This is a genomic window from Streptomyces actuosus (assembly GCF_016921115.1).
GTDB lineage: Bacteria > Actinomycetota > Actinomycetes > Streptomycetales > Streptomycetaceae > Streptomyces > Streptomyces actuosus_A.
On the sequence record NZ_JAFFZS010000005.1, the window covers coordinates 225,499 to 330,416 of the forward strand.

Annotated in this window: 94 protein-coding genes (1 of these 94 running past the window's edge); 42 read left to right on the plus strand and 52 right to left on the minus strand. The window is 73.1% G+C overall.

The annotated features are described in order from the left end of the window. Both dprE2 and dprE1 read right to left on the minus strand, forming a co-directional pair. Nucleotides 1-525, minus strand: partial view of a decaprenylphospho-beta-D-erythro-pentofuranosid-2-ulose 2-reductase gene (gene dprE2, locus JS756_RS09495; RefSeq protein ID WP_205382563.1) — the 5' portion only. 237 nt of this gene lie to the left of the window's left edge; the window shows 525 of its 762 coding nt (coding positions 1-525); its start codon is at nucleotides 523-525; the stop codon falls past the left edge of the window. 118 nt (nucleotides 526-643) lie between these two features. Beyond that, nucleotides 644-2,002 (minus strand): decaprenylphosphoryl-beta-D-ribose oxidase, encoded by a 1,359-nt coding sequence (dprE1, locus tag JS756_RS09500; protein WP_205382564.1) that lies wholly within the window; start codon nucleotides 2,000-2,002, stop codon nucleotides 644-646. Nucleotides 2,003-2,294: 292 nt separating this feature from the next. On the opposite strand from dprE1, the gene JS756_RS09505 reads away from it, so the two are divergent. After that, nucleotides 2,295-3,284: a YihY/virulence factor BrkB family protein gene (locus JS756_RS09505; RefSeq protein WP_205382565.1), complete on the plus strand. Its 990-nt coding sequence runs from the start codon at nucleotides 2,295-2,297 to the stop codon at nucleotides 3,282-3,284. On the opposite strand, the gene JS756_RS09510 is transcribed toward JS756_RS09505, so the two are convergent. Beyond that, entirely contained in the window at nucleotides 3,238-4,530 is a 1,293-nt protein-coding gene (locus tag JS756_RS09510) for a D-alanyl-D-alanine carboxypeptidase family protein (RefSeq protein WP_307790463.1), read from the minus strand. The two genes, JS756_RS09505 and JS756_RS09510, sit on opposite strands and share 47 nt — an antisense overlap. A 112-nt stretch (nucleotides 4,531-4,642) precedes the next feature. Here JS756_RS09510 and JS756_RS36630 point away from each other — a divergent pair, with 112 nt between their 5' ends. Both JS756_RS36630 and JS756_RS09515 read left to right on the plus strand, forming a co-directional pair. Further along, the gene (locus tag JS756_RS36630) at nucleotides 4,643-4,882 is read left to right on the plus strand and encodes an SCO4848 family membrane protein (protein ID WP_240203496.1); all 240 of its coding nucleotides are present in this window, start codon (nucleotides 4,643-4,645) and stop codon (nucleotides 4,880-4,882) included. Nucleotides 4,883-4,946: 64 nt separating this feature from the next. Continuing rightward, entirely contained in the window at nucleotides 4,947-6,209 is a 1,263-nt protein-coding gene (locus JS756_RS09515) for a metallophosphoesterase (protein WP_205382567.1), read from the plus strand. Here JS756_RS09515 and JS756_RS09520 read toward each other — a convergent pair. The 3 genes from JS756_RS09520 to JS756_RS09530 all read right to left on the minus strand — a co-directional run bounded on the left by JS756_RS09520 (nucleotide 6,195) and on the right by JS756_RS09530 (nucleotide 12,186). Next, nucleotides 6,195-7,526 carry an MFS transporter gene (locus JS756_RS09520; RefSeq protein ID WP_205382568.1) on the minus strand — a complete coding sequence of 444 codons (1,332 nt, stop codon included), beginning with the start codon at nucleotides 7,524-7,526 and terminating at the stop codon, nucleotides 6,195-6,197. The genes JS756_RS09515 and JS756_RS09520 overlap by 15 nt on opposite strands. Nucleotides 7,527-7,648: 122 nt before the next feature. Further along, the gene (locus JS756_RS09525) at nucleotides 7,649-10,936 is read right to left on the minus strand and encodes an AfsR/SARP family transcriptional regulator (protein ID WP_205382569.1); all 3,288 of its coding nucleotides are present in this window, start codon (nucleotides 10,934-10,936) and stop codon (nucleotides 7,649-7,651) included. A 305-nt stretch (nucleotides 10,937-11,241) separates the two neighbouring features. After that, complete coding sequence (locus tag JS756_RS09530; RefSeq protein ID WP_205382570.1) at nucleotides 11,242-12,186, minus strand: alpha/beta fold hydrolase; 945 nt, start codon at nucleotides 12,184-12,186, stop codon at nucleotides 11,242-11,244. A gap of 65 nt (nucleotides 12,187-12,251) precedes the next feature. Between JS756_RS09530 and JS756_RS09535 the strand changes: the two genes are divergently transcribed. Further along, nucleotides 12,252-12,779: a cysteine hydrolase family protein gene (locus tag JS756_RS09535; RefSeq protein WP_205382571.1), complete on the plus strand. Its 528-nt coding sequence runs from the start codon at nucleotides 12,252-12,254 to the stop codon at nucleotides 12,777-12,779. Nucleotides 12,780-12,815: 36 nt separating this feature from the next. On the opposite strand, the gene JS756_RS09540 is transcribed toward JS756_RS09535, so the two are convergent. The 10 genes from JS756_RS09540 to JS756_RS09585 all read right to left on the minus strand — a co-directional run bounded on the left by JS756_RS09540 (nucleotide 12,816) and on the right by JS756_RS09585 (nucleotide 22,958). Further along, the gene (locus tag JS756_RS09540) at nucleotides 12,816-13,205 is read right to left on the minus strand and encodes a PPOX class F420-dependent oxidoreductase (protein WP_205382572.1); all 390 of its coding nucleotides are present in this window, start codon (nucleotides 13,203-13,205) and stop codon (nucleotides 12,816-12,818) included. After that, a complete protein-coding gene (locus JS756_RS09545) occupies nucleotides 13,202-14,731 on the minus strand; it encodes an FAD-dependent monooxygenase (protein ID WP_205382573.1) in 1,530 nt (509 codons plus the stop codon). Before JS756_RS09545 ends, JS756_RS09540 begins: the two co-directional genes overlap by 4 nt. Beyond that, the gene (locus JS756_RS09550; protein WP_205382574.1) at nucleotides 14,728-16,296 is read right to left on the minus strand and encodes an MFS transporter; all 1,569 of its coding nucleotides are present in this window, start codon (nucleotides 16,294-16,296) and stop codon (nucleotides 14,728-14,730) included. Before JS756_RS09550 ends, JS756_RS09545 begins: the two co-directional genes overlap by 4 nt. 124 nt (nucleotides 16,297-16,420) lie before the next feature. Further along, nucleotides 16,421-17,461: a beta-ketoacyl-[acyl-carrier-protein] synthase family protein gene (locus JS756_RS09555; RefSeq protein ID WP_205382575.1), complete on the minus strand. Its 1,041-nt coding sequence runs from the start codon at nucleotides 17,459-17,461 to the stop codon at nucleotides 16,421-16,423. After that, a complete protein-coding gene (locus JS756_RS09560) occupies nucleotides 17,448-18,248 on the minus strand; it encodes an HAD family hydrolase (protein ID WP_205382576.1) in 801 nt (266 codons plus the stop codon). Before JS756_RS09560 ends, JS756_RS09555 begins: the two co-directional genes overlap by 14 nt. 2 nt (nucleotides 18,249-18,250) lie before the next feature. Then, a complete protein-coding gene (locus tag JS756_RS09565) occupies nucleotides 18,251-19,210 on the minus strand; it encodes an aldo/keto reductase (protein ID WP_275892670.1) in 960 nt (319 codons plus the stop codon). A 53-nt stretch (nucleotides 19,211-19,263) separates the two neighbouring features. Continuing rightward, nucleotides 19,264-20,496, minus strand: a complete 1,233-nt coding sequence (locus JS756_RS09570) for a beta-ketoacyl-[acyl-carrier-protein] synthase family protein (RefSeq protein WP_205382577.1) — start codon at nucleotides 20,494-20,496, stop codon at nucleotides 19,264-19,266. Then, nucleotides 20,493-20,732, minus strand: coding sequence for an acyl carrier protein (locus tag JS756_RS09575; RefSeq protein ID WP_205382578.1), 240 nt, complete (start codon nucleotides 20,730-20,732; stop codon nucleotides 20,493-20,495). The genes JS756_RS09570 and JS756_RS09575 overlap by 4 nt, the downstream gene beginning before the upstream one ends. A gap of 184 nt (nucleotides 20,733-20,916) precedes the next feature. Continuing rightward, a complete protein-coding gene (locus JS756_RS09580) occupies nucleotides 20,917-21,972 on the minus strand; it encodes a beta-ketoacyl-ACP synthase III (protein ID WP_205382579.1) in 1,056 nt (351 codons plus the stop codon). Next, nucleotides 21,969-22,958 (minus strand): AfsA-related hotdog domain-containing protein, encoded by a 990-nt coding sequence (locus tag JS756_RS09585; RefSeq protein WP_205382580.1) that lies wholly within the window; start codon nucleotides 22,956-22,958, stop codon nucleotides 21,969-21,971. Before JS756_RS09585 ends, JS756_RS09580 begins: the two co-directional genes overlap by 4 nt. A 263-nt stretch (nucleotides 22,959-23,221) precedes the next feature. Between JS756_RS09585 and JS756_RS09590 the strand changes: the two genes are divergently transcribed. Further along, entirely contained in the window at nucleotides 23,222-24,778 is a 1,557-nt protein-coding gene (locus tag JS756_RS09590; protein WP_205382581.1) for an ABC transporter substrate-binding protein, read from the plus strand. A 685-nt stretch (nucleotides 24,779-25,463) separates the two neighbouring features. Continuing rightward, on the plus strand, nucleotides 25,464-27,224 hold the full coding sequence (locus JS756_RS09595) for a cation:proton antiporter (protein ID WP_205382582.1): 1,761 nt from the start codon (nucleotides 25,464-25,466) through the stop codon (nucleotides 27,222-27,224). 150 nt (nucleotides 27,225-27,374) lie between these two features. Here JS756_RS09595 and JS756_RS09600 read toward each other — a convergent pair whose 3' ends face one another. The 10 genes from JS756_RS09600 to JS756_RS09645 all read right to left on the minus strand — a co-directional run bounded on the left by JS756_RS09600 (nucleotide 27,375) and on the right by JS756_RS09645 (nucleotide 36,645). Beyond that, entirely contained in the window at nucleotides 27,375-28,325 is a 951-nt protein-coding gene (locus JS756_RS09600) for a DUF389 domain-containing protein (RefSeq protein WP_205382583.1), read from the minus strand. Nucleotides 28,326-28,505: 180 nt separating this feature from the next. Continuing rightward, nucleotides 28,506-29,033 (minus strand): gluconokinase, encoded by a 528-nt coding sequence (locus tag JS756_RS09605; RefSeq protein ID WP_307790472.1) that lies wholly within the window; start codon nucleotides 29,031-29,033, stop codon nucleotides 28,506-28,508. A gap of 139 nt (nucleotides 29,034-29,172) precedes the next feature. Next, nucleotides 29,173-29,934 carry a TetR/AcrR family transcriptional regulator gene (locus JS756_RS09610; protein ID WP_205382584.1) on the minus strand — a complete coding sequence of 254 codons (762 nt, stop codon included), beginning with the start codon at nucleotides 29,932-29,934 and terminating at the stop codon, nucleotides 29,173-29,175. 550 nt (nucleotides 29,935-30,484) lie between these two features. Beyond that, nucleotides 30,485-30,895: a VOC family protein gene (locus tag JS756_RS09615; protein ID WP_205382585.1), complete on the minus strand. Its 411-nt coding sequence runs from the start codon at nucleotides 30,893-30,895 to the stop codon at nucleotides 30,485-30,487. 466 nt (nucleotides 30,896-31,361) lie between these two features. Then, entirely contained in the window at nucleotides 31,362-31,688 is a 327-nt protein-coding gene (locus JS756_RS09620; RefSeq protein WP_205382586.1) for a carboxymuconolactone decarboxylase family protein, read from the minus strand. Between the two features lie 611 nt (nucleotides 31,689-32,299). After that, nucleotides 32,300-33,061, minus strand: a complete 762-nt coding sequence (locus tag JS756_RS09625; protein WP_205382587.1) for a succinate dehydrogenase iron-sulfur subunit — start codon at nucleotides 33,059-33,061, stop codon at nucleotides 32,300-32,302. Continuing rightward, entirely contained in the window at nucleotides 33,061-34,815 is a 1,755-nt protein-coding gene (gene sdhA / locus JS756_RS09630) for a succinate dehydrogenase flavoprotein subunit (RefSeq protein ID WP_205382588.1), read from the minus strand. The genes JS756_RS09625 and sdhA overlap by 1 nt, the downstream gene beginning before the upstream one ends. Before the next feature lie 24 nt (nucleotides 34,816-34,839). Then, entirely contained in the window at nucleotides 34,840-35,322 is a 483-nt protein-coding gene (locus JS756_RS09635) for a succinate dehydrogenase hydrophobic membrane anchor subunit (RefSeq protein ID WP_205382589.1), read from the minus strand. Nucleotides 35,323-35,327: 5 nt separating this feature from the next. After that, the gene (gene sdhC / locus JS756_RS09640) at nucleotides 35,328-35,708 is read right to left on the minus strand and encodes a succinate dehydrogenase, cytochrome b556 subunit (protein WP_037884595.1); all 381 of its coding nucleotides are present in this window, start codon (nucleotides 35,706-35,708) and stop codon (nucleotides 35,328-35,330) included. 364 nt (nucleotides 35,709-36,072) lie between these two features. Next, nucleotides 36,073-36,645 carry a 2-oxo-4-hydroxy-4-carboxy-5-ureidoimidazoline decarboxylase gene (locus JS756_RS09645; RefSeq protein WP_205382590.1) on the minus strand — a complete coding sequence of 191 codons (573 nt, stop codon included), beginning with the start codon at nucleotides 36,643-36,645 and terminating at the stop codon, nucleotides 36,073-36,075. 156 nt (nucleotides 36,646-36,801) lie between these two features. Here JS756_RS09645 and JS756_RS09650 point away from each other — a divergent pair, with 156 nt between their 5' ends. Together JS756_RS09650 and JS756_RS09655 are read left to right on the plus strand one after the other, a co-directional pair. After that, the gene (locus JS756_RS09650) at nucleotides 36,802-38,463 is read left to right on the plus strand and encodes a beta-N-acetylhexosaminidase (protein ID WP_205382591.1); all 1,662 of its coding nucleotides are present in this window, start codon (nucleotides 36,802-36,804) and stop codon (nucleotides 38,461-38,463) included. Between the two features lie 306 nt (nucleotides 38,464-38,769). Next, nucleotides 38,770-39,327, plus strand: coding sequence for a hypothetical protein (locus JS756_RS09655; protein WP_205382592.1), 558 nt, complete (start codon nucleotides 38,770-38,772; stop codon nucleotides 39,325-39,327). Nucleotides 39,328-39,341: 14 nt separating this feature from the next. On the opposite strand, the gene JS756_RS09660 is transcribed toward JS756_RS09655, so the two are convergent. After that, the gene (locus tag JS756_RS09660; protein ID WP_205382593.1) at nucleotides 39,342-39,833 is read right to left on the minus strand and encodes a DUF1877 family protein; all 492 of its coding nucleotides are present in this window, start codon (nucleotides 39,831-39,833) and stop codon (nucleotides 39,342-39,344) included. Between the two features lie 186 nt (nucleotides 39,834-40,019). Here JS756_RS09660 and JS756_RS09665 point away from each other — a divergent pair, with 186 nt between their 5' ends. From JS756_RS09665 to JS756_RS09690, 6 genes are all read left to right on the plus strand, one after another. After that, nucleotides 40,020-40,400 carry a hypothetical protein gene (locus JS756_RS09665; protein WP_240203498.1) on the plus strand — a complete coding sequence of 127 codons (381 nt, stop codon included), beginning with the start codon at nucleotides 40,020-40,022 and terminating at the stop codon, nucleotides 40,398-40,400. A gap of 423 nt (nucleotides 40,401-40,823) precedes the next feature. Beyond that, nucleotides 40,824-42,296, plus strand: coding sequence for an MFS transporter (locus tag JS756_RS09670; RefSeq protein WP_205382595.1), 1,473 nt, complete (start codon nucleotides 40,824-40,826; stop codon nucleotides 42,294-42,296). Between the two features lie 932 nt (nucleotides 42,297-43,228). Next, nucleotides 43,229-43,861, plus strand: a complete 633-nt coding sequence (locus JS756_RS09675; RefSeq protein WP_205382596.1) for an RNA polymerase sigma factor — start codon at nucleotides 43,229-43,231, stop codon at nucleotides 43,859-43,861. Between the two features lie 210 nt (nucleotides 43,862-44,071). Then, nucleotides 44,072-44,926, plus strand: coding sequence for a hypothetical protein (locus JS756_RS09680; protein ID WP_205382597.1), 855 nt, complete (start codon nucleotides 44,072-44,074; stop codon nucleotides 44,924-44,926). Between the two features lie 731 nt (nucleotides 44,927-45,657). Continuing rightward, nucleotides 45,658-46,332, plus strand: coding sequence for an RNA polymerase sigma factor (locus tag JS756_RS09685; protein ID WP_205382598.1), 675 nt, complete (start codon nucleotides 45,658-45,660; stop codon nucleotides 46,330-46,332). Then, a complete protein-coding gene (locus JS756_RS09690) occupies nucleotides 46,332-47,411 on the plus strand; it encodes a hypothetical protein (protein ID WP_205382599.1) in 1,080 nt (359 codons plus the stop codon). Before JS756_RS09685 ends, JS756_RS09690 begins: the two co-directional genes overlap by 1 nt. Before the next feature lie 226 nt (nucleotides 47,412-47,637). Here JS756_RS09690 and JS756_RS09695 read toward each other — a convergent pair whose 3' ends face one another. Next, complete coding sequence (locus JS756_RS09695) at nucleotides 47,638-48,495, minus strand: L,D-transpeptidase family protein (RefSeq protein WP_205382600.1); 858 nt, start codon at nucleotides 48,493-48,495, stop codon at nucleotides 47,638-47,640. 222 nt (nucleotides 48,496-48,717) lie between these two features. On the opposite strand from JS756_RS09695, the gene JS756_RS09700 reads away from it, so the two are divergent. Then, on the plus strand, nucleotides 48,718-50,298 hold the full coding sequence (locus JS756_RS09700) for an acyl-CoA mutase large subunit family protein (protein ID WP_205382601.1): 1,581 nt from the start codon (nucleotides 48,718-48,720) through the stop codon (nucleotides 50,296-50,298). Nucleotides 50,299-50,396: 98 nt separating this feature from the next. Further along, a complete protein-coding gene (gene leuE, locus JS756_RS09705; RefSeq protein WP_205382602.1) occupies nucleotides 50,397-51,062 on the plus strand; it encodes a leucine efflux protein LeuE in 666 nt (221 codons plus the stop codon). A gap of 134 nt (nucleotides 51,063-51,196) precedes the next feature. On the opposite strand, the gene JS756_RS09710 is transcribed toward leuE, so the two are convergent. From JS756_RS09710 to JS756_RS09720, 3 genes are all read right to left on the minus strand, one after another. Beyond that, nucleotides 51,197-52,351: an acyltransferase family protein gene (locus JS756_RS09710; protein ID WP_205382603.1), complete on the minus strand. Its 1,155-nt coding sequence runs from the start codon at nucleotides 52,349-52,351 to the stop codon at nucleotides 51,197-51,199. 133 nt (nucleotides 52,352-52,484) lie between these two features. Further along, nucleotides 52,485-53,831, minus strand: coding sequence for a polysialyltransferase family glycosyltransferase (locus JS756_RS09715; RefSeq protein ID WP_205382604.1), 1,347 nt, complete (start codon nucleotides 53,829-53,831; stop codon nucleotides 52,485-52,487). Next, nucleotides 53,828-54,805 carry a glycosyltransferase family 2 protein gene (locus tag JS756_RS09720; RefSeq protein WP_205382605.1) on the minus strand — a complete coding sequence of 326 codons (978 nt, stop codon included), beginning with the start codon at nucleotides 54,803-54,805 and terminating at the stop codon, nucleotides 53,828-53,830. The genes JS756_RS09715 and JS756_RS09720 overlap by 4 nt, the downstream gene beginning before the upstream one ends. Nucleotides 54,806-55,004: 199 nt before the next feature. Here JS756_RS09720 and JS756_RS09725 point away from each other — a divergent pair, with 199 nt between their 5' ends. From JS756_RS09725 to JS756_RS09740, 4 genes are read left to right on the plus strand one after another with little or no spacing between them, the layout of a single operon-like run. Next, nucleotides 55,005-56,333, plus strand: a complete 1,329-nt coding sequence (locus JS756_RS09725) for a DUF6716 putative glycosyltransferase (RefSeq protein WP_205382606.1) — start codon at nucleotides 55,005-55,007, stop codon at nucleotides 56,331-56,333. 32 nt (nucleotides 56,334-56,365) lie between these two features. Continuing rightward, nucleotides 56,366-57,733, plus strand: coding sequence for an acylneuraminate cytidylyltransferase (locus JS756_RS09730; protein ID WP_205382607.1), 1,368 nt, complete (start codon nucleotides 56,366-56,368; stop codon nucleotides 57,731-57,733). A 14-nt stretch (nucleotides 57,734-57,747) separates the two neighbouring features. Further along, nucleotides 57,748-58,686: an N-acetylneuraminate synthase family protein gene (locus tag JS756_RS09735; protein WP_205382608.1), complete on the plus strand. Its 939-nt coding sequence runs from the start codon at nucleotides 57,748-57,750 to the stop codon at nucleotides 58,684-58,686. Between the two features lie 45 nt (nucleotides 58,687-58,731). Beyond that, nucleotides 58,732-59,820, plus strand: coding sequence for a hypothetical protein (locus JS756_RS09740; protein WP_205382609.1), 1,089 nt, complete (start codon nucleotides 58,732-58,734; stop codon nucleotides 59,818-59,820). Nucleotides 59,821-60,004: 184 nt separating this feature from the next. Here JS756_RS09740 and JS756_RS09745 read toward each other — a convergent pair whose 3' ends face one another. Next, nucleotides 60,005-60,652: a class I SAM-dependent methyltransferase gene (locus JS756_RS09745; protein ID WP_205382610.1), complete on the minus strand. Its 648-nt coding sequence runs from the start codon at nucleotides 60,650-60,652 to the stop codon at nucleotides 60,005-60,007. Nucleotides 60,653-61,092: 440 nt separating this feature from the next. Between JS756_RS09745 and JS756_RS09750 the strand changes: the two genes are divergently transcribed. The 7 genes from JS756_RS09750 to JS756_RS09780 all read left to right on the plus strand — a co-directional run bounded on the left by JS756_RS09750 (nucleotide 61,093) and on the right by JS756_RS09780 (nucleotide 69,587). Then, complete coding sequence (locus JS756_RS09750; protein ID WP_205382657.1) at nucleotides 61,093-62,319, plus strand: M20 family metallopeptidase; 1,227 nt, start codon at nucleotides 61,093-61,095, stop codon at nucleotides 62,317-62,319. A 315-nt stretch (nucleotides 62,320-62,634) separates the two neighbouring features. Next, nucleotides 62,635-63,693, plus strand: a complete 1,059-nt coding sequence (locus tag JS756_RS09755; RefSeq protein WP_205382611.1) for a BMP family lipoprotein — start codon at nucleotides 62,635-62,637, stop codon at nucleotides 63,691-63,693. A 199-nt stretch (nucleotides 63,694-63,892) separates the two neighbouring features. Continuing rightward, a complete protein-coding gene (locus JS756_RS09760) occupies nucleotides 63,893-65,428 on the plus strand; it encodes an ABC transporter ATP-binding protein (protein ID WP_240203540.1) in 1,536 nt (511 codons plus the stop codon). Then, a complete protein-coding gene (locus JS756_RS09765) occupies nucleotides 65,425-66,552 on the plus strand; it encodes an ABC transporter permease (RefSeq protein WP_205382612.1) in 1,128 nt (375 codons plus the stop codon). The genes JS756_RS09760 and JS756_RS09765 overlap by 4 nt, the downstream gene beginning before the upstream one ends. Next, nucleotides 66,552-67,835, plus strand: coding sequence for an ABC transporter permease (locus JS756_RS09770; RefSeq protein WP_205382613.1), 1,284 nt, complete (start codon nucleotides 66,552-66,554; stop codon nucleotides 67,833-67,835). Before JS756_RS09765 ends, JS756_RS09770 begins: the two co-directional genes overlap by 1 nt. Beyond that, nucleotides 67,832-68,236: a cytidine deaminase gene (locus JS756_RS09775; protein WP_205382614.1), complete on the plus strand. Its 405-nt coding sequence runs from the start codon at nucleotides 67,832-67,834 to the stop codon at nucleotides 68,234-68,236. Before JS756_RS09770 ends, JS756_RS09775 begins: the two co-directional genes overlap by 4 nt. A 67-nt stretch (nucleotides 68,237-68,303) precedes the next feature. Next, a complete protein-coding gene (locus tag JS756_RS09780; RefSeq protein ID WP_205382615.1) occupies nucleotides 68,304-69,587 on the plus strand; it encodes a thymidine phosphorylase in 1,284 nt (427 codons plus the stop codon). 319 nt (nucleotides 69,588-69,906) lie between these two features. Here the strand turns inward: JS756_RS09780 and JS756_RS09785 are convergent, their stop codons facing one another. Next, nucleotides 69,907-70,827 carry an AEC family transporter gene (locus tag JS756_RS09785; protein WP_205382616.1) on the minus strand — a complete coding sequence of 307 codons (921 nt, stop codon included), beginning with the start codon at nucleotides 70,825-70,827 and terminating at the stop codon, nucleotides 69,907-69,909. A gap of 299 nt (nucleotides 70,828-71,126) precedes the next feature. Between JS756_RS09785 and JS756_RS09790 the strand changes: the two genes are divergently transcribed. Further along, on the plus strand, nucleotides 71,127-71,513 hold the full coding sequence (locus tag JS756_RS09790) for an STAS domain-containing protein (protein ID WP_205382617.1): 387 nt from the start codon (nucleotides 71,127-71,129) through the stop codon (nucleotides 71,511-71,513). Here JS756_RS09790 and JS756_RS09795 read toward each other — a convergent pair. The 3 genes from JS756_RS09795 to JS756_RS09805 form a co-directional block, all read right to left on the minus strand. Further along, a complete protein-coding gene (locus tag JS756_RS09795; RefSeq protein ID WP_205382618.1) occupies nucleotides 71,397-72,410 on the minus strand; it encodes a sigma-70 family RNA polymerase sigma factor in 1,014 nt (337 codons plus the stop codon). The two genes, JS756_RS09790 and JS756_RS09795, sit on opposite strands and share 117 nt — an antisense overlap. Before the next feature lie 88 nt (nucleotides 72,411-72,498). Continuing rightward, on the minus strand, nucleotides 72,499-73,617 hold the full coding sequence (gene dnaN / locus JS756_RS09800; protein ID WP_205382619.1) for a DNA polymerase III subunit beta: 1,119 nt from the start codon (nucleotides 73,615-73,617) through the stop codon (nucleotides 72,499-72,501). A 95-nt stretch (nucleotides 73,618-73,712) separates the two neighbouring features. Continuing rightward, complete coding sequence (locus tag JS756_RS09805; RefSeq protein WP_205382620.1) at nucleotides 73,713-74,990, minus strand: MFS transporter; 1,278 nt, start codon at nucleotides 74,988-74,990, stop codon at nucleotides 73,713-73,715. 64 nt (nucleotides 74,991-75,054) lie between these two features. Here JS756_RS09805 and JS756_RS09810 point away from each other — a divergent pair, with 64 nt between their 5' ends. Continuing rightward, complete coding sequence (locus tag JS756_RS09810) at nucleotides 75,055-76,017, plus strand: LysR family transcriptional regulator (protein WP_205382621.1); 963 nt, start codon at nucleotides 75,055-75,057, stop codon at nucleotides 76,015-76,017. A 27-nt stretch (nucleotides 76,018-76,044) separates the two neighbouring features. Here JS756_RS09810 and JS756_RS09815 read toward each other — a convergent pair whose 3' ends face one another. Beyond that, nucleotides 76,045-76,806 (minus strand): alpha/beta hydrolase family protein, encoded by a 762-nt coding sequence (locus JS756_RS09815; RefSeq protein WP_205382622.1) that lies wholly within the window; start codon nucleotides 76,804-76,806, stop codon nucleotides 76,045-76,047. Between the two features lie 113 nt (nucleotides 76,807-76,919). Between JS756_RS09815 and JS756_RS09820 the strand changes: the two genes are divergently transcribed. Next, a complete protein-coding gene (locus JS756_RS09820) occupies nucleotides 76,920-78,083 on the plus strand; it encodes an adenosine deaminase (RefSeq protein ID WP_205382623.1) in 1,164 nt (387 codons plus the stop codon). 138 nt (nucleotides 78,084-78,221) lie between these two features. Then, entirely contained in the window at nucleotides 78,222-78,581 is a 360-nt protein-coding gene (locus tag JS756_RS09825; protein ID WP_205382624.1) for an ATP-binding protein, read from the plus strand. A gap of 79 nt (nucleotides 78,582-78,660) precedes the next feature. On the opposite strand, the gene JS756_RS09830 is transcribed toward JS756_RS09825, so the two are convergent. From JS756_RS09830 to afsQ1, 5 genes are all read right to left on the minus strand, one after another. Further along, entirely contained in the window at nucleotides 78,661-78,861 is a 201-nt protein-coding gene (locus tag JS756_RS09830; RefSeq protein WP_205382625.1) for a PspC domain-containing protein, read from the minus strand. A 212-nt stretch (nucleotides 78,862-79,073) separates the two neighbouring features. Then, complete coding sequence (locus tag JS756_RS09835) at nucleotides 79,074-79,616, minus strand: VanZ family protein (RefSeq protein ID WP_205382626.1); 543 nt, start codon at nucleotides 79,614-79,616, stop codon at nucleotides 79,074-79,076. A 98-nt stretch (nucleotides 79,617-79,714) separates the two neighbouring features. After that, nucleotides 79,715-80,314 (minus strand): hypothetical protein, encoded by a 600-nt coding sequence (locus JS756_RS09840; RefSeq protein WP_205382627.1) that lies wholly within the window; start codon nucleotides 80,312-80,314, stop codon nucleotides 79,715-79,717. After that, on the minus strand, nucleotides 80,311-81,876 hold the full coding sequence (locus JS756_RS09845; RefSeq protein WP_205382628.1) for an ATP-binding protein: 1,566 nt from the start codon (nucleotides 81,874-81,876) through the stop codon (nucleotides 80,311-80,313). Before JS756_RS09845 ends, JS756_RS09840 begins: the two co-directional genes overlap by 4 nt. Continuing rightward, complete coding sequence (gene afsQ1, locus JS756_RS09850; RefSeq protein ID WP_205382629.1) at nucleotides 81,873-82,550, minus strand: two-component system response regulator AfsQ1; 678 nt, start codon at nucleotides 82,548-82,550, stop codon at nucleotides 81,873-81,875. The genes JS756_RS09845 and afsQ1 overlap by 4 nt, the downstream gene beginning before the upstream one ends. Before the next feature lie 227 nt (nucleotides 82,551-82,777). Here afsQ1 and JS756_RS09855 point away from each other — a divergent pair, with 227 nt between their 5' ends. Beyond that, nucleotides 82,778-83,536: a SigE family RNA polymerase sigma factor gene (locus JS756_RS09855; RefSeq protein WP_205382630.1), complete on the plus strand. Its 759-nt coding sequence runs from the start codon at nucleotides 82,778-82,780 to the stop codon at nucleotides 83,534-83,536. Between the two features lie 215 nt (nucleotides 83,537-83,751). On the opposite strand, the gene JS756_RS09860 is transcribed toward JS756_RS09855, so the two are convergent. Continuing rightward, entirely contained in the window at nucleotides 83,752-84,450 is a 699-nt protein-coding gene (locus JS756_RS09860; RefSeq protein ID WP_205382631.1) for a nucleoside/nucleotide kinase family protein, read from the minus strand. 69 nt (nucleotides 84,451-84,519) lie between these two features. Between JS756_RS09860 and JS756_RS09865 the strand changes: the two genes are divergently transcribed. Next, on the plus strand, nucleotides 84,520-84,936 hold the full coding sequence (locus JS756_RS09865) for a hypothetical protein (RefSeq protein ID WP_205382632.1): 417 nt from the start codon (nucleotides 84,520-84,522) through the stop codon (nucleotides 84,934-84,936). Nucleotides 84,937-85,228: 292 nt separating this feature from the next. Here the strand turns inward: JS756_RS09865 and JS756_RS36635 are convergent, their stop codons facing one another. Both JS756_RS36635 and JS756_RS09880 read right to left on the minus strand, forming a co-directional pair. After that, nucleotides 85,229-86,776, minus strand: coding sequence for an SgcJ/EcaC family oxidoreductase (locus JS756_RS36635; protein WP_240203500.1), 1,548 nt, complete (start codon nucleotides 86,774-86,776; stop codon nucleotides 85,229-85,231). Nucleotides 86,777-87,291: 515 nt separating this feature from the next. After that, a complete protein-coding gene (locus JS756_RS09880) occupies nucleotides 87,292-87,981 on the minus strand; it encodes a hypothetical protein (protein WP_205382633.1) in 690 nt (229 codons plus the stop codon). Between the two features lie 135 nt (nucleotides 87,982-88,116). Here JS756_RS09880 and JS756_RS09885 point away from each other — a divergent pair, with 135 nt between their 5' ends. The 6 genes from JS756_RS09885 (at nucleotide 88,117) to JS756_RS09910 (ending at nucleotide 93,076) form a co-directional block, all read left to right on the plus strand. Continuing rightward, nucleotides 88,117-89,115: a helix-turn-helix domain-containing protein gene (locus JS756_RS09885; RefSeq protein WP_205382634.1), complete on the plus strand. Its 999-nt coding sequence runs from the start codon at nucleotides 88,117-88,119 to the stop codon at nucleotides 89,113-89,115. Beyond that, a complete protein-coding gene (locus JS756_RS09890) occupies nucleotides 89,112-89,582 on the plus strand; it encodes a hypothetical protein (RefSeq protein ID WP_205382635.1) in 471 nt (156 codons plus the stop codon). Before JS756_RS09885 ends, JS756_RS09890 begins: the two co-directional genes overlap by 4 nt. 88 nt (nucleotides 89,583-89,670) lie before the next feature. Beyond that, nucleotides 89,671-91,047 carry a hypothetical protein gene (locus JS756_RS09895; protein ID WP_205382636.1) on the plus strand — a complete coding sequence of 459 codons (1,377 nt, stop codon included), beginning with the start codon at nucleotides 89,671-89,673 and terminating at the stop codon, nucleotides 91,045-91,047. Beyond that, complete coding sequence (locus tag JS756_RS09900) at nucleotides 91,044-91,634, plus strand: hypothetical protein (RefSeq protein WP_205382637.1); 591 nt, start codon at nucleotides 91,044-91,046, stop codon at nucleotides 91,632-91,634. The genes JS756_RS09895 and JS756_RS09900 overlap by 4 nt, the downstream gene beginning before the upstream one ends. Nucleotides 91,635-91,646: 12 nt before the next feature. Beyond that, nucleotides 91,647-92,399: an ABC transporter ATP-binding protein gene (locus tag JS756_RS09905; RefSeq protein WP_205382638.1), complete on the plus strand. Its 753-nt coding sequence runs from the start codon at nucleotides 91,647-91,649 to the stop codon at nucleotides 92,397-92,399. A 2-nt stretch (nucleotides 92,400-92,401) separates the two neighbouring features. Beyond that, complete coding sequence (locus tag JS756_RS09910) at nucleotides 92,402-93,076, plus strand: hypothetical protein (RefSeq protein WP_307790481.1); 675 nt, start codon at nucleotides 92,402-92,404, stop codon at nucleotides 93,074-93,076. Between the two features lie 54 nt (nucleotides 93,077-93,130). On the opposite strand, the gene JS756_RS09915 is transcribed toward JS756_RS09910, so the two are convergent. From JS756_RS09915 to deoC, 3 genes are read right to left on the minus strand one after another with little or no spacing between them, the layout of a single operon-like run. Further along, nucleotides 93,131-94,057: an aldehyde dehydrogenase family protein gene (locus tag JS756_RS09915; RefSeq protein WP_205382640.1), complete on the minus strand. Its 927-nt coding sequence runs from the start codon at nucleotides 94,055-94,057 to the stop codon at nucleotides 93,131-93,133. Next, a complete protein-coding gene (locus tag JS756_RS09920; RefSeq protein WP_205382660.1) occupies nucleotides 94,050-95,495 on the minus strand; it encodes an aldehyde dehydrogenase family protein in 1,446 nt (481 codons plus the stop codon). Before JS756_RS09920 ends, JS756_RS09915 begins: the two co-directional genes overlap by 8 nt. Nucleotides 95,496-95,518: 23 nt before the next feature. After that, a complete protein-coding gene (gene deoC, locus JS756_RS09925) occupies nucleotides 95,519-96,481 on the minus strand; it encodes a deoxyribose-phosphate aldolase (protein WP_205382661.1) in 963 nt (320 codons plus the stop codon). A 204-nt stretch (nucleotides 96,482-96,685) separates the two neighbouring features. Here deoC and JS756_RS09930 point away from each other — a divergent pair, with 204 nt between their 5' ends. Next, complete coding sequence (locus JS756_RS09930) at nucleotides 96,686-97,381, plus strand: PH domain-containing protein (protein ID WP_205382641.1); 696 nt, start codon at nucleotides 96,686-96,688, stop codon at nucleotides 97,379-97,381. 435 nt (nucleotides 97,382-97,816) lie between these two features. Here the strand turns inward: JS756_RS09930 and JS756_RS09935 are convergent, their stop codons facing one another. The 3 genes from JS756_RS09935 to JS756_RS09945 all read right to left on the minus strand — a co-directional run bounded on the left by JS756_RS09935 (nucleotide 97,817) and on the right by JS756_RS09945 (nucleotide 101,127). Then, entirely contained in the window at nucleotides 97,817-99,448 is a 1,632-nt protein-coding gene (locus JS756_RS09935) for a phospho-sugar mutase (protein WP_205382642.1), read from the minus strand. Between the two features lie 221 nt (nucleotides 99,449-99,669). Further along, entirely contained in the window at nucleotides 99,670-100,494 is an 825-nt protein-coding gene (locus JS756_RS09940) for a purine-nucleoside phosphorylase (RefSeq protein ID WP_205382643.1), read from the minus strand. A 195-nt stretch (nucleotides 100,495-100,689) separates the two neighbouring features. Next, nucleotides 100,690-101,127 (minus strand): gamma-glutamylcyclotransferase family protein, encoded by a 438-nt coding sequence (locus JS756_RS09945; RefSeq protein ID WP_205382644.1) that lies wholly within the window; start codon nucleotides 101,125-101,127, stop codon nucleotides 100,690-100,692. Between the two features lie 85 nt (nucleotides 101,128-101,212). On the opposite strand from JS756_RS09945, the gene JS756_RS09950 reads away from it, so the two are divergent. Together JS756_RS09950 and JS756_RS09955 are read left to right on the plus strand one after the other, a co-directional pair. After that, nucleotides 101,213-102,661: an NAD(P)H-quinone dehydrogenase gene (locus JS756_RS09950; RefSeq protein ID WP_205382645.1), complete on the plus strand. Its 1,449-nt coding sequence runs from the start codon at nucleotides 101,213-101,215 to the stop codon at nucleotides 102,659-102,661. Nucleotides 102,662-102,850: 189 nt separating this feature from the next. Continuing rightward, nucleotides 102,851-103,813, plus strand: coding sequence for a DeoR/GlpR family DNA-binding transcription regulator (locus JS756_RS09955; protein WP_205382646.1), 963 nt, complete (start codon nucleotides 102,851-102,853; stop codon nucleotides 103,811-103,813). Nucleotides 103,814-104,397: 584 nt separating this feature from the next. Here the strand turns inward: JS756_RS09955 and JS756_RS09960 are convergent. Beyond that, nucleotides 104,398-104,918, minus strand: a 521-nt coding sequence (locus JS756_RS09960) for an acyl-CoA carboxylase biotin carboxyl carrier protein subunit (protein ID WP_205382647.1), incomplete at its 5' end; no start/stop codon positions are given.

The following is a 104,918-nucleotide window of genomic DNA, read 5'->3' on the forward strand; positions in this document are numbered from 1 at the left end:
CAGCGCGTCGCCCAGGCCCTGCGCGAAGGCGTCCAGCCCCGCCTTGCTGGAGCCGTAGATGAAGTCGCCGCGGCGGGCCCGCTCCCCGGCGACCGACGAGAGCACCACCAGGGAGCCGTGGCCCTGCGCCTGGAGAGCCTGCGCGCTCACCAGTCCCGCCGCCACCGCGCCGGTGTAGTTGGTCTGCGCGACCCGCACGGCCGCGGACGGCTCGCGTTCGTCGTGCGCCTGATCGCCGAGGACACCGAAGGCGAGCAGCACCATGTCGATGTCGCCCTCGGCGAAGACCTTGCCGAGCGCCGTCTCGTGGGAGTCGGCGTCGAGCGCGTCGAAGTCGACGGTCCGCACGTCCGCGCCGAGGGCGCGCAGCTCTCCGGCGGCCCGGTCCAGGGCGGGGGAGGGGCGGCCCGCCAGCCACACCGTGCGGGTGCGGCGGGCGACCAGGCGGCGCGCGGTGGCCAGCGCGATCCTGGACGTGCCGCCGAGGACGAGGAGGGACTGGGGGAGACCGAAGGCGTCCTTCACGACAGCTCCTGAGGCGTCTCCGGAGGGCCCGGAGGGTGAGGGAGGGTTGTGTGGGGGTGGTGTGCCGGGTGCCCGGCGGCCGGGTGGCGCACCGGGGCGGAGGGGGTGCGCCGGCCGCCTACAGGGCGAGGCGGCGGGCGAGGTCGGAGACGAACACGCCGCGCGGGTCCAGTTGCGCGCGCAGCTGCCGGAACTCGTCCAGCCTCGGGTACATCGCGGCGAGCAGATCGGGGCGCAGCCGGGAGTCCCGGGCCAGGTAGACCCGCCCCCCTGCCGTGGCCACCTCCTCGTCCAGCTCGTCGAGGAACCTGCCGAGGCCCGGCAGCCCGGCCGGGACGTCCAGTGCCAGCGTCCAGCCGGGCACGGGGAAGGACAGCCAGCCCGGATCGCCCTCGCCGAAGCGCTTGAGGACGGCCGGGAAGGACGGGCAGCGGCGCTGCGCGATACGGCCCACGATGCGGCGCAGGGTGTCCTCCCGGCCCTCCCCGACGACGAACTGGTACGGCACCAGACCGCCGCGGCCGTAGACCCGGTTCCAGTGCGGCACGCGGTCGAGCGGATGGAAGAAGGCGGAGATCCGCTGGAGCTCGCCGGTGCGCGCGCGGGGCGCCTTGCGGTACCACAGCTCGTTGAACCAGCCCACGGTCCGGCGGGTCAGCAGCCCCTCCGGCAGCACCGGTGGCGGGGCGGGCAGCCGTGAGACGCGCAGGGCCAGGGGATGCCGCCGGGTGTGCGTGCCCTCGGGCAGGGCGTCCAGGGTCGCGTGGTCGCCTCGGGTGAGGACCGCCCGTCCCAGGGCCGCGCCGCGTGCCAGCAGGTCGATCCAGGCCACCGAGTAGCGGTAGCGGTGGTCGGTGGCGGTCAGCCGGGCCATCAGGTCGTCGAGGTCGCCGGCGCGCTCCGTGTCGACCGACATGAGCGACGTCTGAACCGGCTGGAGCCGGAGGGTGACCGTCAGGATGACCCCGGTCAGACCCATGCCGCCGCACGTGGCGTCGAACAGCGGGGTGCCGCGGGTGACGTTGTGGATGCCGCCGTCGGCCGTGAGCAGTTCGAAGGACAGCACATGGCGGGAGAAGGACCCCGAGACGCGGTGGTTCCGGCCGTGGATGTCGGCGCCGACCGCGCCGCCGACGGTGACCTGGCGGGTGCCGGGGGCGACCGGCACGAACCAGCCGAGCGGCAGCAGCACCTCCGTCAGCCGGTGCAGGGAGACGCCCGCGTCGCACAGCACGGTGCCGTCGTCGGCGTCGATGGCGTGGATGCGGTCCAGGCCGGTCATGTCCAGCACCGCGCCGCCCGCGTTCTGGGCCGCGTCCCCGTACGCCCGCCCCAGCCCCCTGGCGATGCCGCCCCGGACCCCGCACTGCCGGACGGCGGCGACCGCCTCCTCGTAGCTGCGCGGGCGGATCAGCCGGGCGGCCGTGGGAGCGGTGCGGCCCCACCCGGTGACGGGGACGGTGCGAGGAGCAGACATGGCCCGACGGTATCGCCCGTTCGAGGGCGTTTGGTTCACTTGCGTCGTGACTTGTTCGCCTCCTCCCCGAAATGGGCGATCCACCGGAGACCGCTCCGCGGTCCCGCGGGCGTGGCGCCCCGGGCGTGCGGAGAGCGTCCCCACGGGCCCGGGGGCAGGCGCCACGCGGCACTCCCCGGAGGGCTCGACCACCCCAGCCCGCCGGTCGGCCGTCCGCGGCAGGGGCCGCCTGATTCCCGCGGTTCCGGGGAACACGGACATGGGCGGGACGTGAGGAGGGGAGAACCGGATCATGGACTGGCTGAAGAAGCTCCCCGTCATCGGGCCGTACGTGCCGCGCGCGACGGCCACGCACGCGTGGCGCTCCTACGAGCGCCTGAGCCGGGTGAAGTGGACGCGACTGGCCGCGGCGATGACGTTCATCAGCTTCGTGGCGCTCTTCCCGCTGCTCACCCTGGCCGCCGCGATCGCCGCCGCCGCGCTCAGCGACTCCCAGCAGCAGGACCTCCAGAACAAGATCGCCGACCAGGTGCCCGGCATCTCCGACCAGCTCGACATCAGCGGCCTCGTCGACAACGCCGGCACCGTCGGCCTCATCGCCGGTGCTCTGCTGCTGCTCACCGGCATCGGCTGGGTCGGCCAGATGCGGGACTGCCTGCGCGCGGTGTGGGAGCTGCCCGACGAGGAGCAGAACCCGGTCCTCGGCAAGGCCAAGGACATGGGCATCCTCCTCGGTTTCGGCGGCGCCGTCCTGGTCACCCTCGCCGCCTCCACCGTCGCCTCGGCACTGGTCGGCTGGATCACCGACCAGCTCGGCATCGACCGGACCGGCTGGGGCGGCATCCTGCTGCACATCGCCGCGTTCGCCGTCGCCGTGCTCGCCGACTTCCTGCTCCTGCTGTACGTGCTGACCCTGCTGCCCGGCGTCGAACCGCCGCGGCGGCGCCTGGTCGTGGCGGCGCTCATCGGCGCGGTCGGGTTCGAACTGCTCAAGCTGCTGCTCAGCAGCTACATCCAGGGCGTGGCCGCGAAGAGCATGTACGGCGCGTTCGGCGTGCCCGTGGCACTGCTGCTGTGGATCAACTTCACCGCGAAACTGGTGCTGTACTGCGCCTCCTGGACGGCCACGCCGAGCCGTTCGGCCGAGGGCACCGAGGAGGCCGAAGGCTCCGAGGAGCCCCGGACCCCCGAGACCGCAGGGGCCTCAGGAGCCGCAGGGGCCTCAGGGAACACCGTCACCGGCGGCGACGTACCAGATCGGGCAGCGGCCAACGACGGTTGACCAGGAACACGCCGCCCGCGAGGAGCACCAGCACGCCGCCGATGATCGCCATCGCGACACCGGCACCGCCCGCGCCGCGCCCCGTGGCGGTACCGGCCTGCGCGGGTGCCGACCCGCCGCCGGCGGCGCCGCCCGTCGGGTCGGCGGAGACGCTCGCACCGGCCTGGGCGCCGGCCTGCGCGCCCCTCGGCGCCACCAGTTCGCCCACCGGCTTCACCTTGCCGACCGCCTGGAAGCCCCAGTCGAAGAGCTGGGCGGTCTCCTTGTAGGCCTCGTTGTGGTCGTGCTTCTCCGGGTGCATCACCGTGACGAGCAGCACATGGCCGTTCCGTTCGGCGACACCGGTGAAGGTGTTGCCCGCGTTGGTGGTGTAGCCGTTCTTCACCCCCGCGATGCCCTGGTAGACCGGGGTGTCGGAATCCGTGCCGCTCAGCAGCCGGTTGGTGTTCTGGATCTCGAACGACTTGCGGGACACCTTGCCCTCGTCGTCCTTCTTCGTCTCCCCGGGGAACTGGGCCCGCACCGTCGAGCAGTATTCCCGGAAGTCCTTCTTCTGCAGCCCGGAACGGGCGAACAGGGTCAGGTCGTAGGCGGAGGAGACCTGCCTCTCGGCGTCGTAGCCGTCCGGGGTGACCACGTGCGTGTCGAGGGCCTGGAGTTCCTCGGCGTGCTCGTTCATCTCCCGGACGGTCTCCGTCACGCCGCCGTTCATCGCCGACAGCACGTGCACGGCGTCGTTGCCGGACCGCAGGAAGACCCCCAGCCACAGGTCGTGGACCGTGTAGGTCTCGTTCTCCTTTATGCCGACCATGCTGGACCCGGCGCCGACGCCCGCCAGGTCGTCGGCGGTCACCCGGTGCTTCACCGTGCTCGGGAACTTCGGCAGCACCGTGTCGGCGAACAGCATCTTCAGCGTGCTCGCCGGAGCCAGCCGCCAGTGCGCGTTGTGGGAGGCGAGCACCTCGCCGGACTCGGCGTCGGCGACGATCCACGAACGGGCGCTGATGTCCTTGGGGATGACCGGCACGCCGGCGGCCAGGTCGACCTGGGTGCCCGGTCGGCCCAGACGCACCCCGCCCACGGTCGACATGCCGGCCGGCGGAGTCGCCGAGGGGCTCGCCGAGGGGCTCGCCGAAGGGCTCGGGCTCGGGGCCGCCAGGGCCGCCGGAGCGGTCAGCGGCAGGGACAGCAGGGCGGCGGAGGCGATCAGCAGGGATCGCCCGACGATCTTCGTGGGTGCGGGCACGACCGAGAACGTACCCGCCGCGCCGCGCGTGGTCCCAGGCACCCCGCCCCGATCGGCCCCGCCGATCCCACCCCGGGGACGCAGGCGCGGACCCGGCGGTGATACTGAACGTATGAAGCTCAGCCGCCCCGTCTCCTGGTTCCTGCTCGCCTTCGGGGTGTGGAGCTGGGTCATCTGGGTCACTTTCGTCAAAAACCTCGTCAAGGACAGCAGCGGGCTCGCGTTCGACGACGGCCACCCCACGGCGTACTTCTGGGTGCACCTGCTGCTCGCCGTCGTTTCCTTCGTATTGGGGACGGCCATCGGGGTCATCGGGTTGCGTGGACTGCGCGCACTGCGCCGCACGTCATAGCCCGCGGTTCGACGGCAGGCGCAGGAAAGACACGCAGGCACAGGGGAACGGGGCGGACGCCACAGTGATCATCGTCTTCTTGCTGGTCGCGCTGCTCGTCCTGGCCGTCCTCGGGACGGCCAACCTCTACCTGTGGCGGCGCCTGTTCCGGGACACCACCCGCGGTCCGGGCCCGGTCCGCCGGGCGGGCGCGGTGCTCCTCGCGGCCGGCTGGGGGGCGGCCGTCGGCGCGCTGGTCGCCGAGCGCACCGGCGCCCCCTTCCTCCTCCAGCGGGTGCTGGCCTGGCCGGGCTTCCTGTGGCTGGCCCTGTCGCTGTACCTGCTGCTTGCCGTCCTGGCCGGCGAGGTCCTCCGGCCGCTGCTGCGGCGCCTGCCGGCGCGGCGGACCCGTACCGAGGCGGTCCTGCCGAGCCCGGCGCCCGTGCCGGTGGGAGCGTCGCCGCGGGAGCCCGGACCGCGGGAGCCCGCACCGCAGTCGCCGCCCCCGCGCCCCCCGGCCGACCCCACCCGCCGGCTGTTCGTCTCCCGTGTCGTCGCCGGTGCCGCGGCCGCCGCGGCCGTCGGCACGGTCGGCTACGGCACCTACGGCGTGCTGCGCGGCCCGTCCGTGAAGCGGGTCACCGTGCCGCTGGCCAAACTGCCGCGGGCGGCCCACGGGTACCGCATCGCCGTGGTGAGCGACATCCATCTCAGCCCGGTGCTGGGGCGCGGCTTCGCACAGAAGGTCGTCGACACGATCAACGCCACCCGGCCCGACCTGATCGCCGTCGTCGGCGATCTGGTCGACGGCAGCGTCAAGGACCTCGGTCCGGCGGCGGCCCCGCTCACGCGGCTGACGGCGCGGCACGGCAGCTTCTTCGTCACCGGCAACCACGAGTACTTCTCCGGCGCCGCGCAGTGGGTGGAGGAGGTGCGGCACCTCGGCCTGCATCCGCTGGAGAACGCCCGCACCGAACTGCCCTGGTTCGACCTGGCCGGCGTCAACGACGTACAGGGCGAGAGCGAGGGCCGAGGGCCCGACTTCGCCCGCGCCCTCGGCGACCGCGACACCGCGCGCGCGTGCGTGCTGCTCGCCCACCAGCCCGTGCAGATCCACGAGGCCGTCCGGCACGGCGTCGACCTCCAGCTCTCCGGCCACACCCACGGCGGCCAGCTGTGGCCCGGCAACCTGATCGCACGGGCGGCCAACCCCACCGTCGCCGGCCTGGAGCGCTACGGCGACACCCAGCTGTACGTCTCCCGCGGCGCGGGTGCCTGGGGGCCGCCGACCCGCGTGGGGGCGCCGTCCGACATCACCGTGATCGAGCTCGCCTCACTCCGCGCGTGAGGCGCGCTCCGCGCCGCCGTCCCGCCCGACGGCCGTCAGGTCCACGTCCTTGGTCTCGCGGTAGCGCACGAACGCCACCGTGCTGAGCAGACAGAGCACCGTCACGTACCAGGGGTACCAGGACGCGTGGCCGTGTGTGGCCAGGTACTGGTTCAGATAGGGCGCGGTCCCGCCGAAGACGGCGACCGTCACCGCGTACGGCAGGCCGATGCCGCTGGAGCGCAGCTCGGTGGGGAACATCTCCAGCATCGCCGCGGGCGCCGCGGCGGCGTAGGCGCCGAACAGCAGCAGCGCCGCCGCCATCACCGCGAACAGCCGCACCGCCGAGCCGGACAGCAGTCCCATCAGCAGCGGCGACAGGCAGGCGAAACCGAAGCCGAACACCAGCAGCAGCGGGCGGCGCCCGAACCGGTCGGCGGCGCTGCCCAGCAGCGGCAGGGCGGCCATGAACACCACCTGCGCGGCGACGGCGGCCCACAGCGCCTCGTCCGCCGGGACGCCGTACCGCAGCTGCGCGTACACGGGCAGGTAGGAGGCGAAGGTGTAGTAGACGACCGTCGCGCCGAGGGTGAAGCCGACCACGCGGGCGCTCGCGCGCGGATGGCTCAGCAGGACCTGCCGGGCGGGATTGCGGGGCCGCTCCCGCACGGCGTCGTAGACGGGTGTCTCCACCATCCGGCCGCGCAGGTACCAGCCGTACAGGGCGAGGAGCGCGCCCAGCGCGAACGGCACCCGCCAGCCCCAGTCGGCGAGCTGCGCCGCGGAGAGCGTGCGGTGCAGGAGCAGCGCGAGGAGGGTGGCCGCGAGGGCGCCGACGGTGGTGCTGATGTAGATCGCGCTGGAGTACAGGGCCCGCCTGCCCCGCGGCGCCGTCTCGTTGATGTACGTGCTCATCGCCGCGCTCTCGCCGCCCGCGGACAGGCCCTGCACGGCCCGGGCGAGCACCAGCAGCAGCGGGGCGAGCACGCCGACCGAGCGGTAGGGCGGGATCAGCGCGATCAGCAGGCTGCCGCCCGCCATCGCCAGCATGCTCAGACGCAGGGCGGCGCTGCGGCCCCGCCGGTCGCAGTAGGCGCCGATCAGCACGGCGCCCAGCGGGCGGAAGAAGAACCCGACGGCGAACACCGACAGGGTCCGCAGCACCTCCGTGGCGGAGTCGCCGGACGGCTGCAGCCGGGGACCGAGCAGCGCGGCGAACGTCACGAAGGCGCCCCAGTCGAACCACTCCATGGCGTTGCCCAGGGAGGCGACCGCCACGGTGCGCAGCACTCCGGGCCGCGTCGGCGCCGGACGCTCCGTCACGGCAAGGGTGTTCACCGGGTCTCCTTCGAGGATGCCCCGGCCTTCGGGCCGGGGAGGAATCGAAGCACCCGCGTAGCGGGGCACGGGGTGGACGGGAGGGGAGGATGTCGGGACGTGCTTCTCCGAGCCCCGGGCGGTCATGAAGCGGATGCGGTGGTGAGGCGGGCGCGTACGGCGTCGGCCTCGGCGACACCGATGTCGCCGAACGCCGTGAGCGCCTCGGTCCAGTACGCGCGCGCCCGCTCGTGCTCTCCGGCCAGTGCGGCGACATCGCCCAGGACGTGCTGTGCACGGGCGACGTTCAGGCGCTGCGCGGCCGGCTGGGACAGGGCGAGCGCGGTGCGGGCGCACTCCTCGGCCGACTCGGGCGCGTCCAGGCGCAGATGGAGCGCCGCGAGCTCCAGCAGCACCTTGCTGCGCGCGACCGGGTTGGCGCTGGTGTCCGCGAGGGAGCGGGCCGCCTCGGCGCGGCCGGCGGCCTCGGCGCGGCCCAGCAGCCCGTCGGTGACGGCGAGCCGGGCCAGCGCGTACGCCTCCCCGTCGACGTAGCCGATCTGGCGGGCGCCCTCCAGCGCGGTGCCCGCGTAACCGGCCGACCGGGCGGGGGCGTCGAGGGCGACGCTGATGGCGGACAGCAGGCACAGCGTCTCCACCTCCCAGGTGCGGTCGCCGCACTCCTGGAACGAACTCAATGCCCGCCGGGCGGAGTCGAGTGCCGTGTCGGGCCGGCCCACGTCCAGGTCGACCAGGGCGAGCCCGTACAGGGAGATGCTGCGGTCGTAGGAGGAGTCGATGGACTCCGACGCCTTCAGCGCCCGCGCGAAGCAGGACCGCGCCTGGGCCAGCTCCCCGGCGGCCTGGCGCACCAGTCCGAGGTTGCGCAGGCTGTAGGAGGTGATGTGGTGCAGGCCGAGGTCACCGGCGGTGGCCAGCGAGGCGGTCAGGAACTCGCCCGCGCGCGTCATGTCCCCCTGCGTCCAGTGGAGGAACCCCAGCAGCCCCTGCGTGGCGGCCTCCAGCCGGGGTGAGCGGATGCTGTGCGCGACGTCCAGCGCCCGCCGCGCGGCCTGTTCGGCCTGGGCGGTCCGGCCCAGGCTGAGGTGGGCCAGGCTCATGTTGTTCAGCATGGCGGCGACCTCCTCCGCCATGCCGAGCCGGTCGTGCAGGGCCAGGCTCTTCTCCTGGTGCGCGATGGCCCCCTCGTAGTCGCCGAGGGTGTTGTGCAGGTTGGCGAGGCTGCGGTGCATGGCGGCGATGCCGCGGTCGTCGGCCTCGGACTCGGCCGCGTCCAGGGCGATGCGGGTCGTCTCGTCCCACTCGGTGCGGTAGGTGCCCGTCCAGAAGAAGCCGCGCAGCGCGTCGGCCAGGTGCCAGGACAGGTGGCGCGGGCCGCGGGCGCCGAAGTAGCGCACGCAGGCCATCAGGTTGCGCCGCTCCGCCAGCAGCCAGGCCAGCGCGTGGCTCTCGTCGCGGAACCGGGGTGCGTCCAGGACCGGTTCGCCCGCCCGCGGTTCGGTGAGCCGGACGAACTCGGAGTACAGCACGTCGGCCGCGGCGCAGGCGCCCGCCAGGTACCAGCGGCCGAGCCGCGCCGCGGCTCCGGCCCGCTCGGTGGCGGTGTGCTCGTCGGCGGCGCGGTCCTGGGCGTACTCGCGCAGCAGGTCGTGGAACTGGTAGCGGCCGGGTGCGGTCTGCTGGAGCAGGCTCGCCGTCTCCAGCCGGCTCAGGCAGGTCCGCGCCTGTGCCTCGCTGATGTCGGCGAGCACGGAGACGGCGGCAGGGGTGAAGTCGGAGCCGGGGAAGAGCCCGGCGAGCCGGAAGACCGCCCGGTCGTCCGGGGCGAGGGCGTCGTACGACAGGGCGATGGCCGCGGAGACGGCGGACGCGGTGTCGCCGTCGACGCACAGCGCGGCGAGGCGGTTGCCGCGCCTGAGGCTCTCCAGGTACGAGTCGGTGTGCCCGCCGGGGGCGGTGATCAGGTTGGCGGCGGCGATGCGCAGGGCGAGCGGCAGATACGAGCACAGGGCGGCCACCTCGTCCACCGCCTCCGGCCCGATGGCCAGGCCGGCCTGCCGCAGCATGCCGGTGACCAGGTCCGCCGACTCCTCGGGGCTGAGTGTGCCGACGGGGAACACCTGCGCGCCGTGCGTGACGGCGAGGGAGCGCAGCTGGCGCCTGCTGGTGATCAGCACGGCGCAGCCCGCGTCGCCGGGAACGAGCGGCAGCACCTGCTCGGCGCCGGCCGCGTTGTCCAGCACCACCAGGACGTTCTTCCCGGTCAGTTTGGAGCGGTAGAGGTTGGCCTGCTCCACGGGGTCGACCGGGATGGCCTGCGCGGGCACGCCCAGGGCGCGCAGGAACTGGGCGAGGACCTGGTCCGGCGGGAGCGGCGCGTACTCCCCGCCGCGCTCGTAGCCGCGCAGGTTGACGTACAGCTGCCCGTCGGGGAAGGCGGCGCGCACGCGCCGGCCCACGCACACGGCGAGCGCGGTCTTGCCCACGCCGGGCGGCCCGGACAGCACCACGACGGGTACACCGGTGCGCTCCGGGGTGGGCGGCAGGAGCGCCTCGGCCCGCCGCACCACGTCCTCGCGACCCACGAACCCCAGGGCGAGCGGCGGGAGTTGTGCCGGGACCGTGACGGCCTCCCCGGCGCCGGGGCGCGGGCCGTCCGGCGCGGCGAGGGACGGGTCCGACTCCAGGATGCCGGTGTGCAGGGCGCGCAGCCGTTCCCCCGGTTCGATGCCGAGCTGCTCGACCAGTTCCCTGCGGGCCTGCTGGTAGACGTCCAGCGCCTCCGCCTGCCGCCCGGAGCGGTACAGGGCCAGCATCAGCTGGCTCCAGAAGTTCTCCCGGAGCGGGTTGTCCATCGCGGCGGTGCGCAGTTCCTTCACCAGCTGTGCGTGCCGGCCGAGATGGAGTTCGGTCTCGAAGTACGCCTCCAGCGCGCCGAGCCGCTCGTCCTCCAGGGCCGGGGACTCGTCGCGGCGCAACGCGTCCGAGGGCACGTCCGCGAGCGGCGCGCCGCGCCACGCGCCGAGTGCCTCGGCCAGCAGCCGCGACCGCTCCTCGGGCGACTTCGCCCGTGTCGCGGCCCGCACCCGGCCCCGGAAGCGGGTGAGGTCCAGCTCTTCCTCGGCCACATGGATGCGGTAGCCGCCGGGCGCCGTCTCGACCAGGTCCGTGTCGCCGAGCAGCATCCGCAGCCGACGGACGTAGGTGTGCAGGGTCCCGCGCGGGTTGGACGGCAGGCGGTCGTCCCACAGCCAGTCGGCGAGGCGATCGTTGTCGACCACCGAGCCGGCGCGCAGCAGGAGCGCCGCCAGCAGGACGCGGAGCTTTCCGGATTCAATGACCAGTTCTTCACCGGCGACGGTTGCGGAGAGCGTTCCGAGAATCCCGAAGTCGTTTTCCGTTCTTACCATGATGCGGTAGTGCCTTCCCCCGTAGGCGTTGCGCCTGCCAGCGTAAGCGATTCGGAGGACGGAACGGGGCGGCCGACTTGTTCGATGGATCACATGCCGAACGACACGTGAGACGCGTGTTGTCCTGCTGTGTTGCCTCCGTGTTAATCCGCGTTTCCTTGTTACTTCAATCATTTCGAGCGATGCCGGTGAACCGGTGAATCGCCGCCGTCAACGGATCCGGTATCCATTCCTCCGCTTGCCGGCAAAAAGGCCGATGGCTGCGCAATGAGCGCAGAAAACGGCTCCGCGCCACTTGTTTTCCGTCATGCTGCTGCCGTACCGGAAGGGCGGTCGGGGCCGTCGTCGGGGGGCGCATCACGGTCTCCTTCGCATGCGGTTCGGGTGAGGGTGCTGCGGCGGACGTGCTCGGTGATCAGTGCGCCGATCGCCGGCGACCAGTGCGGCGGGAAGATGTGGCCCATCCGGGCCAGCCGCCACAGCCGCGCCCCCGGGATCACCCGGTGCAGCTCCTCGCCGTGCTCGGGCGGGAAGACCGGGTCCAGCTCGCCGTGCACCACCAACGTCGGCACATCCAGTCCGGCCAATGGCCCGGTCAGCGGCGGCATCCGGTCCAGGGCGGCCAGATGACGCCATGAGGTGTCGGGTTGCCGGGCGCGGTCCCGCACCCGCCGCGCCAGGTCGGACCAGTACCTCTCGTCGAAGGGGACGCCCGGCCCCACCAGCACCCGCCAGCCGTCGACCGCGGCGGCCAGCTCCTCCCGCGGCCCCCGCGGCGGCGCCTCGGCGAGCCGGGCGGCCCGCTCCAGCATGGGCGCACGCGGCCCGGGCAGCCCGCCGGCCGGCGGCAGCCGTACGTCGCCGTTGGCATCCGGTGAGCTGGACAACAGCACCAGCGACCGCACGCGTTCGGGCGCCCGTAGTGCCAGCAGCTGCGCCACCACCCCCCCGAAGGACTGGCCCACGACATGCGCCGCCTCCAGCCCCAGGCCGGTGATCACGTCGGCGGCGTCCGCGGCCAGCTCGGACATCTCGTACGCGGCGGCGGACCGGTCCGAGCGGCCGGTGTCCCGGTGGTCGTACCGCACCACCCGGAAACCCTCCGCGGCCAGCAGCCGGCACAGCTCGTCCGGCCACACCGTGCCCGGCACCGTGGCGCCCATGACGAGCAGCACCGCCGGATCGCCGCGGCGGCCGAACTCCTCCGTCCACAGCCGCAGGCCGTTCCTTGTCGTGATGGGCCTCTCCACTGGCCTGTGCTTTCCCCTTGGTAGGGTGCCGGAGCCTGCCGATCATCCGTTTCTGGGGGAACAGAATGACCCGCGCACACACGGCACTTGTCCTGATCGATCTGCAGCGGTGGATCGTCGACATGCCGTGGCAGCCGGTCGACGGCGCCACCGTGGCCGACGCCTGCGGACGCCTGCGCGAGCACTTCGCGCACGACACCGACGCCACCGTCGTCCTCGTCCGCTACGTCCGCGAGGACGGTGCCGACGGCGGAGCCGGCGCCGCCCCGAACCAGCTGGTGCCCGCCTGTGCGCCGCACCCGGGCGACCACCTGGTCACCAAGCACGGCCTGGACGCGTTCGAGGGCACGAGCCTGCAGGAGCTGCTGCGCGGCGAGGGCGTCACCTCGGTCGTCGTCGCCGGGCTGTCCACCGCCCACGGCGTCGCGGCCACCGCCGCCACCGCCGTACGCCTCGGCTACGACACGGCCGTCGTCACCGACGCCACCGCCAGCCAGAGCCAGGCCCAGCACCAGGAGGCGCTGGACCGGCTCGTCGCCCTCGGCGCCCGCCCCGTCCTGGTCGCGGACCTGGTACCGGCCCAGGCGGGCTGACACGCCGTCACCGCACGGCGGCACGGCGGCGGTCGTTCACTGGTGGCTGACCGCCGTCGGCTTCACCACGTACACGATGCGGTGCTCGGCGTCCGGCGGCGGACCGTCCAGCTTCATGCCGTACCGCTCGGCCAGCCGGGCGAAGAACTCGGCGGAGGAGTCGTCGTCGATCCGCACCACCTCGCCGCGGATCTCCAGGTAGCGGTAGGGCTGCTCCGGATCGTTGACCGACACCGCCACCTGCGGGTTCGCCGTGATGTTGCGGTACTTGTAGCGGACCGTGGTGTTGGTGAAGCGGAGGTACTCGCCGTCCCAGGAGAACCACATCGGGTTCACCTGCGGCCCGCCCGCCGGGCGGATCGTGGCCAGATGGCCGAACAACGGCCGCTCCAGCAGGTCCCGGTGGCTGTCGGGAATGAGACTCATGCCGTGTGTGCCTTCACTTTCTCTTGTTCCTCCTGCCCATGCGCCCGCTCCGCCGTGCCCTTGAGCATCGGGCGGAACAGGTCGGTCAGACGTGCCCGCATCCCGGGCGCGTCCCGGGCGATCCAGTCGACGTGCCCGTCCGGCCGGGCCAGCACCAGCGCGGACCGGCCCCGACGGACCTCGGTGCGCACGTCGACCACCTCGCCCAGCCGCTCGCCGCACCAGCGGACCAACTCGCGCATCTCGGCGTCCGCCGCCCCCGTCACGATCAACGTGTGCCGCAGATCGTCGAGTTCTGCGCGCAGCGGCAGCGGCACCAGCGCGCCGGGCGTGAACCCGGCGGTCCTCCGCCCGGCCGTCGGCCCCGTGCGGTACCGCGTCCGCAGACCGGCCAGCCAGGGGATGTAGGCCAGGTCGAACAGCCGCAGCCCCGAGGCGAGGCGCAGCACGTTGTCGCGCAGCACCACCTGGTGGCCCTTGCGCAGCAGCCACAGCCGGGTCTGCACGTCGGCCTGCCGTACGACGGCCCGCGCCACGTCCCCGCGCTCGCTGACGAAGCCGTCCAGCAGCCGGTCGGCTGTGCGCCCCTGCCACACCAGCGCCAGCTTCCAGGCCAGGTTGTGGGCGTCGTTCATGCCCGTGTTCAGGCCCTGGCCACCGGCCGGGCTGTGGATGTGCGCCGCGTCCCCGATCAGGAAGACCCGGTCCACCCGGGTCGTCTCCGCGTGCCGCGCGTGCACGTCGAACACGCTGATCCAGTCGGGATCGCGCAGCCGGATCCCGCCCGGCCCGCGCTCGTCGACCAGCCGCTGCACGGCGTCCAGGTCGACGTCGTCCCGGCTGACGCCGGGCGGGGCGGAGGTGAACACGCGCCAGCGGCCGTCCGGCAGGCCGCAGGCGACCAGGATGCCGCGCGGCGAGCAGAAGTAGTGCGTCATCCGATGGTCGAAGCGGGTGTCGACCCGGACGTCGGCGACGACGAACCGCAGCTCGTAGGTGGACCCCTCGAAGCCGACCCCGAGCAGGCCGCGGACGGTGCTGCTCGCGCCGTCCGCGCCGACCACGTACGCGTACTCCGCCTCGTGCTCGGTGCCGTCCGGGTGCCGCAGCCGGGCCCGCACCCGGTCGCCGAACTGCTCGAAGCCGAGCAGTTCGGTCCGCCACTCGACGCCGCCGCCCACCGAGGCGAGGTTGGCGCGCAGCACCTCCTCGATGTCCGGCTGGGGGCAGATCAGCGGCCGGGTCGCCGGCTTGTAGCGCAGGTCGGCGATGGGGCTGCCGTCGGAGTAGTACCGCATCTGCGACTGGGGCAGCGCCCGCTCGGCGAGCATCTCCCGGCCGCCGACCCGGTGGATCAGCTCCACGGTGCGGGGCCACAGGCCCAGCGCCTTCGACAGCGTGCTCGGCCCGTCGGCCCGGTCCACGCACCGCACCGGCACCCCGCGCCGCAGCAGCTCCGTGGTCGCGGTCAGCCCCGCCGGCCCGGCGCCCGCCACCAGCACGGGCAGCGCCTGCGGCGCGGTCATACGGCCGCCTCCTCGGCGACGCGCTCCGGTGCGGCGGCCTGCTGGGGCCTCTCCCGCAGCATCACGCCCACCAGCACCGCGCTCGCGGCACACAGGACGGTCACCACCCACAGCACCAGGTGCAGCCCGTCGGTGTAGGCGCCCTTCAGCAGCGTGGTGAAGGCGGAGCGGGCCGATGCGCCGACGGTGCCCGCGGCACCGGTCAGGTCGCCGCCGACCGCCCGCTCGGCCACGCCGCCCGCGTCGGCCCCTTCGGCACCGCGCACGCCGGACAGACCGTCGGCGACGTGCGAGCGCGTGGAGTTGAGCAGCACCGCGCTCATCACCGCGATGGCGAACGCCTCACCGGCCAGTCGCATCGTGTTGAACATGCCTGCCGCGGCCCCGGCCTGGGCCGGCTCCACCGAGGTGATGGCCACACCGTCCACAAGACCCGCCGTCATGCCCATCGACACGCCGAGCAGCAGCAGCGGACCGGCCAGCACGGCCACCGACACGTCCGGCCCGATCCGGGTGAGCCAGGCCGCGCCGGCCGCGGCGAGGACGAGGCTGAGGGTGAGCACGAGCCGCGTGGACACGCCGTTCTTCACCATCCGGCTGACCGCCAGCGGCACCACCAGCACGGGCAGTGTGAGCAGCATCATCGTGGCGCCCGAGGCATTGGTGCTCATGCCGGCGACGCCGGTGAAGTACGTCGGCAGCAGCACCAGCATGCACACGAAGCTGAAGGACAGGGCGACCGGGATCAGCGACACCGCCATGAACCGGCTCTGCCCCAGCAGCGACAGCTGGAACATCGGCCGGCTCTGGCGCAGCTCGGCGACCACGAACAGCGCCATCAGCAGCACCGCACCGGCGAGCAGCAGCAGCGTCGGCCCGCTCGTCCAGCCCTGCTGCGGGCCCCGCACGATCGCGTACATCAGGCAGAACAACGACAGCGTGAAGGTGGAGGTGCCGGCCCAGTCGACCTTGGTCGCGGCCGGGTTCCTCGACTCCGGCATCAGCGGCACCGCGCACAGCACGATCACCGCGATCACCAGGTGCGAGGCGAACACCGCACGCCAGCCGAAGGAGTTGACGAGCAGCCCCGCGGTCGACGGGCCCAGGGCAAGACCGGCGCCGGCCGACGAGCCGAGCACGGCGAAGGCCCGCGCCTGCGCGGCACCCTCGAACGACGTGGCGAGCATCGCCGCCCCCGCCGTCATCACCGCGGCCGCTCCGAGCCCGGCCAGGGCGCGCGCCACGTCGAGGACGGCGATGCTCGACGTGAGGGCACTGGCCAGGCTGGACAGGGCGAACAGCGCGGTGCCGGCGGCGAACATGCGGCGTCGGCCCAGGATGTCGGCGAGCGAGCCGCAACCCAGCATGAAGCAGGCGAAGGCGAGGTTGTAGGCGTTGACCACCCACTGCAGCGGGGCGAGCCCCACGTGCAGGTCGGAGTTGATGTCCGGAAGGGCGACGGACGTACCCGTCAGCGAGGCGGGCAGTACCAGGACTGCGAGGCAGACGGCGGCGAGCGTCAGGGTCGGATTGCCGCGAGCGGCGTCCGGACGAGCCGTACTCATGAAACGGTCCTTTGCAGAATGAGGTCGGGGGATTCAGGTCGAGTGCGGGGAGGGGACGGGGAAGGGGGTGGGGGTGGGAAAGGCGAGGGAAGGAAGGGACGGGTGAGGAAGGGGGAAGGGCGGGTCAGGAGCGGACGGGCCGGGCGACGACCGCGCAGGTGAAGCCGAAGCCCCCGCCCGCCGACACGGCGACGGCGACCTCGCCCGGTGCCAGCAGCTCCTGCTCCCCGATGGCCGTCAGGTTCGCGGTCATGTCACCGGCCCCCAGGTGGCCGGTGCGTCCGCCGAGTTCGACGATCCGCGCCTTGGTCAGGCCGTCGACCGCCGGATGGTAGGTCTCGCGCCGCACCTTGACGCCCACCCGGGGCAGGGCCAGGAGGCGGATCCGCGGGTCGTCGGTCTCGATGCCGGCCTCGGCCAGCGCGGTGGTGACGATGTCCCGCAGCGCGGCGTGCACACCCCGGTAGAACCCGTCGAGGCCCTCGTCGGTGATGAACGCCTTCTTCGTGCGCTTCACGTCCACCCGGTCGCTGATCCACCGGCTCGCCGGGGTGAACGGGTCCCTGCCGCGGTGCAGCCCCTCGGCGGCCGAGACCGCGGCGCTGGACACGCCGAGCAGTGTGAACTCGTCGACGGTGTCGTCGCGTCCGTGCAGGAGCAGGGCCGTGGCACCGTCCCCGTAGAAGACGCCGTAGTCGCCCGCCCAGCGGTCGAAGCCCTCGTCGGGGAAGCGGTCGCCGGTGGTGACGAGGGCGCGGCCGGTGGCCGGGTCGGCCAGCAGCCGGGCCGCGGCGGCCTCCAGGGCGGTGCCGCCGCCGTTGCACATCACCTGGATGCCCAGCGGCACGCCGCGCGCGGCGCCGAGCCGGTGGGCCACGTAGTGGGCCGGCGACCAGAAGTCGTGGCCCTGGTGGTGGATCCAGGCGTGCGTGGTGAAGCCGAGGCCGGCGCCGTCCCAGCCGGCCGCGGTGAGCGCGGCGCGGGCCGCGGCCACCGCCATGTCCGGGGCGGAGTCCGCCTCGGCGACCGGCACCTCGGTGACACCGACGGCGGCCACGTCCTCGTCGTCGATCCGGCCGTGCGCGACGGCGTCCCGCGCGGTCTGGACGGTCGGCGGCAGCCAGGTGCGCACGGCCCGGATCCCGAGCCCGTTACCGAGTCGCATCTGTGAGTTCCTCCGTGCTCGCGTGGGATGGGGCGGTCGGGGTCGGGGCCGGACGGCCCGCGAAGGGGGCCGGGGCGGCAGCGGCGGTCCCCTGTGCCGTCGCTGCGGCCCCGGCGGCCGGGGGAAAGATGGTCCAGCCGCGGCGGGCGGCGTGCGCGGTGAGCACCGGGTCGTCCCCGACGACGCCCGCGGTGCCCACGCAGCTCAGCAGCGGCAGGTCCGAGGCGTGGTCGCCGTAGGCGACGCAGTCCTCTGGCCGGGCACCGGTGCGGAGCATCAGCGCGCGTGCCGCGGTCGCCTTGCCCTCGCCGATCACCGTGCTGAGCACCTCGCCCGTGTAGCGGCCTTCGGCCACCCCGGGCTCGCTGCACAGCACGTCGTCCACGGCGAGGTGCTCGGCGATCGGGTCCAGGCAGGCGCGGAACGAGCCGGAGACCAGGGCGATCCGGTGGCCGGCGCCGCGGAGCCGGCGCAGCTCGGCGACGACGTCCGCGTGGAAGAAGCCCTCGCGGCGCAGTTCCCGGGCGAACCAGCGGTGCCCGTCCGCGGCGAGAGCGGCGACGTCCCGGCCCGCGTAGTTGCGGTAGTAGGCGCGGTTGGTCTCCTCGCGGGGCACGCCGGCCCGTGCGGCTCCGGTCAGCGCGTCCTCGGCCGCCCGGTAGCGGCCGGCGTCGGCGAGGTGGAACTCCAGGAAGGAGAACATGCTCTTGAGGTCGATGAGGGTCTCGTCGACGTCGAAGAACGCGATGCGTACGGCGGACCCGTCGCGGTGGGACGGACGGCCCATGGTCAGTACCTGCTTCCCACGGCGGCGGGCAGCCCGTTCAGGTCGGCGAGGTCCGCCTCGGTGAACAGGACGTCCGCCGCGGCCACGTTCTCCCGCAGGTAGCGCGAGTTCTTCGTCCCGGGGATCGGCACCACGCGCTCGCCCTGTGCGAGCGTCCACGCGATGGCGACCTGCGCGGGCGTGACCGACCGGCGGTCGGCGACCTCCCGGATCACGTCCACGATCCGCTGGTTGGCCTCCATCGCCGCGCGGTGGAAGCGCGGGTTGGCGGCGCGGAAGTCGCTGTCCTCGAACGCGTCGGCGTGCAGGGTCCCGGTCAGGAACCCCCGGCCCAGCGGCGCGAACGGCACGAAGCTCGCCCCGACGCTCTCGCACCAGCCGACCATGCCGCCGCCCTCGCCCTCCAGGGCGTCCCGGGTCCACAGCGACAGCTCGGACTGCACCGCCGTCACCGGGTGGATCGCGTGCGCCTCCCGGGCCTGCTCGACGGTCGCCTCGGACAGGCCCAGCCAGCGCACCTTGCCCTGCGCGACCAGCTCGGCCATCGCCCCCCACGTCTCCGCCAGCGGCACGGCCGGGTCGATGCGGTGGACGTAGTACAGGTCGATGACGTCGGTGCCCAGCCGCTCCAGGCTCGCCTCGACGGCCCTGCCCAGGTAGCCGGCGGAGTTGTCGCGGTGGGCCTGCCGCCGCTGCAGGTCGTCCAGCACGATCCCGAACTTGGTGGCGACGACCGCCTCCTCGCGGCGCCCCGCGATGGCCCTGCCCAGCAGCGTCTCGTTGTGGCCCGCCCCGTACAGGTCGGCGGTGTCCAGCAGGTTCGCGCCCAGGTCCAGCGCCTCGTTGATGACCCGGACGGAACGTTCGTCGTCGCGGGCGGACTCCTCGTAGAGCCAGCTCATCCCCATGCACCCGAGGCCGACGCTGCCTGTCTCGATTCCCGTGTTGCCCAGCTTCCTCAGGCGCACGATTCCTCCTTCTCCTCACACCCGGCCCGCGCGGGCCGGCGACTTGCTCAGGCGGCTGCCAGCACGAGAGCGGCGTTGTGCCCGCCGAACCCCAGCGACGTGCTCACCGCGACCTCCAGATCGGCCCCGGCCGCCGCCCCCGCCGCGACGTCGAGGTCGATCTCCGGGTCGAGGTCGGTGAGGTTCGCGGTGGGCGGCACCAGTTGGTGGTGCAGCGCCAGCGCGGTGAACGCCGCCTCGACGGCCCCCGCGGCGGCGAGCGTGTGGCCGGTGACCCCCTTGGTGGAGGTGACCAGCGGACGCCTGCCGAGCACCCGCCGCAGCACCCGGCCCTCCGTCACGTCGTTCAGCGGCGTCGACGTGCCGTGCGCGTTGACGTGGTCCACCTCGTCGGTGCCGACACCGGCGTCGGCGAGCGCGGCGCGCAGCGCGCGTTCCATGCCGGCGCCGCTCGGGTCGGGCGCGGTGGCGTGGTGGGCGTCGGACGACGCGCCGAAGCCGATCACGTCCGCGTAGACGCCGGCACCGCGTGCCCGCGCGTCCTCGGCGCGCTCCAGGACGAGGATTCCGGCGCCCTCGGCGGCCACGAACCCGTCCCGTGCCGCGTCGAACGGCCGGGACGCGGCGGCCGGGTCCTCACGCCGGCCCGACAGCCCGCCCATCCGGGCCAGGCCGGTGACGGCCGCGGGCGTCAGCGCGGCCTCGGCCCCGCCCGCCAGCACCACGTCGCAGGTGCCGGACCGCAGCAGGTCCCGGGCCAGGCCGATGGCGTTGGCCCCGGACGCGCAGGCGGTGGCCGTCACCATGCTCGGGCCCATCGCCTTGACGTCGATGGCCAGATGGCCGGCGACCATGTTCGACATGCCCATGGGGATCAGCAGCGGGGACACGCTCTTCGGCGTCTCCTCCAGCAGCCTGCGGTGCTGCTGCTCCCAGGTCTGCGTGCCGCCCAGCGAGTTGCCGACGATGACGCCCACACGGGTGCCGTCCCAGCTCTCCGGGTCCAGGCCCGCGTCGGCCACGGCCTGACGGGCGGCGACGATCGCCAGCTGCGTGAACCGGTCCAGCCGCCACGAACTGCCCGGCCCGAGCAGGGCGGAGGCGTCGAAGCCGGTCACGCGGCAGGAGAAGTCGACGGGCAGACCGGCCAGTTCCGGGTCGGTCGCGGCCGTCGACCGGCCGGAGCACACCCGCTCCCAGCTCGTCTGCGTGTCGAGGCCGGCCGCGGTCACCAGGCCGATGCCGGTGACCGCCACCGCCCCCGTTGCGGGACGGCTCATGCGCGCACGCCCTGGGCCTCGATGAACTCCACGGTCTCGGCGACGGTCGTCTCGGCCTGGAGCAGGTCGTCGCTCAGGTCGGTGCCCAGCTCCCGGTTGAGGATCATCGTGAACTCGATCAGCGCGAGCGAGTCGAGAGCGAGGTCCTTGTAGCTGATCCCCGGCTCTATCTTCGCCGCGGGCACGCCGAGCTGGGTGACGAGCAGGTCGGTGAGCTTCTCCTGGACGGTGCTCATGGAGGTGCCTTTCGTTCGCTGAAGGTGCTGAAGGTTCTGAACGTGCCGTCGGGGCGGCGCCGGTGCGGTGCACGGCGACGGCCCGCGGTGGGTGCCGCGTCGACGGCGACGCGGCCGTGGGGGAGATGCCGGAACGCCGACAGGGGCGAGGCGGTGGGGCGCCGCAGCCCAGGCGTTCGGACGGTCAGGCGGTCGCGCGGTCGGTCGCCGGAGCCCGGGGCGCCACCGGGCCCGGCGGCGGTGCCACGGTCAGGCGGGGGAACTCCAGCGCCGCCGCTCCCCAGGTGAGGCCGCCGCCGAAGCCGCACAGCAGCACCCGGTGGCCGGGAGCGACCGCTCCGCTGTGCGCGGCCTCGGCCAGCGCCAGTGGCACGGAAGCGGCGACGGTGTTGCCGACCCGGTCCAGGTTGACCACCAACTGCTCCTCTCTCAGGCCGAGTTCGCTGCCGACCGCGCTCAGGATGCGGATGTTGGCCTGGTGCGCCACGAGCCGGTCGACGGACGTCAGCGGCCAGTCGAGCCGCTCGGCCAACCGCCGCGACGACTGGCTCATCCGCGTCACCGCGTTACGGAACACCGAGCGACCCTGCATCGTGAAGTAGGAGTCGGCGGGCTCCGCGAGCCCCCGCGAGCGGTGCTCCGAGCCGCCGCCCGGCACCGTGATCAGCTCCGACTGGGAGCCGTCGCTGGCCAGATCGAAGCCGAGCAGCGCGCCCTGCTCGGACCGGTCGCCGGCGCGCAGCACCACCGCCCCCGCCCCGTCCCCGAAGATCGCCCGGGTGGTCCGGTCGGCCGGGTCGAGGATGGTGGAGAAGGTGTCGGCGCCGATCACCAGCGCGCTGCCGGCGATCCGCGCGGTGATCAGACCCGCGGCGGTCGCCAGCGCGTACACGAATCCGGTGCACACCGCGGCCACGTCGAAGGCCGGGATCTCGCCGAGCCCGAGCCGGGCCGCCACCTCCGGCGCGGTGGCCGGGCACGGGTGGTCGGGGGTGCTGGTGGCGAGGACGAGTACGTCCACGGAGCCGGTGCCCGCCGAGGCCAGCGCCCGCCGCCCGGCCTCCACGGCGACGCCGGAGGTGGACAGGCCCGGGGGTACCACGAACCGCTGCCGGATCCCGGTGCGGGTGGTGATCCACTCGTCGGTGGTGTCCAGTTCGCGGGCCAGGTCGTCGTTGGTGATCCGCACCGGGGGCAGCCAGCCGCCGAGCCCCGTCAGGACCGCGGCGCGCTCGCTCACCGTGCACTCCGGTGCGAGGCGGGAACGGGGGCGGTGTCCACCGTGCCGGAGGCGATCTCCTCGCCGCCCTGCCGGAACACGACGCGGACGGCGCGGACGCCGTCGCCGCCGGGCTCCGGGACGGCGCTGACCGTGACCGGCGCGTCGAGTTCCGCGAACCGGGAGAAGCCGAGGTCGAAGCCGACCAGGGCGGTGCCGTCCACGGGCCGGTCCAGCAGGCGTGCCCCGGCGAGCAGGGCCGCCTGCCGCGCGGCCTCGGTGAGCACCATGCCGGGCAGGTGGTCCTGGGCATGGTCGAACATGCTCGGGTTGTCGTTCGGGGTGCGCACCCCCGCCGTGACGCCCCCGCCGTCCACCACCGGGTCGAGCAGCAGCGCGTTCACCCCGAGGGCGCGCCCCACCTCGTGCGCGGCGACCGTCGCCGCCACCACCGGCACGTCGTCGGAGGAGACCGGCGGGGTGCCGCGCCGCCGGGTGCGCAGCGCCGAGTACGTCGCCGGGGACAGGTAGCCGACCGCCATGCGCACCTCGCCGAGTTCGGTGCCGTCCAGCAGGAAGCGGACGTCGTACGTCACGGACCGCGCGGGCGCCGTGGCGTCGGCCGGCCGGTCGGTGGTGACCTCCATGGTCAGCTCGCCCGGGGCGCCGGCGTGCGCGGCGAACAGGCCGGGCAGCCGCATCTCCCAGGACTGCAGGACGAACTTGGTGCCGGAGTCGACGCCGAGGTGGGCGTGGGCGCCGTAGGTCTCGGCCTGCCGCGCGCACTCCAGCAGCAGCACCGGGTCGATCACGGTGCGGCCGGGGTGGTCGGTGAAGCAGGCGTGGGACGAAGGAAGCTGGGCGCCCGCGAGGAAGCGGGAGCCGTCCACCGCCGACGTGTCGGTGAGGAAGACCTCCGACAGCGCCCGGCGGTGCAGCAGGCGCCGGTCGACGGACCGGAAGAACTCGAGCTCCCGGACCTGCGGGGCGAAGGCATTGGTGGACACCGGCATCGGTGGGTAACCCCTCTCTCGCAACTGACGGGAACGACGCTAGGGAGGGGCTCTTTCACGCCGCTGTCGCTGCGTGAAAGGTGCGGTCTGCGGGGGGTGTTGCCCCGCCGAAACGGTATTTTTTGTTTCAACAGACCTGCTTTCCTGTATGTGAAGGCCGTGTGATTGGGTGAGCCGCGCCACCAGGGGAGGTGGCCGCCACGGGGGAATGGCACGCACGCGGGGGCCCGTTCCGGGCCCGGGGAGGACAACTACTCATGCGATCGATTCGCATGCGGATCCTGCTGGCGGTACTGGTCCTGACGGCCGCTGCAGTGGGTGGATGGCAACTGCTGCCGTCCGGACAGGACAACGGCAAGAGCATCGTGGTCGGTACGACGGACAGCGTCACCTCGCTCGACCCGGCCGGCGCCTACGACGCCGGCTCATGGGCCCTGTTCAGCAACGTCTACCAGTCGTTGCTGACCTACGAGCCCGGCGGCATCCAGCCGGTCCCGGACGCGGCCACGAGCTGCGCCTTCGACGCCGGCAGCCTGACGACGTACCGCTGCACCCTGCGGGAGGGGATGACCTTCCCCAGCGGACGTCACGTGACGGCGCAGGACGTGAAGTTCTCCTTCGACCGGGTCAAGAAGATCAACTCCGACGTCGGTCCGGCCGCCCTGCTCTCCACCCTCGCCTCGGTGGACGCCCAGGGCCTGAAGGTGACCTTCCACCTGGCGTCGCCGGACGCGACCTGGCCGTTCAAGGTGGCCACCGGCGCGGGCTCGATCGTGGACTCCGAGCGCTACCCGGCCGACGCGCTCCGCACCGACTCGGGTGTCGACGGCACCGGTCCCTACACGCTCACGGCGTACGACAAGGGATCCTCTGCGCAGCTGGCGCCCAACTCGCACTACAAGGGCGCCGCCAAGACGGCCGGCGACCCCGTGGAACTGCGGTACTACGAGGACCCCAAGGCACTGAACGCGGCCTGGGAGGCGAAGGAGGTCCAGGTCGCCACCCGGCAGCTGCCGCCGGACGTTCTCTCCGGTCTCAACCCGAGCGACCCGGGCAAGCGGGTCTCCGAGGCCGACAGCTCCGACATCCGCAACCTGTACTTCAACACCCGCAAGGGCTCGCCGCTGCACGACACCCGCGTCCGCCGGGCCGTCGCCTGGCTGATCGACCGTGAGCGGCTGGCCGGCACCGTGTACGACGGCACGGTGGATCCGCTCTACTCGCTGATCCCGACCGGACTGGTCGGCCACACCACGTCGTTCTTCGACGCCTACCCGACACGGGACGCGGACAAGGCGCGCGAGCTGCTCACCGAGGCCGGCGTCGAACTGCCCGTCCGGTTCACCTACGGCTACGGCACCGGCAGCGGCGCCGTCGCGCAGGAGGCGAAGGAGATCAAGCGCCAGCTGGAGGCGTCCGGCCTGTTCAAGGTGACGGTCAAGGGCTACGAGTGGACCGACTTCCAGAAGCGCTGGGCCACCGGCAAGCTCGACGCCTACGCAGTCGGCTGGGTCGCGGACTACCCGGACCCCGACACCTTCGCCGGGCCCCTCGTCGGCAGCGACGGCACGATGAACACCGGCTACAGCAGCAAGGCCGTCGACCATCTGATCAAGACCTCGCAGCAGTACGCCGACCGCGGCCGGTCCGCCGAGGACTTCCGCTCCCTCCAGGAGGACATCGCCGAGGACGTCCCGGTCATCCCGCTGTGGCAGAGCAAGGAGTACGTCGTCACCAGCGAGGACGTCGGCGGCGGCCAGTACCTGACGGACGGCAGCGGCGTGTTCCGGCTGTGGAGCCTGAACTGGATCTGACGGCACCCGCGCCCGGCGCCCCGCCGGCCACGCCGGTCCCGCACCCCCGGGTGCGGGACCGGCGCGCTCTCGCGGCACCACGGCCCGCGCACCGCGCATCCCGGCCTCGTGGTCCCCGGCACCGCGCCTCCAGCCACTGCGTGTCCCGGCACTGCGCCTTCCTCCCGGCATCCCCGCGCGGCTGCCGGCACCGAGCTTCCCGGTGCCGGAGTCCCCACCGCCCGCGCCTCCAGCCATCGCACCCGCGGGACACGCTCCCGCCACCCCGTCCCGCAGACCGCTCCCGCCCGGGCGAAGTTGCTCGGCCGGGCGGCGCAACGCGGTCCCGCCCGGGATGCCGCTCCTCGGCCACGGTGCTTTTCTGACGGCTGAACCCTCCGGGCCAGGTCCCGGCCGGGCCGGCACGTAGTGGAGGAGCAGGACATCGTGAGTTCCACCGAGTGCGCACGGCGCGGAACCGGTCCCGCCCCGGCCTCCCCCGGTCCCGCCCCGGCCTCCCCCGGTCCCGCCCCGGCCTCCCCCGGTCCCGCCCCGGCCTCCCCCGGTCCCGCCACCGGCGGATGACCGGCCCCGCTCACGCCGCCCCCCGGGGAACTCCCCTGGGCTCGGACCCACCGGCGACGACGGCGTCCGACCCCGCGACGTGCCCGCGCCGTGCGGGCCTGCGGCGGGAGGCGAGGCAGGGGTGAGCGACGACGACATCCTGCTGGGCATCGGGCTGACCGTGGCCCTCGCCGTCGGGTGCCAGATCCTCGCGACCAGGCTCCGCATCCCGGCCCTCATCCTGCTGTTGCCCGCCGGCTTCACCGTCGGCGCTCTCACCGACGTCGTCCACCCCGACGAACTGCTGGGGGACACCTTCTCGCCGGTGGTGTCGGTGTCCGTGGCGCTCATCCTCTACGACGCCGCGCTGGGCCTGGACCTGCGCCACCTCAAGCGCGCGACCCGCAAGGTCGTCGTCCGGCTCATGGTGCTCGGCGTGATCCTCACCTGGGGGACCGTGCTGGGTCTCGGTCCGGTGCTGTTCGACGTCCCGGTGGCCGTGGCCAGCATGATCGGTGTCATTCTCGTGGTGTCCGGGCCGACCGTCGTCGGACCGCTGCTGGAGCACGTGAGGCCCTCGGAACGGGTGCGGCGGGTGCTGATGTGGGAGGGCACCCTCATCGACCCCGTCGGGGGCATCCTGGGCGCCGTCGTCTTCCACTCCATCGTCTCCGGCGGGCTGCGCAGCGGTCACTTCCGGTTCGGTTCGTTCCTCTCCGGCATCGCCGTCGGCCTCGTCGGCGGAGCCGTCGGCGTCGCCCTGCTGTGGCTCGCCCTGCGGTGGCTGCGGCTCGGGGAGACCCTCGGCACCCTCGCCCAACTCGCCACCGTCGTCGCGGTGGCCGCCGGCTGCGACATCGCCTTCGACGACACCGGACTCATCGCCGCGATCGTCACCGGGCTCACCGTCGCGAACCTGCCCCGATTCGACATGCCCGCCCGCAGACCTTTCTTCGAGACCCTCGTCCAGCTGATCATCGGTCTGCTGTTCGTCACCATCTCGGCGACCGTGACGCCGGAGTCCCTCGTCCCGGTGCTGCTGCCCACGCTCGCTCTCGTCGTCCTGCTCGTCGTCGTGGTCCGCCCCCTGGTGACCGTGGTCTCCTGCGCCGCCACGGACCTCTCACCGCCCGAACGCGCCTTCGTCGGCTGGATGGCCCCGCGCGGCATCGTCGCCGCGTCCACCGCCACGACCTTCTCCGCCTCGCTCGCCTCCGCGGGACTGCGCGGCGCCGACAAGATCCTCCCCGTGGTCTTCCTGGTGATCGTCGGAACCGTCGTCGTCTACGGCCTGACCGCGAAACCCGTGTCCGTCCGGCTCGGCATCGCCCAGCCCGCGCGCGCCCGCCCGCTCCTCGTGGGCGGCGCGCCCTGGTCCGTCGATCTCGCGCGGACGCTGCGCGGCGCCGGAGTCGACGTGCTGATGTGGGCGGGCCTGGCCGAGGAGCGGGCCAGGGTCGAGGAGGCGGGCATCGAGCCGGCCGCCGGCGAGCTGATGGCCACCGCCACGGACCCGCAGGCCGTGCTGGAGGGCGTCACCGCCGTCTACCTGCTCACGGACGACGACGACTTCAACGCCCTCGCCTCCGTCGTCATGGCCGACAGGGTCGAGGGCCCCATCTACCGGGTCGGGCCGCCGCCCGGCAGCCAGGGCGTCGTCGCCCCCTACACCGGCGGCGCCACCCTCTTCGGCCCCGAACTGGCCCGTCAGGCGCTGGTGGAACGTCACCGGCGCGGTGCCCGGTTCCACGTGCAGTCCGCCTCGGCACCCCGCCCCCCAGGGCACGACGCCCTGTTCCTCGTGAGCCGGGACGGTCGGCTGGAGCCCGTCACCGGCACTCCGCCCGACGGCCCGGCACCCGGCGACACACTCGTCCTCCTCGGCCCCGCCCCGCCCGACTGACCGGTCCCGTCCAGCCCGCCGGCCGGGCCCGGCGCCGAGGTCCTTCGCGGTGCGGGCGGTGCCCCGAAAGGGGCGCGGGGGACTGCGCGACCGGCCACGACGGTGCCGCGGACGACCTCCGGCAGGGTCGCGGAACGTCCGGCGGAGCGCTCAGCGCCGCGTCCGCCCGGCGACGCGGCGGGCCGCGCGGTGCCACAGCCCGCGTTGCAGACGCAGCGCGAGAACCCCGACGACCACGAGGATCACCACGTTCAGCACCAGCTGGATCAGCGAGCCCCGGGCCTCCCGCCAGTCGGCGAACGCGAGCGAGACGGCGACGTCCGAGGCGGCGGGGATCGTGGTCACGGAGATGAACACACCGAGCAGGGTGCTGGCGCGCGCCTCGGTCACCGACACGATCCCGACGATGCCGGCGAGAACGGCCACGGTCAGGGAGAAGACGTCGGGGGTGTCGATGAGGTGGGACACGGGCCGCAGCCCCGCGTCGAAGGCCCGGGACTGCAGGCCGATCGCGCGCGCGAGCGCGGCGAAGGCCAGCGTGACCGCGATGGCCAGCAGGAATCCCGCCGCCAGCGCGCGCGTCCCGTCCCGGATCCGGCGCCGGTCACGGCGGTCCAGACCGAGGGCGATGCTGGTGATCGCGTGGTACTCGGGGCCGACCACCATCGCCGCCACGACGAGGATCTGCGAGTTCGTCATGATGCCGACCGAGCCGATCACCCCGGCGATCACCAGGAACAGGTAGAAGGACGGCGGATAGGTCCCCTCCTCCCGGATGTGGGCCTCGACCGCGGCCCACAGCGGGGTGTGCACGAGCACGCTCGGCCGCCCGGCCTCGATCTCCTCGGCGCGGTGCGAGAACAACAGGTCGACGCCGTCCACGGCGATCGACCCCGCCCGGTCGACGCCGAGCCGGCGCAGGCCGCCCAGCAGGGTGTTCGCGGCGCCCTTCACCACGTCGCACTCGATCGCGTCGGCCCCCGAGGCCCCGGCCGCCCTCAGGACCACCAGGTTGAGGACGAGTTCGTGGGGGGCCAGCAGGTCGACGGCCGGCCCGGTGAGCTCGGGCGGCACGACCATGCGGAAGTGGACCAGATCCATCCGGACCTCCTGTGCCGGGTGTCGTCGCGGTCGCCGTCCGCTCGGGCCCGCCGGTGCGGCGACGGCGGCGGGGGTCTGCCGCCGTACGGCGGCCAGGCGGTACGGCGGCGGAGCGGCGCCATGGCGGAGCGGCACGGCGGTACGGCGCCGGGCCCGGCCCGTCCGGCCGGGACGGCACCGTCACCCGTCCGGCCCGAGCACGGCTTCCAGCGCGGCCGACACGACCTGCTCCGGGGTGCCGGACGCGCCGACCGTGACGCCCGGTTCGTCGCGGTCCAGCGGATCCAGGGCGGCGTACTGGGAGCCGAGCAACTGCGCCGGCATGAAGTGCCCCTTCCTGTGCGCCCTCCGCTCCCCGGCGACCTCGGGGGTGAGCTCCAGATACACGAACCGCATCTCCGCACCGGTACGGCGGAACGCGTCGCGGTAGGAGTGCTTGAGCGACGAGCAGGCGACGACACCCCCGCGCCCGCTCGATGCCGCGGCACGGATCCACTCCGCGAGCGACGCCAGCCACGGTCGCCGGTCGGCGTCGTCGAGCGGGTGACCGGACGCCATCTTGGTGCGGTTGGCGGCGGGATGGAGGTCGTCGCCCTCCAGGAACGGGACGCCGAGGCGGTGCGCGAGCCGGGACCCGACGGTGGACTTGCCGGCGCCGGACACGCCCATCACGACCACCACCCGAGCACCGTCGACCACGTGGGCCACCCTTCCTCCCTGAGCTGACGGCGGAACACACGTGCTCCCCACTATCACCCGTCGGGCCGATCCGCGTCGCCCGTGCGCACCGCACGCCGGGCATGCCGCCCGCCGTGGCCGAGGCGAACGGCCCGGCCGCGGTCGGCGGTCACTCGGTGGCAGCCGCCCTGCGCCCGGGGTCCGGGAGGACCTTCGTCATCCCGGGGAGGAAGTCCGTGAACAGCTCGTGCACCTCCAGCACCAGGGGTCGCAGCACCCGGAACCGGGCCAGCGCCACCCCTCGCGCGGTCAGCCGCGCCCCCCGCTCGGCGAGCCGGTAGCTGCGCTCCCGTCCCTCCGTGCGGTCGAAGATCCAGTACAGGACGAGCCCCATCTGGGACAGCCACATCAGTTCGGGCAGGACGTCCCGCAGTTCCTCGGGGACCTTCGTCCGCCGGGCCCCGGCCAGCACCTCGCGGTGGACGGAGACGGCCTCCAGCCGCGCGTGCTCCGACTCCTGCGAGAAGGGGCTGAGCGGGCTGTCCGGGTCGGCGGCGTTCTTGAAGAACTGCACGGCGAACTCGTGGTAGGGCGCCGCGACGTCCAGCCAGGCCCGCAGCACTCCCGCGAGCCGGCTCTCCAAGTCGGTCTCCCGGTCCAGGATCTCCCGGACCGCTGCCCGGTGCTCGGCTGCGATCCGGTCGTAGAAGCCCTGGATCAGGTGCTCCTTGCCCGCGAAGTAGTAGTAGGCGTTGCCGACGGAGACCCCCGCCTCCTGGGCGATGGCCCGCATGGTCGTCCGGTCGTACCCCCGCTCCCGGAACAGCCGCATGGCCGTCTCCAGGATCAGCGCACGGGTCTGCTCGGACTTGCTGGGGCCGGCCGTCTCGTCGGGGCCGTCGTTCTCTACGGGGAGGGATTTCGCGGGCACGGGAAGAGAGCCTAACCAGTCACGCGGCCCCCGCCGGCCCAGCCCGTGGCGGGGCCGGCGTCCGTCCGTCCGGCGGCCGGGGCGCCGGTCCTTTCGGGCGGACCGTCGACCCACCCGGGGCCGGGGCGTCCGCCTCTTCGGAGGGGGGCGTCCGTCCACCCGTCCCCGTCCGGGCGGGTGCCCCCTCCGTCCCGCATGTCCCGCCACCGCGCCGCGGCCGGCACGGCCGCCCTGGCGAGTCGTACCCCCGGTCCGCCGGCGAGCCGGTGCGCCCTTGGGCGGTGCTCCCGCGAGGCCCACGGGACGACGATCCAGGCGGCGGTGTGGTGGACCTGCCCGGCGTCGTCGGCGGAGGTGGCCTTCCCCGGCGTGGCCCGGTGGTCCAGGTCCGCGAAGCGGTGGGGGCCGCCTCCTGCGCTCCGGCGGGCACCGGCTCCGGCGCACGGACTGCGGCTGCCGGGCCGGCCGATCGCCCCGTTGACAGGGCGACTGCGGACCCGTTCTCGAGCGCGTTCGACGCGCCGTCGGCGCAGGGGGTCCGCCCTCCCGCTCAGGCCCTGCGGCCCAGCTCCGGACGCTTGGTGTAGTCGGTGAAGCCGAGGACGTTCCCCCAGGGATCCGCGATCTCGACGGTCCACCCGGTCGCCACGGAGAACGGCTCCTCCAGCGGCGGGATCCCGGCCGCGGCCAGCCGTCCGGCCGCCGTCCGCGCGTCCGGCACCTCGATCCACATGCGGGGGGAGGGCCACGGCGGTGGCCGGTGGCCCAGCGCCTCCTCCTGCCGCAGCAGCACGCCGGGTGCCTCCCCGCCGACCCGCAGCAGCGCGATGCCCGCCTCGTCGAACCGGAACCCGACGGTGAACCCGGCCCGCTCGTAGAACCCCACGGCCTGCCCCAGGTCCCCGACGGGCAGCATCACGTTGTCGAACCCGAGCAGCTCGTACGACTCGTCATCTGACATACCGTCAGAATAGAAGCGCACCGGCCCGGAACCGGTGATTGCGGGGGTGTTCGGGCCGCGATGTCGGTCGGATGCCGGTGCGCGCACGGGCATCCGACCGCCCACCCTGCGCGCTCATCGAAAAGGTGCCCCCGCAATCCGCGCGGACACGACGTCAGCAGTCGCGTCCTTGCGGTTCAGGAGCACCTTTTCGCACTCTGCGCCAGATCGGCTCGCTCGGCTGGCACCCGGAGCCGATCACGGGACCGGTTTCGGCGGGGCATGCATCGAGCGGTCCGGACGGAACCGGGCCCACTCCCGCTCGCGCCTGAGCGCCACGTGACCGACGGCGACGGGGGTTCGGCGCGTGATGGGGATGGTCCGTCCGGGCGACGGTACGCGATTCCGCGCGTCCTGCTCGGCCGTGGGCTGCGCGCAGGCATCGGCGGCGGGTACGTCCGTCAGCCGTGGACCTCGGGCGAGGTCCTTACTCGCCGCTCTGTGCCTCGGCGTCGGCGACCGCGATCGTGAAGCCGAGGGCTTTGGCGAGGTTGCCGGCCGCCGCCATGACGCGGGCCGTACCCACGACAGGAGCGATGGCGACAAGGACGTCCTGCACCTGCTCGGCCGTCAGACCGGCCTGGATGGCGGGGTCGATGTGGGCGACGTACGAGATCGGCGGTGCGTCCGAAGCGGCGAGAGCCGCGATGCGGGTGAGCAGGAGCGTTTCCGGAGCCAGCCCGCACCGCTCGATCGAGTCGACCGTCATCGCGGCGATGGTGTCCAGTACAGGCGTCTCGGATGCTGTGGCCATGGCAGTCGTCTCCTGTGGGTGTCATGGGGGAATCACGGGGGGGGCGACGCGTGGGGGGTTCCTCACAGGGCGGCCCCACGTTCGACCGTAAGCCCGTTTCCGGCGGTTCGCCCATCGAGGGACCGGCCGAGGAGGGAGCCGTACTGTCTCGCCGCCGGGCGGCGTCGTCGTCCGGGCCGTCCGAGGCTGTTCGGCAGCGGCCGGCGACGACCCGTGACCACCGCTCGGGGCCCGTTCGCGCGGGAGGCCCTCGGGACGCGGTGGCGGGGCGTCCGGGATGTCGAGGCCGGACGGCGAAGCCGACCGCCGCCGGGCTCGCCTCGTCCGCCGTGGCGACGGGCCCGTGCCCGACGGCTCATCGCGGAGCCCTGTCCTCGGGACCCACGGGCGGGCTTCCGGGCGCGATCGAGGAACGTCCGAAGGATCGCGACCGACCTTCCGTGTGAGGCGTCGGTCGCGCATCGGCCGTTCACCCGGGCCGGCGCCCGGACCGGCCCCGCACGACCGCAGCTTCCACGGCTGAGGCACGCAGGAGGGCCCCGGTCCGGTGTCGTCCCTCGGGTCCAAGGGGTCGTCCACCGGGCCGGGGCCCTCTCGCATGCCGCGGACGGTCAGTAGCGGCGCGTGATCAGCGCGCGCTTGACCTCGGCGATCGCCTTCGTGACCTCGATACCGCGCGGACAGGCGTCCGTGCAGTTGAAGGTCGTGCGGCAGCGCCAGACGCCGTCGCGGTCGTTGAGGATCTCCAGGCGCTGCTCGGCGGCATCGTCACGCGAGTCGAAGATGAAGCGGTGCGCGTTGACGATGGCGGCCGGGCCGAAGTACTGGCCGTCGTTCCAGAAGACCGGGCACGAGGACGTGCAGGCGGCGCACAGGATGCACTTCGTGGTGTCGTCGAAGCGCTCCCGGTCCTCCGCCGTCTGCAGACGCTCGCGCGTCGGCTCGTTGGTGTCCTTCGCGATCAGGAAGGGCATCACGTCGCGGTACGCCTGGAAGAACGGCTCCATGTCGACGACCAGGTCCTTCAGGACCGTCAGGCCCTTGATGGGCTCGACCGTGATCGGCTTCTCGGGGTTGATGTCCTTGATCAGCGTCTTGCACGCGAGGCGGTTCTTGCCGTTGATCCGCATCGCGTCGGATCCGCAGATGCCGTGCGCGCAGGACCGGCGGAAGGTCAGCGTGCCGTCCAGGTCCCACTTGATCTTGTGGAGGCCGTCGAGGACGCGCTCCTTCGGGTCGATCTCCAGCTGGAAGTCTTCCCAGGCCGCCTCGGCCGAGACCTCCGGGTTGAACCGGCGGATCCGGAAGGTGACCGTGATGTACGGGGAGGCCGCGGACTCCGCCTCGACCTTGTCCAGAACAGGGGTAGCCATCAGTACTTACGCTCCATCGGCTGGTAGCGGGTCTGGACGACCGGCTTGTAGTCGAGACGGACGGAATCGGACCCGTCGGCGCCGACCTCGCGGTACGCCATGGTGTGGCGCATGAAGTTGACGTCGTCGCGGTTGGGGTGGTCCTCGCGGTAGTGACCGCCGCGGGACTCCTTGCGGGCCAGTGCCGACACCGCCATGACCTCGGCCAGGTCGAGCAGGTTGCCGAGCTCGATGGCCTCCAGCAGGTCCGTGTTGAACCGCTTGCCCTTGTCCTGGATCGCCACGTTCTTGAAGCGCGCGCGCAGCTCGGCGATCTTGTCGACGGCCGTCTTGATCGTCTGCTCGGTGCGGAACACCATGACGTTGGCGTCCATGGTCTCCTGGAGCTCGCGGCGCAGCTGCGCCACCCGCTCGGTGCCCGTGGAGTCGCGCAGCTGCTCGATCTGCGCGACGACCTGCTCGGCCGGGTTCTCCGGCAGCTCGACGAAGTCCGCCTTCTGCGCGTACTCCGCCGCCGAGATGCCGGCCCGGCGGCCGAACACGTTGATGTCCAGCAGCGAGTTGGTGCCGAGGCGGTTGGCGCCGTGCACGGACACGCAGGCGACCTCGCCGGCCGCGTACAGGCCCGGGACGACGGTGGTGTTGTCCGCCAGGACCTCACCCTCGACGTTGGTCGGGATGCCGCCCATGGCGTAGTGCGCGGTCGGCTGGATCGGGATCGGGTCCGTGTAGGGCTCGATGCCGAGGTACGTGCGCGCGAACTCGGTGATGTCGGGCAGCTTGGCGTCCAGCTGCTCCGGCGGCAGGTGGGTCAGGTCGAGGTAGACGTGGTCGCCCTCGGGACCGCAGCCGCGGCCCTCGCGGATCTCCGTGTAGATGGAGCGGGAGACGACGTCGCGGGAGGCGAGGTCCTTCATGACCGGCGCGTACTTCTCCATGAAGCGCTCGCCGTCCTTGTTGCGGAGGATGCCGCCCTCACCGCGGGCGCCCTCCGTCAGCAGGATGCCCATGCGCCAGATGCCGGTCGGGTGGAACTGGAAGAACTCCATGTCCTCCAGCGGGAGGCCCCGCCGGTACACCGCGGCCTGGCCGTCGCCGGTGAGGGTGTGCGCGTTGGACGTCACCTTGAAGAACTTGCCGCAGCCGCCGGAGGCGTAGATCACGGACTTCGCCTGGAAGACGTGGATCTCGCCGGTCGCCAGCTCGTACGCCACCACGCCGGCGGACTTCCTGACGCCGTCGACCTCGGTGATCAGCTGGTCGAGGACGTAGAACTCGTTGAAGAACTCCACGCCCTCCTTGACGCAGTTCTGGTACAGCGTCTGGAGGATCATGTGGCCGGTGCGGTCGGCCGCGTAGCAGGAGCGGCGGACGGGGGCCTCGCCGTGGTTGCGGGAGTGCCCGCCGAAGCGGCGCTGGTCGATCGTCCCGTCGGGCGTCCGGTTGAACGGCAGGCCCATCTTCTCCAGGTCGAGGACGGAGTCGATGGCCTCCTTCGCCAGGATCTCGGCGGCGTCCTGGTCGACCAGGTAGTCACCGCCCTTGATCGTGTCGAAGGTGTGCCACTCCCAGTTGTCCTCCTCCACGTTGGCCAGCGCGGCGGCCATGCCGCCCTGCGCGGCGCCCGTGTGGGACCGGGTGGGGTAGAGCTTCGTGAGCACCGCGGTGCGGCTGCGCTTGGTCGCCTCGATGGCGGCCCGCATACCGGCGCCGCCGGCGCCGACGATGACGGTGTCGTACTTGTGGATCTTCATGAGTGGTTTACCTCAGCCCCGTGCCTAGCGGATGTTCGGGTCGAAGGTGAAGATCACCAGCGTGCCCAGCAGGATGGTGAAGACCGCGGCGGTGTAGAGCAGGGCCTTCAGCCACAGGCGGGTGTTCGCCCGCTCCGCGTAGTCGTTGATGACGGTGCGCAGGCCGTTGGTGCCGTGCAGCATCGCCAGCCACAGCATCAGCAGGTCCCAGACCTGCCAGAACGGCGAGGCCCAGCGGCCGGCCACGAAGGCGAAGCCGATCTTGCTGACGCCGCCGTCGAGGACCAGCTGGATCAGCAGGTGCCCGATGACGAGGACGACCAGCACCACACCCGACAGGCGCATGAAGAGCCAGGCCGCCAGCTCGAAGTTGCCCCGGGTGGACTTCGGGGTCTTCTTGGTGCGCTTGCGCGGGGCCTCGATGAGGGGCGCCGGGTTGTCGACGGTGTAGACGGACCCGCCCTCGACCGGGCCGATCCCCGAAGCGCTGGTTTCAGTCGTGGACATTGGCGTCAGCTCCCGAACAGTTCACGAGCGGCGTGGCCGAGGACGGGGTAGATCGCCCCGAGCATCAGCACGACCCACAGGCCCACGACGGACCAGAGCATCTGCTTCTGGTAGCGGGGGCCCTTCGACCAGAAGTCGACGGCGATGACACGCAGGCCGTTGAGCGCGTGGAAGAGGATGGCGGCGACGAGGCCGTACTCGAGTACGGCGACGATCGGCGTCTTGTAGGTGGCTACGACCTTGTCGTAGTCCTCGGGGGAGACACGCACGAGAGCGGTGTCCAGCACGTGAACGAACAGGAAGAAGAAAATGAGGACGCCGGTGACTCGGTGAGCCACCCAGGACCACATTCCTTCCCGGCCGCGGTACAGCGTTCCAGCCGGCACGGAAGTTTCCTCCGGGAGCGGGGTGGGGGCCGCGCCGGCGTCGGTGTCGGTCGGGCCCGGCCGGGTACGGTCCACCGGCCCCCAGCATCGTAGCGACGTGTGCCTGCGGTGCTTACAGCGGGCCTACCTGTGTGATCAAACTGGCACCGGACGGGCTATCCGGCGGCTGCTTCTGGAAGGGGGTGTCCGGTTATACGACGGTTCGCCGCCGTTCGGATGCGGCCGGTGCCGCCGTCCGGGGGCGAAGGTGCCGCCGTCCGGGTGCGCGGGGGCCGCCGGACGGGTGCGCGGGGGCCGCCGGACGGGGAGGGGCGTGACGCCGGCCCGCTCGTCCCGGGGGTGTCCGGCCGGCGGTCGGATCCGGCTACCGCCCGGTGCCGCCGAGGCGCCTCACCAGGCGTTGTCCCGCCAGGCGGCGCAGCTCCTCCGCCGCGACCACCCGTTCCTCCTCCACGTCGTTGGCCAGCCGTGACCGGATGCCCTCCAGGACGTGGTCGAGGGCCTCCTGGCGGCTCACTCCGCCCAGGCAGACGACGAACGCATGTCCGAATCGGGCCTCGTAGGCGGCGTGCGCCGCGCTCAGAGCCGTGTGGGCCGCCCCGTAGGTGTCCGCGGGCAGGGTGGGCATCGACTCGCCCGCCAGCGCCTCGGCCAGGTCGCCGGGGGTCAGGTCGTACGCCGCCTCGTCCGAGGCCGCGACGAGGGTGCCCACGTCGGGATAGGGGCGGTGGGCGGCGAGCCGGTGGGCCCACCGGTCGCTGTGCAGGCAGGCCAGCAGGGTGCGCCGGGCCTGCTCGGCGGGCTCCGTGTTGAACACGTCGAGGGGGGTCCGCGATGGTGGGGGGATGACGCGCGGCTGCTCGGGGAGTCCCGGCAGGGCCAGACGGCCCGGAGGATGGGGAAGACGGTGCGCTGGCAGCGTGGGTCCTCGTGTCACGTGTGGTGTGGCAGGGGATGGTGTGAGACGCGAGGTCTCACGTTATAAGACCGTGCTCATGCCGTCTCCGACGGCCGCCCGAATTTCACTCGAACAGGAGAGTTTCGGAACATGTGGTGGACGACCCCTCGAACGCCCGGGACGTAGGTTGACGCCGTGAGCCAGCACAGGCGCCGGGCCCCGGCGAACAAGGTGAAGCAGAGGCGGCTGGTCGTCGCGGCGGTGACCGCCGGGACGATCGCGCTCGGGGTCGGTGTCGGCGTGTGGGCCGCCGACGGCGGCGGCACCTCCTCGGCGACCGCCACGCGGCAGCCGTCCGACACCGGGTCGGCCGCGTCGTCGGGCGCCACCGGTACGACGACTTCCCCGACTCCCAGCCCGACGCGGACCTACCCGCTGTCGAAGACGCCCCGCACGATCCCGGCCGTCCGGTCCCACACCCCGGCCCGCGGGCCCGGATGGCGGCCCGCGAGCGGGGAGCGGGTGGTCGTCGGCGCCCCGGAGCTCGCCGACGAGGGGCGGCTCGTCGCCGGCGAGCTGGGGCTGGTCTACGCGGGCGAGTCGGACGACGCGCGCGCCGGGGACGTACGGCTGGAGCTCGGCGGCGACAAGGGCGCGAACCCGGAGTCGTACACCATGACCGTGCGCGACGGGCGGGTCGTCGTCAGCGGGCCGGGCGAGGCCGGCGTCTTCTACGGGACGCGCACCCTCAAGCAGGAGGTGCACGGCGGCGGCAGCGCCCCGGAGGGCGTGGTGCGGGACGAGCCCGCGAAGCCGGTGCGCGGGTTCATGCTCGACATCGCCCGCAAGCCCTTCAGCGCCGACTGGATCGAGGACCGGGTGCGCGAGCTGGGCGACCTGAAGTTCAACCAGCTGGGGCTGCACTTCTCCGACGACCAGGGCTTCCGGATCGCCTCCGACACCCACCCCGAGGTCGTGTCCAAGGACCATCTGACCAAGGCGCAGGTCAAGAAGATCGTCGACCTCGCGGCGGCCCGCCACATCGCCGTCGTGCCGGAGATCGACTCCCCGGGGCACCTCGGCGCCGTCCTCGCCGCCCACCCCGAACTCCAGCTGCGCAACGTGCGGGGCCTGGCCGCGCGCGGCGCCATCGACATATCCAAGGAGAAGTCGGCCTCGATCGTCGACGACCTGCTGAACGAGTACGCCGGCCTCTTCCCCGGCGCGGACTGGCACCTGGGCGGCGACGAGTACCGGGCGCTGACCGTGTCCGACCCCGCGGCCTCCTATCCGCAGCTCGCCGCGGCCGCCCGCAAGGCCTACGGCTCCGGTGCGACGGTGGCCGACCTGGCCACCGGGTGGCTCGACGACCGCGCCGACACCGTCCGCGCCCACGGCCGCACCCCGCGGGCGTGGAACGACGGCTTCTTCCGGGACACCTCCGTGCAGCCGGCCGAGGACATCCAGGTCGCCTACTGGACCGGCAAGGAGATCGGGGCCCGGCAACCGGTGGAGTACCTGAGGGCCGGGCGGAAGCTGATCAACTACAACGACGAGTTCCTGTACTACGTGCTCGGGGAGCCGCAGACCTTCGTCTATCCGACGGGGCAGCGGATCTACGAGCAGTGGACGCCCCGGGTGCTGCGGGGCACGACGGCCGTGCCGGCCGCCTACGACGGCCAGATCCTCGGCGGGACCTTCGCGGTCTGGTGCGACCTGGCCGGCAGCCAGACCCAGGCCCAGGTCGCGGCCGGTGTCCGGATGCCGCTACGGGCCACCGCGCAGAAGCTGTGGAACCCGGACAAACCCTCGCTGAGCTGGGCGGAGTTCCGGGCGCTCGCCGACCGGCTGGGCTGAGCGCGTCGCCGATCGCGCCCGGCCCGTCCGGTCGGGCGCCCCGCCACCGGTGACCCTGACGGCTGCGCCTCCCTGCCGTGCCGAGTCGATCCTGCGCGATACGCGCTGATCCGGCGCGCCTCGCGCGCGGGACGGAGTGCCCTCCGTCGCCGTGCCCGCCCGGCCCGGACGATTGGCCGAAAACACCTTCTTCCGCTGGAACGGCCGACTCGGCGTGGCGGCCGTGTGACACTACGGGAGCGTTGCACGCAGTAAGGGGAAGTGCGGGCTCCGTATAGGGACGGCGCCCCGTCTAGGGAGGCGTGGATGAGCCTGGTGGACCTCATCTCTCAGGCCGACGACCGCGGGCTGGCCGCGAGCGGATTGGCTTGTTTGGATCGGTGCGTGCCGCTGCTGGGTGGCGACGACGAGACACTGCGGCCCCTGTGGGGCAGCCTCGCGGAGGGCGTCGGCGACGACGTCTGGGGCACTGCCCTGGAACAGGTGCGCGGAAAGCTCGCCGGATCGGAGGAGCCCGGCACGGACGAGCCTGTCCAGCTGGCCCGGCGGATGCTCTCCGCCGCGCCCGACGCGCCGTCCGCCGAGGGGATGCGGCTGTGGGCCGACGCCTGCTCGGTGGCCTCCCTCCAGATCCACCGGCTGCTCGACCCCGCCGAGGACGCGGGCAGCGTCGATGCCCGCCGGGAGGGCCGCACGGACGGCATGTCGCCCCTCGTCGCGGCCGAGCTGCGCCGCCAGGTCACCGTCCTGGAGGTGCTGGCCGGGCACGGGCCGACCGGGCTGCGCCGGGCCCTGGAGGTCTCCACCGAGGGGCGCCGCGTCCTGCGGGCCGTGGTGTCCCGCAGGGCCCGCGGGCTCGGCTGAGGACCGCCGGGACCCTACGGAAGCACCCACTTCACCACCGCGTCGCCGTACAGCGACGTCTGCTCGTAGAACGCCCGCAGGTCCCGGTGTGCCGCGGCGAAGGCGCCGCGGGTCCACGGCTCGGCGTCGCTGCCGCCGTAACGGGGGAGCAGCGCCGTGCGCGCCGGGTTCCACAGCGCGTCGAAGTCCGCGGCCGAGAGGAACGCGGCGACCCGGTGGGCCTGCGCCGCCGTCAGCACCCGGAAGGGCGGTCTGCCCTGGATCGGGTGGGGCAGGGGCCGCCCGCCGAGGACGACCTGCGCTCCGGGGGAGTCGCCCCGGCCTCGACCGGGTCCGGCATAGAGCAGCGCATGGTCGAGGTAGCGGCCGTCCAGCATCTCCTCGCGGTGCCGGCCGATCCGTTCGCGAACCGTCTCCCAGTCGTCCTCGAACAGCCGCTGCATCCAGGTGGTGCTGTTGCGCAGCGCCGACGGCGGTACCGCACGGAGGTGGAAGTACTCGCTCATCACTCGACAGAGCGTGCGGGCGCCGGGATCCGTCACCCCGGAACGGTCCCCGCAGGTGGCCGTGGGGGCGGCGCCCGGCCGGTCGGAAGCGGGGGCGGTGCCGCCGCCGGGCGGACCTCCGCGGGCGGCGGTGACGAATGCCCGTGGCCGACCGCTCTTCGACATGTGACGACACGGCAGGGGACATTGCAGGAGACCAGGCCCGCGGCCGCGGCGAAGCCCGCGCGCTGGGCGGCGGACGCGGTGGCGGCCATGCGCGAGGGCGCGCGGCTGCACCTCGACTACTCGGCGCAGAGCCTGTGGCGGGTGGACCGGATGATCGACGAGATACGGCGCGAGGGCGCGCCGTACGCCGCCGTGGAGAGCGTGCTGCGCGGCTTCGGGGCCTACGCCGGGGAGGTCGTCGCCCGGCAGTCCGGCGCCGAGTGGTGGTCGGCCGGGGGCGACCACTGGATCCGCACCCCGGACGGCAGGCTCTGGGACCCCGTCGAGGAGGCCCGCCGCTGCTTCGCCGGGCAGGGCTCCCTCCGGCTGCTGTGCCGCGACGCGACGGCGGGGGCCCGCTGAGACCCCGGGACGGCCTCCCGACGCCTCCGGCGACGGCCTCCTGACGGCTCCCCGTCGCTCGGGACGGCCTCGCCAGGGCGCCTGCGGCTCCGCGGCGGGGCCCTGGGCGGCTCGCGCCCCGGCCGCGGCCTCGCACCCCCGGCGGACGCGGCCCGGGTGGGGGCGGGGCCGCTCTTCGGGGCGCTCCGGTCCGGGGGCGGGCGGGACCGCGGCGGCCGGGACACGGCCGGGCGCGTGGTGGTCGGGGTGCGGCCGGCAGGCGGTGGCCCGGGTGCGGCGGGGGAAGCGCCGGGTGCGGCTGCGCGGCGGGGCAAAATCGGCGTAATGATCCCGCGGACAAGAGACGGTGGCGTTCCCTGTGGCCGGATCCCGAGGGACCATGGAGGCCGACCTCGGGACCGACAGTCCGATCCGGGAGGCCTCATGGCCGACAACCGACGCTGGTGGGCACTGGTCGTCATCGCGCTCGCCCAGCTGATGGTCGTTCTCGACATGACCATCGTCAACATCGCGCTCCCCTCCGCCCAGGCCGATCTGAACATGTCGGACGCCAACCGCCAGTGGGTGATCACCGCCTACACGCTCGCCTTCGGCGGCCTGCTGCTCCTCGGCGGACGTGTCTCCGACCTCGTCGGCAGGAAGACCACGTTCCTGATCGGGCTGCTCGGGTTCGCCGCCGCGTCCGCGATCGGCGGCGCCGCCTCCGGCCAGGGCATGCTCTTCGGCGCCCGCGCCCTCCAAGGCGTCTTCGCCGCGCTGCTCGCGCCCTCGGCGCTGTCGCTGCTCGCCACGACCTTCACCGATCCCAAGGACCGCGGACGGGCGTTCGGCGTGTTCGGCGCGATCGTCGGCGCGGGGGCGGCGATCGGACTGCTCGCGGGCGGATTCCTCACCGAGTACCTGAACTGGCGCTGGTGCCTGTACGTCAACGTGCCCATCGCACTGATCGCCTTCGTGGGCGCCGTGGTGCTGCTCACACCCGGCGAACGGCACCCGAACGCCCACCTGGACGTGCCGGGCGCACTGCTCGGATCGGCCGGCATGCTGTCGCTGGTCTACGGCTTCTCCGAGGCGGAGCCCCGCGGCTGGGGCGACGGCCTGGTGCTGGCGCTGCTGATCGGCGGGGTCGTCCTGCTCGCCGCGTTCGGGCTGTGGCAGACCCGGGCGCGGGTACCGCTGCTGCCGATGACCGTGGTGAAGGACCGGCAGCGCATCGGGGCGTTCCTGACGACACTGCTCGTCACCGTCGGCATGTTCGGCGTGTTCCTGTTCCTGACCTACTACATGCAGGGCGTGCTCGGGTACTCGCCGGTCAAGACGGGACTGGCCTACCTGCCGCTCACCGCCGGGATGATCGTCGGGTCCACGCAGGTCGCGGCCCGGCTGCTGAACAGGGTGCCGCCGCGCGTGCTGCTGGTGCCGGGGCTGCTGCTGGCCGCGGGCGCGCTGGCGCTGATCGCCCAGGTGGGGGTGGAACCGGCCTACGCCTCCCATGTGCTGCCCGGCATGATCATGCTGGGGCTCGGCATGGGCACGGCCATGATGACGTCGGTGTCCCTCGCCACGGGCAGCGTCGCGCCGCAGGACGCGGGGGCCGCGTCGGCGACGTTCAACACGGCCCAGCAGGTCGGCGGGTCCATCGGCACGGCCCTGCTCAACACCGTCGCCGCGAGCGTGACCAGCAGCTACCTCGTCGCCCACGCAGGCCCGGGCGTCGACCGGCAGGCCCTCCGGGCCGAGGCCGCCGTGCACGGGTTCAACGTCGCCACCTGGTGGGCCATGGGGGCGCTGCTGCTGGCCGCGCTGATCGCCGGCGTGGTCGTGGACGCACCGCGCGCACCGACCCCGCAGCCGGCCCCGGCGGCACCGGAGCCGGTGGAGTCCCCGGCCGGGTGACGGCGGGAGCGCTCCGGGACCGGGACGACGCCGCGCCGGCACCCGACGAGGCGTCGCCGACGCGGGGCGCCGCCCCGCGCCGTCCGCCCCGGTGGCCGCGGGCGGCGCGGGGTCGCGTGGGCGGTGCCGGGACCGTGCGGCGGCGGAGCAGCGAGCGGCGGCGCTCCCGCCGCGGGGCCCGGGAGGATGTCGGTGTGCGCCCGCAGCGGGAGGCCGGCCTCTGTCCCTCGCTCGTGTGCCGCGGAAAAGGGGGCGCGGCACGGTGCGAGGACCGTTTCCCGCCGCGCCGTTCCGGGGGGAGACGAAGGGCGCGGCGGGAGGTGCGGGGTCTCCCGCCGCGCTCCCCGCGGGAGGGCGGGGCCGGACGGCGGAAGAGGGGGTTCCCACCGCGCCGCCCGTCAGAGGAGGTGGAGGCGGCACGGTGGGAGACTCGGACAGCACTTCCACAGCGGACGGACACCCGGAAACGTCACTCGGCGGCAGCGAGGCCCCGTCGCGCGGCTCCACGCGACCCCGTGCAGCCCCTCCCCCGGCCCTCCAGGCGCCGCACGCCGCATCCATGACCGAGGGGCCTGTGTGGGGCCTGTATGGCGTGAGACACACCTGTGACCCGTGATGCTCCGGGTGTCCCGCGCGCTGGGAGATGCAGGGGCAGTGAAGGCCCGCCCCGATGCCGAGCGAGAAGGGACGGCCCTGGCGCGCAGTCGGTGAGGGGTGCGGACGCGCCGCCCGCCGTGCGGCGGAGATGCTGATCGTCGCGGGGGAAGGCCCGAGGAGGAGACCTGACGCCCTGTGACACTTCTGTGAGAGCGGACGCTGTTGAGCGTGTAGGCGTGGCCGCGGACGGAGCGACGCGGACGGCGGCGGCGCAGGATGCGCCGTACGGCGGCCGTACGGCGGCGGCCACAACCCGGTACGAACGAGGACAGTCTTTGGGCCAGGGAGGCAAGCCCCGGCGCGCGCAGGCGTACGACGGGGAACTCGGCGCGGCGGTCGAACGGGCCCAGGAGGGGGACGAGGCCGCGTTCGCGGCCGCGTACCGGATCGTGCAGCCCGGTCTGCTCGGATATCTGCGGGGCCTGGTCGGAGAGGACGCCGAGGACGTGGCCTCCGACGCCTGGCTGGAGATCGCCCGCGACCTGGGGCGCTTCAAGGGCGACGGGGCGGGTTTCCGCGGCTGGACGGCGACGATCGCCCGGCATCGGGCCCTGGACCATCTGCGCCGCCAACGCGTGCGGCCCCGCCCGGCGGTGCTGGAGGCGGACGTCCTGGAACTGCCCGGCACGCACAGCACCCACGAGCAGGCACTGGAGTCGATCTCCACGGAACGGGCCCTGGACATGGTGCGCGGGCTGCCGCGCGACCAGGCCGAGGCGGTGCTGCTGCGTGTGGTCGTCGGTCTGGACGGCCCGGCCTCCGCGCGCGTCCTCGGCAAGCGCCCCGGCGCGGTGCGCACCGCGGCCTACCGAGGGCTCAAGCGGCTCGCCCGCGAGCTCGGCGTCGCGGGCGCGGCGGGCGAGGGTGTGACGGATGACGGGTCGCGGACGCTGGGGGAGTCGAAGTGAGCGGCGTCGGAGACGACTGCGACGCCCGCGGCACGTACGGATCGAACCGACCGAACCGGTCGAGCGGATCGTACGCCCGGTACGGCCCGCAGGGCACGAGCCCGAATGGAACGTTCGGCTCCGCTCGGTCGTCCGTGACACATGGACGACACGGATCGCGCAGATCACTTGGATCATTGACACCGCACACGGACAGGGACGGAAACCGACATGGGTGAACGGCTGAGCGGCGGCGGCACCTCCGGCCGCCGGCATGCGCACCCTGACGCCGTCTCCGGGCACCCGTACACGGACGGCGACGCCGGGCTGGAGGCGCTGATCGCGGCAGCCGTGCGGCAGGACGTCATCGACGCCGAGGCCGAGCAGCGGGCCGTGGCGGCCTTCCGCACCGCCCGGGACACCGGCGCCCACCGCGCCCGCACCAGGCGACGTGACGACTGGCGTCCCCGGGAGCGGCGCGCGCGGCTGTCGATGCGGGCCACGCTCTCGGTGCTGGCGGCGGGGCTCACCCTGGGCGGGGTCGCCTACGCGGCGATGGGTCCCGGCGCCTCCCCGGACGGCGACGATGGCACGGGCGGGTCGCGTCCCGGCACCAGTGCCCCCGACCACGCCCAGCAGCCGTCCACCTCCGCGCCCTCGGCCACCGAGTCCTCGGCCGCGTCTGCCGCCTCCAGCGCCTCCAGCGCCTCCGGTGGACCCTCCCACCCGGAATCCGCCCAGGACGCCGAGGCCCACTGCAGCGCCTACGAGCAGGTCAAGGCCCAGGGCCGGGTGCTGGACGCGCCGGCGTGGCAGCGCCTGGTGGCCGCCGCGGGCGGCGAGGACGAGGTGGAGGCCTACTGTGCGAGCGTGACGGCCACGGCCGTACCGTCCGCCGGCCCGGGCACCTCCCTGCCGTCCGCGGGCGCCGACCGGGCCACGGCGAGGCCGGACCGCACGCCGGCCGACAGCTCAGGCGGCACCGGTGCGGACGACGGAGCCGGCGACGCGGCCGGGAACGGCACGGGCAACGACGGGACGCCGGCCCCCACTGCGACGCGGGGCGGCACCGGGAGCCGGCCGTGATCGGCCCCGGGGGCTTCGCCGGACGCGGTCGGCCGTACGGACGGCCGTGATCAGCCGGCCGCACCGGCAGCCGTGATCAGCCGTTCTCGGCAGCGAATCCGTCGTTCTCGACGGTGAGCCGGCGGTGAATCGGCACCGGACCGGCACCGAACCGGCGATGGATCAGCCGTGGGCGGCCGTGCCGGTGTGCCACGGCCTCGCCGGGCGCAGGCCGCCGCCGGAGCGGCGCGGTCCCCCACGCGGGATGTCCGGGCAAGGAGCGACCGGCCCGCGAACACGCGCGCCGAGAGGGCCGAAAGGGCTTGCCCGGGAGCGCCCGGCGCACCCCCTGGAACGGCCCGGGAAGAAGACCCGGCGCCGTGTTCCGCGGGCGGATCCAGGCGGCCGGGCGGGCCTGCCGGCCTCCGCCGGGGACGCCCTCCGGTCTGTCGAGCCGGTGGCCGGTACGCACTGCCAAGGCAACGGCCGGGGCCGCCACCCCCCACAGGAGAGGCCCCGGCCGTCGCGCGGCACGGGCCGCGCGGCGACCCGTACTCTCTACAGCGCCGAGAGTGCGTTTTCTGTCACACCCCGCGCGCACGGCTCCTCATCACGAGATAGTTGCATCTTGTACGGACGTGGACGAGCGGGGGTTTCGCGTCGTAACGTGCCTTTCGCGCCGGACCGCGGGGGGCCCGGATCAGCGCAGACGCCAGCGGTCTTGAAACCGCGACCATCGATCGAGGAACCAGGTGCTGGGGGACGACGCGGAGCTGACCGCCGCGGTGCTTGCGGCACAGGACGGGGACGAGACCGCGTTCCGGACTGTGTATCGCGCGGTGCACCCACGGCTGCTCGGATACGTACGGACACTCGTCGGTGAATCCGACGCCGAGGACGTGGCTTCCGAGGCCTGGCTCCAGATCGCGCGCGACCTGGCACGGTTCAGCGGGGACGCGGACCGCTTCCGCGGCTGGGCCGCGCGCATCGCCCGCAACCGCGCCCTGGACCACGTCCGGATGCGCGGCCGCCGCCCCGCCGTCGGGGGCGACGAGACGGAACTGACCGGCCGGCCCGCCGAGTCCGACACCGCGGGCGAGGCCATCGAGGCGCTGGCCACGGGCCGCACCCTCTCCCTCATCGCCCGGCTGCCGCAGGATCAGGCCGAGGCCGTCGTGCTGCGCGTGGTCGTGGGCCTCGATGCCAAGACCGCGGCCGAGACGCTCGGCAAGCGGCCGGGGGCCGTCCGTACGGCCGCCCACCGCGGGCTGAAACGACTCGCCGAACTCCTGGGCACCGGCTCGGACGGTGATCCGGAATCGGCCGGCGTGCTCGAGGCACTGCCCACCCCGCGAGAACCGCGCACCCGTGCGGTGACGTCCGCCGGTGTGACGCATCGCCGCGCGCGGACGCAGAAGGACATGTGATGGCCGACGAGCAGTACAGGTGGCTGGACCGCGACACAGCAGAGCGCTTGCTGCGCGGAGAGCCGCTCGACGCAGTCGACGCCGATGCCCGGGACGAGGCCGAACGCCTCGCCGAGGCTCTGGGTGCCCTGTCCGCCACACCCGCCCCGACCAGCACCGAACTTCCCGGCGAGGCCGCCGCGCTGGCCGCCTTCCGGGCCGCTCGCGCCGGGTCCGCCGAGCAGCACGCCGGTGCCCCGCGCACCGGCGGCCACCGCTCGGGCGCCTCCCGCGCCGACGCCGGCCTCATCCGTCTCGGCGGCACCGGACATCCCTCCGGGCGGGTCCGTCGGGGCCGCCACGTGCGCCTGGGTCTGGCCGCCGCGCTGGCCGTCTGCACGGTCGGCGGAGTGGCGGTCGCGGCCGGAACCGGAGTCCTGCCGTCGCCCTTCGGCGGCCCCGCCGGACCCGGCCCCGCCGTCTCCGTGTCGGCCGCCGACACCCCCGGGCGCGGTTCTTCCGCGCCGTCGCGGGGCGCCACCACCACGCCCGACGGCGGGGCGACCGGGTCCGCGGGCCCGGACACCGCCCGCGGCGCGGCCGGCGGTGCCACGCCCGCGCCGAGCGGCTCCGCGGTTCCGGGCGGCACCGGTGCCGCCCCGCCCGGCGCCACCGCGGCGTGCCAGGACCTGAGCTCGGGCCGGGACCTGGACGACGCGCGCCGCCGCTTCCTGGAGTCGGCGGCCGGGGACGCCCGCCGTGTGTGGACGTACTGCAAGGACGTCCTGAACAAGGCGGGCAAGGCGCTCGGCACCGACCGCCGGCCGGACGGCACCGGGAGCACCGGGTCGGGCACCCGCAGCGGCGGCAGGGGCCACGGCACCGGCGGCGCCGGCAAGAGCGACGACGACGACCGCGACGGCTCAGACCGCCGCCGGCACGGCCACGGCCACGGCGGCATCTCGGGCGCTTCGGGAGGCGGCAGCGGCCGCGACTCCGGCGGGGGCCACGGGTCCGGCGGTGGCACGTCGAGCGGCGCCGACGGCGGCCGGGGCAGCGGGCACGCCGGCGGCGGCCACAGTGGCGGATACTCCGAATAAGGCGTCTGACCAGCGAAAACGCAACTCGTCGAAATTTTTCCGCGAGGGGTGTGACGTTTTCTGGGCCACGAGCGCAGTAATGAGTGAGCCGACTGGTCATCGGCCGTAGCACGGAGCCGGGGTTCCCCCCGTACCTACGGCACGTGCACATGGCGCGGGCGGGACACGTTCCCCCGGTCCCGCCCGCGCCCTCAACTTCTCCTCGCCCTCCCGACCCGACGGCGCCTCACCAGTACACGACGACCTTGTCGCCGGTGCGCACGTCGCCGAACAGCCGCGCGATCGCCGCCTCGTCCCGCACGTTGACGCACCCGTGCGAGCCGCCCGCGTATCCGCGCGCCGCGAAGTCGTACGAGTAGTGCACGGCCTGGCCGCCGCTGAAGAACAGCGCGTACGGCATCGGTGAGTCGTACAGTGTCGAGACGTGGTGCCGGGACTTCCAGTAGACGCGGAACACCCCCTCGCGGGTGGGCGTGTACTGGGCGCCGAAGCGCACCGGAAGCGTCATGACGGTCCGCCCGTCGATCATCCAGCGCAGCGTCCGGCTCGTCTTGCTGATGCACAGCACCCGCCCGGTCAGGCAGCGCGGGTCGGGTGCCGCGGCCGGCTGACCGCCCATCAGGTACAGCTCCCAGCGGCCCGGCTCGTGCGTCATGCGCAGCAGCCGCTGCCAGGTGACGGTGTCCACCGTGCCGGTCCGGGGCAGCCCGCGCTTGCCCTGGAAGCCCCGCACGGCCTGCTCGGTCAGGTCGTCGTACGTTCCCGTGGGTCCGTCGAGGAGCCAGGCCACCTGCCGCAGCCGCGCCTGTAGTTCGCGCACGTCCAAGCCGCTGTCGCCGGGCGCCCACAGGACGGCGGGCGGCGCCGCGGTGGTGCCGGTCCCGCCGTCGCCGGGCTTGCCGTCGCCCGAGCCCCGGCCGGGGCCGGGCGAAGGCGGCGCGGGCGGACGGCCGGAGATGTCGATGTGCACCGGTGACCGGTGGCCGCCGTCCGTCCCGCCGTCTTGGTCCGCCCTCTGCACGGTGCAGCCGCACACCACCGTGAGTGCCGCCACGGCCGCGAGCGCGGCGCCTGCTCTCCCCATGCCCGTTCCCCGCACTCTCCCGGCCACCGGTGGCTCCGTCGGCGCACGTCCGGCCCGGCCGTCACCCGAGATGTACCCCACGGATGACGCGTTGCGAACGGCACGGCATCGTTGTGAGGAAGGTCCCAGCGTGGGGCACTCCACCCGGGCGCACGAGCGCGGCTACAGTCCGTGGCGAGGGTCGGGCCGTACTGACAAGTAGCAAAGGAGCGGGGAGCGATCATGACACGCGAGTCGGAGTCCGGACTGCCCATCGAGCCGGTCTACGGACCCGACGCCCTGCAGGGCTGGGACCCGGAGCAGAAGCTGGGGTCCCCGGGTGCGTACCCGTTCACCCGTGGTGTGTACCCGACGATGTACACGGGCCGGCCGTGGACGATGCGCCAGTACGCCGGATTCGGCACGGCGGTGGAGTCCAACGCCCGCTACAAGCAGCTGATCGCGAACGGCACCATGGGCCTGTCGGTCGCCTTCGACCTGCCCACCCAGATGGGTCACGACTCCGACGCCCCGATCGCGCACGGCGAGGTCGGCAAGGTGGGTGTGGCGATCGACTCGCTCGACGACATGCGGGTGCTGTTCGAGGGGATCCCGCTGGACAAGGTGTCCACGTCGATGACGATCAACGCGCCCGCCGCGCTGCTGCTCCTGCTCTACCAACTCGTCGGCGAGGAGCAGGGCGTGTCCGCGGACCAGCTCACCGGCACGATCCAGAACGACGTGCTCAAGGAGTACATCGCCCGCGGCACCTACATCTTCCCGCCCAAGCCCTCGCTGCGCCTGATCGCGGACATCTTCAAGTACTGCAGGGCCGAGATCCCCAAGTGGAACACCATCTCGATCTCCGGCTACCACATGGCCGAGGCCGGGGCGTCACCCGCGCAGGAGATCGCCTTCACCCTCGCCGACGGCATCGAGTACGTGCGCACCGCCGTCGCGGCCGGCATGGACGTCGACGACTTCGCCCCCCGTCTGTCCTTCTTCTTCGTGGCCCGCACCACGATCCTGGAGGAGGTCGCCAAGTTCCGCGCCGCGCGCCGGATCTGGGCGCGGGTCATGAAGGACGAGTTCGGGGCGAAGAACCCCAAGTCCATGATGCTGCGCTTCCACACGCAGACCGCGGGCGTGCAGCTGACGGCCCAGCAGCCGGAGGTCAACCTGGTCCGCGTCGCGGTGCAGGGCCTGGCGGCGGTGCTCGGCGGCACCCAGTCGCTGCACACCAACTCCTTCGACGAGGCGATCGCCCTGCCGACGGACAAGTCCGCCCGCCTGGCGCTGCGCACCCAGCAGGTGCTGGCGTACGAGACGGACGTGACCGCGACCGTCGACCCCTTCGCCGGCTCCTACGTCATCGAGCAGATGACGGACGAGGTCGAGACCGCCGCGCTGGAGCTCATGGGCAAGGTCGAGGACCTGGGCGGCGCCGTCTCCGCGATCGAGCACGGCTTCCAGAAGAACGAGATCGAGCGCAACGCCTACCGCATCGCCCAGGAGACCGACGGCGGCGAGCGGGTCGTGGTCGGCGTCAACCGCTTCCAGCTCGACGAGGAGGAGCCCTACGAGCCCCTGCGCGTCGATCCCGCCATCGAGGCCCAGCAGGCCGAGCGCCTGGCCGCGCTGCGCGCCGACCGCGACCAGCAGGCGGTCGACGCGGCCCTGTCCGCGCTGCGGAAGGCGGCCGAGGGTGACGACAACGTCCTGTACCCGATGAAGGACGCCCTCAAGGCCCGGGCCACGGTCGGCGAGGTCTGCAACGCGCTGCGGGAGGTCTGGGGGACCTACGTCCCCACCGACGCGTTCTGAGTCGGCCCCAGCCCTTCCGGGGGGCGATGCCGGGGTGGCCCGTCCCGCCCCGCGGAATCCGGAAGAGGAGTGTCGTACCCGCGTGCGACACTCCTCCCATGCTCGGCGTCATCGACCTCCCCACGTACCTCGCAGGCCTGATCCTGATCGTCCTGCTGCCCGGCCCCAACTCCCTGTACGTCCTCTCCGTCGCCGCCCGCCGGGGCGTCCGCGCCGGGTACACGGCCGCGGCGGGCGTGTGGTGCGGGGACACCGTGCTGATGACCCTCTCCGCCGCGGGCGTCGCCTCCCTGCTCCAGGGCAACGCCCTGCTGTTCGGGATCGTGAAGTACGCGGGCGCCGGCTACCTGACCTGGCTCGCCGTCGGGATGCTGCGGGCCGCGTGGGGCATGTGGCGGGCGCGCCGGGAGCAGAGCGCCGCGGCCGGAACCGACGCCGTCCCCGCCGATCCGGCCGCCGCCGACGAACGGCCGTTCCGCCGCGCCCTGGTGATCAGCCTGTTCAACCCCAAGGCGATCCTGTTCTTCGTCGCCTTCTTCGTGCAGTTCGTCGACCCGGGCTACGGCTACCCGGCTCTCTCCTTCGTCGTCCTCGGCGCCTTCGCGCAGCTCGCCAGCGCCCTCTACCTGAGCGCGCTGATAGTCGGCGGCACCCGGCTGGCCGCCGCCTTCCGGCGCCGCCGGCGCCTCGCGGCGGGGGCGACGTCGGCGGCGGGCGCCCTGTTCCTCGGGTTCGCGGTGAAACTGTCCCTGGCCGCCGCCTGACCCACGGCCCCGCGGGCGCCGGCCCGTCCCGCGCGGACGGCCGGGCGGCTCTCCGCCCTCGCCCCCGAAGTCGTGACCGACGGCTCGGGCGCACCTGACGTCCCCCGGGGCCGGCCCGGCGGGCCCCGGAGACATCAGGGGCGCGGCTTGGCGAGCACCGCCCGCAGCTTCGGGGTGAACCGTTCCTCCACGAACCGGTTCAGGAGCCGGGCCAGCACCAGCATGGCGGCGACCGTCAGCAGGAAGGTGGCGTAGGAGGGCAGGCCCAGTCCCCGGTGCAGGCCCTGGACGACGACCCAGCCGAGATGTTCGTGGACGAGGTAGAACGGGTACGTCAGGGCGCCCGCGACGGTCAGCCAGCGCCAGTTCGCCCAGTCCAGCCAGCCCAGCCCGATCGCGGCGACGGCGAGGAAGCCGAGCGTGACGACCAGGATGATCCCGTAGGCGCTGCGGTACGAGAACTGGTCCGGCTGCGGGGGGTGCCAGTGGGTCTGCACCGCGACGTACTGGCCGATGAGCCAGTTGACCGCCACGATGCCCCACGCGTACGGGTCGGTGCGGTCCCGGTGCACCAGGTACAGCCCTACCCCCCCGATGAAGAACGGCGCGTACTCCGGCATGACCAGTTCGTCGAGCACCGGCTGGTGCAGCCCGCCCGCCATGGCCACCGCCAGCGTCCAGCAGGCGCAGAACATGACCACCCGGCGGCGGTCGGCGCCGGGCAGCACGATGCACAGCGCGAACAGGACGTAGAAGCGGACCTCGGCCCACAACGTCCAGCACACGCCGAGCACCCGGTGAGCTCCGAGCGGCAGTTGGAGCATCGAGAAGTTCAGCAGGGTCTCGGTCGGCGACACCGTCGCGAAGGACAGGAACGGCAGCGCCATCACCACCGTCACCAGTACGATCGCCGCCCAGTAGGCGGGGAGCAGGCGGGCGGCGCGGGAGGCGAAGAACGAGCGCAGCGGGCGGCCCCAGCCGCTCATGCAGATCACGAACCCGCTGATCACGAAGAAGATCTGCACGCCCAGGCTGCCGTAGGCGAACAGGCTGTGCAGCGTGGGGAACTGCAGGCGCGGGGAGGTTCCCCAGGCCCGGGTGACCTCGCCGCCCCGGCCGCCGTAGTGGTAGGCCGCCACCATCAGCGCCGCCACCAGCCGCAGCCCGTCCAGCGCGCGCAGCCGGGGCGCTCCGGCCCGGCCTCGCCGGGCCGGGCCGTCGGCCGGCGTCGGGGTACGCGCCACGGTGGCTGTGGGAGCGGTCCGGGTGTCCGCGGACGTGTCGGTCACAGCTTCCTCTCGACATGGTTCAGGCGGCGCTCGAAGCAGCGGTTCGATGCACGCTGGTCCGATCGCCGGACGGCCCGGGCCGACCGGAGGACTCTTCTCCCGGCCGCCCGGCGGAGTTCACCCGGGCGTCGACTCAGCGTCCGCCCGTCCGCCGCAGCGACCGCGCACGGCGCGCCACCCGGCGCACCGTCGCGTTGCGCGGGATGAACGCCAGTTGCGCGGGGAGGCCCCCGGGCAGACCCAGCGAGGCGAGGCGCCGTCGCTTGAAGTACCGCCAGGTGACGTCGTCCAGATCGCGTGTCAGATACCGCTCGGCCGCCGGGCGCAGCTCGGGATAGATCTTCGACTGCATGGCGTAGCCGACGGCCCGCAGCAGCTCGGTGAGGCCGCCGGCGTCGAGGCCCCGGCGCTGCTCGCGCACCGCGGCGTGGTCCGCCAGGTCGGGCAGCAGCGCGTCGACGACGGTCACCGGCACGCGGTTGCTGTTCTCGTACGGCGTCAGCCGCTCCAGCAGCAGCCCGGTGCCGGTGCGGGCGACCGGCAGGCCGTACAGCGCCGAGGCGGTGAGCAGGGCGGTGGAGAAGCAGCCGACGACCAGCGCGGGACGCATCCGCTGGTACACGACCTCGGCCAGGACGGGGGTGTCGAGCACCGTGAGCTCGGCGCCGAGCCGCTCCGCCTCCTGCTCCAGCGCCCGCGACCAGCGGGCCGGTGCCGAGGGGTGCGGCTTGAACACCACTCGGGTGTGGCCGAGCCGGACGGCGCCGCGCAGCATCCGCACATGGAGGTCCTCCTCCTCGTCGCCGGTCAGGATGTCCAGCGCGGACAGGTACTGCCCGAGCAGCAGCGCCGGTTCCTCGACGGCGGGCAACGCGGCACCGGAGTCGCCCAGTTCGTCCAGGACCTTCAGGAACGCGTCCGTCGGCACGATCTCCGGCTCGACGCCGAACTCGGTGAGCAGCAGCGGCTTCAGCCCCGGCACCAGGTCGAGGTGGAGCACGCGCCGCACCCGGGTGCCGACCAGCGGGTCGATCTTGAAGCGGGTCGGGCCGTAGCTCATCAGGCCGTCCGCGTAGACGTCGACCGGCGTACCCCCGAAGACCTGGCAGATCGCGAGCGCCGGGTTGACCTGGATGGACTCCACCGCCAGCTCGACGCGGTCCTCGCCCAGGTCCCACAGCATCCGCAGGTACCGCTCCCACAGGATCTGGTCGTCGGGGCGCGGGCTCCAGCCGCTCGGGTGGAAGGGGGCGATCGCCTCGTTCCACGACAGCACCCCGTCGAAGCGGTCCCTGAGGTGCTCGAAGGCCGGTGAGGCGTCGAAGGCGGGACTCAGCTCCGGGGCGGTGCCGTTGTTGCAGACCAGCAGCAGCCGCCGGTCCGCCGGAGCGAAACGGTCGGAGTCGAGCGCGGCGGCCAGCGTGGCGGCACCGTACAGGGTGGAGGCGCACAGTATCTGCGTGGTGCGGCGGCCGGTCATGCCACGGCCTCCGAGGCCGTCGAGGGCCGGCGGCGCAGCCGACGCAGCTGGGTGGCGCGGGCGATGTCCATGGAGTCCAGGGTGTCGTTGAGCAGGTCCTGCGGCATGCGGCGCAGGGCGGAGGCGCTCAGGGAACGGAGTCTGCGGGCCACCTGCGGTTCGAACTTGTCGATGGTCGCCAGATGGTGGCTGATGATGGCGCAGTAGGTGCGCACGGCCTTCGGCAGGAACCTGTCCGCGTCCGGGTCCTCGGCGGTCTCCGTGAGCACCCGGTCGAAGGAGCGGACGAAGTCCAGCTGGCGTGTGTCGCCGATCTGCGTGAGCGAGGAGGTGACCCCGCGCCGGTAGAAGATGCCGAACTCGCTCGGCACCGCGAACGAACCGCCCTTGCGGTGCAGCGCCCAGATCCACGGCCGGTCCTCGGCCGTGCGCAGGTCCTCCGGGAAGTGCAGCAACCCCTCGTCGACCAGTCGGCGGTGATAGGCGCCGGCCCACGAGTACGGGTAGTCGACGGGGGTGGAGCGGTCCTCCGGGAGGATGACCGTGCGCGCGTCGACGACGGTGTCCCGCGGCCCGAACGGCACCCGGTGCAGGGTGCGCCGGCCCCCGGTGAACCGCACGTGGTCGGTGCGGACGAAATTGCAGCCCAGAGCCTCGATACAGTCGAGCAGTCGGCCGAAATAGCCCGGGGCGGCGAAGTCGTCGCCGTCCATGAATGTCAGATATTCGCCGCGTGCTGCGTCGATTCCCGTGTTGCGTGCACCGGAAACGCCGTTCTCGGTGCGCCGGATGAGAACCGCGCCCGGGAGTTCTCGTTCGGCACGGTCGAGGACGTCCCCGGTTCCGTCGGTCGACGCGTCGTCGACGAGGACGAACTCCACGTCCTCGCGGGCGTTGGCGCGCAGGGATCTGATGGCGTCCGGGGCGTAGGGCCGCACATTGTGGAACGGCACGATGACGGAGAGCTTGACCACGCCGTCGACGTTAGACGGCGGGCCCCGGCCGCGTCTTGACCGCCGGCTTGATGAAGGGTGAACGCCACGTGGCGAAGCCGTGAATCAGGCTTTTTCTCGGCCGATTCGGTGGCCGATTCGCTGTTCGGCGGTGCTCTGTTCACCGTTTGTTGGATTCGGGTTGGGCGGAACCTAGAAATGCCTTCCTAGGTTTCTAGGCGTGCCAGAAAGTGCAACCAAGCCCCTGCGGGCGGTCGTTCTCGCGGATTCCGACACCCGGTGGAAATGGGGCGCGCTCACCGCGCAGCGCCTGACCGCGGGCGGGGATCTGCGTCTGGACGGCCTCCTTCTGCGCGGCCGAGCCACCCCGACCGCCCGTCAGCTCGGGGAGGTCGGCGTCCGCGCCGACTCCCTGCGCGAGGTGACCGCCGCCGAGTTCCTGCGCGTGATGAGCGAGGAAGCCTGCGACGTCCTCGTCCTCGCCCTGGTCGGCGGCGGTGTGCAGGCGATGCTGCACGGGCTGCGGCAGGCCTGGCAGGGCCGTGAACGGCGGCCCGTGGTCGTCACCGGCTACGTCGGCGTCGTGTACGAGAAGCTCGCCGACGGCCTGCTGCTGCGGCACGGCGCGGACCTCGTCCTCGCCAACTCCCGCCAGGACGCCGAGCGTTTCCGCGGCGTGTACGAAGGGGTGGGCGCCGACGCCTCGGCGGTCACCGAGGTCGCGCTGCCCTTCCTCGGCGGCAGCCCCTACACCGGCGCGCACGAACCCCGGACCGTGGTCTTCGCCGCCCAGCCCTCGGTGCCCGGGACCCGCACGGACCGGGCGTACCTGCTCGACCGGCTGATCCGGCACGCGCGTCTGCACCCGGAGCGGGAGGTCCTGCTCAAGCTGCGCTCCAGGCCCGGTGAGCACACCACGCACCTGGAGGAGCTGCCCTACCAGAAGCTCGTCCGGAGGGCCGGCGACCTGCCGCCCAACCTCCGCCTGGTCTACGGGAACATGGGCGAGGTCCTGGACCGCACCGACCTGCTGGTGACGGTGAGTTCGACGGCGGCCCTGGAGTCCCTGCACCGCCGCGTCCCGACCGCCGTCCTCACCGACCTCGGCATCCGGGAGACGCTCGGCAACCACCACTTCGTCGGCTCCGGCTGCCTCGCCTCCTGGGACCAGCTGGACGCCGGGCACCGGCCCGAGCCGGACCCGCGGTGGGTGGCCCGCCAGGGCGTCGCGGCCGGGGAACCCGGCACCGGGCCGGGCTCGTACGACGCCGCGTTCGACGCCGCCCGCGCCCGCATCGCCGCACTGCTCGCGGCCGACGGCCTGCCGCCCCTGGCCCCCTACTACACGACCGCGACGGCGCCCGGCTATCTGCCCGGCATCCTCGCCCGCCACCACCTCGCCCCCGACGGCACCCCGCTGCCGGGCGCCCCGGCCGCGGGCGGGGAGCCCGGTCCCGTGCGGCAGATCGTCCGCCGCGCGGCCCGCGGCGCCTACCGGCACGGAGTGCAGCGCGTGGCGCCCGTCATCCGGCGGATGGGGGAGCTGTGAGCCACCCGAACCCACGTCAAGGAGCTGAGACCATGTCCGATCCCACGACGGGCGGCGGCGCTTCGGTGCGCCGCGTGCTCGCGGTGATCCCCGCACGCGGAGGCTCCAAGGGCGTACCCGCGAAGAACCTCGCCCCCGTCGGCGGCATCCCGCTGGTGGCCCGGGCGGTGCGCGAGTGCCGTGCCGCGCGGCTGGTCACCGACGTCGTGGTCTCCACCGACGACCGCGCCGTCGCCGTCGCCGCCCGCGAGGCCGGAGCCGAGGTGGTGCTGCGGCCCGCCGCGCTCTCCGGCGACACCGCGACCTCCGAGACGGCCGTCCTGCACGCCCTGGACGCCCACGAGGCGCTGCACGGTGCCGCGGTGGACGTGGTGCTGCTGGTGCAGTGCACCAGCCCCTTCCTCGCCCGTGAGGACGTCGACGGCGTCGCCGCCGCCGTCGTCGACGGCGCGGACAGCGCGGTGACCGTGGCCCCCTTCCACGGCTTCCTCTGGCGCGACGCGGACGACGCCCTCGCAGCCGCCGGCACGGTCGCCGAGGCCGACGCGGCCGTCGGCGGCGGGTACGGCGTCAACCACGACCGGTCCGTCCGCCCGCGCCGTCAGGACCGCCCCCAGGACCTGCTGGAGACCGGGGCCGCCTACGCCATGGAGGCCGCCGGCTTCCGCAAGCACCGGCACCGCTTCTTCGGCCGCACGGAACTGGTCCGCACCGACCCCGCCCGCGTCCTGGAGATCGACGACCCGCACGACCTGGCCCGCGCACGGGCCCTGGCACCGCTGTACGACGCCGGCCCCGTCGAGGCCCCCGACCCGGCCCCGGTGGGCCGGACCGCCGCCGGCGCCCGGCCCACCGCCGACGACATCGACGCGGTCGTCCTCGACTTCGACGGCACCCAGACCGACGACCGGGTGCTGATCGACGCCGACGGGCGGGAGTTCGTCACCGTGCACCGCGGCGACGGCCTCGGGATCGCGGCCCTGCGCAGGAGCGGGCTGCGGATGCTGATCCTGTCCACGGAGCAGAACCCGGTCGTCGCCGCCCGCGCCCGCAAACTCCGGATCCCCGTGTTGCACGGCATCGACCGCAAGGACCTGGCACTGAAGCAGTGGTGCGAGGAACAGGGCGTCGCGCCGGAGCGCGTGCTCTACGTCGGCAACGACGTCAACGACCTCCCGTGCTTCTCCCTCGCCGGCTGGCCCGTGGCGGTGGCCGGCGCCCACGACGCCGTCACCGACGCCGCCCGCGCGGTCACCACCGTCCGCGGCGGCGAGGGCGCGATCCGGGAGATCGCCGGCTGGATCCTCGGCCCCCGTCTCGGCGCCCCCGCCGGCCCCACCGAACCCGTCCCGCCCACCCACCCCACCGACACGTCCCCCAGCACGTCCCCCAGCACGTAAGGACATCCCCTGCCATGAACACCAACTTCCGTCTGCGCACCCTCGGTCCGCGCGAGGTCGGCCCCGGCGCCCCCGTCTACATCACGGGTGAGATCGGCATCAACCACAACGGCGACCTCGACAACGCCTTCAAGTTGATCGACGCGGCCGCCGAGGCCGGCTGCGACGCGGTGAAGTTCCAGAAGCGCACTCCCGAGATCTGCACCCCGCGCGACCAGTGGGACATCGAGCGGGACACCCCCTGGGGCCGGATGACCTACATCGACTACCGGCACCGGGTGGAGTTCGGCGAGGACGAGTACCGCCGCATCGACGCGTACTGCAAGGAGAAGGGCGTCGCCTGGTTCGCCTCCCCGTGGGACACCGAGGCCGTCGCCTTCCTGGAGAAGTTCGACGTCCCCGCCCACAAGGTGGCCTCCGCCTCCCTGACCGACGACGAGCTGCTGCGCGCCCTGCGCGCGACCGGCCGAACGATCATCCTCTCCACCGGCATGTCGACGCCGAAGCAGATCCGCCACGCGGTCGAGGTCCTGGGCAGCGACAACATCGTCCTCTGCCACGCCACCTCCACCTACCCGGCCAAGGCCGACGAGCTGAACCTCCGTGTGATCAACACGCTGGAGAAGGAGTACCCGAACGTCCCGATCGGCTACTCCGGCCACGAGACCGGCCTGCAGACCACCCTCGCGGCCGTCGCGCTCGGCGCCGCGTTCGTCGAGCGCCACATCACCCTCGACCGCGCGATGTGGGGCTCCGACCAGGCCGCCTCCGTCGAGCCGCAGGGCCTGGCCCGTCTGGTCCGCGACATCCGCACCATCGAGGCCTCTCTCGGTGACGGCGTCAAGAAGGTCTACGACTCCGAGCTCGCCCCCATGAAGAAGCTGCGCCGCGTCGCCGGTGTCGTCGCCGAGGCGGAGATCGCCGCGGCGGCCGGCGAGCCGGTCGCGGTCTGACGCCGAGCGCTCGCACAGAGCCGATCACGGGACGGTCGTACGACGATGAGCCCCCGCGCCGGCACCGCCGGCCACCCCCACACCCTCGCGTTCGTCGAGAGCCCGGTGCAGTTGCTGAACGTACTGGAGTGGGCGCACGCGCACCCGCCGCGCACGCCCGGGGCCCCCGGCGCGGGGCTCACCCTCGTCGTCCTGTCCCCGACCGACCCGATGACCCGCGGCCAGTTGCGCCGGATGGCCGAGTTGGCCCGCGAGGAGGGCCACGAGGTCCGCTGGGAGGAGGCCCGCGGCGGTGCCACCGCCCCCTTCCACACGATCGGCGGCCTCGCCGGGACCCTCCGGCACGCGCAGCGCGTGGTCCTGGGCGACCCGTTCTCCCGCTACGTCCAGCTGCTGCTGACCATCACCCGCGCCCGCGAACTGGTCGTCGTCGACGACGGCACGGCCACCATGGAGTTCGTCGCCCAGCTGGCCCGCGGCGAGCGCCTGGTCCGCTGGCACCGCAGGGGCGGCCGTCCGGGCCCGCGGGACCTCCTCTTCGCCCCCGTCACCTCCTCCGCCCGCCGCCGCCTCACCCCGAACGCGCACCGCAGCGTCGAGGTGTTCTCCGCGATGCCCGTGCAGGACAGGCCGGAGGGCGTCACCCTCACCCGCAACGACTTCGCCTGGACCCGGGCCCGCTTCGGCCCGCCCCGCATCAGCAGGGGAGCGGACCTGGTCGGGACGTCCCTGGTGGAGACCGGCGTCGTCGACGGCGACCGCTATCTGACGGCGGTCCGGTCCCTGGCCCGTGCCCACGGCGCCACCCGCTACTTCGCCCACCGCCGCGAGAGCGCCGACAAGCTCCACCGCCTGGCCGGCGAGACCGGCCTGGAGATCGTCCGCCCCGACCTCCCCCTGGAACTGATCGCACGCCGCGGTCCCATCGGCCGCACCGTCCTCAGCTTCCCCTCCACGGTCGTCCACACCCTCCCGCTCGCCCTGGCCGGCACCGGGGTCCGCATAGCCGTCTGCGACATCGACCCGGCCTGGCTCACCCGGAACGCCTCCCCGCGCGCGCAGGGCTTCCTCTCCGGGGTGACGGGGTCCGCCCGGGACGTCCACCGGCTGGCGGCGGTGAGCCGGGCCCTGTGAGGCCTTGGGCGACCTCCGGCCACCCCGTCTGCCGGCCGCGGAGGAGCCGGGGAAGGCGCCCCGGAACAGGGGGCCCCGGAAACACCGGAGACACCGGAAACAAGGGAGGCCCAGGAACAAGCGAGGCCCCGTTCCGGCGAGCCGCCGCCCGGAGAGGCGCCGGTCCCGGCTGCGATCCGCCGCGCTACCCCTCCTTGCGCGCCAGCAGGAACGCCCGGGCCCGTGTCTCCTCCGCGACCGGCTCCCGCACCACCCGGGCCCGGACGGCCAGCCCCGCCGCGGCCAGCAGGCCGGCCACCGGCTCCGGCGGGCGGAACCAGTAGTCGAGGGCGATCCCGTGGCCGAAGCGCTCGGCCAGGTGCAGGTGCTCGGGCTCGTCACCGGTCTGGAAGGCGAGCAGGACGTGGCCCCCGGGTACGAGCACGCGGTGGAACTCGGCGAAGACGGCCGGGAGGTGCTCGTCGGGGACGTGGATGGCCGAGTACAGGGCCGTGATCCCGCCGAGCGTCCCGGCCGGGAGGTCCAGCGCCGTCATCGAGCCGACGTGGAAGCGCAGCCCCGGATGGGCCTCCCGGGCCAGCTCCACCATCCGCGGGGAGACGTCCACCCCGAAGACGGGCAGGCCGAGGTCGCGCAGTCGCGCCGTGAGTCCTCCGGGGCCGCTGCCCACGTCGGCCACGGGGGCCGTGCCGCCCGCCCTCACCAGCTCCGCGAAGGCGGTGAGCAGCGCCCGCTCCAGAGGCAGGTCGGTGGACCAGTCGGCGAAGCGGGCGGAGTAGTCGCGGGCGATGGTGTCGTAGGAGGCGCGCGTCGCGTCGAGGAAGTCCGTCATGGCCCCGCACCCTAGAGGGCCCTCCCGCGAGCCCGGGCGGGTGCGCGACGCCGGCTGCGGCACCTCGCCGCCGTCGCGCGAACGGCTGCGCTGGTGCCGCGGCCGGCGGACGGCAGGTCGCGGGGCTCCGGGCGGCGGTCCCGGTCCCGCCGCCCGCCCGTGGGGCCGCCCGTGGGGCCGCCCGTGGGGCCGCCCGTGGGGCACCGTACGGCCGTCCGGCAGGTGAACGGATCGGCGCGGCCGTTGTGACCCGTGGTATCCGTGGAAGAGATGCAGATGATGGGGCGGTCGACCGGCCGGAAGCCGGGCGAGTTTACCCGTCACAGTCGATACCTATGCGTCGTACGGCCAGGTTTCCTTCCCCTAACGGGCTGAACTTTTGTTGATCGAGGGTCAGTTGGCCGCCCCGGCGTCCTACCCTTCAGAGGGTGAAGCAATTGATGTCGCCCAAGCCCGAGGCCGATCTCCCCGAAGGCAGCGTCCTGCCCGGCATCCTGCCGGAGGACCTGCGTGCCGAACTCGTCGCCTTCCGCCGCGACCTGCACATGCACCCGGAGCTCGGCAACCAGGAGTTCCGCACCACCGCGGCGATCAAGGCGCGGCTGGAGCGGGCCGGTCTGTCGCCGCGCGTGCTCGGCATCGGCACCGGCCTCATCTGCGACATCGGCGCTGACCTCGGTGTACCGCCGGGCGGCATGCTCGCCCTGCGGGCCGACATCGACGCCCTGCCCATCCCGGACACCAAGAACGACTGCCCCTACCGGTCGACCGTGCCGGACCGCGCCCACGCCTGCGGCCACGACGTGCATACGACGGTCGTCCTGGGCGCCGGGCTCGTCCTGGCCGAGCTGCACCGGCAGGGACGGCTGCCGCGTCCGGTGCGGCTGGTGTTCCAGCCCGCCGAGGAGGTGCTCCCCGGCGGCGCCGCCGACGCGATCAAGAGCGGCGCGCTGGAGGGGGTGCGGCGGATGATCGCCGTGCACTGCGACCCCCGCGTCGACGCCGGCCGGATCGGGCTGCGCACCGGCGCCATCACCTCCGCCTGCGACCGGCTGGAGATCTCCCTGGACGGCCCCGGTGGGCACACCGCCCGGCCGCACCTGACCACCGACCTGGTCACCGCCGCCGCCCGCGTGGTCACCGACGTGCCCGCGGTCGTCGCCCGCCGCGTCGACACCCGCGCGGGCCTCGCCGTGACCTGGGGCCGGATCGAGTCCGGGCACGCCCCCAACGTCATCCCGCAGCACGCCGAGCTGTCCGGCACCGTGCGCTGCCTGGACATCGAGGCCTGGCGGCAGGCGCCGGACGTCGTCGTCGCGGCCATCGACGAGGTCGCCAACCTGCACCGCGCCAAGTCCGAGATCACCTACGTCCGCGGGGTGCCCCCGGTCGTCAACGACCCGGCCGTCACCGACCTGCTGCGCGACGCGATGACCGTGCGTCTCGGCCCGGACGCGGTCGAGAGCACCGAGCAGAGCCTCGGCGGCGAGGACTTCTCCTGGTATCTGGAGCACGTGCCCGGCGCCATGGCCCGCCTCGGCGTCCGCACCCCCGGCGAGCGCACGGTCCGCGATCTGCACCAGGGCGACTTCGACGCCGACGAGTCCGCGATCACCGTCGGTGTCGAGCTGTTCACCGCGGCGGCCCTGCTGGACGCCGTGAGCTGACCGTCTCCGCAGGCCGGACGGGTCGGCGGCGGGCGGCCCCCCTCGGGTGTGCGGGGGCCGTACCGCCATCCGGTGCAATACGTTCGTGAGCCATTCGTGCACAGTGCGCGACGGACGGCGAGCGCACCCGATGACCTCAGTTCAGGCGCTGTTTGCCTCGAATCGATAACGGCTTCGGAAGAGGTCTTTTTCTGACATCTACGCGCGTTACGATGCCGCGAAGCCGACGCCGCCGGGGCGTCATGGCCCGAGCACTGGCATGGTGCTCACATCAAGCGCCGACATGGCGCTCAGGTCAGGTGAAGGAGCCTTCCCGTGCGCCGGGTAGCCAAGCTTTCCGCTGCGTGTATCGCGTCCGCAGCACTCGCACTGACTGCCACAGCCTGTGGCAGCACTTCGTCCGACAACAACAGCTCGTCCGCCTCCTCCTCGGGCGGCGGCGACGGTGTCAAGATCGGTCTCGCCTTCGACGTCGGCGGCCGTGGTGACCGCTCCTTCAACGACTCCGCCGCGCGCGGTGCCGACAAGGCCAAGGAGGAGTTCGGCGGCGAGATCAAGGAGCTGACCGCCAAGACCTCGGACACCGAGGCCGACCGCGAGCAGCGCCTGAACGACCTCGCCCAGGCCGGTTACAACCCGGTCATCGGTGTCGGCTACGCCTACGCCGCCTCGATGACCAAGGTCGCCGCCAAGTACCCCAAGACCAGCTTCGGCATCGTCGACTCGGTCGTGGACGCCAAGAACGTCAACAGCATCACCTTCACCGAGGAGCAGGGTTCCTACCTCGCGGGTGTCGCTGCGGCGCTGAAGTCCAAGAGCGGTCACATCGGCTTCATCGGTGGTGTCGACGTCCCGCTGATCAAGAAGTTCGAGGCCGGTTACATCCAGGGCGCCAAGGACACCAAGCCCGGGATCAAGATCGAGACCCAGTACCTGAGCCACGGCTCGGACACCTCCGGCTTCGCCAGCCCCGACAAGGGCAAGGCCGCCGCGAAGGGCATGCTCGACAAGGGCGCCGACGTCATCTACTCGGCCGCCGGCTCCTCCGGCAACGGCTCCATCGAGGCCGTGAGCGGCGTCAAGGGTGCCTGGGCCATCGGCGTGGACTCCGACCAGTACAACATCCCGAGCCTTGCCAAGTACAAGGACTCGATCCTGACCTCGATGGTCAAGAACGTCGACGTCGGTGTCTACGACTTCATCAAGTCCGTCCACGACGGCAAGCCGCTGACCGGCGTCAACAGCTACTCGCTCGCGAAGAACGGTGTCTCGCTGTCCACCAGCGGTGGCTTCATCGACGACATCCAGCCGCAGCTGGACGCGGCCAAGAAGAAGATCGTCGACGGCCAGATCCAGGTCAAGACCACCCCGTGACCTGACGGTCCCGCCGGACCCGGGCTCGGCGACGGGGGTGCAACCGACACCCCCTCGCCGAGCCATAACGATGTGTCAACTCTACGCGTGTAGCGTCGAGTTGCCGCGCTAGCGTCGCCGACGCCTGCCCTCCCCTTCAGCCCTTTTTCCCCGAGGAGAGTGCGCCATCAACGCGTCCAGCCCTCCCGCTGCCGTCGAACTGCGCGGCATCACGAAGCGTTTCCCCGGTGTAGTCGCCAACAAGGACATCGACATCACCGTCCGTACGGGCACGGTACACGCCCTGTGCGGTGAGAACGGTGCCGGCAAGTCCACCCTGATGAAGATCCTCTACGGCATGCAGCAGCCGGACGAGGGCACCATCACCGTCAACGGCGAACAGGTCACCTTCAGCAGCCCGGCCGACGCCATCGCGCGCGGCATCGGCATGGTGCACCAGCACTTCATGCTCGCCGACAACCTCTCCGTGCTGGAGAACGTCGTCCTCGGCGCGGAGAAGCTCCACGGCATCGGCGCGAGGGCGCGTGCGAAGATCACCGAGATCTCCGACGCATACGGCCTGAACGTCCGCCCCGACGTCCTCGTGGAGCAGCTCGGCGTCGCCGACCGCCAGCGCGTGGAGATCCTCAAGGTCCTCTACCGCGGCGCCAAGACGCTGATCCTCGACGAGCCCACGGCCGTGCTGGTGCCGCAGGAGGTCGAAGCGCTCTTCGACAACCTGCGCGAGCTGAAGGCCGAAGGCCTCACCGTCATCTTCATCTCCCACAAGCTGGGCGAGGTGCTGTCCGTCGCCGACGAGATCACCGTCATCCGGCGCGGCACCACCGTCGGCACCGCCGACCCCCGGCACACCACCACCAAGCAGCTCGCCGAGCTGATGGTCGGCAGCGAACTGCCCACGCCGGAGACGGAGGAGTCCACCGTCACCGACACCCCGCTGCTCCGGGTCGAGGGCCTGCACCTGAGCCAGACCGACCTCGACGGCGTCGAGCGCATCATCCTCGACCGGATCAACTTCACCATCCACAAGGGCGAGGTCCTCGGCATCGCCGGCGTGGAGGGCAACGGCCAGTCCGAACTGGTCGAGGCGATCATGGGTGTCCGCCACCCCGACGCGGGTGTCATCACCCTGGGCGACACGGACGTCTCCCACCTGTCCACCCGCCGTCGCCGCGAGGCGGGTGTCGGCTACATCCCCGAGGACCGCCACCGCCACGGCCTGCTCCTCGAAGCGCCGCTGTGGGAGAACCGCATCCTCGGCCACGTCTCCGAGCGGCCCAACTCCCGCGGTCCGCTCCTCGACATCAAGGGCGCCCGTGCCGACACCGAGCGGATCGTCGAGGCCTACGACGTCCGCACGCCCGGTATCGACGTGACCGCCGCCTCGCTGTCCGGCGGCAACCAGCAGAAGCTGATCGTCGGCCGCGAGATGAGCCACGAGCCCCAGCTGCTCATCGCCGCCCACCCCACCCGCGGTGTGGACGTCGGCGCGCAGGCGGCGATCTGGGACCACATCCGTGAGGCCCGCCGCGCGGGCCTGGCCGTACTGCTGATCTCCGCCGACCTGGACGAGCTCATCGGCCTCTCCGACACGCTGCGGGTGATGTACCGCGGCCGTCTGGTCGCCGACGCCGACCCCGCCACCATCACTCCCGAGGAGCTGGGCTCCGCCATGACGGGTGCCGCCGCCGGCCACCTGGAGGGCCCGGAGCAGACAGAGGACGACGCCCGATGAAGAAGCTGACCCAACGCATCGACAAGGAGCGGCTGCTCCTCGGCGTCGCGGCCCCGCTGCTCGCGGTCGTCGCCGCGGTCGTCGTCACCGCCCTGGTGATCCTCGCCACCGGCAAGAACCCGATCGACGCCTTCAGCGAGATGGGGACCTACGGCATCGCCAGCGACAGCCAGGTCTACATCCTCAACAAGGCGACGACGTACTACCTGGCAGGTGTCGCGGTGGCCGTCGGCTTCCGCATGAACCTGTTCAACATCGGCGTCGACGGCCAGTACCGGCTGGCGGCGTTCATCGCCGCCGTCCTCGGCGGCGCGCTGACCGCGCCCGGCTGGATCGCCATCCCGCTGATCCTGGTGTGCGCCATGGCGACCGGCGCCCTGTGGGCCGCCATCGCCGGTGTGCTGAAGGTGACCCGCGGCGTCAGCGAGGTCATCTCGACGATCATGCTGAACGCGATCGCCACCTCGATCATCGCCTACCTGCTCCAGCCCGGGCAGCTCGGCCAGCTCGACCCGGCCGGCACCCTGGTCTCCACCAAGCCGCTGCCGCAGGGCTCGCACCTGTTCAACATCGACACCGGCGCCTCGGGCATCCTCGACGGCTTCATCTTCGTCGCCGTCGTCGTCGGCGTCGCGTACTGGTTCACGCTCGGCCGCACCCGCTTCGGCTTCGACCTGCGCACGGTCGGCCTGTCCGAGTCGGCCGCTTCCGCGAGCGGCGTCAGCGTCAAGAAGATGGTCGTCACCAGCATGATCATCTCGGGTGGCGTGGCCGGTCTGATCGGCATGCCGACCCTGCTGAACGAGAGCTACCAGTACGACAACAGCTTCCCGGTGGGCATCGGCTTCACCGGTATCGCCATCGCCCTGCTCGGCCGCAACAACCCGGTCGGCATCGCGCTCGCCGCCCTGCTGTGGGGCTTCCTCGAGCGGTCCACCAACCACCTGGAGTTCCAGGGCTACGACAAGGAGATCCTCGGCGTGATCCAGGGCGTCATCGTCCTGTGCGTCGTGATCGCCTACGAGGTCGTGCGCCGCTACGGCCTCAAGCGCCAGCAGCAGCGGGTCGGCGCCGAACTCGCCGCCCAGGCAGCCGCCACGACCGAGAACCAGGAGGTGGCGTGATGACTGCCACGATGACCGACACGCCGCCGCCCGCGGCGCCCAAGGCCGACACGGCCAAGCGTTCGGGCCGGTCCTTCGGCCAGATCCTGATGATCGTGGCCGGCGCGCTGCTGCTCGTCGCAGCGGTCCGCGTCATCACCGGCTCCAACCAGCTCGACTCCGCCGGCCAGGTCAGCGCCGCGCTCGGCCTCGCCGTGCCGATCGGCCTCGCCGGTCTGGCGGGCCTGTGGTCGGAGCGGGCCGGCGTGATCAACATCGGCCTCGAAGGCATGATGATCCTCGGCACCTTCGGCGCCGGCTGGATCGGCTGGCAGTCCAGCCCCTGGCTCGGCCTGCTGTGCGGCGTCGGCTTCGGCGTCCTCGGCGGCCTCGTGCACGCCATGGCCACCATCACCTTCGGCGTCGACCACATCGTCTCCGGTGTCGCCGTCAACCTGCTCGCGCTCGGCGCCACCCAGTACCTCGCCAAGCTCTTCTTCTCGGAGGGCTCCGCGGCGGCGGCGGGCGGCAACCCCAAGCAGTCGCCGCCCTCGGACTCGCTGCCCAACTTCGACGTTCCCGGCCTGTCGAGCAGCCTGCAGTCGATCGAGAAGCACCACTGGTTCTTCGTCTCCGACATCGCCGGAATCGTCGGCGGTCTGGTCACCAACCTGTCCGTGGTGACCGTCCTGGCCGCGGCGCTGTTCGCCGCGAGCTGGTGGCTGCTGTGGCGCACCTCCTTCGGGCTCCGGCTGCGCTCCTGCGGTGAGAACCCGATCGCCGCGGAGTCGCTCGGCGTCAACGTCTACCGGTACAAGTACGCGGCCGTGGCCGTATCCGGCGGCCTCGCCGGTCTCGGCGGCGCCTTCCTCGCCCTGGTCACCTCGCACATCTACCTGGAGGGCCAGACCGGCGGGCGCGGCTACATCGGCCTCGCCGCGATGATCTTCGGCAACTGGCGGCCGGGCGGCGTGGCGATGGGCGCGGGCCTGTTCGGCTTCTCCGACGCGCTCCAGCTGCGCAACGGCGGCGAGACCGTGCACGCGCTGCTGCTCCTGCTGGTCGTGCTGCTGGCGCTGCTGGCCGGCTGGAAGCTGTACCGCAAGGCGCACTGGCAGGCGGGCATCAGCCTCTTCGTCGGCGGCCTCGTCCTCATCTGGTACCTGTTCACCGACGAGGTGCCCAACGACTTCGTCGGCGCCACCCCGTACGTCGTCACCCTGCTGGTGCTGTCGCTGTCCGCGCAGCGCCTGCGGATTCCCAAGGCCGACGGCATGCGCTACCGGAAGGGCCAGGGCAAGTGACCCCGGCCGCCGCCGAGTTCGACTGGGAGGCCCTGCGAGAGGTGGCGCGGGAGGCGATGTCGCACGCGTACGCCCCCTACTCCGGCTTCCCGGTCGGTGTGGCGGCCCGCGTCGACGACGGCCGCACGGTCACCGGCTGCAACGTGGAGAACGCCTCCTACGGCGTCGGACTGTGCGCCGAGTGCGGGCTGGTGTCGGACCTCCAGCGCACCGGCGGCGGCCGGCTCACCCACTTCACCTGCGTGGACGGCACGGGCGGGCTGCTCGTGCCGTGCGGCCGGTGCCGCCAGCTGCTGTACGAGTTCGGCGGCGCCGACCTGCTGCTGGACACTCCGGCGGGCATCCTGCCGCTCTCCGAGATGCTGCCCCAGGCCTTCGGCCCGGACCATCTCGCCAAGTAACTCCGCCGCGGCCCCTCTGACCTGAGCAGAGGGGCCGCGCACTTCCAGGAACTCCGGAAGGAAAGTCATGGCCATGGACGCCATCTCCGTCATCCGTACCAAGCGGGACCGCGGCGAGCTGACAGACGAGCAGATCGACTGGGTCATCGACGCCTACACGCGCGGTGCCGTCGCCGACGAGCAGATGTCCGCGCTCGCCATGGCGATCCTGCTGAACGGCATGAACCGCCGCGAGATCGCCCGCTGGACCGCGGCGATGATCGCCTCCGGCGAGCGGATGGACTTCTCCTCCCTGTCCCGCCCGACGGCGGACAAGCACTCCACGGGCGGCGTCGGCGACAAGATCACCCTCCCGCTCGCCCCGCTCGTCGCGGCCTGCGGGGCGGCCGTCCCCCAGCTCTCCGGACGCGGCCTCGGCCACACCGGCGGCACCCTCGACAAGCTGGAGTCGATCCCCGGCTGGCGCGCGCTGCTGTCGAACGAGGAGATGCTGTCGGTGCTGGACGGCGTCGGCGCGGTGATCTGCGCGGCGGGCGACGGTCTGGCCCCCGCGGACAAGAAGCTGTACGCCCTGCGCGACGTGACCGCCACGGTCGAGGCGATCCCGCTGATCGCGTCGTCGATCATGTCGAAGAAGATCGCCGAGGGCACGGGCAGCCTGGTGCTGGACGTGAAGGTCGGCACCGGCGCGTTCATGAAGACCCTCGACGACGCCCGCGAGCTGGCGTCCACGATGGTCGGCCTCGGCACCGACCACGGCGTGCGGACGGTCGCGCTGCTCACCGACATGTCCACCCCGCTGGGCCTGACCGCGGGCAACGCCCTGGAGGTCCGCGAGTCCGTGGAGGTCCTGGCCGGCGGCGGCCCCGCCGACGTGGTGGAGCTGACGGTCGCGCTGGCTCGCGAGATGCTCGACGCGGCCGGTGTCAAGGACGCCGACCCCGCGAAGGCACTGGCCGACGGCTCGGCGATGGACGTCTGGCGCCGCATGATCGCGGCCCAGGGCGGCGACCCGGACGCGACGCTGCCCACGTCCCGCGAGCAGCACGTGGTGAAGGCGGCGGCCACCGGTGTCCTGACCCGCCTGGACGCCTACGACATCGGTATCGCCGCCTGGCGGCTCGGCGCCGGCCGGGCCCGCAAGGAGGACCCGGTGCAGGCGGCGGCGGGCGTCGAGCTGCACGCCAAGCCCGGCGACACGGTGACCGAGGGCCAGCCGCTGCTGACCCTGCACACGGACACCCCGGAACGCTTCGACTACGCCCTGGAGGCCGTGGCGGGCTCGTACGACATCGCCGCCCCCGGAACCGCCTCCACGCCGTCGCCCGTCGTGCTGGAGCGCATCGCCTGACCGCGCCCCCGCAGGCGGACCAACGGGATCGGCGCACCGGCGCCGGTCCCGTTCGTCGTGCCGTCCCCGAGCGGCCGGGCGGGCGGCCGGGCGGGCGGAGTGGCCGGACGGGGGAGCGCCACGGGACGGGGCGGCACAGCCGCCGGGGCCGTCCCGCGGGGGCGTCCGGTGGCGGACGGCGACGGCACGTTCGGTGCCGCCGGGAGACGCGCCCTGTCGAGGGCAGCGTCCCGGAGACCGCCGTCCGCCTCGGCGCCCGATCCCGGCGCGAGCGGTCCGGGTCCGACGCCGGCGGTGCCCGGGACCGGGTGCGGGGCCGTCAGCCGAGCAGTGCCGCCACGACGACCAGGACCGGCACCGACAGCAGCGTCGACAGCAGGATCGCCTCCCGCGCCAGGGCTTCGCCCACCCGGTAGCGGCTCGCGTAGGTGAAGAGGTTCTGGGCGGCCGGCAGCGCCGAGGTCACCACGACGTCGAGGAGCGGCGCGCCGCGCAGCCCGAAGACCCCCGTCGCCAGCGCCCAGGCGGTCAGCGGCTGGACCACCGACTTCAGCGCCACCGACAGCAGCACCGGATGCCGGTCGCGCCCCCGGGCCGGCGCCGTGCTGCCGCGCAGGGAGATGCCGTAGGCCAGCAGCACCGCCGGCACCGCCATGTTGCCGATCAGCGTCAGCGGATCCAGGACCGGGCCGGGCACCCGCACGCCGGACGCCGACACCAGGACACCGGTCAGCGAACCCACCGCGACGGGATTGCGCAGCGGGGTCAGCAGGCGCCGCCACAGCGGCTCCCGCCCGCCCCGCCCGGACAGGTCGAGGACGGTCAGGGCGACCGGGGTGACCAGTACGACCTGGAAGAGCAGCACCGGCGCGACGAGGGACGCGTCGCCCAGGACGTACACGGCGATCGGGATGCCGAGGTTGCCGGAGTTGACGTATCCGGAGCACAGCGCACCGATCACGGTGCGGCCCACGCCCCATCCGCGGACCGCGCCGACCACGACGAACACGCCGGCGACGGCCGCCGCGCTCAGCGCGGTCACCAGCAGCCGGCTGGAGAAGACCACGGACAGGTCGGCCCGTGCCAGCGTGGTGAACAGCAGGGCGGGGGAGGCGATCTGGAAGGCCAGCGCGGTCAGCACCTCGCGGCCCTGGCTGCCGAGCGAGCCCAGCCGGCCGATCGCGTAGCCGACGGCGATGACCACCGCGATGACCGCGAAGCCGTTCAGCACGCCCTGCACACGATCCCCCTCGCCGGCGCCTCCCGCCCCTCGGCCGCCCTCCTGCGCGGCCAGGACACCGGAGGGCTTCCGGGGCGGCGCTGTCCGCCGGGGCGCAGGCCCCACGCTCGGCGGAAGACGGCGGGCGGGTCAATGTGATCTTCGCCGGACGCGCCCCCGGAGCGGGCCCCGGCAGCAGCCCCCGGGCCGCGACTCCACGGCCGGCGGCAGAACCCCGGACCGGACTGCGGCTCCCGTCGCGGAACCCGGCTCACCGCACCCCGATCGCTGTCCCCCGCGGGGCGGAGTGCAGCTCTGCGATGACTTCGACACGTCCGGGGGGTCTACCGCACGTGGACGCCACGACACCCGCCGTACTCACGCTTGCCCGCCCCGCCACCCCCGACGCGGTGCGGGGGCTGTGCCACGACGTCCGCGCCCTGCTGGAGAGCACCGGCACCGGCGTGGTCGTCTGCGACGTCGGCGCACTGGGGCCGCCGGGGCTGGCCGTCGTCGATCTGCTCGCCCGGCTCCAGCTCGCCGCCCGCCGGGCCGACGGGCGGATACGCCTGCGCGCCCCCGATCCGGCGCTACCGCCCCTCCTTGACCTCGTCGGCCTGTGCTTCGAGGTGGAGGGGGAGATCGAAGAGAGGGAACCAGCGCCGGGTGTCCAGGAAGCAGTGGAACCCGGTGATCCGGCCGTCTGAGATCTCCAGGACCTGGACCGCCCAGGCGGTGAAGCCGCCCGTCTCCTCGTCCGGCTTGTAGTGGGCGAAGCCCGGCAGGCCGTTGACCTGGACGGGACGCAGACGGGAGTCGGCGCAGGCGGAGCCCAGCGTGGTCATGAAGCCGGTGATGTCCGCATGGCCGGTCAGCCACAGGTCGAACGGCGGCATCGTCATGATCGCGTCCTCGTGGAGCAGCGCCGTCAGCGCCGCCATGTCGTACCCCTCGAAGGCCGCGACATAGCGTTCCAGCAGCTTCTGCTGCTCCTCGTTCAGGGGGTCGGAGACCGCCGCGTCCGTGCCGTGCTCCTTCCGCTCCGCCAGTGTCGCGCGCGCCCGCTGCAGGGCGCTGTTGACCGACGCGACCGAGGTGTCGAGCAGCTCGGCGACCTCGCTCGCCCGCCACGCCAGCACCTCGCGCAGGATCAGCACCGCGCGCTGCCTGGCCGGGAGCCGCTGCAGGGCGGCCATGAAGGCGAGGCGCACGGACTCCTTGGCTATCGCCGCCTCCGCCGGGTCCTGCACCGTGGGCAGCACCCGGGCGTCCGGCATCGGCTCCAGCCAGGTGTGGTCCGGGCGGGGCGAGAGCGCCGCCCGCGCCAGTGGCGCCGACTCCGTCAGATCCATCGGGCGGGCCCGCCTGTTGCCCGCGGACAGCATGTCCAGGCACACGTTCGTCGCGATGCGGTACAGCCACGAGCGAAGGCTGGAACGGCCCTCGAAGCGGTCGTGGCTGCGCCAGGCGCGGACCATCGTGTCCTGCACCGCGTCCTCGGCCTCGAAGGACGAGCCGAGCATCCGGTAGCAGTACCCCGTCAACTCGACGCGGTACCTCTCCAGGCTGGCATCCAGGTCCGTCGTCGCCGTGCCGTCGCTCATCGCCTACCCCCTGTGGCGCACTTCTCCGTACCCTCGGAAGCTACCGCAGCGCACTGACAACGGCCCCCCGAGCCGATGAAGCCGCAGCTCACAGCAGGTTCTTCACCGCCATCAGCAGATGGCGGTGCACCCCGGGCGCGTCCGCGGCGCCCAGCAGCGCCCGCTGCCCCGCCCCCAGCAGCTCCAGCCGCAGCCGCGGCGCCTCGAAGGACGTCACCGCCTCCAGCAGGTAGGCCGGGTTGAAGGCGACCGTCACCTCCTCGGCGCCCTCCAGCACGGCCGGCAGCCGCTGGGAGGCCACGTCGTCGCCGTATCCGGCTCGCAGCAGCACCGATCCGCCGGCGGACGAGGAGAAGTCCAGCCGCACCGGGCTGTTCGCCTCCGCCACCACCGCGACCCGCCGCACCGCCTCCGTCAGGGCCGCGCCGTCCACCTCGGCGACCGCCGCGCCCGCCATGTCGAACAGCGCCCCGTACCCCGGCAGCCGCCCGTCCAGCTGCCTGACGACCGTCCGCAGCCGCCCGCCGTCGAAGCCGGCGAGGCCCTCGCCCAGGCCGATCCGCACGGTCCCGCAGCGTGCCAGCGACCGCGCCACGTCCAGCAGCCGCCGCGCGGGCAGCAGCGCCTCCATCACGCTGCCGGCCGCCGGCCCGGCCGGCCGCCACGGAAGCCGCCGCACCGCGTACCGGTACCGGTCGGACGCCGACAGGGTCATCTCCGCGCCCTCCAGACGCAGTTGCATGCCGGTGAGCACCGGGAGCGTGTCGTCCCGCCCGGCCGCCCCGGCGACCTGCCCGACGGCCGCGGCGAAACCGGCCGCGTCGACGGCACCGCACACCGCGGGCGGCGCGGGGGGTTCGGGGTACTCCTCGCACGGCAGCGTCGAGACCCCGAAGCGGGTGCCGCCCGCCTCGACGGTGAACCGGGTGCCCTCCAGCACGCACACCACCGGCCCCGCCGGGAGCACCTTGCAGATGTCCAGCAGGCGGCGGCCCGGCACCAGGACCCGGCCGGGTGCCGGGACCTCCGTCTCCGTCTCGACGTGCGCCGACGTCTCGAAGTCGAAGCCCGCCACGCCCAGCCGCCCGCCGCCCTCCGCCTCCAGGAGCAGTCCGCCCAGCACCGGCACCGGGGTCCGCGCGGGCAGGGCGCGGGCCGCCCAGGCCACCGCCTCGGCGAGATCGGTGCGATCGATCCGGAACTCCATCAGGCCAAACCCCCTGCTGTGAACGGTCGTTGCCGCGGACGTTAGCCGCGGCCACCGACAACCGGCCCTGAGCAGGGGAATCGGCGTGGGAGGGCTCAGTGCGAGGGGACCGGTTCCCGTACGGCCGCCAGCCGTGCCGCCCGCGTCCCGCACAGCGTGACGGCCACCACGCCCAGCACCGCGAGCAGGCCGACGCCCACCGTCCCGGCCCAGCCGCCGGCGTGGAACGCGACGGCACCGACCGTGCTGCCCGCGCTGGAGCCGATGTAGTACGCCGACTGGTACAGCGCCGACGCCTGCGCCCGCCCGGTCGCCGCGGTCCGGCTCACCGCGGAGGAGGCCACCGCGTGGCCCGCGAAGAAGCCGGCCGTGATCAGCACCAGGCCCAGCAGGACCGCGGTCAGCGAACCGGCCAGCGACAGCAGCAGCCCCGTCGCGGTCGTCCCGCCGGCCAGGTACAGGGCGCCCCGGCGACCCAGCCGGCCCACCAGGCGGCCCGCGGTCGACGCCGACACCGTACCGACCAGGTAGACCAGGAAGACGGAGCCGACGACGCCCTGCGGCAGCCCGAACGGTGCCCCGGACAGCCGGTAGCCGATCACCGTGTACACGGCGCCGAAGACCGTCATGAACAGTGCGCCGATCGCGTACAGCCGGCGCAGCAGGGGGTTCGCCAGGTGCCCGCGGACGGTGCGGGCCAGCACGCGCGGGCGCAGGGAGCCCGCCCGGAAGTGCCGCGGCGCCGGCAGCAGCACCCGGAAGGCCGCCGCGCAGGCCACCGCGATCGCGCCGATCACGCCGACGGCGATCCGCCAGCCCCATTCCTGGGCGACCCAGCCGGTGATGATCCGGCCGCTCATCCCGCCGACGCTGTTGCCCGCGACGAACAGCCCGATCGCCGTGACCAGGGCGGCGGGGCGGACCTCCTCCGCGAGATACGCGGTCGCCGAGGCCGGCAGCCCCGCCAGCGCCGCGCCCTGCAGCGCCCGCAGCACGACCAGTGCGCCCAGCGACGGCGCGAAGGGCACCAGGAGCCCCAGGGCCACCGCGACGGCCAGTGACGCCGTCATGACCGTACGCCGTCCGAACCGCTCCGACAGGGCGCTCATCGGCAGGACGAACAGCGCCAGGCCACCGGTCGCCGCCGCCACCGTCCAGCTCGCCCGGCCCGCCGTGACCCCGAGATCGCCGGAGATGAGCGGCAGCAGGGCCTGGGTGGAGTACAGCAGGGCGAAGGTGGCGACACCTGCGAGGAACAGCGCGAGGCTCATCCGGCGGTAGCCGGGGCCGCCGGGGGCCGTACGGGAGTCGGGAGCGGGAAGGGACGGTGCGGCGCCCACGAGTGTGGACGCCCCGGTACTGGCGGGATTCATGCGTGCGACGCTACGGACACCCCGGTTCATGCGTCCAATGCACGGACTGGCCATAATCGTTCCCATGGTGCATCAGCCGAGGTCGCGGCCCCGCCTGTCACAGTTCAGTGACACAGAAGACACGACGGACATGTCGAGGCTGCTCGCGCCGCGGCTGGCTTGGTTCGCCGGCGTGGCCCGCACCGAGCACGTCACCCGGGCCGCCCAGGAGATGCAGGTGCCGCAGTCCACGCTGTCCCGCGCCATGGTCCGCCTGGAGCAGGACCTCGGCGTCGACCTGTTCGCCCGCCGCGGCCGGACCGTCGCCCTCACCCCCGCCGGCCGCACCTTCCTCGCCTCCGTCGAACGCGCCCTCGCCGAGATCGAGCGCGCCGCCGACGAGGTCCGCGCCGACGCCGACCCGGCCGGCGGCAAGGTCGCCTTCGGCTTCCTGCACACCATGGGCGCCGAGACCGTCCCCGGTCTCCTCCAGGCCTTCCGGGCCGACCACCCCCGCGTCCGCTTCAGCCTCGTGCAGAACTACGGCGAGGCCATGCTGGAGGGCCTGCGGGCGGGAGAGCTCGACCTCTGCCTCACCTCGCCGGTCCCCGACGCCCCCGATCTCGTCGCCCGCCGCCTGGACGAGCAGAAGCTCCGTCTCGTCGTCCCGGCCGACCACCGCCTCGCCGGCCGCCGCCGCATCCGCCTCGCCGAGGCCGCCGAGGAGACGTTCGTGACCCTGGAGCCGGGCTACGGCCTCCGCCGCATCACCGACGACCTCTGCGCGGAGGCGGGCTTCCGGCCGCGGGTGGCCTTCGAGGGCGAGGAGGCGGAGACCTTGCGCGGGCTGGTGGCCGCGGGCCTGGGCGTGGCCCTCCTGCCGCCGCCCGCCGTGCCCCGCCCGGGCGTGGTGGAACTGACGGTCACCGCCCCGCGCGCGGTGCGCGAGATCGGAGTCGCCTGGCCGGCGGGCCACCCGGACACCCCGCCGGTGGCGGCCTTCAAGAAGTTCCTGCTGTCGCGGCGGGGGCATCTGCTGCCCGGCTGACGGCCCCACGGGAGGGGCGGCAGCCGGCTACCGCCGCAGCGACCTGCCGAACCCCGAGGCCAGCGGCATCCGCAAGCCGATCGGCGGCGGGGCCGCGAACGCGTCCTCCACGGGACGCGAGAACGCCTGCCCGAACAAGGCCCCCATGACGAAGTCCTCGGCCAGAGCGACGACTTCGTCGCGGTGCTGCTGCAATCCGTGCCGGTCGGAATGGACTTCGAACCGGCACACGTCCCGGTTGGCCTTCTTCGCCCGTACGGCCAGCCGGAACGACAGCTCGGGGTCCGTGCGCTCGTCGTTCGTGCCGTGCACCAGCATCACCCGGCGGCCCACCAGCTGCTTCACCGGTTCGGGTGGTGCGGCCACGTCGTCCTCCGGCAGCCAAGGGGCGATCGCCAGGACGCAGTTGACGGCCTCGTGCCCGCCCGCCCGCAGCGCCGCCCGGGCCCCCATGTCCAGCCCGGCGAGGCAGACGGGGACGTCGCCGTAGCGGCGCACGACCTCGTCTGCCGCCCAGGTCGCGTCACCGGCCAGGTTGGCGTCGCTGCCGTTCCAGCCGCGGTACCGGTAGTGGACGACGTGGACGGCCAGTTGCTCGGTGCGCCCCGCGCGGGCGAGCCGGCGGCCCAACGCCCTGACGGAGGCGGTCGCGAGCATGGGGGAGGGTCTGCGGGCCGACACCGCGTCGCCGCCGGGGAGCAGCAGCACCACCCCGCTCACCGTCGTCGGTTCCGGACCGAACGCCCGCCCCAGCCGCGCCGTGCGAAGCGGCGTCGCTTGCTGTGCCATGGCAGAACAGTGTCAGAAGTGAGGGTGTACGCCACCCGTCCGTCGGGTCACTGTTACGTATCGACGGATGTGTACAACACGCCGTCTACGCGCGTAGGCGTTACAGTGCGAAGATGACGAGCCAGACCATTCGGACGGGCACGACTCCGACGCCGGACCAGATCCGCCGGGCGCCCAAGGTTCTGCTGCACGACCATCTCGACGGCGGGCTCCGCCCGGGCACGATCGTCGAACTCGCCCGCGACAGCGGGTACACCCGACTCCCCGACACCGACCCCGACAAGCTCGCCCTCTGGTTCCGCGAGGCCGCCGACTCCGGCTCACTCGAACGGTACCTGGAGACCTTCTCCCACACCGTCGCCGTCATGCAGACCCGCGAGGCCCTCCGGCGCGTCGCCCGCGAGTGCGCGGAGGACCTGGCCGAGGACGGCGTCGTCTACGCCGAGGTGCGGTACGCCCCCGAGCAGCACCTGGACGGCGGGCTGACCCTGGAGGAGGTCGTCGAGGCCGTCAACGAGGGCTTCCGGCAGGGTGAGGAGATCGCCCGGGACAACGGCCACCGCATCCGCATCGGCGCCCTGCTGACCGCGATGCGCCACGCCGCGCGGTCCCTGGAGATCGCCGAACTCGCCAACCGCCACCGGGACCGCGGCGTGGTCGGCTTCGACATCGCGGGCGCGGAAGCCGGCTATCCGCCCACCCGGCACCTGGACGCCTTCGAGTACCTCAAGCGGGAGAACAACCACTTCACCATCCACGCCGGCGAGGCCTTCGGCCTGCCGTCCATCTGGCAGGCCCTCCAGTGGTGCGGCGCCGACCGGCTCGGGCACGGCGTGCGCATCATCGACGACATCGAGGTCCACGACGACGGCGGGGTCACCCTCGGACGGCTGGCGTCCTACGTCCGCGACAAGCGGATCCCGCTGGAGCTGTGCCCGAGCTCCAACCTCCAGACCGGCGCCGCCTCCTCCTATGCCGAGCACCCGATCGGGCTGCTGCGCCGGATGCACTTCCGTGCGACGGTCAACACCGACAACCGCCTGATGTCCCACACCAGCATGAGCCGGGAATTCGAGCACCTTGTCGAGGCATTCGGTTACACGCTCGACGACATGCAGTGGTTCTCCGTCAATGCGATGAAATCAGCATTCATTCCTTTCGATGAACGGCTCGCGATGATCAATGACGTCATCAAGCCCGGATATGCAGAACTGAAATCCGAATGGCTGTTCCAGCAGACGCCCGCCACTAGCGGTTTCCCCGGGTCCGGCGACTGACGGGGACATTTTCCGGGTCACGAATGCGGGCGGACGTTCACCATCCGTCCGCATTTCGATGTTTGCGGTGTGTGCCAGGGCGTGTTTACGGTCGTGGACCGCTCGTATCCCCGTCATTCCATTACGAGGACTCATTTCATGAAGCAGTCTGCTGCCAAGACCCTCGGTGTCGCCGCCCTCGGTGCCGCCTTCGCCGCCGCGGGTGCCGGTGCCGCCAACGCCGCCCCCGCCGTCCCGGACGCCGGCCAGGCGCTGGACGGTGTCACCCGCACTCTGCCGGCGGAGAACGCCCCCCAGGCGCTGCCAGGTGCCACCAAGGCGCTGACCCGGGGCAAGTCCGCGGTCGACGCGGGCCTGACCGCCGCGCAGCCGGCCGCGCAGAAGGTGTTCTCCGACGGTCCGACCGCCCCGGTCGCCGGCCTGCTCGGCGGGCTTCCGGTGGGGAAGACGCTGCCGACGCAGGGCGTCGGCCTGAACGGCCTCCCGCTGGGCGGCTGAGCGAACCGCCGGAAACGAGCCGACGGGGCGCACCCCCCTGCCCTGTGGAGGTGCGCCCCGTCGGCGTGTGCGCGGCCGGTCACCAGGCCGTGCGTGTCTTGTCCTCCGAGGGCAGCAGGATCCACAGCGCTATGTAGAGCAGGAACTGAGGGCCCGGCAGCAGACACGACAGCAGGAAGATCACCCGCATCGTCGTCGCGGAGGTGCCGAAGCGCCGGGCCAGGGCGGCGCACACGCCGCCGATCATGCGGCCGTTGGTGGGGCGGGCGAGGGTGGTCATGACGGCTCCTGTCGGTGTCCGGTGTCCGGTGGTTGTGTGCGTGCGCGTGTCGGTGGGGGCGCCGGCCGGGACCGCTCTGTGCCGGGCCGCTCCCGTGGCCGCCCGGTCGGTGCCGGGAGACGCCGGGCCCGGCGCCTGCCGGCGGCCGGTGCCGATGGGCCGGCTGCCCATCTGTCTCCACCGTACGCACACGCAGGGGGAGCGGCGTCGATCTACGGGGCGACGCCGACCCTGGGAATCGTCGGGGTCCGACCCTGAGCCGGCTCCTCCCGGTGCAGCGCGGCGCGCGCCGTCCTGCGGCGGAGCAGGCCGCGGCCCGCCGGGACGATCGCGAGGTGGGCCAGGGCGACACCGACCGTGTTCAGCAGCAGCGAGTCCACGTCCACGACCTGACCGGGCACGCCGGTCTGCAGCAGTTCGATCCCCAGCGACAGCAGCGCCCCGGCGGTGACGGTACGGGCCAGGGAGCCCAGTCGAGAGCCGCCGAGCCGGCCGTGCACCATCGGCAGCAGCACCCCCAGCGGAGCGAGCAGCGCCAGCCCCGCACCGATCCGCCGCACCGCCTGCGCCCAGCCGAGGGCCGCGTCGGCGCGGATACCGGCGAAGGGGCGCAGGTTGGGGGGCATCACCCAGGGCACGTCGAGCGGTCGCAGCGTGAGCCAGGCGACGATGGCGAGGTGCGCGAGGAGGAGGACGCCTCCTGTCACCCGGATGCGGAGAGCGGCGCTGCCGCCGATGGAGCCTTGACGCTGCACGCCCCCCTAGACGCCGACCCCGGCAGGATCGGTTCCGGCCTGTGGCCCGATCCGCCCATGAGGTGTCCGCCACACGGGAGGGCCGCCCCCCGGCCGGGTCAGTCTCCCGCGACCTCCGTGGAGGGCGGTTCCTTCGTGCCCGGGCGGGAGCGGACCTCGTCGGTGCACTCGTAGCGGCGCAGCGGTTCGCCCCCCGGGCCGCCCAGGACGACCGAGCCGTCGCCCTCGGCCGCGGCGGAGTCGGAGAACGTGCACACGATCTGCGCGAGGGCGTAGGAGGTGAGCTCGTCGGGAGGGGTGCTCAGGCGCAGCGCGTCCTCGGGGTCCTTCTGACCCGGGCCCGACACGGTCGTCCCACCGCGCACGTCGGTGGTGTAACCGGCCTCCTTCTCGGAGGCCGACGGCGTCTGGGCCAACTGGTCCAGCAGGCCCTGCGCGACCAGCACCCGCCGCCGCGAGTCCGCGGCGCCGTCCGGCACGCGCACCGTCCGGTCGACGGCCACCAGCGAGGACCCGCACAGCAGGAACACCTGCACCGGCACCCCGAGCGACACCCCGGAGGAGGACCCCGGCCCGAGCGAGCAGTGCACCCGCGAGGGTGCCGCCCCGAAGTCGGTCGGGACCTCCGTGGCGCGGATCCCGCACCCGGCCAGCAGCACGCCCAGCAGGGGGAGCGCGAGCAGGCGTTTGACGGTCACTTGGCTTCCCCCTCGGATGTCTCCCCCTCATCGGTGCGCCGCGTCAGTTCCGACGCGTCCCGCGGCAGCCGCAGCGTGAACACCGCGCCGCCCTCGGAGGAGTTGGCGGCGGTGATCTCGCCGCCGTGGATGTGCGCGTTCTCCAGGGCGATGGACAGGCCGAGCCCGCTGCCCTCGGAGCGCGGGCGGGACGCGCTGGCCTTGTAGAACCGGTCGAAGACGTGCGGGAGGACGTCCTCGGGGATGCCCGGCCCGTGGTCGCGGACCGCGATCACCACCTCGTCCTGCGACGCGCGTACCGACACCCGCACCGGCGATCCGCCGTGCTTGAGCGCGTTGCCGATGAGGTTGGCGAGGACGACGTCCAGCCGGCGCGGGTCGAGCCGGGCGTGGATGCCGCGCTCGGCGTCCAGCTCGACGGCGTCCAGCCAGGCGCGGGCGTCGATGCAGGCGGTGATCTGGTCGGCGACGTCGACGTCGTCCAGCACCAGACGGGCGGTGCCCGCGTCGAAGCGGGTGACCTCCATCAGGTTCTCCACCAGGTCGTTCAGCCGCCGCGTCTCGCTCACCACCAGCCGCACCGCGGGCTCGATCATCGGGTCGATGCCGCCGCTCTCGGAGTCCAGCTCCTCCTCCAGCACCTCGGTCACGGCCGTGATCGCGGTGAGCGGCGTGCGCAGCTCGTGGCTCATGTCCGCCACGAACCGCCGGGACGAGTCGTCCCGCGCGGCCATGTCCGCCACCCGCTTCTCCAGCGCCTCCGCGGCGTTGTTGAAGGTCCGCGACAGATCGGCCAGTTCGTCCGTCCCCGACACCCGCAGCCGGGTGTCCAGCTTGCCCTCGCCGAGCCGGCGCGCGGCGATGCCGAGCCGGTGCACCGGCTTCAGCACCGTCGTGGCGGCGGCCTGCGCCAGGAGCGCCGCGCCGATCAACGCCAGGCCGGTGGCGATGCCCAGGGACCAGGCCAGCGAGTTGAGGTCCTTCGCCTCCGGCTCCAGCGACTTGCGCATGTAGCCGGTCGGCCCGCCGCCGATCACCTTCGTCCCGGCGACCAGGTACGGCGTGCCGTCGTCGACGACCCGCTGCCAGTACAGGTGATAGGGGTACTTGTTGGCGGAGGTGACCTTCTGCTGCTTGTTCACCGCCGTGCGCAGCGACTCCGGCACGTCCTGGAGGGAGAAGCCGTTCAGGCCGCCGGAGTTGCCGTACACCGTCCTGCCGCCCGAGTCCTGCGCGACGAGCAGCACGCTGAACCGCTGGCTGCTGTTGGCCATCTGGCCCGCGGTGTGCTGCAGCTCGTCCTGCGACGGGTGCGCGGGCAGCGCGCCGGCACGGTTCTGCATCTCCTGCTGGAAGTCGCGCAGCACCGCGTCCTGGGTGCGCGTGAGCACGGCCTCCCGGTTGAGCCAGTAGGCGATCCCGGAGGCCGACACCGCGGCCGTCAGCGCCACCAGGCCGAACACGACGACCAGCCGCAGTCGCAGGCTGGTGAAGCGCAGCCGCGACAGACCCTTTCCACGATCCGCGGCCCAGCCGCGGACACCCCCTTGCCGTGTCGTCACTGAGGCGGGTCCAGGCGGTAGCCGACACCACGCACGGTACGGATCAGCGTCGGGGCCGAGGGCACGTCCTCCACCTTGGCGCGCAGCCTCTGGACGCAGGCGTCCACCAGCCGGGAGTCGCCCAGGTAGTCGTGCTCCCACACCAGCCGCAGCAACTGCTGCCGGGACAGCGCCTGCCCCGGCCGCCGGCTCAGCTCCAGCAGCAGCCTCAGCTCGGTCGGCGTGAGCTGGAGGTCCTGCCCGTTCTTCGTCACGGTCATCGCGGCACGGTCGATGACCAGGCTGCCGAAGGCCGCCGCGTCGTTCGACTCCCGCTCGCCGCGGCGCAGCACGGCCCGGATCCGGGCGTCGAGCACACGCCCCTGGACCGGTTTGACGACGTAGTCGTCGGCCCCGGACTCCAGCCCGACGACGACGTCGATGTCGTCACTGCGCGCGGTCAGCAGGATGATCGGCAGCTGGTCGGTGCGCCGGATGCGCCGGCACACCTCGAAACCGTCGATGCCGGGCAGCATCACGTCCAGCACGATCAGATCCGGCCGCTGCTCGCGCAGCAGCTTCAGACCGTCCTCACCGCTGGCAGCGGTCGCCACCCGGTGTCCCTGGCGCGTCAGTGAGAGCTCCAGGGCCGTGCGGATGGCGTCGTCGTCCTCGATCAGCAACAGGGAAGGCACGGCCTCATTCTGGCCCATGGAGGGGCCGCTGTTCGACCCACGGGTCCGGGAAGCGGTGACGCCCGGGCCCGAAGCGGTCCGGTGATCTTGGACGAGGCTGTTCCGGACCCCTGTGACAGGTCTGTGACAGTCGGCGGACACGGCGATGAAGTCGCCGCGGCAGTCTTTTCGACAAGCAAGAAGCACAGCACGAACGGACACCGGAACTCCACGACGGGGGGCGCGAGATGAACACGCTGCACAGCACCAGCACCAGCGCAGTGGTCACGCGTCTGCACGACGTGAACGCGCACCGGGGTCCGGAGAAGTCCGGTGGGCGCGGATGCGCTCGCGGTACCGGACGTCAGCACACCGCCCATGCGCAGCAGGGGTCTCAGCCCTACATGGCGGTGGTCGACACGCACACGGGGCAGACGCACGGGGGAGCCGCGTACAGGGAGGACCAGGGGGAGCGCCGCTCACGGTCGGAGGCGGAATTCACCGCCTACGTCCAGGAGCGCCGCGCCTCCCTGTACGCCACCGCCTACCACCTGACCGGCGACCGCTTCGAGGCCGAGGACCTGCTCCAGAGCGCGCTGTTCTCGACGTACCGGGCCTGGGACCGGATCACCGACAAGGCCGCGGTCGGGGGCTACCTGCGCCGCACCATGACGAACCTGCACATCAGCGCGTGGCGCCGCCGCAAGCTGAACGAGTACCCGACCGAGGAACTGCCGGAGACGGCCGGCGACACGGACGCGATGCGCGGCACCGAACTGCGCACGGTCCTGTGGCAGGCCCTGGCCCGGCTGCCGGAACTCCAGCGGACGATGCTGGTCCTGCGCTACTACGAGGGCCGCACCGACCCGGAGATCGCCGAGATACTCGACATCAGTGTCGGCACGGTGAAGTCCAGCATCTGGCGGTCGCTGCGCCGGCTGCGCGAGGACGACGTCCTCAGCTTCGGCCGTGACGAGTCGGACGCCTTCGGCGAACTCGTCGCCTGACGACGAGAGGCACGGAGGAAGAACGGGGCCCCGACGGGGGAGAACGGGGCTCTGGGGGGGGGCAACGGGGGGCACGGGGGAGCGAAGAAAAAAGGGGGGTCACGGGGGACACGGGGAGAAGAAGCGGGACTGGAGGGCCGGGGGGTCCGTCCAGTCCCGTTTCGCATGTGCGCTGCCCGGCTACCGACCGCGCCGCCCCACCGGCCGCACGGCGGTCACGCCGCGGCGGGGGAGGCGGCCGGCCGCGCGGCCGCCGTCAGCCGGGCCATCGCCTCGTCCCGGTCGCAGGCGTACGCGCCCAGGGCCGTCTGCCGGGCCACGATGCAACGCTCGGCGCGCATCAGCCGCCAGCCGCGGCGCAGCAGCAGGGGCACCGACTTGCGGCCCTCCTTCAGGTCGCGCAGGAAACGGCGCCGGAAGGTGGTGACGGCCCCGCGGCTCAGACACAGCGCGTCGGCGAGGAGACCCAGTTCGCGGCAGCGGCCGACGATCTCGGCGGCGAAGATGCCCTCGGCGATGAACACAGGGGCGCCGCCGGTGCCGACGCTCTCCACGCCGGTGCGGGCGCTGAGCGAGATGTCGTACACCGGAACCTCGGTGCGGCCGGTGCGGCACAGCTCGGCGATCGCGGCGACGGCCGCGTCCGCGTCCCACGAGAGGGGGTCGTCCCAGTCGATGTCGGAGCTCCCGGCCACCAGGGGCAGCGTGGGGTCGTCCGCCTCCTTGTAGAAGTCGTCGAGGCGCAGCACCGGAAGGCCGGAGCGGGCCGCGAGGAGGGACTTGCCGGAGCCGGAGGGGCCGCAGAGCAGCACGACTCGCGCGGGTGCGGGCGGATGGGAACTCACGGGACACCAGTGTGAGGCATCGCCCGGCCGCCGAACGACCCCGCGGGTCGGCTTTGAAGCGCGCGTCACACCTCAACTACGCTTCGCGTCGACCCGATTACTTCCCGTAGCAGAACTCCAGCAGAGGTGGCGGTGGCGATGGCCCAGCACGGCTCTTCCCAGTCTTCCCCGACCCTGAACGGCCGACGTGCCCTGGTCGCCCTCGCGACCGCGGGGGTCGCTCTCGGCGCGGGCGCGGGCGCGGCGAGCGCCGCCGACGCCGAGCCTGTCGTCGACGTGCTGCGCACCCGGCCGACTTCGCTCGGCGCGATCGACCCGCAGTCGGGCGTGGCCGCGTTGACGGGGTCGGTGCAGTACGCCACCGGCCCGGTCGCCGGTCTCAAGCCCAACCCTCTCGCGGGGACGGGGGTGGACCCGCTGGACAACAGCGTGGGGACCCAGGTAGCGGACTTCCAGCCGCTGACGACCCAGGCGGTGACCGGACCGGTGGCACAGGCGCAGTCGATCGGCGGCCTGCCGGTGCTGGGGCAGGCGGCGGGCCAGCTGGGCGGCTGAGCGCACGATCCGAGCTGCCGGGGAGCACGTTCGCGCGACGTCGGTGATGTGCATGAGGGCGACGCCGCCGTCGGCATCGAACTCCGTGAACACGACCCCGGCAGCCGTCGGGCCGTCGGGGTCGTGGTCCGTGGCCGGCACGAGGTTCGCCGGTACGGCGGTGACGATCGGCCGAAGCGGGTGCTCGCGCGTGCCGCCCTCGCGCCCGGTCGCCCCGGCGGTCCGCCCGACGGGCTCGGCCGGCGACGGACCCGGCCCCTGGGCCTCGGCCGACCCGATCACCTTCCGCCGGTCAGGCAGCGGCGGGACCGGCGGGACCGGCAGGCGGACGCGGGCCGCCGAAGCCGTGTGCGGAGAGGTCGAACCAGTTGCCCTCCGGATCCATCGCCCGGTACTCGGCGTAGGGGCGGTCGGTGAAGCGCTCCGCGGGCTTCGGGGTGCCGGCCGCGACCAGGGCGTCGGACACGTCGGCCGTGTTCTCGACGTGGAAACCGAAGTGGTTCATCCCGACGGGTGTCTCGCCGTCGAGCCGGTGCTTGATCAGGGCCAGGGTCAGGTACCCGTCGGAGAGGAAGCAGCTGCCGTCGGGATCGCGGTGGAACAGCTCCATCCCGAAGACCGAGGAGTAGAACGCGGCGAGCTTCTCGGGGGCGCGGGCGACGACGGCCAGGTGGCGCAGCTTCGGACGGGCGGTGGGTTCGGTCAACGGGGACTCCTCGGGTTCGGGCGCCCGCCGCGCGGGGCGGGGCGCGGGGATCATGTTGTGGAAGGCCCGGATCAGCCACGTGCGCTGCGGCGTCCGCTCCACGACCGCCAGCGCGTGGGTGCGGGTCGGCGCCGTGCTGCCGGGTGCTCCGACGGTCGACTCCACGTCGACGGTGGCGAGGCCGGGACGGAGGAAGCGGACGGCCGTCACGCGGGTGCCGAGCGCGGTGCCCGCGTAGGGCCCGCGGAAGAGGGCCGCGTGTCCGGCTTCGATGCCGGCCCGGCCCGTCGGCCTGTCGCCTCGTACCGTCGTGAAGTCGCAGTCCTCCGCGAAGCTCGCGGCGAATCGTCCGGCATCACCTTCGGCCCAGGCACGGCGCATGTCGTCCCACAGGGCGTGGATCGCCCGGACGTCCTCCCGGCGGACGCCTGCCCCGGCATCGGCGTCCGCCGTCGGGTCGGGTTCGGGCATGCCGGTCACGCCCCCGGGCGGAATGCTGGTGCGGACACGCAGGTCGAGTGCGGCGCACCCGCCGCCGGAGGCGTCCAGCGGGGCGGGTGCCCAGGCCGCCAGTGCGTGGTAGAAGGCGTCGCCCCGGCGTTCCAGGTAGCAGATGACGTTGAGGGGCCAGCCCGCCTGGTCGAAGAGATGGCGGTCCATCGGCGTCGGGCGCTCGCTGAGCACCTGACCGTGCGCCGACGGCGGTCCCAGGTGATGCCAGTCAGGGTGCATGTGGATGGAGCCGAGCAGGTCCAGCCCCGCGTCCTCCGCCTCACGGGCCGCGCCGAGCAGGTCGGTGGAGTCCATCCACCAGCCGCGGTGCTCGTTCTCGTAGGCCGGCCCGAACCGCGGCACGATCGTGTCGGCGAACTCCTGCCGGGCCGCCGGGTCGCTGGTGCGGGCGTTGCGGCCGAAGGCGACGCGCCGCACGTGGAACGTCGTCGCCTCCGCCTGGCCGAGGAGCAGTGCGAAGCAGGGCAGGGGTGCCTCGGCGGTGATGAGCCGGTACGTGCCGACCGCGGCGTTCAGGAAGTCCCCGAGCGCCTGCTCGTCGATCAGGACCGTGGAGGGGACGGGAGCGACGTGCGGGGCGGGCGTGCCTGTGAGCTCGGGTGAGTTCGTCGTGGAGGTCATAGTGGTGGTCTCCGTGGGAGCTGCTGGGACGGTCCTGTCCGTCCAGGGCGACGGCATCGGTCTCGCTCTCGGTCTCGGGCTGGGGGCGGGGCGGGGCGGGGCGGTGCGGCTGCCGGACGGCGCGGCGCCACGGTGCCCGGGCGGGGTCGGGGGACGCCCCGGGCGTGCGGACGCGGTGGTGGCGGGCCCTCGGCCGGGACGGACCCGCCGGGACGGACCCGCCGGGACGGACCCGCCGGGACGGACCCGCCGGGACGGGCGGCGCCGCCCGCCCCGGCAGGCCGTCGACGGGTTGTGCGGCCGGGGCCGTGCACTGCGCCCTACCTCACGCGCCCCGGTGCCGTCCCGGCGAGAGCGTGATCACGGGCCTGAAGTGCCGTCACGCGAGGGCTGCCGGCACGGGATCGGGCGCCGGGGCGGGGCGGCCGCGGTCCTCGCGCCTTCTCCTCGCCGTGCCGACGCCCCCGCCCCGGCTCGTGCCTCACGTCCGGCGGACCGCGGTTGTCCTGAAGCTGTCAGGAAGCGCAGGACGTCCGTTCCTGAGGCGTCATCGCGCGAGAGCGCGCGATGATGGCGCCATTGCCGGTGGGCGCGGTGAAGGTGCTGTTCTCGATCACGAAGTAGCGGTACTCCTTCTTGCTCTTCCTCGTGGGTCTGAACGGCGTCATGAAGTCCAGCTTCAGGCTCCCGGTGGCGGTACCCATCTCCGCGGCCCTGCCGAACCAGCCCACGGTGCAGGCCGGGACCGGCAGACTGTCCGTCTGCGAGACGGTGCTCGACCGCGTCCAGGTCTTCGTGTACGTGGCGGTCACCCCGATCTCCGCCGCCTTCCAGATGCTGGACTTGGCCGAGGAGCCGACCGCGAAGCTGTCCGAGCTCGTCACCGTGTCCGACCAGCCCAGCGTGTGGGTGACCGTTGTGGAGCCGTAGTTGAAGACACGGTCACCGACCGGGTGCTCGGGCCCGGCGGAGGTCTGATACTGCGTCGGGGTGTACGTCATGATGCACGTGGGCGGCAGATTCGGCGTCTGGGGCCGCACCGGGTCGGCCAGAAGGTCGCACACCTCCAGCAACTTCGCCGCCAGCGGATCGCCGGCGTCCAGAGTCAGGGTGCGGTGCTTGGCCGCGGAGGCCGGCGAGGCGGTGAGCGCCAGCACTCCGGCCACGATTCCCGCCAGCATTGATGTACGTCGAACTAATGGCATGCGTATGTCTCCCTCTCGGGCGCAAGGACTACCGGGAAGAGCGACCTGTCGCAGGCCCGCGGCGGGCGGCGAGGTGTCGCTCACCGATCATCCTCGGGCAGGACCGCCTCGGTGCGTGAGTGCTAGAACAGGCGCATGTCGCAAGAATCCTTCCATGTCGCTTCGACGCGCCGCCTGCACCGTGTGGCAGTGATCGTGGACGGGAACACCAATCCCTTCGAACTCGGCTGCGCCACCGAACTGTTCGGCCTGCCGAGGCCCGAACTCGCGCGTGACCTCTATGACTTCACCGTGTGCGCGGCACACGACCGCACGGTCATGCGCGACCGCTTCTTCACCCTCACCGAGGCGGCGGACCTCGAAGCCGCCGACACCGCCGACACCCTGATCATTCCGAGCAGGCCCGACGTCGGCCGGCCCCGTCACCCGGCCGTACTCGACGTCATACGCCGCGCCCACGCCCGAGGCGCGCGGCTGGTCTCCTTCTGCACCGGCGCGTTCGCCCTGGCCCAGGCCGGCGTCCTCGACGGGCGCCGGGCGACCACGCACTGGCAGTGCGCAGAACTCCTCCGCTCCGGCTACCCCGGTGTCCGCGTCGAACCGGACGTCCTCTTCGTCGACGACGGCGACATCCTCACCTCGGCGGGCAGCGCCGCCGCCCTCGACCTCGGCCTGCACGTCATCCGGCGCGACCACGGCGCGGAGACCGCCAACACGATCAGCCGCCGCCTCGTCTTCCCCGCCCACCGGGACGGCGGACAGAAACAGTTCATCGAACGTCCCATGCCCGACCTGCCCGACGAATCCCTGGCCCCCCTCCTGGCCTGGGCCCAGGAACGGCTCGACACGCCGCTCACCGTCGCGGCGCTGGCCGCCGAAGCGGCGGTCAGCACCACCACGCTCCACCGCCGGTTCCGCACGCAGCTGGGCACCACGCCCCTCGCGTGGCTGACCGCGGAACGCGTCACGCTCGCCCGCCGGCTCCTCGAACGCGGAGACACCCGCATCGACGCCGTCGCCCGCCGCAGCGGACTGGGCACCGCGGCCAACTTCCGCACACTGCTGCGCCGCGAGACGGGACTCACCCCCTCGGCCTACCGGCAGCGCTTCGGACCGGAGACGGAACCTGCGTGACGGCCCCTGCGCCGACTGCGGGACTCGGACGCCCTCGGCCGTTCAACGCCGGCGAGGAGGGACAGTTCCAGCTGTACGGCAGCCCGGAGCCGGGCCGGATGCCGCCGCGGAACTTCACCAGCCACCTCTCCGGGTGGGCGCCCGGGTCGAAGGAGTCGCGTCACTGGGCGGACAACGACTACACCGAGATCAAGTTCACCGGCTGCTCCATGGTGGGCACCACCGGCCGCTCGGTCGGCGTGAAGCTGTGGCAGGCCATCCCCTTCGCCCGCGACAAGGACATGGGGATGAAGACGTTCACCAACTGCTTCAAGGGGTCGACGAAGACCTCCCGGGGCGAGTGGAGCGCGCACTACACCGGCGGTGACAACCGGTACTTCACCATTCCCGCGCTGAACGGCTCCATCTACACCAAGGCCAACCTGAACGTGAAGAAGGTGTACGTGGACACCACGAAGGCCGACTGAGCGTCTTGGTTCACGCAACGTCGTTGAGGCCGGGAAGCGTCGCACGGACGCTTCCCGGCCCCGTCCTGTTCGAGAGCGGTGTCGTCTGTTGAACCTTCGAGCCCGTCTGCGCACCACCTCGGCGGTGTGGACCGCACCCGTCTGGGTCGGCATCGTCGTCTTCTACTTCTTCCACGCCCTGCATCTCGAAGACCCCTACGAGGAGGTTGTCGGGGGCCCCCTGTGGGCGCCGGACCAGGTGGCCCAGTCCCTCTTCTACTTCTATCCCTTCGCCTACGCCCTCACATGCGGTCTCGCCGTCTGGGAAGGAGGGCGGCTGAGGCGCGACGGAGTGTGGGACCTGGCTCCGGGACGCAGTCGCAACAGGGTCGCCGCCCACACCCTCGCCCCCGTGGTGGCCGCGGGCTGGCTCATCCTCGGCCTGCCGGTGGCGATGCGCCTGATCGAGACCCGCCTCCTGCCCACTCCGGCGGCTCTCGCACCGCTGCTGCTCGGTATGGGGCTGGTCGTCGCATGGGCGGTCATCGGTTGCGCCCTCGGGCACCTCACCCCGCGGCTGATCTCCGCTCCCTTGTCCGCCGTCGTGGTCTATTACCTGATCGTGGAGACGGGACAGGTGGAACCGGTGTGGCTGCGCCACGTGTCCGGCGCGCCGGACACGGTCCCGGACTTCGGTGAGCAGTACAAGGCGCTCACCCTGCTCGTCCCGTTCCTGTTCACCGCGTCCGCGGCCGCGTCCTTGGCGGTGTGGTGGCTGCCCGCGACCCGCGCCGTTCAGCGCCGCGTCCGTAGTGCGACGGGGATCGGCGCCGTCGTGGTGATGGTCCTGTGCGCGCACGCCGCCTCCGGGTGGGGCTACGGCGACGGGCCGATCAGCGCGGGCCACGCCGCCGCCCGGTGCACCGGCACCGCCCCCCGGGTGTGTGTGGCCGAGACCGGTGGCGCCGGTGATCGGCTCGAGCAGGTGCGCAACGAGATCGTCCGCTCCCTCGGCGCACTGCGGCAGGCCGGGGTGAATGTCACCATGCCGGAGACGGTCTCGGACAATCTGCTCAACGGGCGCCGCAAGAAGGCCTCGACCCGCTCCACCTGGTGGCTGCCGCTGTCGCAGCAGGCAGGGAAGAACGGCCCCGGCATGATCGCCGTCCGATACGGCGTCCTGCTCAGCTCGGTGCGGTTCCCCTGCGCCTTCCCCACCTCGTTCGAGGACGGTCGGTCGGCCGCCTGGGTCGTCAACCACGATGCCGCGCTGCTGTGGGCCGCGACGGTCGTCGACGCCGATGAGCCGTATGTGGCATGGCGGCGTGGTGAGTACGGCGGCACCTTCCAGAACCCCGACCAGGTCCTGGCCAAGGTGGAGCAACGAGCCCGCGACGCCCGCAAGCTGCCGGCGGCGCAGCAGACAGCCTGGTTCCACGCGGAACAGGCCAAGGCCTGCCGCCTCGTACAGGAGGCCACCCGGTGACCCTGTGGCTCAAGGTCCGCCGTGTCCAGGCCGTGCTGGCCCCCGCACTCGCCGTGTTCGCGCTGATCGTCGCGGTGGCGCACGACCAGTACATCCAACTGCCCAGCCTGCTGGCCGCGGGCGGAAACCGGGTGTTCCTCATGCAGATGACACCCCTGATCATCACGTCCACACTCGCCCACAGCCTCGCTCAGGGAGTGCCCGACATCGAGGCGACCGCGCGGCGCGACGTGCGTGCCCTGGACACGGCCCTCGTGCTGGCCGTCGTCGTGGTCGCCTTGCTGGCGAGCCTGCTCGTCGGAGCCCTCGCGGACTCCCAGGAGGCGACCGCGGCGGGCCGCAACACCCTGTTCCTCGCCGGGCTCATGCTGCTGGCCCGCACGGTGCAGGAGCAGGCCGCCTCCGTCGTCCCCGTGGGGTGGGTGTTCGCGGTCATGTTCGTCGGTTACCGCGACATCGATCGCCCGTGGCCCTGGGCCGTCACGCTGCACCCCGTCGGCCACCTGCCCACGCTCGGGTTCTGTCTGTTCGTCCTCGCCGCCGGACTCACGGTCCACGCACGCGCTCGTCGCACCCGCCGCACCTGAAAGGACCCGCCCGTGTCCATACAGCTCGACAACGTCACGTTCGGCTACAAACGCGCCGACCCGCCGATCCTCAGGGACCTCTGCTACACCGTGCCCGACGGATTCACCGTGCTCCTGGGACCCAACGGCGCCGGCAAGTCCACCCTGCTGAAGCTGGCCGGTGGCCTTCACCAGCCCCGGTCGGGAACCGTCCGCATGGGCCCCCTGGCCTCCCGCGACTCCTCCTACCTGAAGAAGGTGGCGTGGATGCCGCAGACCATCACCCCCATGACCGGACTGACCGCCTGGGAACAAGTCGCGTACACCGGCTGGCTCAAGGGGATGAACAAGGCCGACGCCTGGGACGCCGCGCTCACGGCGCTCGGCCGGGTCGGGATGGCGGACCGGGCCGACGTCAGGGTGAAGCAGCTCTCGGGCGGCCAACTCCGCCGAGTCGGTGTGGCCTCCGCTCTGGTGCACGGGGCCGACGTACTCCTTCTCGACGAGCCGACCGCCGGCATGGACCCCACCCAACGGCGGGTGTTCCGGGATCTGATCGTCGGCCTCGCCACGGCTGATGTCCGGGTGCTGATGTCGACCCACGACGTCGCCGACCTCGCGGAGGAGGCCGACCACGTGACCGTCCTGCACGACGGGCGGATCGCCTTCACCGGCCCCACGTGCGACTTCCTCGCCCACGCCGTGGAGGGAACCCCCGAGTCACGCCGCGCCGAGACCGCCTACGCCATGGTCTCCTCGACCGCCTCCGCCCGGGGGGTGAGGTGACCGTGCGCCTTCCGTTCGGTGGCCCGGGGGCGAGCCGGCCGGTCTCCGCCTGTCTGGCCGTCGCGGGGATCGTCGCGGGCGTCCTCGTCGGCAGGACCGGTCTGGACACGGTGGTCGGGTGCGGGGCCGCAGGGGACTACTACCCCTCCCAGACAGCGGAGGACTGGATCACCTACGCCGACCACGTCCTCGTGGCCACCGCGACACGGGAACAGGACATCCACCGGCGCGACTTCACGAAAGGACCGATCCGCTACCAGACCGACCGGGCGGTCACCTTCCGCGTCGACGACGTGCTCTGGTCGGCCAGGAAACCCCGGCATCCGATGGGCCGGTCCTTCGACATGACGGCGCCCGGCCGGCAGGTCTCCCGGGGGACGGGCGAGCGCATCAAGAGGACGGCGACGGACGCTCCCCGGCTGGAGAGCGGCCACACCTACGTGCTCGCCCTGCGCTGGACCGGCGAGGAGTGGATCGTGCTGGGCGAGGGCGCCGCCGTCCCGTTCGACGACCGCACGGGCGACCAGGGCGAGTGGTGCGGGCGCGTGCTGAGCAAGGAGGACGTGGCATCGGGCGAGCGCTTCTCCCGCTCGGACGACCACAGCCTGGAGAAGGCGCTGCTCGGCCGGAACGAACAAGCGGTCACCCGCGAACTGGACCGCGCCGGCCGGAGTTGACCGCGCCGCCCCCCGGGCGGAGGGCGGCGCGGTTCTCGGCTCGTGCCGGAGGGGTCAGTACGACGAGCCCGACGCGCCCAGGGAGCCTGTCGGGTGCCACACCGTCTTGGTCTCCAGGAACGCCGTCATGCGGTCGATGCCCGGCACGGCCGTCCAGTCGGCCGCGCCGTCCACAGCCTGTGGACGCAGGACGCGCTTGAGGTTGTCCGCCGCGGCGATCTCCAGTTCCTTCGCCAGCGCCTCGTCGGCACCCGCGAGGTCGATCGCGTTGACGTCCTGGTGGGAGGCGAGGGGCGCGGCGATCTCCGCCGTCCGCCCGGAGAGGACGTTCACCACGCCGCCGGGCAGGTCGGAGGTGGCCAGGACCTCGCCCAGGGACAGGGCGGGCAGCGGGGCGCGCTCGGACGCCACCACCACGGCCGTGTTGCCCGTCGCGATCACCGGGGCGATCACCGACACCAGGCCCAGGAACGACGACTCCTGCGGGGCCAGGACCGCGACCACGCCCGTCGGCTCGGGGGAGGACAGGTTGAAGAAGGGGCCCGCGACCGGGTTCCCGCCGCCGACCACCTGGGCGATCTTGTCGGTCCAGCCCGCGTACCAGACCCAGCGGTCGACGGCGGCGTCCACCACGGCCGCGGCCTTCGACTTCGACAGGCCCTCCGCCTCCGCGACCTCCCGCACGAACTGGCCCCGGCGGCCCTCCAGCATCTCGGCGATCCGGTACAGGATCTGGCCCCTGTTGTACGCCGTCGCGCCCGACCAGGCCGAGAAGGCCTTGCGGGCGGCCACGACCGCGTCGCGGGCGTCCTTGCGGGAGGAGAGCGGGGCGTTCGCCAGCCAGTCGCCCTTGGAGTCGGTCACTTCGTACACCCGGCCGCTTTCGGAACGGGGGAACTTGCCCCCGACGTACAGCTTGTAGGTCTTGAAGACGGAAAGACGCCGCGCGGCGGAGCCGCTGTTGGACACGTCGTTAGACATCGAGGTACGCCTCCAGGCCGTGTCGGCCGCCCTCGCGACCGAAGCCCGACTCCTTGTAGCCGCCGAACGGCGAGGTCGGGTCGAACTTGTTGAACGTGTTGGACCAGACGACGCCGGCGCGCAGCTTGTTCGCGACGGCGAGGATCCGCGAGCCCTTCTCGGTCCAGATGCCCGCCGACAGGCCGTACGGAGTGTTGTTGGCCTTCGCGACCGCCTCGTCCGGGGTCCGGAACGTCAGCACCGACAGGACCGGGCCGAAGATCTCGTCGCGGGCGATCCGGTGCGCCTGGGTGACACCCGTGAACAGCGTCGGGGCGAACCAGTAGCCGTTCTCGGGGAGCTCGCAGGAGGGGGACCAGCGCTCGGCGCCCTCCGCCTCGCCCTGGTCGGCGAGCGCGGTGATCCGCGCCAGCTGCTCGGCCGAGTTGATCGCGCCGACGTCGGTGTTCTTGTCGAGCGGGTCGCCCACGCGCAGGGTCGACAGCCGGCGCTTGAGGGAGTCCAGGAGCTCGTCCTGGATCGACTCCTGGACCAGCAGGCGGCTGCCCGCGCAGCACACCTGGCCCTGGTTGAAGAAGATGCCGTTGACGATCCCCTCCACCGCCTGGTCGATCGGGGCGTCGTCGAAGACGATGTTGGCGCCCTTGCCGCCCAGTTCGAGGGTGAGCTTCTTGCGGGTGCCCGCGACCGTGCGGGCGATCTCCTTGCCGACCCCGGTGGAGCCGGTGAAGGCGACCTTGTTCACGTCCGGGTGCGCCACGACCGCGGCACCCGCGTCGCCGTAGCCCGGGAGGATGTTGACGACGCCCTTCGGCAGGCCCGCCTGGCGGCAGATGTCCGCGAAGAACAGCGCGGACAGCGGGGTCGTCTCGGCCGGCTTGAGGACCACCGTGTTGCCCGTCGCCAGCGCCGGGGCGATCTTCCACGCCAGCATCAGCAGCGGGAAGTTCCACGGGATGACCTGGCCGGCGACGCCCAGCGGCCTGGGGTCGGCGCCGAAGCCCGCGTGACCGAGCTTGTCGGCCCAGCCCGCGTAGTAGAAGAAGTGCGCGGCGACCAGTGGGAGGTCCGCGTCGCGGGTCTCCTTGATGGGCTTGCCGTTGTCGAGGGTCTCCAGGACGGCGAGCTCGCGGGAGCGCTCCTGGACGATCCGGGCGATGCGGAACAGGTACTTGGCGCGCTCGGAGCCCGGCAGCGCCGACCACTTCTCGAACGCCTTGCGGGCGGCCCTGACGGCCCGGTCCACGTCCTCGGCGCCGGCCTGCGCGACCTCGGAGAGGACCTCCTCGGTCGACGGGCTGACCGTCTTGAAGACCTTGCCGTCGGCCGCGTCCGTGAACTCGCCGTCGACGAAGAGGCCGTAGGAGGGGGCGATGTCGACGACCGAGCGGGACTCGGGCGCCGGGGCGTACTCGAATGCGGAGGACCGCTTGTCCATGGTCTTGTCCGTGGTCATGGTGATCAGTCCACCGTCACGTAGTCGGGGCCGGAGTAGCGGCCGGTGGCCAGCTTCTGACGCTGCATCAGCAGGTCGTTCAGGAGCGAGGAGGCGCCGAAGCGGAACCAGTGGTTGTCCAGCCAGTCCTCGCCGACGGTCTCGTTGACCAGGACGAGGAACTTGATCGCGTCCTTGCTGGTGCGGATGCCGCCGGCGGGCTTCACGCCGACCTGGACGCCGGTCTGCGCGCGGAAGTCGCGCACCGCCTCCAGCATCAGCAGGGTGTTGGCGGGCGTGGCGTTGACGGCGACCTTGCCGGTGGAGGTCTTGATGAAGTCGGCACCGGCGAGCATGCCCAGCCAGGAGGCGCGGCGGATGTTGTCGTACGTCGACAGCTCGCCCGTCTCGAAGATGACCTTCAGACGGGCCGAGGTGCCGCAGGCCTCCCGGACGGCGACGATCTCGTCGTACACCTTCAGGTAGTGGCCCGCGAGGAAGGCGCCCCGGTCGATGACCATGTCGATCTCGTCGGCGCCTGCGGCGACGGCGTCCCGCACGTCCGCGAGCTTCACGTCGAGCGCGGCGCGGCCCGCGGGGAAGGCGGTGGCGACCGAGGCGACCTTCACGCCGGAACCGGCGACGGCCTCCTTGGCGACGGCCACCATGTCCGGATAGACGCAGACGGCGGCCGTGCTGGGCGTGGTGCGGTCGGTGGGGTCGGGGTGGACCGCCTTGGCGCCGAGCGCCCGGACCTTGCCCGGGGTGTCCGCGCCTTCCAGCGTCGTCAGGTCGACCATCGAGATGGCGAGGTCGATGGCGTACGCCTTGGCGGTCGTCTTGATGGAGCGGGTGCCGAGCGAGGCGGCGCGTGCCTCCAGGCCGACCGCGTCGACGCCGGGCAGCCCGTGGAGGAAGCGGCGCAGCGTGCCGTCGGACGCGGCGACGTCCGAGAGAGCGTGGGCTGCGGTGGGTGCGTTGGTGGGCATGGTCACCAGACGAGCATATCTACGCGCGTAGCGGCTGTACACCCCCGGGTGCTCGTCTTCCGGGCACGGCTCGGGCGAGGGGCCTCGAAGCGAGCCCCCGTGGACCCCGCAGGCCCCTCGCGGGGTCCACGGGCAGACGGCCCCGTGCGGCCGGGGGTCGCCCGCCTGCGTGCGCCGGGAGCGTCGTCGTGCACAATCGGGGCCATGACCACCCCGGAGCACCCGTCACCGGCGCCGCAGCCGTCGCCACCCGCGTCCCCGGACCGGATCTACCGGTCCCCCCTGGGCATCGTCGGCGGTGTCCTGCTGCTCGGCATCGTCTGCTGGCTCGGCGTCGACGCGATCGTCGTCGGGCACGGCAACACCCCGTGGCTGGCGCTCGCCCTGCTGATCCTCGCCCTGCCGGCGATCGCCGCCTTCACCCTGCGGCCCGCCGTGTTCGCCAACGACCACCGGCTGCGCGTCCGCAACCCGCTGCGGGTCGTCGCGCTGCCCTGGGGCCAGGTCGAGATGCTGCGCTCCGGCTTCACCAACGAGGTCACCAGCTCCTCCGGGACCACGTACCAGCTCTGGGCCGTGCCCGTGTCCCTCCGGGCCCGCAAGCAGGCGGCCCGCCGGCAGGCGCGGATCGAGTCCGACCAGCGGCGCGGCGGCAAGCGCCGCGGCGGCGGGCTGTTCGGTCCGACGCCGGTGTCCGTGCCCGGCGGCCCCGAGGCGGAGGCGGAGGGGCCCGTACGGGCCGAGGGCGACCGGATCATGGACGAGCTGAAGGACCTGCACGAGGCACGGGCGAAGGCCGCGACGTCGCAGGGCGAGGTGACCGTGCGCTGGGCCTACGAGGTCATCGCCCCGGTCGCCGTCGGCGTCCTGCTGCTGGTGATCGCGCTGGCCGTGGGCTGACCGCGGCGCCCCCCGGAGGGGCCCGCCGGCCCGCGTCCGGGTGCGGGGCGGTGAGGGGCCGCGGCCGGGTGCCCCGTGCCCCGGGCACGCACCCGCACCGTCCCGCCACGGGTGGGAGCCGCGTACGGCCGGGCTCCGCCGGATGGCGGGCGTGCGGCCCGAGGCGGCTCACGTCGGGCCGCCGGACGGCGCGAGGCGCACACGCGTCCCGCCCGGGGGACGCCCGCCGGGCGGAGACGCGGGGGAGCGGACGGGAACCGCTGCCCGGCACGGCGAGGCCGCGCCGAGCCCGGAGGACCGCATCCCCGTCCACCACCCGCCGTCCGCGCCCGCCGGCCCGTGACGCGCGGCTGCCGGGTGCGGGGTGCCGACGCGGAACGGCCGGCGGGGTGCCACCGGGTGGGGCACCCCGCCGGCCGTGCGGCGGGGGGTGGATCAGAGGCCGGCCGCGGCCGACAGGTCGCTCTTGAGCAGCGCCAGGGTCTGCGCCGCACGGGACCGGGCCTCCGGCAGGCCGGCGTGGTCCGCGACCGGGACGACGACCTCCAGGTAGCACTTGAGCTTCGGCTCGGTGCCGCTCGGGCGGACGATGACCCGGGCGCCGTCGAGGGCGTACCGCAGACCGTCGGTGGGCGGCAGCTCGTCCGTGCCCCGGCTGAGGTCCTCGGCGCGCCGGACCGGCAGGCCGGCCAGCAGGTTCGGCGGCTGCTCGCGCAGGCGGCGCATGGCGTCGGCGATCACCGACAGGTCCTTCACCCGCACCGAGAGCTGGTCGGTGGCGTGCAGGCCGTGCTCGACGGCGAGGTCGTCCAGCAGGTCCAGGAGGGTGCGGCCCTCCTCCTTCAGCTCCGACGCCAGCTCGGTGATCAGCAGCGCCGCCGTGATGCCGTCCTTGTCGCGCACACCCTCGGGGTCGACGCAGTAGCCGAGGGCCTCCTCGTAGCCGTAGCGCAGCCCGTCGACACGGGCGATCCACTTGAAGCCGGTGAGGGTCTCCTCGTAGGGCAGCCCCGCCTTCGCGGCGATCCGGCCCAGCAGCGAGGAGGACACGATGGACTCGGCGAACGTGCCGCTCACGCCCCGGCGGACCAGGTGCTCGGCGAGCAGCGCGCCGACCTCGTCGCCGCGCAGCATGCGCCAGGCGCCGCCGTCGCGGACGGCCACGGCGCAGCGGTCGGCGTCCGGGTCGTTGGCGATCACCAGGTCGGGGTCGGTCGTGCCGGCCTGCGCGAACGCCAGGTCCATGGCACCCGGCTCCTCCGGGTTGGGGAAGGCGACCGTCGGGAACTCCGGGTCGGGCTCGGCCTGCTCGGCGACGAGCACCGGCTGCGGGAAGCCTGCGCGGGCGAACGCGGCCAGCAGGACGTCCTTGCCGACCCCGTGCATGGCCGTGTACACCGTGCGGGCGCCGCGGGGGGACCCGGCGGCGAGCACCGCGTCCGTGCGGGCCAGATAGGCGTCCAGGACGCTGTCGTCCAGGGTCTCCCAGCCCTCCGCGGGGCGGGGCACGGACGTCAGGGACGGTACGGCGGCGATCTCGGCCGCGATCCCGGCGTCCGCCGGGGGCACGATCTGGGAACCGTCGCCGAGGTAGACCTTGTAGCCGTTGTCGCGGGGCGGGTTGTGGCTGGCGGTGACCTCCACACCGGCCACCGCGCCCAGGTGCCGTATGGCGAAGGCCAGGACCGGGGTGGGCAGGGGGCGCGGCAGGACCGCGGCGCGCAGCCCGGCGCCGACCATCACCGCGGCCGTGTCCCGGGCGAAGTCGGCCGACTTGTGGCGGGCGTCGTAGCCGATGACGACCAGCCCGCCCTCCCGGCCGTTCTTCCGCAGGTACGACGCGAGGCCCGCGGCCGCCCGGATGACGACGGCGCGGTTCATGCGCATCGGCCCGGCGCCCAGCTCGCCGCGCAGCCCGGCGGTGCCGAACTGGAGCGTGCCGGAGAAGCGGGCGGCCAGCTCCGCGGTGTCCGCGGCGTCGATCAGCCGGGCGAGTTCGTCGCGGGTGTCCGGGTCGGGGTCCTCGGCCAGCCACGCCTTGGCCCGGGCGATGACATCGTCGTGCACGGTGGGGTCAACCTCTCGTGTCGTCGGTGGGCGGACGGACCGCCGGTTCCGGGGAGTGTCTTCGAATGTCACGTCGGATCGGGCCGCGGCGTTCGGCGCCGAGCAGCGCGGGCGGAGGAGCGCCCCCGTACTCGGGTACCTGGCGTCGGTGGACGACTCCGGCAACGCGGCGAGGCGCGGTGCCGGGCGTCGCGGGCCCGGTGGGACATTCGACACACGCCCTACAGCCGCTCCAGGACCTGGGCCAGCAGCGAGCCCATGCGGGCGGCGCTGTCGCGGCCGGCCTGGAGGACCTCCTCGTGGTTCAGGGGCTCGCCCGTCATGCCGGCGGCGAGGTTGGTGACCAGGGAGATGCCGAGCACCTCGGCGCCGGCCTCGCGAGCCGCGATGGCCTCCAGCACCGTCGACATGCCGACGAGGTCCGCGCCGATGACGCGGGCCATGCGGATCTCGGCCGGGGTCTCGTAGTGCGGGCCGGGGAACTGGGCGTAGACGCCCTCCTCCAGCGAGGGGTCGACCTCCTTGCACAGGGCGCGCAGGCGCGGCGAGTACAGGTCGGTGAGGTCGACGAAGTTCGCGCCGACGATCGGCGAGGTCGCCGTGAGATTGATGTGGTCGCTGATCAGGACCGGCTGGCCGGGGCGCATGCCCTCGCGCAGGCCACCGCAGCCGTTGGTGAGCACGATGGTCTTGCAGCCCGCGGCCACCGCGGTGCGCACGCCGTGCGCGACGGCGGCGACGCCGCGGCCCTCGTAGTAGTGGGTGCGGCCCAGGAAGACCAGCGCGCGCCGGTCACCGATGCGGTACGAGCGGATCTTGCCGCCGTGGCCCTCCACGGCGGGCGGCGGGAAGCCGGGCAGCTCCGTGACCGGGAACTCGGCCTCGGCGGTGCCCAGGGCGTCCACGGCCGGCGCCCAGCCGGAGCCCATCACGAGGGCGACGTCGTGGGTCTCGGCGCCCGTCAGCGCGCGAAGGCGCGCGGCGGCGGCGTCGGCGGCGGCGTGGGGGTCGCCCTGGATGTCGTCCGGAAGAAGAGATGCGTTCACGTCGACGAGGGTAGCCGCTCCCGGCCTACGCGCGTAGATGACAGAGCTCACGGGAACGGGATCGTTGTCTTGTCGTTTCCGACGAAATCCCGTGAAAGGGGGGAGGCCGGACGTACCGGCCGGCGCCCGGATCCCCTGCCCCGGGCCCGGCGGGGACACCCGCCCGGCCTTCTCCCGGTCGCCTCCCGGGCCCGGTCAGCACGGACGTTTGCGCAGCTCCATCACGTAGTCGTGGGGCGCACCCGCCGACTCCGCCGCGTCGGCGACCTCCCCGAGGTACCGGGCGGAGGGCAGTCCGCCCTCGTAGGCGTTGAGGACGTAGGTCCACGCCCCCTCCTCGCCGTCCAGCGTGTGCACCCGCAGCCGCGTCCGCCGGTAGATGTGCAGACCGACGCCCTCCCAGCGGTCGAGGGCCTCCTCGTCCATCGGGGCGACGTCGTAGAGCGCCACGAAGACCTGCGAGGCGGGGTCCTCCACGATGGTGGCCAGCGCACCCTCCCAGCCCAGGTGCTCGCCGCCGAAGGTGAGCCGCCAGCCGTTCAGCCAGCCGGTGGCGCGCAGCGGCGAATGGGGGGCGCGGCGGGACATCAGCCGCGCGTCGAGGTTGCCGGCGTACGCGGCGTAGAGCGACATGGACGGAAGGGTACGGCAGCCGACCGTGCGTCACTCCGGTAACAGGCGGCCCCCGGGGCTGTAGCACGTTGAAGGGTGCGGGACAATGGAGTACGTGACTCGGATCGTGATCATCGGTGGCGGACCCGGCGGATACGAAGCGGCGCTGGTCGCCGCTCAGCTCGGCGCGGAGGTGACCGTCGTCGACTCCGACGGTCTGGGCGGAGCGTCGGTACTGACCGACTGCGTGCCGTCGAAGACTCTCATCGCCACGGCCGAGGTGATGACCACCTTCGACTCGTCGTACGAAGAGCTGGGCATCATCGTCGCCGACGACACCCCGCCCCTGGAGCAGGCGGCCCGGGTGGTCGGCGTCGACCTCGGCAAGGTCAACCGACGGGTGAAGCGGCTCGCGCTCGCCCAGTCGCACGACATCACCGCCTCCGTCACGCGCGCGGGGGCGCGGGTCATGCGCGGACGCGGCCGGCTGGAAGGCATGCAGTCCCTCGACGGATCCCGCAAGGTCGTGGTCACCGTCGCGGACGGCAGCGAGGAGACCCTGGTCGCCGACGCCGTGCTGATCGCCACCGGCGGCCACCCGCGCGAGCTGCCCGACGCCCAGCCGGACGGCGAGCGCATCCTCAACTGGACCCAGGTCTACGACCTCACCGAGCTGCCCGAGGAACTCGTCGTCGTCGGCTCCGGTGTCACCGGTGCCGAGTTCGCCGGCGCCTACCAGGCGCTCGGGTCGCGGGTCACCCTGGTCTCCTCGCGCGACCGCGTGCTGCCGGGCGAGGACCCCGACGCCGCCGCCGTCCTGGAGGACGTCTTCCGCCGCCGCGGCATGAACGTGATGGCCCGCTCCCGTGCCGCCGCCGCCAAGCGGGTCGGCGACCGGGTGGAGGTCGCCCTGGCCGACGGCCGCGTCATCTCCGGCACCCACTGCCTCATGGCGGTCGGCGCCGTCCCGAACAGCGCGGGGCTCGGCCTGGAGGAGGCCGGCGTCAAGCTGCGCGAGTCGGGCCACATCTGGACCGACAAGGTCTCGCGGACGACCGCGCCCGGCGTGTACGCCGCCGGAGACGTGACCGGCGTCTTCGCGCTCGCGTCCGTCGCCGCGATGCAGGGGCGCATCGCCATGTACCACTTCCTCGGCGACGCGGTGGCCCCGCTCAACCTCAAGACGGTCTCCTCCAACGTCTTCACCGACCCCGAGATCGCCACCGTCGGCTACACACAGGCCGACGTGGACGCGGGCAAGATCGACGCCCGTGCGGTGAAGCTGCCGCTGCTGCGCAACCCGCGCGCCAAGATGCAGGGCATCCGGGACGGCTTCGTCAAGATCTTCTGCCGTCCGGGCACCGGGATCGTCGTCGGCGGTGTCGTGGTCGCACCGCGCGCCTCGGAACTGATCCACCCCATCTCGATCGCGGTCGACAACAATCTGACGGTCGAGCAGATCGCGAACGCGTTCACCGTCTACCCCTCCCTTTCGGGGTCGATCGCCGAAGTGGCCCGGCAGCTGCACACCCGCAAGGCGACCGGCGAGGTCTGACGCGCGCAACCGACTCCCCGCTGGTCAAAGGGAGTTGCGGGCCGTGCGCGGGCCGTGTGTCGGCCCGGCGGACGGCACGGGCGGCGGGTACAGGTTCCTATACCACCTCCCGTCGCCCGGTGCGAACAACTTCTGTTATTCGGCGCATACTGCTGAAACCAGACGGTCGCCCGCGTTACTGTCAGTTTCGTGTTCGCTGCAGAACGTCGCCAATTGATCCTCGAAATGGTGCGAGCGAACGGTGCCGTGTCGCTCCGTGAGCTCGCCCGCGTCGTCCAGACCTCCGAAGTGACCGTACGGCGGGACGTGCGTGCACTGGAGGCAGAAGGACTCCTCGACCGCCGGCACGGCGGTGCGGTACTGCCGGGCGGGTTCACGCGGGAGTCCGGCTTTCCGCAGAAATCCCATCTCGCGACCGCCGAGAAGACGGCCATCGCCGATCTCGCCGCGGGCTTCGTCGAAGAGGGCGAGGCCATCGTGGTCGGTGCGGGTACCACCACCCAGGAACTCGCCCGCCGGCTGGCCCGGGTGCCCGGTCTGACCGTCGTCACCAACTCCCTGCTCGTGGCGCAGGCCCTCGCCCACGCCAACCGCGTGGAGGTGGTGATGACCGGCGGTACCCTGCGGGGCTCCAACTACGCGCTGGTCGGAAGCGGTGCGGAGCAGTCCCTCCAGGGGCTGCGGGTCTCCCGCGCCTTCCTGTCCGGGAGCGGGCTGACCGCCGAACGCGGCCTGTCCACCTCCAACATGCTCTCGGCCTCCGTCGACCGGGCCCTCGTGCAGGCCGCCGCCGAGGTCGTCGTCCTCGCCGACCACACCAAGCTCGGCTCGGACACCATGTTCCAGACCGTGCCGACGGACGTCATCACCCGCCTCGTCACCGACGAGCCGCCCGCCCACGACGACCGCGCCGCCACCGAACTCCAGGCCCTCGCAGATCAGGGGGTGCAGATCGCCGTGGCCGGGGCGAGCGGCAACCAGGGGGGTGACGACGTCCCGGCGCGCCGGGCGCAGCGCCGGGACATGCCGCTGCCCTCTCCGCGCCGCGGACAGGTCCCCGGCACGGGCCCCGGCCTGCGCGCCGCGACCGTTCTCGGCGAGCAGGCGCCGGTTCCCGAACGGACCCGCGTGGCCGACCTCAGGCGGCGCTGACCGCGCCGGCCCGGGCCCGCAGGGCCCGCGGATCGGCCTCGCCCGCCCTGCCCCGCCCGCCGTGCGCCCGCCCTCCGGCAGCGCCTCGTCGGACCCGCACGCCGCTCCCCGGCGCCCCGAGCGCCGTCCGCCCGGACCGCAGACCCGGACCGTGCGGCGTGGGCCGTCGGGCAGACCACAGGACCCTCACGCAGCCGGTGGTCCGCGTCGCGGCCCGGCAGTCGGACGCCGTGTCCGTCTCCTCTTCGGGCGGGACGCCCCGTCGGACGGAGATCCCGGTTGTGGTGGGGGCGGCCTCGGTGGCGGGGAGCGGCCTGGGTTGCGGGGAGCGGCCTCGGTGGCGGGGAGCGGCGGAGAGGACCTCAGGGCTCCGCTGGAGGTGTCGCGGTGTGGTGTCCGTCGGCCGTGGGGCCGTCGTGACTGGTCGCGCAGTTCCTCGCGCCCCTTGGAGCGCTGCCGAAGCGGCGTGGACGGAGACCTCGGCTGCGACGGGAGGCTCCGCTGGGGAACCGTGGCAGAGACGAAGAGGCGCCCGGTGGGCCGCGTGTGCGGTCCGCCGGGCGCCTCTCACGGGCGGTGCGGCGTCAGTCCTTGATCTCGCAGATCGCGGCGCCGGAGGTCAGGGACGCGCCGATCTCGGCGGTCAGGCCCTTGATGGTGCCGGACTTGTGGGCGTTGAGGGGCTGTTCCATCTTCATGGCCTCCAGGACGACGACGAGGTCGCCCTCCTTGACCTCCTGGCCCTCCTCGACGGCGACCTTGACGATGGTGCCCTGCATCGGGGAGGCCAGGGTGTCGCCGGAGGCGACGGGACCCGACTTCTTCGCCGCGCGGCGCTTGGGCTTGGCGCCCGCAGCCAACCCGGTCCGGGCCAGGCTCATGCCCAGGCTGGCCGGCAGGGACACCTCCAGCCGCTTGCCGCCGACCTCGACCACGACCGTCTCACGGCCGGTGTCCTCCTCCGCCTCGGCGGCGTCCGCGGGGGCGGCGAAGGGGGTGATGTCGTTGACGAACTCGGTCTCGATCCAGCGGGTGTGGACCGTGAAGGGCTCGTCCGAGCCGGTGAGTTCGGGTGCGAAGGCGGGGTCGGTGACCACGGTGCGGT

Coding starts and splice junctions, on each gene's coding strand:
- JS756_RS09575 (WP_205382578.1), bottom strand. CDS start 20,732: ATGAGCACCGTCCAGGAGAAGCTCACCGACCTGCTCGTCACCCAGCTC.
- JS756_RS09620 (WP_205382586.1), bottom strand. CDS start 31,688: ATGGCCACAGCATCCGAGACGCCTGTACTGGACACCATCGCCGCGATG.
- JS756_RS09525 (WP_205382569.1), bottom strand. CDS start 10,936: ATGGTAAGAACGGAAAACGACTTCGGGATTCTCGGAACGCTCTCCGCA.
- JS756_RS09550 (WP_205382574.1), bottom strand. CDS start 16,296: ATGAGTACGGCTCGTCCGGACGCCGCTCGCGGCAATCCGACCCTGACG.
- JS756_RS09825 (WP_205382624.1), top strand. CDS start 78,222: ATGAAGCAGTCTGCTGCCAAGACCCTCGGTGTCGCCGCCCTCGGTGCC.
- JS756_RS09655 (WP_205382592.1), top strand. CDS start 38,770: ATGAGCCTGGTGGACCTCATCTCTCAGGCCGACGACCGCGGGCTGGCC.
- JS756_RS09660 (WP_205382593.1), bottom strand. CDS start 39,833: ATGAGCGAGTACTTCCACCTCCGTGCGGTACCGCCGTCGGCGCTGCGC.
- dprE1 (WP_205382564.1), bottom strand. CDS start 2,002: ATGTCTGCTCCTCGCACCGTCCCCGTCACCGGGTGGGGCCGCACCGCT.
- JS756_RS09930 (WP_205382641.1), top strand. CDS start 96,686: ATGACCACCCCGGAGCACCCGTCACCGGCGCCGCAGCCGTCGCCACCC.
- JS756_RS09765 (WP_205382612.1), top strand. CDS start 65,425: ATGAAGAAGCTGACCCAACGCATCGACAAGGAGCGGCTGCTCCTCGGC.
- JS756_RS09790 (WP_205382617.1), top strand. CDS start 71,127: ATGACTTCGACACGTCCGGGGGGTCTACCGCACGTGGACGCCACGACA.
- JS756_RS36630 (WP_240203496.1), top strand. CDS start 4,643: ATGAAGCTCAGCCGCCCCGTCTCCTGGTTCCTGCTCGCCTTCGGGGTG.
- JS756_RS09560 (WP_205382576.1), bottom strand. CDS start 18,248: ATGGGCCGTCCGTCCCACCGCGACGGGTCCGCCGTACGCATCGCGTTC.
- JS756_RS09945 (WP_205382644.1), bottom strand. CDS start 101,127: ATGTCGCTCTACGCCGCGTACGCCGGCAACCTCGACGCGCGGCTGATG.
- JS756_RS09615 (WP_205382585.1), bottom strand. CDS start 30,895: ATGTCAGATGACGAGTCGTACGAGCTGCTCGGGTTCGACAACGTGATG.
- JS756_RS36635 (WP_240203500.1), bottom strand. CDS start 86,776: ATGACCTCCACGACGAACTCACCCGAGCTCACAGGCACGCCCGCCCCG.
- JS756_RS09625 (WP_205382587.1), bottom strand. CDS start 33,061: ATGGCTACCCCTGTTCTGGACAAGGTCGAGGCGGAGTCCGCGGCCTCC.
- JS756_RS09950 (WP_205382645.1), top strand. CDS start 101,213: ATGGAGTACGTGACTCGGATCGTGATCATCGGTGGCGGACCCGGCGGA.
- JS756_RS09805 (WP_205382620.1), bottom strand. CDS start 74,990: ATGAATCCCGCCAGTACCGGGGCGTCCACACTCGTGGGCGCCGCACCG.
- JS756_RS09670 (WP_205382595.1), top strand. CDS start 40,824: ATGGCCGACAACCGACGCTGGTGGGCACTGGTCGTCATCGCGCTCGCC.
- dnaN (WP_205382619.1), bottom strand. CDS start 73,617: ATGGAGTTCCGGATCGATCGCACCGATCTCGCCGAGGCGGTGGCCTGG.
- JS756_RS09540 (WP_205382572.1), bottom strand. CDS start 13,205: ATGAGTCTCATTCCCGACAGCCACCGGGACCTGCTGGAGCGGCCGTTG.
- JS756_RS09885 (WP_205382634.1), top strand. CDS start 88,117: ATGTCGCAAGAATCCTTCCATGTCGCTTCGACGCGCCGCCTGCACCGT.
- JS756_RS09690 (WP_205382599.1), top strand. CDS start 46,332: ATGGCCGACGAGCAGTACAGGTGGCTGGACCGCGACACAGCAGAGCGC.
- JS756_RS09770 (WP_205382613.1), top strand. CDS start 66,552: ATGACTGCCACGATGACCGACACGCCGCCGCCCGCGGCGCCCAAGGCC.
- JS756_RS09735 (WP_205382608.1), top strand. CDS start 57,748: ATGAACACCAACTTCCGTCTGCGCACCCTCGGTCCGCGCGAGGTCGGC.
- JS756_RS09715 (WP_205382604.1), bottom strand. CDS start 53,831: ATGACCGGCCGCCGCACCACGCAGATACTGTGCGCCTCCACCCTGTAC.
- JS756_RS09570 (WP_205382577.1), bottom strand. CDS start 20,496: ATGAGCCGTCCCGCAACGGGGGCGGTGGCGGTCACCGGCATCGGCCTG.
- JS756_RS09680 (WP_205382597.1), top strand. CDS start 44,072: ATGGGTGAACGGCTGAGCGGCGGCGGCACCTCCGGCCGCCGGCATGCG.
- JS756_RS09915 (WP_205382640.1), bottom strand. CDS start 94,057: ATGTCTAACGACGTGTCCAACAGCGGCTCCGCCGCGCGGCGTCTTTCC.
- JS756_RS09865 (WP_205382632.1), top strand. CDS start 84,520: ATGGCCCAGCACGGCTCTTCCCAGTCTTCCCCGACCCTGAACGGCCGA.
- JS756_RS09545 (WP_205382573.1), bottom strand. CDS start 14,731: ATGACCGCGCCGCAGGCGCTGCCCGTGCTGGTGGCGGGCGCCGGGCCG.
- JS756_RS09730 (WP_205382607.1), top strand. CDS start 56,366: ATGTCCGATCCCACGACGGGCGGCGGCGCTTCGGTGCGCCGCGTGCTC.
- JS756_RS09740 (WP_205382609.1), top strand. CDS start 58,732: ATGAGCCCCCGCGCCGGCACCGCCGGCCACCCCCACACCCTCGCGTTC.
- JS756_RS09555 (WP_205382575.1), bottom strand. CDS start 17,461: ATGCGACTCGGTAACGGGCTCGGGATCCGGGCCGTGCGCACCTGGCTG.
- JS756_RS09920 (WP_205382660.1), bottom strand. CDS start 95,495: ATGGACAAGCGGTCCTCCGCATTCGAGTACGCCCCGGCGCCCGAGTCC.
- JS756_RS09855 (WP_205382630.1), top strand. CDS start 82,778: ATGAACACGCTGCACAGCACCAGCACCAGCGCAGTGGTCACGCGTCTG.
- JS756_RS09810 (WP_205382621.1), top strand. CDS start 75,055: ATGGTGCATCAGCCGAGGTCGCGGCCCCGCCTGTCACAGTTCAGTGAC.
- JS756_RS09635 (WP_205382589.1), bottom strand. CDS start 35,322: ATGTCCACGACTGAAACCAGCGCTTCGGGGATCGGCCCGGTCGAGGGC.
- JS756_RS09535 (WP_205382571.1), top strand. CDS start 12,252: ATGACCCGCGCACACACGGCACTTGTCCTGATCGATCTGCAGCGGTGG.
- sdhA (WP_205382588.1), bottom strand. CDS start 34,815: ATGAAGATCCACAAGTACGACACCGTCATCGTCGGCGCCGGCGGCGCC.
- JS756_RS09695 (WP_205382600.1), bottom strand. CDS start 48,495: ATGGGGAGAGCAGGCGCCGCGCTCGCGGCCGTGGCGGCACTCACGGTG.
- JS756_RS09505 (WP_205382565.1), top strand. CDS start 2,295: ATGGACTGGCTGAAGAAGCTCCCCGTCATCGGGCCGTACGTGCCGCGC.
- JS756_RS09590 (WP_205382581.1), top strand. CDS start 23,222: ATGCGATCGATTCGCATGCGGATCCTGCTGGCGGTACTGGTCCTGACG.
- JS756_RS09600 (WP_205382583.1), bottom strand. CDS start 28,325: ATGGATCTGGTCCACTTCCGCATGGTCGTGCCGCCCGAGCTCACCGGG.
- JS756_RS09820 (WP_205382623.1), top strand. CDS start 76,920: ATGACGAGCCAGACCATTCGGACGGGCACGACTCCGACGCCGGACCAG.
- leuE (WP_205382602.1), top strand. CDS start 50,397: ATGCTCGGCGTCATCGACCTCCCCACGTACCTCGCAGGCCTGATCCTG.
- JS756_RS09880 (WP_205382633.1), bottom strand. CDS start 87,981: ATGCCATTAGTTCGACGTACATCAATGCTGGCGGGAATCGTGGCCGGA.
- JS756_RS09830 (WP_205382625.1), bottom strand. CDS start 78,861: ATGACCACCCTCGCCCGCCCCACCAACGGCCGCATGATCGGCGGCGTG.
- JS756_RS09700 (WP_205382601.1), top strand. CDS start 48,718: ATGACACGCGAGTCGGAGTCCGGACTGCCCATCGAGCCGGTCTACGGA.
- JS756_RS09795 (WP_205382618.1), bottom strand. CDS start 72,410: ATGAGCGACGGCACGGCGACGACGGACCTGGATGCCAGCCTGGAGAGG.
- JS756_RS09780 (WP_205382615.1), top strand. CDS start 68,304: ATGGCCATGGACGCCATCTCCGTCATCCGTACCAAGCGGGACCGCGGC.
- JS756_RS09815 (WP_205382622.1), bottom strand. CDS start 76,806: ATGGCACAGCAAGCGACGCCGCTTCGCACGGCGCGGCTGGGGCGGGCG.
- deoC (WP_205382661.1), bottom strand. CDS start 96,481: ATGCCCACCAACGCACCCACCGCAGCCCACGCTCTCTCGGACGTCGCC.
- JS756_RS09745 (WP_205382610.1), bottom strand. CDS start 60,652: ATGACGGACTTCCTCGACGCGACGCGCGCCTCCTACGACACCATCGCC.
- JS756_RS09750 (WP_205382657.1), top strand. CDS start 61,093: ATGTCGCCCAAGCCCGAGGCCGATCTCCCCGAAGGCAGCGTCCTGCCC.